Genomic DNA, 109,894 nt, shown 5'->3' with positions numbered 1-109,894 from the left:
CTCATCCTCACCGCTCGCGATGGCATCGAAGACCGCGTTGCCGGTCTGGACGCCGGAGCGGACGACTACGTCACCAAACCCTTCGAACTGCCCGAGCTGGCCGCGCGTGTGCGCGCCTTCGGCCGCCGCCGTGCCGGCCAGGCCCAGCCGCTCATCGAAGTCGGCCCGCTGGTGTTCGACACCGTCGGCCGCGAAGTCCGCGCCAATGGCCAGCGCCTGTCGCTGTCGGTGCGTGAACTTTCCGTCCTCGAAATGCTGATGGCCCGCGTGGGCCGCGTCGTGACCAAGCGCCAGATCGTCAATTCCCTGTCCGCCTGGGACGCGGATTTCAGCGAGAACGCCGTCGAAGTCTACGTGTACCGCTTGCGCAAGCGCCTGGAAGGCACGGGCGCCAGCATCCAGACGGTACGTGGCTTTGGCTACATGCTGGATGTGGAAACGGCCTGACGGGCCGGCCGCGGCCGGCGATCGCCGTCCGCGCGTTTTCATCCGCCTCATCGAGGGCTTCGCGCCATGACGCAGGAACGCACCCCCCAACCGTCTCCGGCTGCGCGCCCCCCCATGCTTCCCTCCCGATCGCTTGCCCGGCATCTCGTCATCCGGTTGATGCCGCCCATCCTGCTGCTCGTCCTGCTGGATCTGGCGGCAACCTGGGTCATCACCCACAAGATCGACATGTCGCTGTGGATGCTGGAAGACTTCTTCTGGCTGATGGTCGTGGGCCAGGTGGCGTTGATCGCGCTGTTTGCATGGGTGGTCATGCAGGGTGTGCGATCCGGCCTGCGGTCGGTGAACCATCTGTCTGAAGAAATCCGGCAGCGCTCCATCGACGACATGCAGCCGCTGGAGGTTGCAGGCGTGCCGGTCGAGATCGAACCGCTGGTCACGCACACCAATGATCTGCTGCTGCGGCTGGATGCGTCGCTGGCCGCGCAGCGGCGCTTCATTGGCCACGCCGCGCATCAGTTGCGCACGCCGCTGTCGGGCCTGCGGCTGGAATCCGAACTCATGCTGGCGCGCCCCTTGCCCGACGACGTTCGGGCCCGTGCAGAGCGCATCAAGGCCGTCAGCGACCGCATGATCCGGCTGGGCCAGCAGCTGCTGGTGCTGGCCCGCGCCGATCCCAATGCGCGCCCACAGGACAGCTTTGTGCGCATCGACCTGTGCGAGTGGGTGCGGGTGCATGGCGCCGAATGGTTTCCGCGGGTGCGCGAAGCGCACTACGAGCTGGATCTGGCCGCGCCCGAAACGCCCATCTGGATCGACGCGGACCCCTTGCTGCTCGCGGAGCTGCTGGGCAACCTGATTGATAACGCGCTGCGCTATGGCAACCCGACGGGGCGCATCACGCTGATCGTGGGCGCTAATCCGCCCTCGCTGACCGTCGAAGACGACGGGCCAGGCATTCCGCCCGAAGAGCGCGACCGCGTGTTCGAGGCGTTCTACCGGTCGCCCACCGCGACGGCCGGCGGCTCGGGCCTGGGACTGGCCATCGTGCGAGAAATCGCGCACGCGCACGGCGCGTGGTGGAAGCTCACCAGCCGGCCCGACTTTTCCGGGACGCGGCTGTCCGTCGTATTCCCCGGCCCTCGCAAGGGGGCTCAACTCACTCGCCAAGAACCCGCATCATGAGCCAAGGCACGGTCAGCGCTGCTTCTTTGCCCCCAGGTCACCCGGGCGGCGCCCACGCCCCATCGTCGCGAGCGGCGCTGGTCCTGGGCGCGCTGGGCGTGGTGTACGGCGACATCGGCACCAGCCCGCTTTACACGCTGCGCGCCTGCCTGACCGGCCTGAGCGTGCATACCGACCTGGAGCCGGCCCATCTGCTGGGCGTGCTGTCCATCCTGTTCTGGATGCTGATGGTGGTGGTGTCCCTGAAATACGTGATGCTGGTGCTGCGCGCGGACAACCGCGGCGAGGGCGGCACGCTGGCGCTGCTGGAACTGGCGGTGCGCGCGCGCGAGGGCAAGCTGCGCTGGGTGCTGATCGTGCTGGGCATCTTCGGTGCGGCGCTGTTCTACGGCGACAGCATGATCACGCCGGCTATTTCGGTGTTGTCGGCGCTGGAAGGCATCGGCATCGTGTCGCATACGCTGGACCACTGGGTGGTGCCGATCGCGCTGGTCGTGCTGATCGCATTGTTTGCGATCCAGTCGCATGGCACGGCCGCCATGGGCAAGCTGTTCGGTCCGGTGATGTTCCTGTGGTTCGCCACGCTGGCGGCCCTGGGCGGCTGGCAGATCTGGCAGACGCCCGAGGTGCTGGCCGCGTTGAACCCGATGTGGGGGCTGCGCTTCATCGTCGAAGCGCCGTGGGTCAGCTTCGTGTTGCTGGGCGCGGTGGTGCTGGCGCTGACCGGGGCCGAGGCCCTGTATGCCGACATGGGCCACTTTGGCCGCCCGGCGATCCGCCGGGCCTGGTTCAGCATGGTGCTGCCGGCGCTGACGCTGTGCTACTTCGGCCAAGGGGCGCTGCTGCTGCGCGATCCCACCGCCATCCGCAATCCGTTCTTCCTGATGGCGCCGGAATGGGGGCTTGCCCCGCTGGTCGCGCTGGCCACCATCGCCACCATCGTGGCGTCGCAGGCCGTGATTTCGGGCGCCTATTCGGTGACGCGCCAGGCAGTGCAGCTGGGCTTCTGGCCCCGCATGCAGATCCTGCACACGTCCGCGATCGAGAAGGGCCAGATCTATCTGCCGCAGGTCAACGCGCTGCTGCTGTGCGCGGTGCTGATCCTGGTGCTGTGGTTCCGCAATTCCGACAACCTGGCCGCGGCCTACGGCTTTGCGGTGACGGGCACGATGTTCACGACTTCGGTGCTGGCGTTTGCGGTGCTGCCGCGCGGCAGCACGGGCATCAAGCGCATGATGTGGTTCCTGGTGCTGGGCCTGTTGCTGCTGCTGGACGTGCTGCTGTTTTCGGCCAACGTCTTCAAGATTCACGAAGGCGGCTGGCTGCCGCTGGTGGTGGCGATCGTGGTGTTCACGCTGATGATGACGTGGCGGCGCGGCCGTCGTCTCTTGTCCGACATGCAGCAGCGCGACCGCCAGCCGCTCAAGGAATTCATGGAGCAGCTCGAGCAGTATCCGCCGTCGCGCGTGCCGGGTACCGCCATCTTCATGACGATGAATTCGGGCAACGTGCCGCCGGCGCTGCTGCACAACCTGAAGCACAACAAGGTGCTGCACGACCACGTACTGTTCCTGTCGATCCAGTCGGCCGACGTGCCGTATATCGCGCCCGAAGAGCGCTTCGAGGTGAACAAGCTCAGCGCATCGAGCTGGGCTGCGACGGTCACCTACGGCTTCAAGGAAGATCCGGACGTGCCGGAGGCGCTGCGCCTGATTGCCGAAGCGTATCCGGAGCTGGACCTGGAGCCGATGCGCACGTCGTTCTTCCTGTCGCGCCAGACGGTCGTGGCGGCCAGGAAGCCCGCCTTGTCGCGGTGGCGGCGCGCGGTGTTCTCGTTCATGGCGCGCAATTCGACCCGCAGCACCAAGTTCTTCAAGATCCCGGCGAACCGGGTCGTGGAGATGGGCATGCAGGTCGAGCTGTAGCCGCCACGCTGCCCGCGTCGCGGCCTCGCCGCGCCGGGCCACAACAGCCAGGCGAAAAAAAACCCTCGGTGTGGAAACCGAGGGTTTTTGTTTGGCCTTGAAGAATTACTTCTTCGAGGTCGTGTCTTTCAGTTGGGGCAGCGACGTGCCGCTGGAGGCGAGCAGGCCGGTCTTGACGTACGTGAACAGCTTTTCGCGCGTGTCGACGATGTCGAGGTTGCGCATGGTGAGCTGGCCGATGCGGTCCGCCGGCGTGAAGGGGGCATTTTCCACCTTCTCCATGGACAGACGCTCGGGCGCGTACGTGAGGTTGGGCGACACGGTGTTCAGCAGCGAATAGTCGTTGCCGCGGCGCAGTTCGATGGTGACTTCGCCAGTGACGGCGCGGGCCACCCAGCGCTGGGCGGTTTCGCGCAGCATGATGGCTTGCGGGTCGAACCAGCGGCCCTGGTACAGCAGGCGGCCCAGCTTGCGGCCGTTTTCGCGGTACTGCTCGATCGTGTCTTCGTTGTGGATGCCGGTGACCAGGCGCTCGTAGGCGATGAAGAGCAGGGCCAGGCCCGGGGCTTCGTAGATGCCGCGGCTCTTGGCTTCGATGATGCGGTTTTCGATCTGGTCGCTCATGCCCAGGCCGTGACGGCCGCCGATGCGGTTGGCTTCGAGCAGCAGTTCGACGGGATCAGCGTATTCGACGCCGTTCAGGGCGACGGGCTGGCCTTCTTCGAAGCGGACCGTGACTTCCTCGGCCTTGACGGCGACGTCGTCGCGCCAGAACGCCACGCCCATGATGGGCTTGACGATGCGGATGCCGGAATTCAGGTGTTCCAGGTCCTTGGCTTCGTGCGTGGCGCCGAGCAGGTTGGAGTCGGTGGAGTAGGCCTTTTCAGCCGACATCTTGTAGTCGAAACCGGCTTGGCGCATGTATTCGGACATTTCCGAACGGCCGCCGAGCTCGTCGATGAAGCGCTGATCGAGCCAGGGCTTGTAGATCTTGAGTTCAGGGTTGGTGAGCAGGCCGTAGCGGTAGAAACGCTCGATGTCGTTGCCCTTGAACGTGCTGCCGTCGCCCCAGATGTTGACGTTGTCTTCCTTCATGGCGGCGACCAGCATCGTGCCGGTGACGGCGCGGCCAATGGGCGTCGTGTTGAAGTACGTGATGCCGGCGGTCGAGATGTGGAACGCGCCCGACTGCAGGGCGGCGATGCCTTCGGCCACGAGCTGCGCGCGGCAGTCGATCAGGCGGGCGTTTTCGGCGCCGTAGGCCAGGGCCTTGCGGGGAATCTCGTCGTAGTCGGATTCGTCGGGCTGGCCCAAGTTGGCGGTGTAGGCGTAGGGGATGGCGCCGTTGTTGCGCATCCAGAGGAGCGCAGCGCTGGTGTCCAGGCCGCCGGAAAAGGCGATGCCGACTTTCTGGCCGGTGGGCAGGTTCGGGAGGATAGTGGTCATTGTTTGAGGTGAGACGCCAACAGGACTTTGACAGCAACGAGCCGCCAAACAAGAAAATAGCCCGCCATTTTAACTCTTTTGAGGGGGGCTGGCCGCCGGGGTTGCGGCGCGGGGGGCGCCTGGCGCGAACAGCTCGGCAAGCCGCAGGCCGCGGATCAGCTCGCCCGTGGCAGCGGCCAGCCGGGTGGCTGGGCGATGGCGGGCGCTGGCCAGCACCAGGTTGTTGGTGATGGTGGGCGAGCCGATGGCGCACAGGGACAGTTCATGCTCGGCGGCCGGCCCGCGCGCCGCCGAGCGCGGCAGGATGGCGTAGGCATCGCCCTGCGCCGCCAGTTCGACGATGGTCTGCACGGCGTCGACCTCGGCCGCGACCTTGAGCCGCACGCCCTGCGCGCGGCAGACGCTTTCGACAAGGGTGCGGATGGCGTTGGGCAGGCTGGGCAGCACCAGTGGATAGTCGCCCAGCCGCGCGACCGGCACGCGGGCGGGCAGGGGCGGCTGATGGCCCGCCGCGGCGGCAAGGACCAGGTCTTCGCGGAACAGGGACTCGTAGACCAACTGCGGCGACGGGGCCGGGTCGTAGAGCAGGGCCAGGTCCACCCGGCCGGCGAGCAGCCATTCGCGGACCTGGGCGCTCAGGCCTTCGGCCACTGCGATGGAAGCATCGGGAAAATTCTGGCGGAATGCCTGCACCAGCGGCGGCGTGAGCACGCGCGCGATGCGTGGAGGCAGGCCGATCATGACCTTGCCGGTGGGCGTTTCGCGCAGCGTCTGCAGATCCTCCTTGGCGCGCTCGGCCAACGCCAGCAGGGCGCGAGCGTGTTCCAGGAATCTCAGGCCCGCTTCCGTGGGCTCGGCGCCGCGCCCGTTGCGGTAGAGCAGGTGCTGCCCCAACTCCAGTTCCAGCAGCCGCACCTGGCGGCTGAGCGTGGGCTGGGCGACGTCCAGCATTTCCGCCGCGCGCGAGAAGCTGCGGCGCTCGGCCACGCGCACGAAGTACTCGATCTGCTTGAGATCCATCGGGATATTAGGTTTTTCGATATCAGAAATATACGGTATAGCATTGTTCGCCCTCCGGCATTCCGCGACCATGGCGCTTTCCATGCAGGATGTCCCCGTGCCCGATTGCCGTCCGCCGCTTGCCTCGCCCTCCCGTCCCCGCCACGCGCTGCCGCCGGGCGCGTGCGACGCGCATTGCCACGTCTTCGGACCCGGCGATGTGTTTCCGTATGCCGAAGGCCGGTCGTACACGCCGCCGGACGCGTCGTTCGCCAGCATGGCGGCGCTGCATGCTCATCTGGGCATCGAGCGCGCGGTCGTGGTGCAGGCCAACTGCCACGGATCGGACCACCGCGCCTTGCTGGATGCGCTGGCGCGCAGCGAAGGGCGTTATCGCGGCGTGGCGCTGCTGGGGGCGGACGCCACGGCCGCCAGCGTGAAGGCGCTGCACGAAGGCGGCGTGCGGGCCGCGCGTTTCAACTTCGTGCCGCATCTGGGCGGCGCGCCCGAGCCGGCGGTGTTCGACCACGTGGTCAAGCTGATCGCGCCGTCGGGATGGCACCTGTGCCTGCACGTGGACGGCGCGATGCTGCCCGAACTGCTGCCGCGACTGCTCACGCTGCCGGTGCCGTTCGTCGTGGACCACATGGGCAGGCTGAAGGCGGCCGATGGGCTTGATTCACCGGCGATGCGCGCGTTGCTCAGCCTGGCGGACGTAGGCCAGGCGTGGGTCAAGGTGTCCGGCATCGACCGGATCGCCGCCGGCCGCCGTCCCTTTGTGGAAGGCATTCCCTTCGTGCGCGCGCTGGTTGAGGCCTTGCCGGACCGCACCTTGTGGGGCACGGACTGGCCGCATCCGAATGTGGCCGGCGATATGCCGGACGACGGTGAACTGGTCGACACGTTTTTCGAAGCATGCCCGGACGCCGGACTGCGCCAGCGCGTGCTGGTGGACAACCCGGCGCGGCTTTACGGATTTCAGTAGCACAGAGAAAGCGGAACGAGGGCCAGGAAGCCCCCGCCGCAAGCACATCCCCATCAACGAGGAGACACCATGTTCAAGAAAATCATCTCGGCCGCCGTGCTGAGCCTGGCCGCCGCTGGCGCGGCCCACGCCGACGGTCCCGTGCGCCTGATCATCGCGTTCCCGCCGGGCGGCCCCGTGGATCTGGTGGGCCGCGTGCTGGCCGAGCAGCTGGGCAAGGAGCTCAAGCAGAACGTCATCGTCGAAAACAAGGCGGGCGCCAACGGCAACATCGCGGCCGCCTACGTGGCCAAGGCGCCGGCCGACGGCTCGGTGCTGTTCCTGACCAGCGTGGGCGCGGTGGCAATCAGCCCGGCGCTGTACAAGGACCTGCCGTATGATCCCGCGCGCGATTTCGCGCCGGTCTCGCGCGTGGTGAACAACGCCACGGTGTTCGTGGTGAATCCGTCCAACCCGGCGACGGACGCCGCCGACTTCGTGAAGAAGTCGCAGGCCGCGTCGCAGTCCGTGGCCATCGGCTCGTCGGGCATCGGCAGCATTCCGCACCTGACGCTGGAAATGTTTGCCGATTCCAGCAAGGCCAAGGTGCTGCACGTGCCTTACAAGGGCGCGGCGCCCGTCATCAACGACGTGATGGGCAATCAGGTGTCCGGTTTCTTCGGCGACGTGCCCGGCCTGATCGGCCATATCCAGGGCGGCAAGCTCAAGCCGTTGGGCCTGGCCGCGCCGACACGCCATCCGCTGCTGCCCGACGTGAAGACGATGGCCGAGCTGGGCATCCCCGGCGTCGAATCGAACAACTGGTACGGCCTGGTCGCACCCGCAGCCACGCCCGCCGCTACCGTCGACAAGCTGAACCAGGCTGTGCGCGCCGCGCTGGCCAACGAGGCCGTCCGCGCCCGCCTGGAGAAGTTCGGCGCCGAGGCCGCGCCCAGCACGCCGCAGGAACTGGGCGCGCTGATCGCCGCCGACCGCGAGAAATGGACCGCGCTGATCCAGCGCAAGAACATCCGTCCGGAGTAAGCATGAGCGCCCGCCGAATCGAACCCGTGGTGCCGGGCACCCGCCCGGAGCTGGCCGTGCTGGAGGCGCGCATCGCTGCCGCGCGCGGCCGTATCTCGCCGCTGTATCAGGTGCTGCTGAACAGTCCGGCGGTGGTCGAGGGCTGGGAAGCCATGCTGACCGCGATCCGGCAGAAGACGTCGCTGGCGCCGCGGTTGCGCGAGCTGATCATCCTGCGCGTGGCGACCTTGAACAATGCGCCGTACGAGTTCGAGGCGCACGTGCCGCACGCGCTGGCAGGCGGCATGCCGCAGGCCGTCATCGACGTCCTGCGCGGCAATCCCGCGCCAGATCAGGTGCAGGGGCTGGAACCGGGCGAAGCCGAGGTGCTGGCGCTGACGGATGCCATGACCCGCGACATCGAGGTGCCGGACGCGGTATTTGCACCGCTGCGCGAGCGCTACGATGATGCGCAACTGGTGGAACTGACGGCGACGGTCGGCGCGTACAACATGGTGTCGCGCTTTCTGGTCGCCTTGCGCGTCGGACATTGAAGGAGATGGCTGTGCAGGAAACGATGTTGCTGGTGTCGCTGGGGGAACGGTTTGACGAGGCGCGCGCCCGGGATCTGGCCGAGCGTCTTGCGGACGGGCTGGCGGAGGTGAAGATCAGCGCCTTTGCCGCGCTGGAAGCCGAGGAAACCTACGTGACCGTGCGCGGGGTCCGTGCATTGCCGGAGATCCAGGCCCGCCTCGCTGAACTGGCGCCCGGCGCGCATGCGCGGGTGCTGCACCGGACGCTGGATTTGCCCGGCGCGTCGGCGGGGCAGGAGGCGCCGTGGCACTACATCGTCGAAACCGACGTGCTGCCCGAGGCCGAGGCCGACCTGAACGCCTGGTACGACCAGGAGCATCTGCCGGGGCTGGCGTCTGTGCCCGGCACGGTGCGCGCGCAGCGCTGGGAATGCCGCGATGAATCGCCGCGCTACCTGGCCTGCTACGACCTGCACACGCAGGAAACCTTTGGCAGCCCGCCGTGGCTGGCGGTGCGCGCGACCGACTGGAGCAGCCGCGTGCGGCCGTCGTTCCGCAACACGCGGCGCACGATGTTCAGGAAGATCCTGTAGCGCCAAGCGTTTTAGAAAGCAGGAAGTCAAAAGCAGAAGGGCCCGGACATCGCAGGATGTCCGGGCCCTTCTCATGCGTGCAGGACGGGTTTAGTCGACCTGTCCGAGCAGCAGGAATTCCATCAGCGCCTTCTGCACGTGCAGGCGGTTTTCGGCTTCGTCCCAGACCACGCTCTGCGGTCCGTCGATGACTTCGCCGGTGACTTCCTCGCCGCGGTGGGCGGGCAGGCAGTGCATGAAGACGGCCTGCGGGTCGGCCGCGGCCATCATTTCGGCGTCCACGCACCAGTCGGCGAATGCCGCGCGGCGCTCTTCGTTTTCGGCCTCGTAGCCCATGCTGGTCCACACGTCGGTGGTGACCAGGTGCGCGCCCTTGCAGGCTTCCATGGGGTCCTTGAACTGGCGCAGCACCTTGTCGGACGGCGTGCCGATGCGCGAGGCTTCGAGTTCGTAGCCGGCCGGCGTGGACACATGCAGCGTGAAGCCCAGCATTTCGGCCGCGTGCAGCCACGTGTAAGCCATGTTGTTGGCATCGCCCACCCAGGCGACCGTCTTGCCGGCGATGGGGCCGCGGTGCTCGATGTAGGTGAAGATGTCGGCCAGGATCTGGCACGGGTGGAATTCGTTGGTCAGGCCGTTGATCACGGGCACGCGCGAATGCGACGCGAAGCGCTCGATGCGGGTCTGCTCGAACGTGCGGATCATGACGATGTCGACCATGCGCGAAATCACGCGCGCGGTGTCTTCGATGGGCTCGGAGCGGCCGAGCTGCGAATCGTTGGACGTCAGGTTGATGACCGAGCCGCCCATCTGGTACATGCCGGCCTCGAATGACACGCGGGTGCGCGTGCTGGCCTTTTCGAACACCATTGCCAGCGTGCGGTCGTGCAGCGGCATGTGGGGTTCATAGCGTTTGAACTTTTCCTTAATCAGGCGCGCGCGGTCCAGCACGTAGGCGATCTCGGCGGACGAGAAGTCCTTGAACTGCAGAAAGTGCCGCAGCGGGCCGTTTTGAGTCGTGGGAGGAGTCATGTTGATGTCGCAGGTCATTGGGCCCCGCCAGGCTCGTGGCTCGGCAGGGACGTTGATTATGGTTTTTCGGCCAGGAACTGTTGAATGAGCGGCACCAGCAGGGCGACGATCTGGTCGGCCTCCTGGCGCGTCAGGATCAGCGGCGGCAGCATGCGGATGACGCGGTCGCGCGTGACGTTGATGAGCAGGCCTGCTTCCATGGCGCGCAGCGCAAGGACGCCGCAGGGGCGGGCCAGCTCGATGCCCAGCATGAGGCCGCGGCCGCGGATGTCGGTCACGCCGGGCGTGCCGGCCAGCGCGCTGGCCAGGCGGTCTTTCAGGTATTCGCCCACGTCATGGGCGTTTTCAAGCAGGTTTTCGGATTCCAGCGCATCGAGCACTGCAAGGCCTGCCGCGCACACGAGCGGCCCGCCGCCGAACGTGGTGCCATGGCTGCCCGGCGTAAACACACCTGCGGCCGGGCCCGCGGCCAGCATCGCGCCGATGGGCACACCGCCCGCCAGGCCCTTGGCCAGCGTCATGACGTCGGGGCGGATGTCGGCCCATTGGTGCGCGAACCACTTGCCGGTGCGGCCGATGCCGGACTGCACTTCGTCGATCATCAGCAGCCAGCCGCGCTCGGTGCAGAGTTGGCGCAGCGCCTGCAGGTAGGCGATGTCGGACGGGCGGATGCCGCCTTCGCCCTGCAGGACTTCCAGCAGCACGGCGGTGGTGCGCGGCTCGGCGTCGCCGGCGGCACGCACCGCGTCCAGGTTGTTGTACGGCACCTGGATGAAGCCGCTGGGCAGGGGCTCGAAGCCTTTGCGCGCCTTGTCGCTGCCGGTAGCCGCCAGCGTGGCCAGCGTGCGGCCATGCCAGGACGAATCCATGGTGATGATGTGAGCGTGCTTGTTGCCGCGCTGGTAGGCGTAGTAGCGGGCGAGCTTGATGGCCGCTTCGTTGGCCTCGGAGCCGCTGTTGTTGAACGCGACTTCCTGCATGCCGGACAGCGCCGTCAGCCGGGCGGCAAGCTCGGTCTGCTGCGGGATGTCGTAGATGTTGGAGGTATGGATGACGCGGGCCGCCTGCTCGGCGATGGCGGCGACCAGCTTCGGATGGGCGTGGCCCAGGCACGAGACGCCGATGCCGGCCAGGGCATCCAGATACTTGCGGCCGCCTGCGTCCCACAGCCAGACACCCTGGCCGTGCGTGAACGATACCGGCAGCCGGGCATAGATATTGGCCAGAGGCGAGCTCATCGCGGATCCTCCTGGGGGAATGGCATCGACAGCATGCCCGCTTGCTAGGGCGAATCAGGGGCGAATCGCGGTTCGAAAGAGGGCAAAGGATCAATCATATACAATTCGCGGCGCGGCACGCATGTTTGATCACGCCGAAGATCCGGCTTTCGTGAAAGGCGTCCCGCAGTGAAGAACACATGGCAACTCGCGTCAGACAATTCGTAATTCATGGCGTTACCGAAAGCGGTAGCCGCTTCCGCCCGAGCGATTGGGCGGAACGGCTCGCCGGCGTAATGGCACAGTTCCGGCCCGCCGGCTGTGCTGGTAACCACCTCACTTATTCGCCTTATGTGCTGCCCGTCGTGATCGATGGCGTGCGCGGGATCGTCGTCGACCTGCGCCTGCGCGACCTGGAGCCGCTGGCCTACAAGTTCGTGGTGGATTTCGCCCGCGACAACAACCTCAAGACGGAAGAACGCGAAATCTAGGCCCCCAGAACGAAAAAGCGCCCCAACCGGGCGCTTTTCTCATTCTGCGATCCCTGCACGCCGGTCAGGCGGGCCGGGCGCTACCCGCCGCACGGACAGTTTGCCCGCGCGGCGGCTGGCCACATCACTTCGCGTACACCAGGTCGCGCAGCCCCAGCGACAGCCCGGGCCAGTACGTGATGACCATCAGGCACAGGATCACCACGCCGACGAAGGGCACCAGGGGTTTGATCAGGCGCTCGAGCGGCAGCTTGGCCACCGCGCACGCGGCAAACAGGTTCACCCCGAACGGCGGCGTGATCATGCCCAGCGCCAGGTTGACCACCATGATGATGCCGAAGTGCACCGGGTCGACACCGAACTGCAGCGCCACCGGCAGCAGCAAGGGGGCCAGCACGACGATCGACGCCGAGGTCTCGATGAACATGCCGATCACAAACAGCGCGGCGTTCACGCCCATCAGGAAGCCGAACTTGGTGTCGAAGATCTGGGCGAGCCACGTGCCCAGCGCGTCCGGAATGCCTGCGCGGTTGAGCAGGAAGCTGAAGATGCCCGCGTTGGCGATCACGAACATGATGACTGCGGTCGACACGACCGATTTGTGCAGCGTGTCCGACAGCTGACGGAACGTAAGGCGGCGGTAGATGAACTTGCCCACGAAGACGGCGTACATCACGGCCACGACCGACGCTTCGGTCGGCGTGAAGACGCCGCCGTAGATGCCGCCCAGGATGATGACGGGCATCAGCAGCGCCAGCCACGCGCGCTTGAAGGCGGGCCACAGCGGCAGCCGGCCTTCGCCGTCGCGCTTGCCCAGGTTGTTGCGCTTGGCGTACAGCCAGACGTAGAACATCAGCGCGATGCCGATCAGGATGCCGGGCATGACGCCGGCGATGAAGAGTTCGCCCGTGGAGGTGTCGGTGGACACGGCAAACAGGATCATCGGGATGGACGGCGGGATGATGACTCCGAGTTCCGCCGCGCTGGCCTGTAATGAGGCGGCAAAGGGGGCCGGATAGCCGTGCCGGATCATGGCCGGGATCAGGATGGCGCCCACCGCGAAGGTCGTGGCCACGCTGGAGCCCGCGACCGCCGCGAAGATCATGCAGGTCAGCACGCAGGTGCAGGCCAGGCCGCCCTGGATGCCACCGACCACGCTCTTGGCGAATTCCACCATGCGTTCGGAGATGCCGCCGGCTTCCATCAGGTTGCCGGCCAGGATGAAGAAGGGGATGGCCACGAGCGGGTACTTGTCCAGCGCGGCAAACAGCTGCTGCGCGACGACCAGCCAGGGCAGGCCCGAGGCGCCGACTCCCGCCAGGCTGGCCAGCCCGATCGACACGGCGACCGGCACGGACAGCCCGAAGAAAATCAGCATCGAGACAATCATTAATTGGGACATGGCGATTTCTGCTGCTCAGATTCGATAAGGGGGGCGGCTCAGCCTTGCGCGTCGTTGCGCACGGGCACGTCGTCTTCTTCGCCGGCGCACCAGCGGGCCAGCACGGCAATGGCGGCAAGCGTGGCGCCCACGGGGATCGCCAGGTAGATCCAGGAAATCGAGATATCCAGGCTCGGCACGTTCTGGAAACGCACGCGATAGGTCATGTTGCCGCCGATCCAGGCCAGAAAGCCGAGAAAGCCCGCGCAGATCAGGCCGATGATGGCCTCGAGCACGCGGCGGCGCGTGCCGCCCAGCAGGTTGCGCAGCAGCTCGACGCTGATCATGGCGCCGTGGCGGAAGGCCAGGGCCACGCCCAGCAGCACGGTCCAGATCAGGAGGGCGCGGGTTAGGACCTCGCTCCAGTCGGCGGGCGAGTGCAGCACGAACCGGGCGATGACCTGGTAGAACGCGGCGGCCGCGGCGGCCACCAGCAAAAGTTGGGCGAGGGCCGAGACCAGCTTGAACAGGCCGCGGTCGAAGGCGCAGAGCAAACGCATGGTGAATTCCGTTGGCGATGGACGCGGAAAAGTGGGGCGGGCGCGCGGCGCAGGCCGGTCCCGCCGCCAGGCAAACGGCCCCGCGATGGGGGCCGTGCCGGCTTACTTGGTGTCGCGGATCGAGTCGATCAGCTTCTTGTCGAACTTCTTATAGTACTCGGGGTAGGCCGGTTCCACGGCGGCGGCAAAAGCGGCGCGGTCCACTTCGGACACCTGCATGCCTTCCTTCTTGAGCTGCTCGACGCCCGTGTTCTCGATGTTGTCGACGTAGGCGCGCATGGCCTGGGCCGATTCCTTGCCGGCCTTGTCGAAGTTGGCCTTGTCGGCGGCCGACAGGCCTTCATAGACGTTGGCGGACATCAGCACCAGGGCCGGGCCGTACACGTGCCCGGTCAGCGACAGATACTTCTGCATCTGCGACAGCTTGGCCGACGTGATCACGGACAGCGGATTTTCCTGGCCGTCGATGGTGCCCTGCTGCAATGCGGTGGCCACTTCAGGCCAGGCCATCGGCGTGGGCAGGATGCCGATCTGGCGGAAGGCCGTGATGTGGATCGGGTTTTCGGTGGTGCGGATCTTCAGGCCCTTGGCGTCCGCCGGGGTCTTGACCGGGCGCACGTTGTTGGTCAGGTGGCGAAAACCCTGTTCGCCCCACGCCAGCGCCACGATGCCGCGGCTGGGGAACTTGGCCAGCATGTCCTGGCCGATCTTGCTGTCGAGCACGGCACGGGCGTGCGGCAGGTCGCGCAGCAGGAACGGGATGTCGAAAACGCCGGTCTCGGGAACAAAATTCAGGGTTGCACCGGTCGAAACGATCGCGAGATCGATGGTGCCGATCTGCAGGCCTTCGATCACTTCACGTTCGCCGCCCAGCGCGCTGTTGGCAAACTGCTGGACCTTGAACTTGCCGTTGGTCGAGCCTTCGATGGATTTGGCCATCGCGTCGGCGCCGGCGCCGTAGTGCGACGACGTCGACAGGGCGTAGGCCATCTTCAGGGTGGTCTGCGCTGCCGCGGGCAGCGAGGTGGCGGCCGCGCAGGCGGCCAGAATCGTGGCCGCAAGCCAGGTTTTACGCATTGTCTTCTCCGGATTGGTTATCTTTATGGGCGGCTTTGCCTCCCGCCCCGGGATGATATCGGGATTCGGACGCCCTACAGGCGCTTAGTTAACATGGACGAATGATGGATTTCCCTGATATGTCACAGGCCAGGCGCCCTGGTTTCTGGTCAACCTTGCGCCTGGGCGCCCGGATGATGATGCGCGATGCGCGCGCCGGCGAGCTCCGTTTGCTGGTCCTGGCGCTGGTCGTGGCGGTGGCCGCCGTCACCAGCGTGGGCTTTCTGGCCGACCGCGTCGGCCGCGCGCTGGAACGCGACGCCGGCCAGATGCTGGGCGCCGATCTGGTGCTGGATGCCGACGAACCCGTACCCGCCGCCTTCAAGGATCAGGCGCGCGAGCGCGGCCTGACCGTTTCCGGCACGTGGCAGTTTCCCTCCATGGTGGGCGCCGGCGACGGCGCGCAGCTCGCGGCATTGAAAGCGGTGGAGCCCGGCTATCCGCTGCGCGGGGCCTTGCGGGTGGCGGAGGCGCCGTTCGCGCCCGATGCGCCCACGCGCGAGATCCCGCCCGAAGGCGCGGTGTGGGTCGACGCGCAGTTGCTGGCGCTCTTGAACCTGAAGGTGGGCGATACGCTGAACGTGGGCGACGCCCACATGCGCATCGACCGCGTCATCACCTATGAGCCGGACAAGGGCATGCAGTTCGTCAACGTCGCCCCGCGCGTGCTGCTGCGCGCCAGCGACCTGCCGGCCACGGGCCTCATCGCGCCGGGCAGCCGCATCGGCTATGCCATGCTGGTCGCCGGCCAGCCCGACGCCGTGGCTGGATATTCCGCCTGGCTGAACCAGAATCTGAAGCGCGGCCAGAAGATCGCCACCCTGGAATCGGGCCGCCCGGAAGTGCGCCGCACGCTGGACCGCGCGCAGCGTTTTCTGTCGCTGGTCGCGCTGCTGGCCGTGCTGATCTCGGCCGTGGCCGTGGCGCTGGCGGCGGGGCGCTACATGACGCGCCATCGTGATGGCATCGCGGTCATGCGCTGCCTGGGCGCGGTGCAATCGCAGGTGTCCCGCATGCTGACGCTGGAATTCACGCTGGTCGGGCTGTTCTCGTCCGCCGCCGGCTGCCTGCTGGGATTCGGCGTGCATCAGGTGCTGGTCATGCTGCTGGGCTCGCTGATCGATACGACGTTGCCCGCGCCGTCGGCCATTCCGGCGCTGCAAGGCCTGCTGACCGGATTGCTGCTGCTTCTGGGCTTTGCGTTGCCGGCGCTGGCGCAGCTGCGCCACGTGCCGCCCGCCCGCGTCCTGCGGCGCGACGCGGACAAGATCAGCGCGCGTAGCGCCTTCGGCTACGTGCTGGGCGCGGCGGGGTTTGCGCTGCTGATCTGGTGGTTCGCGGGCGATGCCAAGCTGGGCGGCGTGGTGGCGGGCGGCTTTCTGGGCGCCTTTGGCGTGTTCGCGCTGGTCGCCTGGCTGTGCATCCTGGGCCTGGCGCGCGTGCGCCGGCTGGCTGCCGGCCTGCCCGCGCTGCGCTTTGCGCTGGCGGGCGTGGTGCGCCGCCGCGCCGCCACGATCACCCAGGTCTGCGCACTGGCGGTCGGCTTGATGGCGCTGCTGCTGTTGACCATGACGCGCACCGATCTGATCCAGGGCTGGCAACGCACCATGCCGCCGGACGCACCGAACCGTTTCCTGATCAACGTGCAGCCGGACCAGCGCCAGGCCGTGACCGACGCGCTGACGCGCGAAGGCCTGGGCCGCATCACGCTGTCGCCGATGGTCCGCGGGCGGCTGATTGCCGTCAACGGCAAGCCGGTGGGACCGGACGATTATGAAGAGCCGCGCGCCAAGCGCCTGGTGGACCGCGAATTCAACCTGTCCTATGGCGACGAGATGCCGTCGTCCAACCGGATCGAGCAGGGCCGCTGGCTGACGCCGGGTTCCGCGGAGGTCTCGCTGGAGGCCGGGCTGGCGCAGTCGCTGCGCATCGGGCTGGGCGACAAGATGACGTTCGACGTGGCCGGCCAGCAGGTCGAGGTGGCGGTGTCGAGCATCCGCCGGGTGGATTGGGATACGATGCGCGTCAATTTTTTCGCCATCCTGACCCCCGCCGCACTGGCCGACATGCCCCAGAGCTGGATCACGTCCTTCTACCTGCCGCCCGAAAAGGCGGCGGTGTTGCCCGCCCTGGTGCGGGAGTTTCCGAACCTGACGGTGTTCGACGTGGGCGCCATCCTGCAGCAGTTGCAGTCCGTGCTGAATGAAGTGGGCCGCGCGGTGCAGCTGCTGTTCCTGTTCACCCTGGCCGCTGGCGTGCTGGTGCTGTCCGCGGCGCTGACCGCCACGCGCGACGAGCGCATGCGCGAGGCGGCGGTGCTGCGCGCGCTGGGCGCCACGCGCCGTCAGCTTGCCCGTTCGCAGCGCATCGAGCTGTGGGCCGTGGGCGGGTTGGCAGGCTTTCTGGCGGCGGCCGGCGCGACCGCGATCGCTTGGGCTTTATCAACCCAGGTGTTCGACTTCACCATTACCCTCAGCCTCTGGCCGTGGCTGGCCGGCATCGGCACCGGCATGCTGGGCGCCTGGGCGGGCGGCGCGCTTGCCCTGCGCGGCGTCCTGCGCACGCCGCCGCTCGTCACCCTTCGAGAAACCTGATGACGTCCCGCGTCCACACCATTACAGAACCCGTGGAAAACTCCCGCACCATGTTTGACCTTCTTGGCGGCGAAGCCGGCGTGCGCGCCCTCGTCGACCGCTTCTATGACCTGATGGACATGGAGCCCGACCTCAAGGAACTGCGCGCCGCCCACGGCCCCAGCCTGGACGAGGCGCGCGACAAGCTCTTCTGGTTCCTCTGCGGCTATTTCGGTGGTCCGGACCACTACATCGAACGCTTCGGCCATCCCCGCCTGCGGGCGCGTCATCTGCCTTTCTCCATCGGCGAGGTGGAGCGCGACCAATGGGTGACCTGTATCGGCCGCGCAATGGAAGACGAGGGCATCGAGCCCGTCCTGGTCGAGCGTCTGCTCGAATCGTTCTACGGCGTGGCCGACTGGATGCGCAACCGTGAAGGCTGACGATCAATCCGGCGCGCGGCGCACCACCTGGGATGGCCCGCTGGCCGGCGCCATGCTCAGCGATGCCCGGCGCCTTGCCGACGCAGGCCCCGAAGTTTTCAACCCCGGTCACTATGGCGACCGGGCGCGGCCGGTGGACGCCGGCGGACGTCAGGCCGCGTGGTTCGTCGAGGGGCAGGGCTGGCAGGGTGTGTTGCGGCGCTACCGCCGCGGCGGCATGATCGCCCGCATCAGCCGCGACGCGTATCTGTGGAACGGCGAGTCGCGCACGCGCAGCTTTCGCGAATACCGGCTGCTGGCCGCCCTGCGCGCGCAAGGGCTGCCGGTGCCGGCGCCGCTGGCGGCCGCCTACTGGCGCCAGGGCCCAATCTACCGCGCCGCCATCGTGGTCGAGCGCATTCCCGGCGTGCGGCCCTTGGCGCAGGCGCTTTCCGAGCCCCTGTGGCAGCCGGTGGCCGATGCCATCGTGCGCATGCACCGGGCGGGCGTCTGGCATGCCGATCTGAACGCGTTCAACATCCTTATCGGCAACGATGGCCGGGTCTGGCTCATCGACTTTGACCGCGGCACGCAGGGCGGGCTGTCGGAGCGGCAGCGCCAGGCCAATCTCGACCGCCTGCGCCGGTCGCTGCGCAAGGTGGCCGGCGAGGCCGGCGACCGGTTCTGGATGCGCCTGCGCGACAGTTACTGGACGGCCTGGGGCATCGGAATCCAGCCCTGACCGCTGGCCCGCCCGCGCCGCGGCCCGCCAAGGCGGCAATTGCGCCAATTACCCCCCAAAGTTGGGCAGGTCATCGCAAAATGGCTTTATCATTTCGCCTTTTGGTACTCCTGTCATAAACGGCATAGAGCAAGGGGGCTGGACATAATGGAACTGAAGGCGGGAATGCGCTGGGCGCTCGGCGCGGTGCTGGTCGCGGCGGCCACGTCGGCTGCGATGGCGCAGAACAAGGTCGTCAACGTCTACAACTGGGCCGAATACACGGCCCCGGACACGATCCCGGGTTTTGAAAAGGAAACCGGCATCAAGGTCCGCTATGACGTCTACGACAGCAACGACGCATTGCAGGCCAAGCTGCTGGCCGGCAAGTCGGGTTACGACGTCGTTGTCCCGTCCACCCATTACGCCTCGCGCCAGATCGAAGCCGGCCTGTTCCAGAAGCTGGACAAATCCAAGATCCCCAACTGGAAGTACCTGGATCCCGAAGTCATGGCGCTGGTCGCCACAGTGGATCCCGGCAACGAACACGCCATCCCGTGGGGCTACGGCACCAATGGCCTGGGCTACAACGTCACCAAGGTCAAGCAGATCATGGGCGACGACGTGGACCTGGCCAGTTGGGACATGATCTTCAAGCCCGAGAACGCCGCCAAGCTGAAGGAATGCGGCATCTCCATGCTGGACGAAGCCGCGCAGGTGTTCCCGGCCGTGCTCAAGTACCTGGGCAAGGACCCCAACAGCACCAACAGCGCCGACTACCAGGCCGCGATGGAAGTGCTGAAGAAGATCCGTCCGTACATCCGCCAGTTCAGCTCGTCGGGCTACATCGACGAACTGGCCGTGGGCGACCTGTGCATGGTCTACGGTTTCTCCGGCGACGTCATGATTGCCCGCAAGCGCGCGCAGGACGCCAAGAAGCCTTATGAAGTGAACTACTTCATTCCGAAGGGCGGCGCGCCGGCGTGGTTCGACCTGATGGTCATCCCCAAGGATGCGCCGCATCCCGAAGAGGCCCACGCGTTCATCAACTACATCGAAACGCCGAAGGTCCACGCAGCCATCACCAACACCATGTTCTACCCGAACGCCAACAAGGAAGCGCGGCAGTTCGTGAACAAGGATGTGGCTGAAAATCCCATGATCTACCCGCCCGCCGAGGTCTCCAAGACCCTGTACGTGATCAAGGCCTTGCCCTTGAACATTTCACGGCTGCAGAACAAGTTGTGGTCCGAGCTGAAGTTGGGAAATTAGTCATCATGAACGATAGCCGTTACTCGGCGCAGCAGGCGGACCCGGACGAGTTCGTCCGGGTCTCCGATGTGGTAAAGATCTTTGGCGATGTGGTGGCCGTGCGTTCGGTCAACCTGTCCGTCAAGCGAAACGAAATCTTCGCGCTGCTGGGCAGCTCGGGCAGCGGCAAGTCCACCTTGCTGCGCATGCTGGCGGGCTTCGAGGAAGTGACCTCGGGCCAGATCCTGCTGGACGGCGAGGACATCACCAGCGTGCCGCCGTACCGCCGGCCCGTGAACATGATGTTCCAGTCGTACGCGCTGTTCCCGCACATGACGGTCGAGGCCAACGTGGCCTTCGGCCTCAAGCAGGAAGGCGTGGACCGCGCCGAAATCCATGACCGCGTGTTCGAGGCCCTGGACCTGGTGCAGATGGCGGGCTATTCGCGCCGCAAGCCTAACCAGCTTTCAGGCGGGCAGCAGCAGCGCGTGGCGCTGGCGCGCAGCCTGGTCAAGCGTCCCAAGCTGCTTCTGCTGGACGAGCCCATGTCGGCGCTGGACAAGCAGATCCGCCAGAAGACGCAGATCGAACTCGTGAAGATCCTGGAACAGGTCGGCGTGACCTGCATCATGGTCACCCACGACCAGGAAGAGGCCATGACCATGGCGCACCGCCTGGCCGTCATGACCGAAGGCCAGATCGTTCAGTGCGGCACGCCGCAGGACGTGTATGCCTTCCCGAACTCGCGCTTTGTCGCCAGCTTCATCGGGTCGACCAACATGTTCACGGGCACCATCGTTGTCGACGAGCCCGATCATGTGGCCATTGAATGCGACGAACTGACCCGTCCGCTCTTCGTGAACCACGGGGTCAGCGAACCCCTGGGCATGGAAGTGCACGTCTCCATCCGGCCCGAGCGCCTGCTGGTCTCGCGTGAACAACCGGACGGCGAATACAACTGGGCCCACGGCATGGTCAGCCACATGGCCTGGATGGGCAGCTACGCCCTCTATCAGATCCGCCTGGACTCCGGCAAGACGGTCGAGGCCAGCGTGCCCAGCCGCCTGTTGGCCCAGATGGACGCGCCGGGCATCGACGAAGAAATCTTCGTGAGCTGGGACGCCGACAGCGCGACGGTGCTTGCGTCATGATCCGCTTTTCGCCCCGCGAGTGGCTCCCGTCGGGCAGGGCGCTGGCGGTGGTGCCGCCGTTCGCCTGGCTGGTGCTGTTTCTGCTGCTGCCGTTCCTCCTGGTGCTGAAGATCAGCTTTGCCGAGATGAAGTTCGGCATTCCGCCGTACACGTCGCTGGCGCAGTTTCAGGACGAGGCGATCCAGTTCAGCCTGCACCTGCGCGGCTACATCCTGCTGTTCACGGAAAACCAATATTTCCGCACGTACCTCAGCTCGGTGAAGATCGCCGGCATCACCACGCTCGTCTGCGTGCTGATGGGTTACCCCATTGCGTACTACATCGCCCGGTCGTCGGCGCGCGTGCGCAACCTGCTGCTGCTGGCGGTGATCCTGCCGTTCTGGACGTCGCTGCTTTTGCGCGTGTATGCCTGGGTGGGCATCCTGCGCAACGACGGGCTGCTCAACAACCTGCTGCAGGGCCTGGGCCTGATCTCCAGTCCGCTCGAGATCTACCGCACCGACCTGGCCGTGTACATCGGCATGGTCTATGCCTACCTGCCGTTCTTCATCCTGCCGCTGTACGCGACGCTGGTGAAGATGGACCTGCGCCTGCTCGAAGCCGCCTATGACCTGGGCGCCCGGCCGTGGCAGGCGTTCTGGCAGATCACGGTGCCGATGTCGCGCCAGGGCGTGATCGCGGGCGCGATGCTCGTGTTCATTCCGGCCGTCGGTGAATACGTGATCCCCGAAATGCTGGGCGGCGCGAACACGCTGATGATAGGCCGCGTGATGTGGAATGAATTCTTCAACAACGCCGACTGGCCGATGGCGTCGGCCGTGACGTGCGTGATGGTGTTGCTGCTGCTCGTGCCGCTGGTGTACTTCCAGTACAGCCAGGTCAAGCAGCAGGGCGGAGACCGCAAATGAACGGTCCGAACAAGACGCTGCGCGCCGTGGTGCTGGGGCTGGGCTACTTCTTTCTGTACGTGCCCATCCTCAGCCTGATGGTGTTTTCGTTCAACGAGTCGCCCTCGGTCACGTCGTGGACCGGGTTTTCGTTCCGCTGGTATCACTCGCTGGTCAATGACGACGCGCTGTTGCGCGCCGCCTGGCTGTCGTTCCGCATTGCCGTGCTGACGGCCACCGCGGCCGTCGTCATCGGCACCTGGGCGGGCTATGTGCTGGGACGCATGGGCCGGTTCCGCGGCTTTGCGCTGTACGTCGGCATGCTGAGCGCGCCGCTGGTGATTCCCGAAGTTGTGCTGGGCATCTCGCTGCTGCTGATGTTCGTCGAGGTGCGCGGTGCGCTGGGCTGGCCCGAGCAGAACGGCATGTTCACGATCTGGGTGGGGCATGTAACGCTGTGCATGGCGTTCGTAGCCGTCGTCATCCAGACCCGCATCCGCGACCTGGACCGCTCGCTGGAAGAAGCCGCGCTGGACCTGGGCGCCACCCCGATCACCGTGTTCTTCAAGATCACGCTGCCGCTGATTGCGCCGGCGCTGGCGTCGGCCTGGCTGCTGTCCTTCACGCTGTCGCTGGACGACGTCGTCATCGCGTCGTTCCTGTCCGGCCCCGGCTCCAGCACGCTGCCCATGGAGGTCTTCTCCCGGGTGCGGCTGGGCCTCAAGCCCGAGATCAACGCGCTGGCCACCCTGTTCATCCTGGCGGTGGGCACGTGCGTGATCCTCGCCAACCGCATGCAATGGCGCAAGGAGTCCGAATCCAAATGACGCAAACCACCCTGTATGGCCTGACCAAGTGCAGCACCTGCGTAAAGGCGCGCGACTGGCTGACCGAGCATGGCGTTGACCACGCCTTCGTCGATTACCGCGACGAGCCGGTGCCGGCCGCGACGCTCAAGTCCTGGTCCGAGCAGGTCGGCGGTTGGGAAAAGCTGGTCAACCGCGCCTCCATGACGTGGCGCAACCTGCCCGAGGACCGCAAGACGGCCCACACCGACGCCCAGTGGACCAAGCTGATCGCCGAGTACCCGGCCCTGGTGCGCCGTCCGGTCACCGTCACGCCGGATGGCGAGGTGAGTGTTGGTTTCAGTGAAAAGCGCTACGGCGAACGTTTCGCCTGAGGCCCGCGGCGGGGCCGGACAGGCCTTGCCGGACGCCTTCTTTGACCGCGACGCGGCTCAGCTGGCGCGCGAGTTGCCCGGCAAGGTGATCCGCCACCGGGCCGGCGGCCTGTGGCTGTCGGCCCGCATCATCGAAACCGAGGCCTACTACCTGGAAGAGCGGGGCAGCCATGCCTCTCTGGGCTACACCCACAAGCGCCGCGCCCTGTTCATGGACGGCGGCACCATCTACATGTACTACGCCCGCGGGGGCGATTCGCTGAACTTCAGCGCGGGCGGCCCCGGCAATGCGGTGCTGATCAAATCGGCTTATCCGTGGACCGACGCGCTGTCCGGCCCCGAGTCGCTTGAACGGATGCGCGAACTGAACCCCGATGCGCAAGGGCGGCCTCGGGCGCTGGGCGCGCTTTGCGCGGGCCAGACGCTGCTGTGCCGGTCGCTGGGCCTGAAAGTGCCTGAATGGGACGCCCGCCGTTTCGATCCCGACGCCTTGTACGTGGAAGACGTGGGCGAGTCGCCGCCGTATCTCATCTGCACCACGCGGCTGGGCATTCCGGCGGGGCGCGACGAACACCTGAGCTACCGTTTCGTGGACCCGGCCTACGCCGCGTTCTGCACGCGTAACCCGCTGCGGCGCGGGCAGCGCGCGGGACAGGATTACGTGTGGGTGGACCGGCAGGGCATCGTGCTGCCCGAGGCGCCAGCCGGCGGCTAGATGCCGGCTTCGCGCATGCGCCGGGCCAGCGATTCGCGCAGTTCGGCGTACTTGCGCTGCAGGCGGCGGCGGTTCAGGCGCTTGCTCCATGCATACAGCGGGATCAGCGGCAGCACGCCGAAGCCGTCGATCAGGTACAGGCCCTTCTTGCCGTCGGCGTTCAGGCCCACGGCGATGTTGCTGGTCGACATGTCGTGCACCACGACGTGCGCATCGGCCAGATCATCGAAGAACGCATCGAGCTGCGCTTTCAGCGCATCGTCGAGCAGGCCTTTCATGGCCAGATCGGTCACGGTCGGCGCCATGTTGCCGGCTTCGTCGGTGATCTTTTCGACCACCAGCCCCAGGCCCAGCGAGGTCTGCGCCACCCCGACGATGCGCGCCATGGGCACCTGCCACACGCCGGACGGGCGCGTCGTGGTGGTGACGTATTCCGAGATCTCGTTCAGGTACACGCGGTAGGCGCTTTCGCGCTGATATTGCTTGTACCAGCGCTTGAACGGCCGCGCTTCCAGGTAGATTGCCCGCGCGCGCATGTCCATGACCTTGACGAGCAGGGCGGGGGAGTGCGGGTGCTGGAAAATGTGCCGGTCTCCGCCCGTGGCAAGTGGCGTTGCCGAATCCAGGTTCAGCGGTCCGAACACGGACTGGAATGAGACGGCAGGCGTGCAGGCGGAGCGGTCGGCGGAGTTCAAAGAAGCGAGGGGTATCCATGCAGATGGCCGCCAGTTTAATCCTCTTGCTCCCGCCGCGCCTTCACGCTGGCGGAGCAGGCTGGAAAGGGGGGCGGAATGGGACCTACAATTCGCGCTTTGGAGACGCCTTTCTTGAACGATATTCTGCTTTGGGTCGCCGCCGGCGGCGCCGTGCTGGCCTTCGTGGCCGCCGTGCTGGCTTGGCTGCGCCCGTCCGCCACCGATCCCCGACTGGACGCCCTGCTGGAAGGACTGGAGCGCACCGAGCGCGCGCTGCGCGCCGACATCGCCGAAGGCCAGCGCGGCCTGCGCAGCGAGTTTTCCGAATCCACACGCGCGCTGCGGCAGGAACTGGCGCAGTCGCACGGCGATCTGCGCGCGGGCTTGTCGCGCGATGCGCAGGCCGCCCGGGCCGAATCCGCCGAATCGCTGTCGCGCTTTGCCGCCGGCTTCTCTGAACAATTGCAGGGCCTCATCCAGATCAACGAACGGCGCCTGATGGAAGTGCGCGCCACGGTGGATCAGCGCCTGCAATCGCTGCAGTCGGACAACAGCGCCAAGCTCGACGAAATGCGCCGCACCGTGGACGAGAAGCTGCATGCCACGCTGGAGCAGCGGCTGGGCGAGTCCTTCAAGCTGGTGTCCGACCGCCTCGAAGCCGTGCACAAGGGGCTGGGTGAAATGCAGGCGCTGGCCGCCGGGGTGGGCGACCTGAAGCGCGTGCTGACCAACGTGAAGTCCCGCGGCACGTGGGGCGAAGTGCAACTGGCGCGCCTGATCGAAGACAACATGACGCCCGATCAGTACGCCAGCAACGTCAAGCCGGTGCCGGGCAGCGACGCGGCCGTGGAATTTGCCATCCGGCTGCCGGGGCGTGGCGACGGCGGCGATCCGGTCTGGCTGCCGATCGACGCCAAGTTCCCCAAGGAAGAATACGAGCGCCTGATGGACGCGCAGGAAGCGGCCGACGCCGAGGGCGTCAAGGTGGCCGGGGCCGCACTGGGCCGCGCGGTCGAGGTCCAGGCGCGGCTGATTGCCGGCAAGTACATCGCGCCGCCCCACACGACCGACTTCGCCATCATGTTCCTGCCCACGGAAAGCCTGTATGCCGAGGTGCTGCGCCGCCCCGGCCTGCTGGACAAGCTGCACGACCTGCGCGTCAATGTGGCGGGTCCGAGCAATCTGGCCGCGCTGCTGAACAGCCTGCAGATGGGATTCCGCACGCTGGCGATCGAACAGCGTTCCTCCGAGGTGTGGCAGGTGCTGCGGGCCGTCAAGACCGAGTTCGGCAAGTTCGGCGAATCGCTGGCCAGCGTCAAGAAGACGCTGGACACCGCCAGCAACAAGATCGGCCAGACCGAGGTGCGCACCCGCGCCATGCTGCGCAACCTGAAGGGCGTTGAAGCGCTGCCGGAAGCCGATGCGCTGCGCCTGCTGGGCGGGGCGTCGGCGGACGCCGCCGATCCCGAGGACGACGACGCCGAGGAACCCCGCGCGCCGTCGGCCGGCGCCGTCTGAACAGGCAAGCTGGGGCGCGCCCGTCGCCGGGCGCGCTTGTTGCCCGCCTTGACTGCCGATATCCTCATGCATGCGGCACTTCGCCGTCGATACCTGGAGCATCGTCAGCATGAGCATCGCCGAACGCCATGATTCCTCTTCTCTCGACGCGACGGCGCTGGGCGCTGACATCGCCCAAGGCGCCACCACCGCGCTGACTGCCATGCAGCAGGCGGTCGAGCGCGTCGCAGCGCGCAATCCATCCGTCAATGCCGCCTGCGGCGTGCAGGCCGAAGCCGGGCTGCGGCTGGCCCAGTCCCTGGACGAAGAACTGGCGTCGCTGACGTCCGAGCAGCGCCTCGCGCTGCTGCGCGACCGGCCGTTCCTCGGCGTGCCGACCCTGCTCAAGGACCTCGCCACGGCGGCCATCGGCCTGCCCAGTGCGATGGGGTCCGTGCTGTACGGCCAGGTCACGTGGAACCTCGATGCCGACATCGTCAAACGTTACCGGCGCGCCGGGCTGATTCCGTTCGGCCGCACCACCAGCGCCGAGCTGGGCCTGAGCCCCACGACGGAGTCGCCCGTCTATGGCCCCGCCACGCAGAATCCCTGGAAAAAGGGCCACAGCGCGGGCGGCTCCAGTGGCGGCGCCGGGGCGGCGCTCGCCAGCGGCATGGTGCGCATCGCGCATGGCAGCGATGGCGGCGGCTCGATCCGCATCCCGGCGTCGTGCTGCGGTGTGCTGGGCCTGAAGCCGTCGCGCGGCCTCATGCCGCTCGGTCCGCTTAAAGGTGAAGGCTGGGGCGGCCTGGCTACCGAACACATGATGACTCTGTCCGTGCGCGACTGCGCGGCGGCGCTGGACATCAGCGCGGGCGCCGACGTGGGTGCGCCCTATGCCGCGCCCGTCCCGCCCGCGGCGTCCTATCGCGGGGTGGTGGCCCGGGTTGCCGCCGATCCGAGCGCGGCGCCGCGCCGGCGCATTGCCTTCATCAACACCACCTACGAAGGCGAGGCCATTCATCCGGATGTTGCCGCGACGCTGGACGAGGCGGCCCGGTTCTTTGCCTCGCTGGGGCATGAATTGGTGCAGGAGGCGCCGCCCGTCGGCTCCGAGGAAGTCCTGTCGCCGATGCTGCCGCTGATCGCCAGCGCGGCCGCCAACGCCATCGACAGCTTCGTGGCCGCGCGCGGCAGGCGCCTGGCCGCTGACGAACTGCAGCCCACCACGCTCGGCGCGCGTGAATATGCCCGCGCGATCTCCGGTGCGCAGTATGTGGCCTGCGTCGACACCTGCCACGAGATCACCCGCCGCATCGGGCGTTTCCTGCATCGGGATGGCGCCCAGGGCTATGACCTGTTTCTGAGTCCGGTGCTGGCATTGCCGCCCGCGCCCATCGGCCGCTACGCCATGGACAACGCCGATTATCTGGCCTACCGTCTGGGCAAGAAGGGCGTCATCGGCTATTCGCCCTTCGCGCCGTTGGCGAACCTGACCGGCATGCCCGCCATCTCGATTCCGTTTGGCATGTCCGCGGACGGGCTGCCCATCGGCATCCAGGTGATGGGACCACTGGGCGCCGAGGCGCAGCTGCTGGAACTGGCGGCGCAGGTCGAAGCGCTGCGGCCCTGGCCCTTGACCGCGCCCATGGCCGGGTAGCGGCTGCGGGCAACCCGCGCCGCCGCGGCCGTTCGAACCAGGGAGACTCCATGTCATCGTTCGCGACGCATACCGTGTTCAACCAGGTGCCGCCCCTGGAAGACTATTCCCTGTACGACACCGACCCGGCGCTGCGCGAGGCCGTGCGCCGCGAGGGCGCCGAAGCGTGGGCGGGCGACCTCGCCGCGCATGGCGCCTGGCTGGGCCGCGCGCAGACGCTGGCCGCGGGCGCCGAGGCCAACCGCTGTCCGCCACGACTGGTCAGTTACGACCGCGCCGGCCATCGGGTGGACCGCATCGACTTTCACCCCGCCTGGAACGTGCTGATGAGCGGCATCATGGCGCGCGGCCTGCATAGCCGCGCGTGGATGCAGCCCGCGCCGGGCGCGCAGGTGGCGCGCGCCGCCGCCTACTTGATGCAAGGCCAGGTCGAGGCCGGCACGCTCTGTCCGACCACCATGACCTTTGCCGCCGTTCCGCTCTTGCAACGCGAGCCTGCCGGCTTCGTGGATTTTGCGGGCCAGTGGCTGCCTGCGCTCTACGCGCGGGATTTCGATGGCAGCGATGCGCCGCTCACCGCCAAACGCAGCGCGCTGATCGGCATGGGCATGACCGAAAAGCAGGGCGGCTCCGACCTGCGCGCCGTTACTACCCGAGCCTCGCCGCTGGGCGCGCCAGGGCGCGGCAGCGCCTATCAGCTGGTCGGACACAAATGGTTCTTTTCAGTGCCGCAGGCCGACGCCCATCTGGTGCTGGCGCAGACCGATGAGGGGCTGAGCTGCTTTTTCGTCCCCCGCTGGATACCGGATGGCCCGCGCAATGCCGTGCGCGTGCGGCGTTTGAAGGACAAACTGGGCAACTGGAGCAACGCCAGTTCGGAAGTCGAATTCGAAGACGCCTGGGGCGTGATGGTGGGCGATCCCGGCCGCGGCCTGACCGTGCTGCTGGAAATGGCGGGCACCACGCGGCTCGATTGCGTGCTGGGCAGCGCGGCGCTGCTGCGCCAGGCGCTGGCGCAATCGGCGCATCATGCGCGGCATCGTCAGGCCTTTGGCAAACCGCTGATCGAACAGCCGCTGATGCGCAACGTGCTGGCCGACCTGGCGCTCGAAAGCGAAGCGGCCATGGTGCTGGCGCTGCGTCTGGCGCGGGCCGTCGACGAACGCAGCGACGCGGCCGCGCGCGCGCTGGTCCGTGTCGGCACGCCGGCCGCCAAGCTGTGGGTCTGCAAGCGCGCGGTCGCCGCTGTGGCCGAGTGCATGGAGGTCTGGGGGGGCAACGGCTACGTCGAAGAAGGGCCGATGCCGCGCCTGTACCGGGAAACGCCCGTCAATTCCATCTGGGAAGGCTCGGGCAACGTCATGGCGCTGGACGTGCTGCGGGCGCTGCAGCGCGAGCCTGACGCGCTGCCGGCGCTGGACGCGGAATTCGCCCGCGCCGCCGGCCAGCACCGGGAGTTCGACGCGGCGCTGGCGCGTTGGCGCGCGCTGCTGGCCGATGGCGAGCAGGCGCCATTCCAGGCGCGTCGCATCGCCGCCGGTCTGGCGCGCCTGTGGCAGGCCGCCTTGCTCATCGAGCACGCGCCCGGCGCGGTGGCGCAGGCCTTCGTCGGCCGCCGCCTGCAGGAAGCGTCAGGCATCTTTGGCGAATTGGCCGCCGGCGTCGACACGCAGGCCATCCTGTCGCGCGCCTGGCCCGCCATCGCCGCGTGCTAAATTTCCCGGCTCAAGCAACTTTTCCGCACTTCTACCGCCATGCTCTCCCAGCAAGAACTCAAGCAGCAAGCCGCCGACGCGGCCCTGGAATTCGTCGAACAGGTCGCCGGCCCTGACGTCATCATCGGCGTGGGCACCGGTTCCACCGCCGACCTGTTCATCGATGGCCTGGCGCGATTCAAGGGCCGCATCGGCGGAACGGTCGCCAGCTCCGAGCGCAGCGCGGCGCGCCTGGCCGGCCACGGCCTGAAGGTGCTGGATCTGAACGACGTGTCCACGATGCCCATCTACGTGGACGGCGCCGACGAGATCAACGCCGATCTGCACATGATCAAGGGCGGCGGCGGCGCGCTCACGCGCGAGAAGATCGTGGCCTCGGTAGCCGAGCGCTTCATCTGCATCGCCGACGAATCCAAGCTGGTCCAGACGATGGGCAAGTTCCCGCTGCCGCTCGAGGTCATCCCGATGGCGCGTGAATCCGTGGCCCGCGCACTGACCGCGCTGGGCGGCCAGCCCCGCCTGCGCGAGGGCTTCGTCACCGACAACGGCAACATCATCCTGGACGTGTCGGGTCTTTCCATTACTGACGCGCCCGCGTTCGAGGCCATCGTCAACAACCTGCCGGGCGTCGTGACCTGCGGCCTGTTCGCGCTGTCCGGCGCCGACGTGGCGCTGTTGGCCACCCAGAACGGCATCCGCCGCCTGGACCGCCGCGCCTGAGTCCGGTTGTGATGCGGGTCCCGCCGCTCCGTCTTGCGGGGTGCGGGGCCCGCATTCATAATCCTGTCACACTTGGGTCATAACCTTGCCGGTTGTGCAGGCCCATCTCGTAACCTCTCTACTTTCGGGGCAATGCAATGAGATCAACCACGCAGGGAGCCCGGATGACGGAGCATACAAACAAACAGTTCGACGCCGATCTGGAAAGCGTCCGTTCGCAGTTCTTGCAAATGGGCGGCGTGGTGGAAGCCATGATCCAGGAAGCGATCGACGCGCTGGCCAGCGGCGACATGTCGCTGGTTGAAAAGGTTCGCGAGCGGGAAAAGGAAGTCAACCGCCACGAAGTCGAGATCGACGAAAGCATCAGCCGCATCCTGGCCCGGCACCAGCCCACCGCCATCGATCTGCGCATGCTGATGGCCGTGTCCAAGATGCTGACCGACATGGAACGTTCCGGCGACGAAGCCGAGAAGGTCGCCACCGTCGCCCGTCGCGTCCACGAAGGCGAACTGCGCCACATTCCGGTGATCGAACTGCGTCACATGGCCGCCAACGTGCGCAACATGCTGCACCAGGCGCTGGACGCGTTTGCCCGCCTCGACCCCATCCAGGCCGCCGCCGTCGTGCGCAGCGACAAGGAAGTCGACAAGGAATGGAAGGGCGCGCTGCGTCACCTGATCACGTACATGATCGAAGATCCGCGCACGATCTCACGCGCCATCGACATGATCTTCATCGCCCGCGCGCTTGAGCGCATCGGCGATCATGCCAAGAACATGTCCGAACGCGTGATCTACATGGTCAAGGGCGCCGACGTGCGCCACACCGGCGTGAAGAACACCGAGCGCCTGGCGCGCGGCGAAGAAGAAACCGAGGACACCTCGGAGCAGTAAACAGAAAGACCGGCTGCCGCTTCACAGCGGCAGCGCCGCTCCCTGGCACAGCCGGGGATCCGGCACCCCCGGCTTGCCCGCGTCGATGCGGCCCGCCAGCCGGCGTCCAAAGGCCGGCATCGCCGGCGCACCCACTTCCAGGTCGTACCAGCCCTCGCAGCCGGCGTATTTAAGCTCGACCGCGCCGCCTGCGGGCACGTGGGCCATCGCGCGCCAGCCATCGTTCATGCGCGACTCCACCCTGACCGGCTGGGGCATGTCGCCGTGGTTCACGAGCCGCAGGCGCAGGCCCGAGGTCACGGGCACGAGTTGCGCTTCAAGGGTGCCCGCATCCTGCGCATCGCCGCGGAACGCCCGGTGAAAGCCATCCGGCCCCAGCAGCCAGAGATCGTACGCGCCACCCGCGGCCAGCCTCCATCCGTCATCCAGACGCGCGCCCGCGCCCACCGTGTAGCGCCTGGGCGGATGCGCCAGCGCAAGGCGGTCGTAGACATGCAGCACGGCGCCCGCGCCGCCCGGGTTGCGCAGCGTCAGGCGGTAATGCTGGCCGTCGGCCGTGATCTTGCCTACGGCTTCCAGCACGTAGGGCAGAGGACACGCGTGGCGGTGGCTGTCGGGGTGATGCGAACATCTGTCGCCGGTAAAATCGAAGGCCGTCGTCAGGTCGCCCGCCACTGCGCGGCGCCAGGGGCTGATGTTGGGTTCGGCCACGCCAAAGCGCGTTTCCAGGAATCGGATGACCGACGTGTGGTCGAACACCTGCGAATTGACCCAGCCGCCGCGGCTCCAGGGCGAGACCACCAGCATCGGCACGCGCGGGCCCAGGCCGAAGGCGCGTCCGTACAACCCGGCCGGATCGTCGGCCGTGGACGCGCTGGGACCACGGCGCGCGTCGTGGTATTCGCCGTCCAGTTCCACGGTGGACAGGCCGCCCGACTCGCCGTCCGGGTGGCGCGCCGGCGGGGCGGGCGGGGGCACGTGGTCGAAGAAGCAATCGTTTTCGTCGTAGGTGACGAACAGGACGCAACGGCTCCATGTGTCGGGATGCGCCGTCAGAATGTCCAGCACGCGCTCGGTGTAGGCGCCGCCCTGGCGAGGTGACGAGACCTCGGGATGTTCCGAATCCGCCGTGGGCGCGATGATCCACGACACGGCCGGCAGCGTGCCGTCCGCGACGTCGCGCGCCAGATCCTCCAGCGTGCGCGTGGCCAGCGCGCGGTCGCGCAGCGGGGCGTTGCCCATGGTGCCCGCATGCTGCCGTCGGTACTGCTGAAAGCCCGCGAGCGGATTGTCGTTGTAGTTGTCCGCCATGTCCTGGTAGATGCACCAGGTCACGTCGGCGTCCTGCAGACGCTCGGGGTATGTGGTCCAGGAATAACCTTCACCCGCCGGACCCAGCCGGTCGTAGGTGTTGACCAGCGCGGGGCCGCCGGCTGCGCCCTGCGGGTCGTTGGTGCCGGTCCACAGAAACAGCCGGTTGGGATTGGTGCCGGCCTGGACCGAGCAGTGATAGGCATCGCACAACGTGAAGGCATTGGCCAACGCGGTCTGAAACGGCACGTCGGCGCTGCGGTAGGCGCCCATGCCCAGCCGGCTCTTCGCGGACAGCCACTGATCCATGCGGCCATCGTTCCAGGCGCGCTGCGAATCGTCCCAGGTGTGCGGCGTGGTGTAGCCGACCGGCTTGTCGCTGGCGACCTCTGTCTGCAAATCGTAGGGGCGGCAATGCGCGCTGCCATCGGTCTGCGTCAGCACCGTGCCCGCGCGCGTGGGCACGGGATGCGGATCGGCGAATCCGCGTACGCCGGGCAGCGTGCCGAAGTAATGGTCGAAGGACCGGTTCTCCTGCATCAGGATCACGACATGCCGCACATCCTGCAGCGTGCCGGTCTTGCGGTCGGGTTCGATCGCCAACGCGCGCGCAATGACAGGGGACGGGTCCGGGTGGAGGGGCGGGCGCGATTCTTCTTTCATGACAGCTTTAATACGGTCTGCAACCTTGAATCTTAAGGCCTTCGCCTGCACGCTGGCGGCGCGTATCGGCGCGCCGCAAAAAACAAAGCCCCTCGCGTGCGAGGGGCTTTGCCGTGCCGCATGCCCGAAGGCGCGGCGGGGGCGGATCACGCCGAGGGAGGAACGTAGCCGTCGGCTTCGACGCTGCCGTCTTCGAACAGGAAACGCTCCATCTGCTGCTGCAGGTATTTGCGTGCGCGGGCGTCGGCCAGGTTCAGGCGGTTTTCGTTCACCAGACGGGTCTGCACGCCTTTCCAGTCTTCCCAGGCTTCCTTCGAAATGCTCTGCCAGATGCGGGTGCCGACTTCGCCGGGGTAGGGCGGGTAGTCCAGCCCTTCGGCTTCACGTTTCAGTTTCACACAGTTGACGATACGGGCCATGGTTCGCTGCCGGAAAAATGAATAACGCCACATTTTAGCGGGCTTGGCGTGCGTCGGGCGCCAAGCCCCTCTTGCTTACCGCGGAATCGCGCCGCAGGCCGGTGTCAGAGCTTCTTGATGAACACCAGGCTGTTGCGGGAGCGGTTGTAGTTGTTCTGCTTTTCGCGGGGCAGGTCGGTGATGCCGCCCTGCACGAAACCGCGCTTCATGAACCAGTGCGAGGTACGCGTGGTCAGCACGAACAGCCGTTTGGCGCCCAGCGCGCGGGCGCGCGATTCCATGTGGCGCAGCAGGATCTCGCCTTCGCCGGAGCCTTGCCACTCGGGATGCACGATCAGGCAGGCCATTTCGGCCATCTGCTCGTCGTGGAAGTCATGCAGCGCCGCGCAGCCGTAGATGACGCCGTCGTGCTCCAGCACAGTGAAGTTTTCGACGTCGCGCTCGACCACGCTGCGCGGACGCGGCACCAGCGTGCCGTCGGCTTCCAGCGGCTCGATGAGACTGAGGATGGCGCCCACGTCGTCGATGGTGGCGGGGCGCAGGTCATCCAGCGTGTCCTCGACCACCATGGTGCCCACGCCGTCGTGGGTGAAGATCTCGAGCAGCACGCTGCCGTCCAGCTCGAACGGCAGCAGGTGGGCGCGGGCCACGCCGCGCTTGACCGCGAGCGAGGCGTACTGCAGGAAGGAATGGGTCTCTTCGTCCAGCTCGCCGCCCGCCAGCAGCGCGTCAGCATCCACGCGCGCCAGTTCGGTGTCCAGCGTGCCATCGTCGTTCAGCACGCCCTGCGAGCTGGACAGGAAGATCAGCTTTTCGGCGCGCAGGCCTACGGCCACGCTGGTGGCCAGGTCTTCCATCGCCAGATTGAAGGCGTCGCCGGTGGGCGAGAACCCCAGCGGCGACAGCAGCACGACCGACGAGCCTTTCTCGATGGCGAACTTCAGCGCCTCGATGTCGATCTTGCGCACCTGGCCGGTGTGCTTGTAATCCACACCATCCAGCACGCCCGTGGGACGCGCGGTGACGAAATTGCCGGAGATCACGCGGATGTGCGCGTGCGACATGGGCGTGTTGGGCAACCCCTGGCTGAAAGCGGCTTCGATGTCCAGACGGATCTCGCCGGCGGCTTCCTTGGCGCATTCCAGCGCGGCGGCGTCGGTAGGGGACAGGCCCCGGTCAAACTGCTGCGTGTAGCCCTTCAGGCGCAGTTGCTCGTTGACCTGGGGCCGCGAGCCGTGCACCAGCACCAGCCGGATGCCCAGCGACGACAACAGGGACAGATCCTGGACCAGGGCGTTCAACGCGCCCGCCTGCACGAGTTCGCCGCCAAATGCCACCACGAAGGTCTTGCCTCGGAACGCGTGCACGTAGGGGGCCACGTCTCGGAACCATCGCACAAACTGCGCGGCGGCGAATTCAGGGGCTTCAAGGGCGGAGACGGTGTCTGGTTCCAGGTCGGGCATGGTGTGAGTTGCTTAACAATCCTATGGGTCGCGGGACGGCGCAGGCCGGCAGGCCGTGCGGAGAGCGCCGCCTCAGGGGGCGGCGCTACGCGGAATTATAGGGCGCGCGCTGGTGCGGTCCGCGCGGTGCGTAGCACGCATTGTTGCGGGCGCCCCACAGGAAGTTCCAGTGGCGAGCCGGGCCGCCGCGCTGGCCGCCGCACTGGCCGCCGCACTGGCCGCCGCGCTAAAAGGGTCAATGCCGGGAAAGCTGCCGGTGTTCCAGCCGGCTGAGCAGGCGCACCACCGGCCACAGCAGCGCCAGGTAGAACAGCGCCGCCAGCACGATGGGCGACGGGTTGTAGACCAGCGACTGGGCGTCGCGCGCCACCCGCAGCAGTTCCGGCAGCGCCACGGCGCTGGCCAGCGTGGTCAGCTTGACCACTTCGAGCGTGTTGCTGATGAGATCCGGCATGACGTTGCGCGAGGCCTGCGGAATCTGCACGTGCCACATCGTCTGCCAGGCGGACAGGCCGGTTGAGCGCGCCGCCTCGATCTGCCCGCGCGGCACGCTTTCCAGCCCGGCACGGAAGACCTCGCCGTAATAGGACGAATTGTTCAGCATGAAGCCCACGGCCACCGCCAGCAGCTTGGGCAGGTCCAGGCCCAGGAACGGCGCCCCGAAGTAAATGAAGATCAGCAGCACCAGCGGCGGCAACGCGCGGAAGAAGTCGATGTAGATGGCCAGCAGCACGCGCGACCAGCGGGCTTTCAGCGTGACGGACAGCACGCCGATGAGCAGTCCCGAGGCCAGTCCCACCGGGATCACCATGGCCGACAGCATCAGCGTGCGCCCCAGCCCCTGCAAGAGGTACGGCGCGACGCTGACATAGATGTTCAGATTGAAGAAATTCTGCAGGATTTCGTCCATGCGGTTCCCCTGGGGCCCGTTCGGGGCTCCCTTGTTGTGCCGGGCTGGCGTAATCGGCCTCGCTTCCCGCCCGATATCTATTCGTAAAGACGCGTCCGCTCAGTGATTGCGGCAGTGCTTCCCTTCAGGACTTCCCCTCAGTGCTTCCACTTGAAGCGCGTTTCGGTCCAGCGCCCCAGAATCACCACGGGCAGGAAGATCAGCAGGCACGCCACCGCAGCCAAGGTCAGCGGCGTGGCGTTGCCCGCATTGCTGCTGGCCGATTGCGCGTTGTTGAGCACTTCGCTCAATCCCACGACCGAACCCAGCGCCGTACTCTTGGTGATGGCGATGACCCGGTTGGTCAGCGGCGCGACCGTCAGCCGCATGGCCTGAGGCATCACGACATACACCATGCTCTGCAGCCAGTTCAGCCCGGTGGAGCGCGCCGCCTCGGCCTGGCCGCGCGGCACGGACAGGATGCCCGCCCAGAAGATTTCCTCGGCGAACGCGGCCAGCACCAGCGACAGCGACAGCCAGCACGCCATGAACGCCGACATCGACAGGTTGATGTACGGGAACGCGAAGAACAACACCATGATCACCACCAGCGGCGGCAGCGCGCGCAGGATGTCGGCAAAGCAGATGATCAGGAAGTTCACCGGCCGGATACGCAGCGCACGCACCACGGCCAGCACCAGGCCAAGCGCCACGCCGGTCGCGGCAACCGCCACGCCCAATTGCAGCGTGACCCACATGCCGGCCAGGATGTCGGGCAGGTAGCGCCAGGCGACCTCAGCGTTGAAAAACGAGAACAGCAGGGCATTCAGATCCATGGAGCGCTCTTCAAACCGCCTTACGCGGCATGTTCCGCCATGCTGGCCAGAAAGGTCTGGGTGCGGGGTTGTCGGGGGGCGCCAAAGACGTCCTGCGGCGGGCCTTGCTCGACGATCACCCCGCCGTCCATGAACACCACCCGATCGGCTGCCGCGCGGGCGAAGCCCATCTCGTGGCTGACCACCATCATCGTCATGCCGTCGCGCTTCAGTTCACGCATCACGTTCAGCACGCTGCCGACCAGCTCCGGATCCAGCGCGCTGGTCGGCTCGTCGAACAGCACCACTTTGGGCCGCAGCGCCAGCGACCGCGCGATCCCCACTCGCTGTTGCTGGCCGCCGGACAACTGGTCGGGATAGGCGCTGGCCTTGTCGGCCAGTCCCACACGATCCAGCGCCTCCAAGCCGCGGCGGTCGGCTTCGGCGCGCGCCAGTTTCTGCACCTTGCGCAGCGCCAGCGTGATGTTCGACAGCACGGACATGTGGCGGTACAGGTTGAAGTGCTGGAACACCATGCCGATGTTCTGGCGGATGCGGTTCAACTCGGCCGACGGGGCGGTGATCTCCTCGCCGTCGACGTGGATGCTGCCGGCGGTCGGCTCCTCCAGCCGGTTGCAGCAGCGCAGGAGGCTGCTCTTGCCCGAGCCGGACGGGCCGATCATGAAGACCAGTTCGCCGCGGCTCACGTCCAGGTCGATCCCCTTGAGGACCGCGTTGTCGCCATAGGACTTGTGCAGCCCGGCGATTTTCAGGATCGGCGTTTCCATCGAAAGCTCCTCAATGCGCGGGCAGGGGCCGCGTGGCGGCTCCTTACCCAGTCGTTGGCGGTGCGTCGGAAAATCAGCTGCAGCGCAGCTCGACCGGCTGGGCGTCGTAGCCCGGCAGATCCGGGACGCCCTGACCCGGCGTCACGGTGGCCGCCGCCGAACCGGCTGCGGGCGTGAAGCCGAACCACTTCTGCGCCAGCTTGGAGACCGTGCCGTCCTGCTTCAGGCACTTGAGCGCCATGGACACGCGGTCGCGGCCCGCCTTGTCGTCCAGCCGGAACGCCAGCGCCCAGACCAGGCCCGTCTTGATCGTGTAGCTGGTGCGCACGGCCGGATTCTGCTTGGCGGCCCAGGCCGCCACGGTGTTGCCCGCCAGGTTGGCGTCCGCGCGGCCGGCCTGCACTGCCTGCACCGCGTCGGCGTTGGAGGCGTACACGTCATAGGTGAAGCCGTACTTGGCTGCGTTGTCGCGCGCCCAGTTCTCGTAGGCCGACCCCTTGTTGACCGCCAGCTTCCTGCCCTTAAGATCATCCAGGCCCTTGATGTCCTTGCCGTTCTTGCCGATCACGAAGGTGTAGTCGGTGTTGAGGTACCCCTCGGAAAACAGCAGGGCGCGGGCGCGTTCCTCGGTGGCCGTGGTGGGCGCCAGCACGAAGTCGTATTTCTTGGCGTTCAGGCCCGGGATCAGCGCGGCGTACTCGGTGCCTTCGATCTTGATGGTGGTGCCCAGCTGCTTGGCGATGGCTTGGCCCAGTTCGATGTTGAAGCCGTCCAACCCGCCGCCTAGCTTGGGCATGGCGTGGGGGGCAAACGTGGCGTCCACGCCGGTCGTCAGCGGCTGGGCGGCCGCGGCCAGGCTGGCGCCGGCCAGGCACAGCGTGAGGCCGCAGCGGCCGGCAAAAGTCAGGGTGCGGAGAAGGCGGGTCATGACAGGTCCTTTAGGGAAGAGGCGTCTTGCCCAGGGCGGGACCGGCCCCCACGCGCTCGAGTATCAAGCCGTAGTGTTCCGGGCGCCGGTGGGCGGCGAAGTTGAAGATGTGCTGCTTGAAGGTGTCTCCCAGCGCCAGATCGGCCTGGCAGAAAATCACCTCGTCCTCCTCCCCCTGCGCCTGCGCCACGATCTCGCCCGTGGGCGCGACGATGGCCGATCCGGCGATCAGGTGGCTGCCGTCCTCGTTGCCGGCCTTGCCTGCGGCGGCCACCCAGACCGCGTTCTGGTACGCGGCCGCCTGCAGGCTGAGCAGGTGGTGGAACATGCGCAAATGGACCGGTTCGTTCCAGTGGATGTTCAATGACGGCGTGTTGTATCCCAGCGCCACGATCTCGGCGCCCTGCAGCGCCAGCACGCGCCAGGTCTCCGTCCAGCGGCGGTCGTTGCACAGGCACATGCCGATGCGCGTGCCCAGCGTTTCCCAGACGTTGAAGCCGTCGTTGCCGACTTCAAAGAACTTCTTTTCCAGGTGCTGAAACGGCGCCTCGGGCTTGTGGTCGCTGTGGCCCGGAAGATGGATCTTGCGGTAGCGCCCGACGATGCGCGCGTTGGCGTCGACCAGGATGCTGGTGTTGAAGCGCCGGCCGTCCGAGGCAATCTCGGCGTAGCCCAGGTAAAAGCCGATGCCCAGCTCCCGCGCGGTGTCGAACAGCACGCGGGTCTCGGGGCCGGGCATTTCCTTTTCGAAGTAGCGCGCCATCGCTTCTTCTTCCGTCATCCAGTAACGGGGAAAGAAGGTGGTCAGCGCCAATTCCGGAAACACCACCAGGCGCGCGCCGCGTCCATGCGCCTCGCGCATCATCGCGAGCAGGCGCGCCACCGCCTGCCGGCGCGTCTCCTGCGGTTGCACCGGACCCATCTGCGCGACCGCCAGGCCGAAGGGACGTTTGCTCATGCCGGGTTCCTTTCGCAATGACTCAGGCGGCGCTATCGGCCGAAAAATACTTGCGCACCAGCGCGTTGGGATTGCCGGTCAGGCGCTGGCGCAATACGGGCTCGGGCGTGCCGCGCTTGACGAAGCGGCCGCTGCCGCGCTCGACATGCAGCTGGCCGTTCTCAATAGCGATGCGGCCGCGGCTGATGACCACCTCGGGCCAGCCGCGCACGGTTCGGCCCTCGTAGGGCGTGTAGCCGACGTTGTCGTGCAGCATGGACGCGGAGATCGTGACCTCCCGTTCCGGATTCCAGATCGCGATGTCGGCGTCCGCGCCCACCGCGATCGTGCCTTTTTGCGGGTACAGGCCGTACGTGCGGGCATGATTGGCGGCGGTCAGCGCCACGAAGCGTTCGATCGAGATGCGCCCGCCCAGCACGCCTTCGGAGAAGAGCAGCGGCATGCGCACTTCCAGTCCCGGCACGCCGTTGGCCACGTCCTTGAACGTGGTGGCGTCGCCCTTGGGCAGCTTGCCGCTGGCGTCGAAGCGGTAGGGCGCGTGGTCGGAGGAATAGATCTGCAGGGTGCCGTCGATCAGGCCCTGCCAGACGGCTTCCTGCGAGGCCGCATCGCGCGGGGGCGGGCTGCAGCAGAACTTGGCGCCTTCCAGGCCGGGCGCGTCGATGTCATCGGCCGTCAGGAACAGGTACTGCGGGCAGCTTTCAGCGTGAATCGGCAGCCCCAGCGCTTGCGACGAATGCACCACGCGCACTGCTTCCAGCCCCGCGACGTGAACGATCAGGATGGGCACGTCCATCATGCGGGCCAGCGTCACGGCACGATTCGTTGCCTCGCTTTCGGCCAGCGGCGTGTGCGCCACGGCGTGATACTTGGGCGCCGTCATGCCGCGCTCGGCCAGACGGCGGGCTACCCAGCGGATCATGTCGTTGTTTTCGGCATGGACCATCACCAGCGCGCCCTCGCGGTCGGCGACCTCCAGCACGTCCAGCAACTGGTAATCGTCCAGCTTCAGGCGGTCATACGTCATGAACACCTTGAAGGACGTAATGCCGTTCTTGATGAGTTCGGGCAGATCGTGCTTGAGCGCCTGTTCCGTGGGATCGGACAGGATCAGGTGAAAGCCGTAGTCGATGACCGCCTTTTCCTCGGCGCGGCGGGCGTAGTCGGCCACCACTTCCGGCAACGCATTGCCGCGGTGCTGGGCGGCGAACGGAATGATGGTGGTGGTGCCGCCGAATGCCGCCGAGACGGTCGCGCTGTAGAAGTCATCGGCGCACATGATGCCCATGCCGGACAGTTGCTCGACGTGACAGTGGCTGTCGATGCCGCCCGGCAGCACCCACCGGCCAGCGGCGTCGATGTCCCGCGCGCCCGGCGGCAGGCCCTGTCCCAACGCGACGATCACCCCGTCGCGCACGCCGATGTCGGCGTGAAAGGTGTCGGTGGCGGTGCTGATGCGGCCATTGCGAATCGTCAGGTCGAATGCTGCGGTATCGGTCATGGGTAAGGGGTTCCGCGCAAGGAGTGGGTCAAAGCGTTCCGGGATAGATGCCGCCGTCCAGCACCAGGTTCTGCCCCGTCATGAAGCCGGCGCGCGCGCCGCACAGGAAGGCGCAGGCGTCGCCGAATTCGGCGGGGTCGCCATAACGGCCGGCAGGAATGCCCGCCAGCCGGGCGGCCAGCACGTCGTCCACCGTCTTGCCGCTGTCGCGTGCACTGCGTTCTGCGGTCTGCCGCAGGCGATCCGTCAGGAACGGGCCGGGCAGCAGGTTGTTGATCGTGACGCCGTGGCGCACGGTCTGGCGCGCCAGACCCGCCACAAAGCCGGTCAGCCCGGCCCGCGCGCCGTTGGACAAGCCCAGGATGTCGATGGGCATTTTCACGGCGGCGGACGTGATGTTGACGATGCGGCCAAAGCGGCGCGCGATCATGCCGTCGACGGTCGCGCGGATCAGCGCAATGGGCGTCAGCATGTTGGCGTCCAGCGCGGCAATCCAGTCTTCGCGCGACCACTCGCGAAAGTCCCCGGGCTTCGGCCCGCCCGCGTTGGTGACCAGGATGTCGGGTTCGGGGCAGGCCGCCAGCAGCGCCTGCCTGCCGGCCTCGGTGGTGACGTCGGCCGCCACCGTGACAACCGACGCGCCGGTCTCGCGTCGGATCGCGTCCGCCGCGGCGTCCAGCGTGGTCGTGGTTCGCGCGGCCATCACCAGATTCACGCCTTCGCGCGCCAGAGATAGTGCGCAGGCGTAGCCCAGGCCTTTGCTGGATGCGCACACCAGCGCGTGCTTGCCCTTGATTCCGAGGTCCATGCGTTCGCTCCTTTCAACCCTGCACGGGTTGGCGGCCGGTGGCGCCCAGCGACAGCCCGACGCGCGCGACGGTCGCCTCCAGTTCGGCGGCGGTCACCGGATCGATCCGCATCCCGGGCGCGCGCAGCGCGTGGCTCTTGATGGCGCCGCGGCGCTGATAGACGTACTTGCGCAACGCCAGCCCGATCTTGGGCTGGAACTCGTAGCGGATCAGCGGGCAGTAGCGATCGAAGATCGCGGCAGCCCCGGCGTGGTCGCCACTGGCGTAGCGTTCGTAGATGGCGACCAGGATCTCCGGGAACGCAAAGCCGGTCATCGTGCCGACCGCGCCGCGCTGCAGCTCTTCCAGGAAGTACACGCCCCCCAGGCCGCCGAAGATGGCCATGTCGGCGTCCGGCACCAGTTCGCGGATGCGGCTGATCTTCTGCCCCACCGGCGGCTCTTCCATCTTGATCATGTGCACGCCGCCTTCGCGGCCCAGGCGCGCCACCACTTCGGGGCGGATCTCGGTGCCGAAGGAGTCCGGAAAGTCGTGGATCACGACCGGAATCTTCACGGCGTCGGCCACTGCCTTGTAGTAGTCGAACAGCAGGGCATCGCTGGCGTTGTCCAGGGGCGCCGCGAACACGGCCGATGCGCCCAGCTCCTGCGCTTCGCGGGCCTGCTCGATGGCGCCGGCGATGCCATGGGCTCGCACGCCAACCCACACCGGCACGCGGCCGTTCGTGTGCTTGACGAAGGTGTCCAGCACCAGCCGGCGCTCGTCGTTGGACAGCTTGTGCAACTCGCCCAGAAAGCCCAGGATGGCCAGCCCGGTCACGCCGGTTTCAAGCAGGAAGTCGACCAGCGTGCGGATGCTGTCGGCATCGACCCGCAGGGCGTCGTCAAAGGGCGTGGGGCAAATGGTGAAGACGCCTTTGGCGTCGATGGAGGCTGCCATCTTTTCTCCGTCAGGATGCGTGAAAACCGAAATCGGAAGCGACGTTTCGATGTCATCCTAAAGCGGAAGTTTTAGAACTCCACTTGCTTTTTTATTGCCTTGGTATAACAGCCAGTTAAGTCAAGGTTTACCCTTGGCAGGGTTTGCCTGGACGTTTGCGGACAGCTCGAAACCCTGTTCGCAAAGCGTGTGGCGCAGCACGTCGACAAAGGCCTGCGCAAGCTGCGACAGCGGTTCGAAGCGCGACTGCACCAGGCTTGCCGTCAGGATTTTTGCCTGGTCGATCGGGCGCACCACAAAGTCGCCTTGCGTGCGGCTCTTGACGGAGAATTCATCGACGATGGCGATGCCCGCACCGGCCTGCACCAGCGAGCACGCGTTCTGCGGCGAACTCACTTCCACCGCCAGCCGGCGGGCCTGTCCGGCCTCGTGGTACATCTGCTCGACCAGCATGCCGAACGGCGTGTCGCCGCCGTACGAAATCAGCGGGTAGGGCAACAGGTCGCCGATGGATAGCAGCGAGCGATGGGCAAGCGGATGGTTGTACGGGCAGATGCAGACCAGCCGTGCCTGGCCGATCGGCTGGGTCAGCAGATTCGGGTGCTGCACGGGCAGGATCACCACGCCCAGTTCGGCGCGATTGTCGAGCAGCATCTGCGTCAGGGGCTGCTGCGTCAGCGGCTGAAAGGTGACCTTGACGTCGGGGTGCGTTTCGCGAAAGCGGGAGATGGTCAGGGGCACGAGCATGTGGCCGATGCTGGGGCTGGACACCAGATGCAGGATGCCGCTGCGGCGCTCGGACAATTCCGAAGCCAGTTCTTCCACGCGCCGCACGCCGGCATAGACCGTTTCCACTTCGCGAAAGAGCTGCCGGGATTCGGGCGTGGGATACAGCCGGCCCTTGATGCGCTCGAACAGCGCGAAGCCAAGCCGCTGTTCCGTGTGCGACAGCAACCGGCTGACCGCAGGCTGCGACACGAACAGCAGCTTGGCCGCCCCGCTGATCGAACCCGTGGTCATCACCGCCCGGAAAACTTCGATTTGCCGCAGATTCAGTTGCATGGCGCACCCGCTCCGAATTGACGCGACGAGCATAACAAAGGGTTAAGGGCAGCGCACAAATTGACAATACATGCTCAGGCCGCCCGCAGATAGACTGGCGCCGTACCTTGCCCCCGCCCGCGCCAGCGTGGCCCGGGCCCCGCCACCACCAGGACGGACGACCAGGACGGACGAATGGAACAGACCCTGTTTGTGATCAATCCCAATTCCACGCAAGCCGTGACGGACGCATTCGACGCGGCGCTGGAGCCGCTGCGCATGGCCGGCGGTCCGCGCATCCAATGCCTGACGCTGGCCGAAGGACCGGCGGGCGTCCAGACGCAGCTCGACGTCGAAAGCGTGACGTTGCCGCTCGCCGCGCTGGTGCGCAAGCTCGATGCGGAGCACGGCGCGGCCGCCGCAGGCTACGTCATCGCCTGCTTCAGCGATCCTGGCCTGCACGCGGTGCGCGAAGCCACGCGCAAGCCCGTGCTGGGCATCAGCGAATGCGGCATGCTGACCGCGCTGACGCTGGGCCAGCGCGTCGGTGTGATTGCGATCCTGCGCCAATCGCTGCCGCGCCACGGACGCATGTTCGGCGCGATCGGCCTGTCGGGCCGCGTGGCGGCCGAGCTGCCGCTGGATCTGGGCGTGGTCGAACTGTCGGACGAGGCGCGTACCCGCGAGCGCCTTTTGCACGTGGGCGCGCGGTTGCGCGACGAGCATCAGGCCGACGTGCTGGTGCTGGGCTGCGCCGGCATGGCCGCGTATCGCGGCTGGCTGCAGGCCGAGCTGGGCCTGCCCGTCGTCGAGCCGACACAGGCTGCCGCGGCGATGGCGATCGGCCGCATCCGGCTGAACTGGCACGGCGCCTGAGGCCACCATGCGCAACCACGAACTGATCGAACGGCTGTCGCATCTGGTCGGCGACAACGGGCTGGTGCTGGACGCCGAGGGGCAGGGGCCCTACGTGCGCGACTGGCTGGGCAAGTGGCAGGGCAGCACGCCAGTGGTGGTGCGGCCACGCAACGCCACCGAGGTGTCGGCCGTCATGCGTCTGTGCCATCAGACGCGCACGCCGGTGGTGCCGCAGGGCGGCAATACCGGTATGAGCGGGGGCGCCACGCCCGACGGCAGCGGCGCGCAGGTGATCCTGAGCCTGAACCGCATGAAACGCATCCGCGAGGTCGATCCGGTCAACAACACGCTGTGTGCGGACGCCGGCGTGCTGCTGGCCGACGTGCAGGCCGCCGCGCGCGAGGTCGGGCGGTTTTTCCCGCTGAGTCTGGGCGCGGAGGGCAGCTGCACCATCGGCGGCAATCTGGCCACCAATGCCGGCGGCACCGCGGTGCTGCGCTACGGCAACACGCGCGACCTGGCGCTGGGGCTGGAGGTGGTGCTGCCCGACGGCCGCGTCTGGAATGGCCTGCGCGGCCTGCGCAAGGACAACACCGGCTACGACCTCAAGAGTCTCTTCATCGGCTCGGAGGGCACGCTGGGCATCATCACCGGCGCGGTGCTCAAGCTGTACCCTGCGCCGGCGGGCCGCGTGGCGGCGTGGGTGGGGGCGGATACGCCCGCGCAAATCGTGGCGTTATTGAGCCGCATGCAGGGCGTCTGCGGCGAACGGCTGACCGCGTTCGAAATGATGTCGGCGCATTGCCTGGATCTGGTGGTGGCGCACGTCAGCGGCGCGGCCAGTCCGCTGGCCGCCCGCCATGCCTATCACGCGCTTCTGGAACTGTCGGACACCGAGCCCGCCGGCCTGCCCGCCTTGCTGGAAGCGGCGCTCGGCGCGGCGCTGGAGGACGGCGTCATCCAGGACTGCGTCGTCGCAATGAACGACACGCAGGTCCAGACGCTGTGGCGGCTGCGAGAAGGCATCTCGCAGGCGCAGGTGCGCGCGGGCAAGGCGGTCAAGCACGACATCGCGCTGCCCATCTCGCGCCTGGCCGCATTCGTCGAGGAAGCGGATCTGGCGCTGGTGTCGGATTTTCCGGGACTGCCCATCATCAACTTTGGCCACATCGGCGACGGCAACCTGCACTACAACGTGCTGCTGCCGCCGGACGTGGCGCCCGCCGAGTACGCCCGGCTGACCGCGGCGCTGAACCGCCGCGTGCACGACCTGGTGGCGCAGCGCGGCGGCAGCATCAGCGCCGAACACGGCGTGGGCCAATTGCGGCGCGACGAGCTGCGCCGCTACAAGTCGCCGGTTGAAATGGACCTGATGCTGATGATCAAGCGGGCGCTAGATCCCAATCAGCTCATGAACCCCGGCAAGCTGCTGTAGGAGCCCCGCGCGCGGGCAGCCAGGGGCCGCGCGCGCGAAGTCCGCCAGAAATTTATAATGGCGGGCTAATCGGATAAATCCTACATGCCTGAATCCTCCAGCCCGCGGGCGCCGAAGAAGCCGGCGCCGCGCGCCACTGACCGGGAGCAGACCCCGGAAGACGCCCGGCAAAGTGCTCAGCCGGACCCTCGGCAAGCCGCCCGGCAAGCCCCCCGGGCCCGTCCCGAAGGCCGTCCCGCCGCGCCCCGTCCCGAACGGCCCATCCCGGCCGTTACCTACCCCGAAGACCTGCCCGTCAGCGCACGGCGGCAGGAGATCGCGCGCGCCATCGCCGGCCATCAGGTCGTGATCGTCAGCGGCGAAACCGGCTCGGGCAAGACCACGCAGCTTCCGAAGATCTGCCTGGAACTGGGCCGTGGCCGCCAGAAGATGATCGGCCACACGCAGCCGCGCCGCCTGGCGGCGACCTCGGTGGCCAAGCGCATCGCCGAGGAACTGAACACGCCCATGGGCGAGGTCGTCGGCTATCAGGTGCGGTTCAACGACCGCACTGGGCCCAACGCGTCCATCAAGCTGATGACGGACGGCATCCTGCTGGCCGAGTCGCAGCGCGATCCGCTGCTGCGCCGCTACGACACGATCATCATCGACGAAGCGCACGAACGCAGCCTGAACATCGACTTCCTGCTGGGCTACCTCAAGCAGCTCTTGCCGCGGCGTCCGGACCTCAAGCTCATCATCACGTCGGCCACCATCGACGCCGAACGCTTCGCCAGGCACTTTGCCGCGTCGGAAGACAAGCCCGCGCCGGTCATCGAAGTCTCGGGGCGCCTGTATCCCGTGGAAGTGCGCTATCGGCCCGTGCGCGAAGAGCCCGCCGCCGACGACAACGCGCCGGCGCCCAACAAGGCCGGGCGCGACCGCGAGCGCATGTCGGGCGACGAAGAGCGCGACCTGATCGACGCCATCGTCGACGCCGTCGACGAATGCGCGCGGCATGGTCCGGGCGACGTGCTGGTGTTCCTGCCCGGCGAACGCGAAATCCGCGAATCGGCCGAAGCGCTGCGCAAGCGGCACCCGGCCGGCACCGAGGTCCTGCCGCTGTTCGCGCGCCTGTCGCAGGCCGAGCAGGAACAGATCTTCCGCCCGCGCGGCAACGCGCGCCGCATCGTGCTGGCCACCAACGTGGCGGAAACCTCGCTGACGGTGCCCGGCATCCGCTTCGTGGTCGACAGCGGCCTGGCCCGCATCAAGCGCTATTCGTGGCGCAACAAGGTCGAGCAGCTGCGCATCGAGCCCATCAGCCGCGCCTCGGCCAACCAGCGCGCCGGCCGTTGCGGCCGCGTGGGGCCGGGCGTCTGCATCCGGCTCTACGACGAGCTGGATTTCAACAACCGCGCGGCCTTCACCGATCCCGAAGTGCTGCGCTCGTCGCTAGCGTCGGTCATCCTGCGGATGAAGTCGCTCAAGCTCGACGACATCGAACAATTCCCCTTCGTCGAGGCGCCGCCGGGACGGGCGGTGGCCGACGGCTACCACCTGCTGCAGGAACTGGGCGCCATTGAACTGGCGTCGGCGTCCGACGACGACGCCGACGACGGGCGCACGGGCGCGTCTTTTGTCCTGACCCGCACCGGCGATGAGCTGGCCAAGCTGCCCGTGGACCCGCGCATCGGCCGGATGATCCTGGCCGCGCGAGAACACCAGTGCCTGGCCGAAATGCTGATCATCGCCTCGGCGCTGTCCGTGCAGGATCCGCGTGATCGCCCCATGCAGGAGCGCGAGGCCGCCGAGGCCGCGCACGCCAAGTTCGGCGACGACAAGTCCGAGTTCATTTCTTTCGTGAAACTGTGGCGCTGGTATGGCGAACAGGTGCAGCACAAGGCATCGCAGCGCAAGCTGGTGGGCCTGTTGCGGCAGAACTTCCTGTCGCCCATCCGCCTGCGCGAGTGGCACGACGTGCACACACAGCTGTCGGCGCTGGTGGGCGAACAGGGCTGGCGCGTCAATCAGTCTGAAGCCACGTACGAACAGCTGCACATGGCGCTGTTGTCGGGCCTTTTGGGCAACATCGGCTTCAAGAGCGACGAAGGCGGCAGCTACCAGGGCGCGCGCGACATCCGCTTCCACATCCATCCGGGTTCGCGTCTGGTGAAGAAGGCCGGCCGCTGGATCATGGCGGCCGAACTGGTCGAGACCACGCGCCTGTACGCGCGCTGCGTGGCGCGCATCGACCCCGTGTGGCTGGAAAAGGTCGGCGCGCACCTGATCCGCAAGAACTGGTCGGACCCGCGCTGGGAAAAGAAGGCCGGGCAGGTCGTGGCCAACGAGCGGGCCACGCTTTACGGCCTGGCCATCTACACCGGCCGTCGCATTCACTACGGCCGCGTGAATCCCACCCATGCACGCGAACTCTTCATCCGCCAGGCGCTGGTGCCCGGCGAAATCGACACGCGCCTGCCGTTCGTCGCGCACAACCGCAAGCTCATCGCGGGTATCGAAAAGCTTGAACACCAGACGCGGCGGCCGGACATCCTGGTCGATGATGAGCTGATCTACGCGTTCTACGACCGGCAGCTTCCCGCCGACATCTCGCAGACCGCATCGCTGGAAAAGTGGGTGAGCGGCCTGGACAAGGCGGCCGCCGCCAAGCTGATGCTGACGCGCGACGAGCTGATGCGGCACGAGGCGGCCGGCGTCACGACCGATGTCTTTCCCAAGAAGGTGGAATGGCAGGGCGTGTCGATGGCGCTGGACTACCACTTCGAGCCCGGCTCGCCGCGCGACGGCGTCACGCTGTCGGTGCCGCTGTTCGCGCTGAACCAGATCGATCCTGCGCGCTGCGAGTGGCTGGTGCCCGGCATGCTGAAGGAAAAGGTGCACCTGCTGCTCAAGTCGCTGCCGCAGAAGCTGCGCCGCCATTGCGTGCCGTTGCCCGACTACGCCGCGGGTTTCTACGACCGCTGGTTCGAGCGCCTGCCCGACCCGCAGACGGGGCTGGTGGATGCCATCATCGCCGACATGTGGGACCAGGTGCAGGTCCGTCCGGCGGTGGGGGACTTCAAGCTGGAAACCCTGCCGGCGCATCTGTTCATGAACTTCCGCGTCGTGGACGAGCACGGCCGCATGCTGGCCGCCGGCCGCAATCTGGCGCAACTGCGCGCCGAATTCGGCAAGCAGGCCCAGGCCACCTTCCAGCAACTGGCGGCCAGCGACACGCAGGTCGCGCAGGCGCTGGCGCACGAAAACCTGACCTCCTGGTCGTTCGGGCCGTTGCCCGAGATCATGGAGATCAAGCGGCGCGGCCAGTCCGTCATCGGCTATCCGGCGCTGGTGGACCGGGGGGCGCATTGCGACCTGGACGTGTTCGACGATCCCGACGAGGCACGCAAGCACCATCGCGCGGGCCTGTTGAAGCTCTTCCGGCTGGGCCTGCGCGAGCAGGTGAAGTTCCTCGAAAAGAACCTTACCGACCTCACCAAGATCAGCATGCTGTACATGACGCTGGGCACGCAGGAAGAGCTGCGCGACCAGATCATCGACTGCGCGCTGGGGCAGGCGTGTCTTGCTGAGCCCTGGCCGGTGAACGAGCAGCAGTTCGAAGCCCGCCGCGCCGAGGGCAAGGGCCGGTTGGGTCTGCTGGCCCAGGAGGTCGCGCGGCTGGCGGGCGCGGTGCTGACGGAATATGCGGCGCTTCAACGCAAGCTGCCGCAGGCCAAGCCCCACGCGGCCGCGTACGCGGATCTGCAGCAGCAACTGGGTGCGCTGATGCCCAAGTGGTTCATCCGAGACACGCCGCACGCGCAGTTGTCGCACTTTCCGCGCTACCTGAAGGCGGCGGTCGCGCGCATCGACAAGCTGCGCGCCGACCCGGCGCGGGACGCAAAGCTGGTGTCGGAAATGGCGCCGCTGGTCACGCAATACCAGCGCGCCCGCGCGGCGCTGAAAGGCGCGGCCGATCCCCGCCTGGACGAGTTCCGCTGGCTGTTCGAGGAGTTGCGGGTCGCGCTCTTCGCCCAGGAGCTGCGTACGCCGATGCCGGTGTCGGTCAAGCGGCTGATGAAAAGCTGGGAATCCTTGCAGCGCTAAGCGCTAGCTGGCGCCACATGCAAAACGGGCCGCAAATCGCTTTGCGGCCCGATTTTTTTTTGCGGCGTCTTTACAGCGCCAAGAACCCGACGATCACCAACGCGATCAGCCCGTACTTCGTGGCCTTGTACGCCGTGCGGTTCCACTTCTTGAATGCCTTGCGCTTCTGGTCGATCACCCAGTGCGCATGGGTCAGCTTGTTGATGGCCCCCGTCTGGTCGCCACCGTCGTTGGGCGAGCTGGCCGCCGACATGACCTTGCGGCCGAACCAGCGGTTGAAGGCCTCGGCCCAGCGCCACTTCAGCGGACGCTCGACGTCGCAGAACAGGATGATCCGGTTCTCGCCCGTCTTGTTGTAGGCCTCGTGGACGTAGGTCTCGTCGAACACCACGCTTTCGCCGTCGCGCCAGCTGTAGTGCTCGCCATCAACGATGATGTGGCAGCCGTCGTCGTTGGGCGTGACCAGTCCCAGGTGATAGCGCAGCGACCCGGCAAACGGGTCACGGTGCGGATTGAGCTGGCCGCCCGGCGGCAGCTCGGCAAACATGGCGGCCTTGACCTTGGGCAGGCCCTTCAGGATGGCGACCGTCTTGGGGCAGAGTTCCTCAGCCGAGGGGTGGCGGGCGTCGTACCACTTCAGGTAGAACCGCTTCCAGCCATACTTGAAGAACGAGTTGAAACCGATGTCGTTATGGGTGTCGGCCGCCTTGATCCGGCGAAGCTCGGCCATCTGCATGGCCTCTTCGCGGATCGTCTCCCAGTTGTCGTCCAGCACTTTCAGTTCGGCGATTTCGCTGGTCGTCAGGTACGGCGTCGTGGGCACGCGGGACGTCAGCACCATGAACGCGTTGATCGGCGCCAGCAGCACCGAATGGTCCAGGAATTGCCGTCCCAGGGGCAGTTTGACGCGGCCTCGGAAGTGCGCGAACAGGATGGCGGCCAGCCAGATCCCAGGTATTAACCATTTCATAGGTATGTCTCGTCGTGCGACGGGGTAGTGCGGTATGGGCGGTATTGTCCCACAAGCCTCCCGGGCGGATCCCGTCAGGGCGGGATGCAACTGGCGGGTTCTGATGCAAGGATTGTTCTAGGGCGGTCGGCCGCTGGGTACAATTCCGCCATGTCCGAAGCCGTAACGACCCCGACCCCATTTGTTCACCTGCGCGTCCACTCCGAGTTCTCGGTCGTGGACGGTACGGTGCGTATCCCCGACCTCATCAAGCGCGTGGCCAAGCTGGGCCAGCCCGCCGTCGCCCTGACCGATCTGTCCAACCTGTTCGGACTGATCAAATTCTATAAGGGTGCACGCGGCGCGGGGGTCAAGCCCATCGCAGGCTGCGACGTCTGGATTTCCAACGACGAAGATCCGGCGAAGCCCTTCCGCCTGCTGTTGCTCGTGCGCAACCACCAGGGTTACCTGAATCTGTGCGAACTGCTGTCCAAGGCGTTCCTGACGAACCAGGGCAAGGGCCGGGCCGAAATCCGCCGCGAATGGCTCCAAGGACAGACTGGTCTCATCGCCCTGTCCGGCGGGCGCGCCGGCGACGTCGGGCAGGCGCTCGAGGCCGGCAACGCCGTGTCGGCGCTGGCCCTGGCGCGCCAGTGGGCGCTGATGTTCCCGGGCAGCTACTACGTCGAATTGCAGCGCGCCGGCATGGACGGCGACGAAGGCTACTGCCAGGCCGCCATGCGGCTGGCCTCGGAAGCCGGGCTGCCGGTGGTCGCCACCCATCCCGTGCAGTTCCTCGACGAATTCGAATTCCAGGCGCACGAGGCGCGCGTCTGCATCGCCGAAGGTGAAATCCTGGCCAACCCGCGCCGCGTGCGCCGGTTCTCGAAAGAGCAGTATCTGCTCAGCTCCGAGGAAATGGCGCGCCGCTTCGCCGACGTGCCGTCGGCGCTGGCCAACACGGTCGAAATCGCCAAGCGTTGCAACCTGAGCTTGGTGCTGGGCAAGCCGCGCCTGCCCAATTTCCCGACCCCCGACGGCGTGACGCTGGACGATTATCTGGTCCAGCTCTCCGAAGAGGGCCTCGAAAAGCGCATGGAGTTCCTGTTCCCGGACGTCGCCGAACGCGAGTCCAAGCGCGAGCAGTACTACGAGCGGCTGCGCTGGGAGTGCAAGACCATCATCCAGATGGGCTTTCCCGGCTACTTCCTGATCGTTCAGGACTTCATCAACTGGGGCAAGAACAACGGCGTGCCGGTCGGCCCGGGCCGGGGCTCGGGCGCCGGTTCGCTGGTGGCCTACGCGCTGGGCATCACCGACCTCGACCCCATCCGCTATGACCTGCTGTTCGAGCGCTTCCTGAATCCCGAGCGGGTCTCCATGCCCGACTTCGATATCGACTTCTGCCAGGACAACCGCGAACGGGTCATCGACTACGTCAAGGAAAAATACGGCCGCGCCGCCGTCAGCCAGATCGCCACGTTCGGTACGCTGGGCGCCAAGGCCGTGGTGCGCGACGCCGGCCGTGTGCTGGACATGCCCTACATGTTCTGCGACGGCCTGTCCAAGCTGATCCCGTTCAATCCGATGGATCCGTGGACGCTGGAACGCACGCTCAAGGACGAGCCCGCCTTCAAGGACCGCTACGAGCAGGAAGAAGAAGTCCGCGCGCTGGTCGACCTGGCCAAGCCGCTCGAAGGCCTGACCCGCAACATCGGCATGCACGCGGGCGGGGTGCTGATCGCGCCCGGCAAGCTCACCGACTTCTGCCCGCTGTATTGCCAGCCGGGCCAGGAAAACAGCGCGGTCTCGCAGTTCGACAAGGACGACGTCGAGGCGGCCGGCCTGGTGAAGTTCGACTTCCTGGGCCTGCGCAACCTGACCATCCTGGACTGGGCCGTGCGCTACGTGCGCCAGTTCAACGCCGAAAAGCGCGACTTCGACGTCATGGCGCTGTCCCTGGACGATCCGGCGGCCTACAAGATCCTGTGCGACGCGAACACCACCGCGGTGTTCCAGCTTGAATCGCGCGGCATGAAAGAGCTGCTCAAGAAGCTGCGGCCCAATACGTTCGAAGACATCATCGCCATGCTGGCCCTGTATCGTCCGGGGCCGCTGGAATCGGGCATGGTGGACGACTTCGTGAACCGCAAGCACGGGCGCGCGGCGGTCGATTATTTCCACCCGGACCTGGAAGCCACCCTCAAGAGCACCTACGGGGTCATCGTCTACCAGGAACAGGTGATGCTGATCTCCCAGATCATCGGGGGCTATTCGCTGGGCGGCGCCGACCTGCTGCGCCGGGCCATGGGCAAGAAAAAGCCCGAGGAAATGGCCAAGCACCGCGAACTGTTCGAACAGGGCGCCAAGGAAAAGGGCCACGATCCGGATCTGGCGGTCAAGCTCTTCGACCTGATGGAGAAGTTCGCGGGCTACGGCTTCAACAAGTCGCACTCGGCCGCGTACGCGCTGATCTCGTACCAGACCGCCTGGCTGAAGGCCTACCACCCGACCGAGTTCCTGGCCGCCACCATGTCTTCGGACATGGACGACACCGACAAGGTCCAGATCTTCTGCCGCGACGCCCAGGACAACGGCGTCGAGGTGTTGCCGCCCGACGTCAACCATTCGGGCTACCGGTTCGAACCCGTCGCCGACAAGCACACCGAAAAAGGCAAGCCGCCGCGCACCATGCGTTACGGGCTGGGCGCCGTCAAGGGCACCGGGCAGGGCGCCGTCGAGGACATCCTGCGTGCGCGCAAGGAAGGCGGCCCGTTCCTGAACCTGTTCGACTTCTGCCGCCGCGTCAGCAAGCAGGCCGTCAACCGCCGCACCATCGAGGCCCTGATCAAGGCCGGCGCGTTCGACACCATCGAGCCGAACCGCGCCGCGATGCTGGCCTCCGTGCCCACCGCCATGGAAGCGGCCGAGCAGGCCGCCCGCAGCGCCAACCAGGCCTCGCTTTTTGGCGACGACAGCGGCGACGTGGTCGCGGGCGAACTGGCCAAGGTCGCGCCGTGGGATCTGCACAAGAAACTGACCGAAGAAAAATCCGCGCTGGGCTATTACTACAGCGGCCACCTGTTCGATGCGTGGCGCGACGAAGTGCGCCGCATCGTGCCGATGCAGCTGGCCCGCGTGGAGCCGCAGCGCGACCTGCAATGGATGTGCGGCGTGCTGGCCAGCGTGCGCGTGATGATGACCCGCCGCGGCAAGATGGTCTTTGCCGTGCTGGACGACGGCACGGCGCAGGTGGAAATCTCGGTCTTCAACGAACTCTTTGAAAAGCACCGCAACCGGCTGCGCGAAGACCAGCTCGTCATCGTGCAGGGCAAGGTCAGCAACGACGACTATTCCGGCGGCATGCGCATCGTCGCCGAGCAGCTTTATGACCTGCAGCTTGCGCGCGAAGCCCGCGCCAAGTCGCTGCGCGTCAAGCTCAACGGCAGCGCCGATGCGGCCCGTCTGCGCCAGATGCTCAACCCGTTCCGCGCCGAACCCGAGAACGGCATTCCAGGCGTGCCGGTCGACATCGTCTACACCAAGAACAATTTCCTGTGCACGATCAGGCTAGGCGAGGAATGGCGCGTGCGCATGGCCGACACGCTGCTCGCCAACCTGAACGCCTGGACCAAACCGGACGGCGTGGAGGTTACGTACTGATGTCTTCCAGTCTACGTATCGTGCATTCGGAAGCCGCCACCGCCTTTGGTGGACAGGAAGGACGAATTTTCAAGGAAATGCATGCCATGCGGGCGCGCGGGCATCATGTCGAAGCGATCTGCCAGCCGCGCGCGCAACTGACCGAGCGTCTGCGGGATGCCGGTTTCACCGTGCATGCCGTCGATATGAAGGGGACGGTGGCCTATTTGAAGGGCGTCCCCGCCGTCCGCCAGATCCTGAAGGCGGGGCGCTTTGACGTGCTCAATACCCACAGCCGGCGCGACACGGTCATCGCCGCCCTGGCCGGACGCATGGCAGGTACGCCCCTCATCGTGCGCACCCGCCACCTGTCCAACGTGGTCGGCTCGATGTGGTCTTACACCATCCTGCCGCACCGCGTCACCGCCGTCAGCGACCATGTGCGCGAATACCTGATCAGCCGCGGCGTCCCGGCCGAGAAGATCGCGACCGTGTATTCGCCCATCGTGCTGCCCGCGCCCGTCGAGCACTCCACCTTGCGTGACGAACTCGGCCTGGCCGACGACGACATCGTCGTGGGCTGTGTGGCCGTCATGCGCGCCACCAAGGGCCACAAGGACCTGATCGACGCCATGGCGCCGCTGATGGCCGTGCGTCCGAAGCTGCATCTGGTGTTCGTGGGCGCCGGTTCGCCGGTCTTCGAGCAGACGCAGGCGTACATTGCTCAGCGCGGCCTGCAAGACCGGATCCACCTGATGGGCACACGGCGCGACGTCCCCAATCTGCTGGCGGGATTCGACCTCTTCGCCCTGGCCACACAACAGGAAGCCTCCGGTACGGTCTATGTCGAGGCGCAGGCGAGCGGCCTGCCGGTCGTCGGCACGAACGTCGGCGGCGTATCCGAGATGTTCCGGGACGGCGTGACGGGCTTTCTGGTCCCGCCCAAGAACTCGCTCGCCTTGACCACCGCACTCGAGCGCCTGATCGACGACCCGGCCCTACGCCGCACCATGGGCGAGGCCGGCCGCAAGATGGTCTGGGAAGAGGGCGTGTTTTCTCCCGCGCGCCTTGCGGAAACCACGGAGGCGATCTATACGCGCTGGCTGGCGGAGCGCCGCAAATGAACGCGCCCAACGTTCCGGTGCTGATGTACCACCACATCACGCCGGCGGGTGGCATGATCGCCGCGACGCCCGACGTCTTCGAAACGCAGATCGCGCGCCTGGCGCGCGCCGGCTACCAGTCGCTCACCACCGCGCAGTTCGCGGCCTACCTGGCCGGCGGCAGCGTGCCCGAACGTTCCGTGCTCATCACTTTTGACGATGGCTACCTGAACAATTGGGTGCACGCGCATCCAGTCCTGGCCCGCCACGGCATGCGCGCGGTGCTGTTCACTATCACCGGGTGGATCGGCGACGGCCCCGTGCGGCCGCATGCGGGGCAGGGCGGCGCGCTGCCCCCGACCCCCGATCACCACGCCTGCAAGGAACTCGTGGCGTCGGGCCGCGCCGACGAGGCGATGCTGCGCTGGAGCGAAATCGAAGCCATGCAGGCCGCCGGCACCTTCGAGTTCCATTCCCATACCAACACGCACACCCGCTGGGACAAGGTCTGTGGCGCGGATGTGGCCGCCAAGCGCGAACGCATCGCGCAGGATCTGCACGATTCGCGCGACACCCTGATCCGCCGGCTTGGCGGCGTGAGCGATCACCTGTGCTGGCCGCAGGGTTATTTCGACGCAGACTACGTGGCCGCCGCGCGGCAGGCCGGTTTCCGGCACTTGTACACTACCGACCCTTTCGGCCAGAACCTGCCCGGCACGGATCCCGGCCATATCTATCGCTTCGCGGTGCGCAATCTGGGCGGGTCCTGGCTGAACCGCCGGATCTGGCTGTCGCGCGACCCGTTCTGGGGACCGCGCTATCACGCCTGGAAGGCCTGGAAAAAGCGTCTTAGGAATCGCGGATGAAGCTATCAGTCATCATCATCACCAAGAACGAAGCGGCAAATATTGCCGCCTGCCTGAAGTCCGTGTCGTTCGCCGACGAGTTCATCGTCGTGGATTCGGGCAGCACCGACGGCACCGTGGAGCTGGCGCAAGCGCTCGGGGCCCGCGTTGAAGTCACCGCCGACTGGCCCGGTTTCGGTCCGCAAAAGAACCGCGCGCTGGATCTGGCGACGGGCGATTGGGTGCTGTCGATCGACGCGGACGAGCGCGTCACCCCCGAGTTGGCGCAGGAAATCCAGGACGTGCTGCGCGCGCCCCGCGCCGACGCCTACGAGATCGCGCGCCTATCCAATTTCTGCGGCCGCGACATCCGCCATAGCGGCTGGTGGCCCGACTACGTGCTGCGCCTCTTCAAGCGCGGCACGGCGCGCTTCACCGACGCCGCCGTCCACGAGCGGGTGGTGCCGGCCAACGGCCGGCCCCTGCAGATGCGCGGCTACTTCAACCACTATCCGTACGACAACCTGGACGCGCTGATCAACAAGGTCAACCGTTACTCGTCCGACGCCGCGGCCATGATGTATGCCAAGGGCAAGCGCACCTCGGTCTTCGGGGCGCTGGGCCACGGCTTCTGGACCTTCGTGCGCATCTACCTGATCCGGCGCGGTTTCCTGGATGGCCGCCACGGACTCGTGCTGGCCGTCACCGCGGCGGCGGGCAGCTTCTTCCGCTACTCGAAGCTGATGTTCCTGGCAGAAAACAAAAAGTGAAGATCCTCTACACGAACTTCCACGCCGGCAACGGCGGGGGGCACGTCACCTACATCATCAACCTGGCCAAGGCGCTGGCCCGCGATCACGACATCACCGTGGCGGTGCCCGGCACCAGCCGGCTGTACCGCTACGCCAAGGCCATCCCCGGGGTGACGGCGGTGGACATGCGCTACACGACCCGCCCGTCGTCCTGGTTCAAGGACCGCGCCCGGCTGCAGCGCCTGATCGCCGAGGGCCGCTTCGACATCATCCACGCCAACGGCTCGGCCGACCACAAGCAGGTGATGCTGGCCACGCTGGGCATGCGGCGCCGTCCGCGCATCGTGTTCACCAAGCACAACGATCACCCGCTTTCCAGTTTTGGACACAAGCTGCGGGTGGCGCTGGCGACGGATCATGGCATCGCCGTCAGCGATTACATCCGCGGCATGATGGAGCACTCGCCGTACCGCAAGCGCCCCATCACCACCATCCGGCACGGCATCGATACCAATTTCTTCGCGCCGCCGCCGCCCGAAAGCCTGGACAAGCTGCGCGAACTCTTCTTTGGTCCGGATTGGCAAGGCAAGCTGCTGCTGGGCAGTGCCGGGGGCACCGACTACGACAAAGGCTGGCTGGACTTGGTGGCCGCCGCGGCCGCGCTGCCGCCGGCGGACAAGGCACGCATCTTGCTGATGGTGGCGGGCGATCCGCCCACCGAGGCCAAGCTTGCGCGGGTGCGCGAACTCGGCATGATCGATCAGGTCAAGTTTCCCGGGCTGCTCGACGACGTGCGCGCGGCGCTGGCGTCGTGCCATGCGGGCTTCGTCCTTTCTTACCGCGAGGCCCTGTCGTTTGCCTGCCGCGAGATCATGGGACTGGGCCTGCCCGCGCTCGTCAGCGATGCCGGCGGCCTGCCGGAGAACGTAACGGACGGCGTGGACGGCTGGATCGTGCGGGCGCGCGACGTGCCCGCCATGACCGCCAAGCTGCGCTTCATGCTGGACAATCCGGAAGTCGTCCGACAGATGGGCAGCAAGGCGCGTGAAACAAGTTTGCGCGACTTCAACCTGGAGCGTTTCGCGCAGGCTACGGTGGATGTGTATCAGCGTACGCTTGGCGGACACTGACCCATATAATGTCGAGCTATGTCTATTCCAATCCTTATGTATCACCAGATCGGCGAGCCCAACCCCAAGGGCACGCCGTTTCGCGGATTGACGGTACATCCTGATAGCTTTGCTCGGCAGATGCGCTGGATGCGCCGGCTCGGTTACCGCGGGCTGTCCATGCGCGACGTCATGCCGTATGTCCGTGGCGAGCGCCAGGGCAAGGTATTCGGCATCACATTCGACGACGGCTTTCGCAACGTGCATCACAACGCGATGCCGGTATTGAGCGAATTGGGATTCACCGCCACCAACTATTTCGTGGCTCGGCAGTTCGACGGCGGCAACGTGTGGGACCTCCAGAAGGGCATCCCGTTTTCACCGCTGATGACCGTGCAGGAAATGCGGGAGTGGGCGCAGGCGGGCAACGAAGTCGGTTCGCATACGCTTGACCACGTCCATCTTCCCGAGCTCGCGCCCGAAGAGGCGCGGCGCCAGATCGTCGAGTCCAAGGATGAGCTCGAACAGGCGCTCGGAGCGCCGGTCACCGCGTTCTGTTATCCGTACGGCGACCATGGCCCGGAGCACCAGGCCATGGCGCGCGAGGCTGGATACGACAATGCCACGCTCACCAAGCGCGGCCTGGCGGCGGCGTCCGACGATCCCTTCGGTCTGCCGCGGGTGACGGTGGCGCGCTCCACCAACATCATCCGTTTTCTCCAGAAGTGCCTCACCCGGTATGAAGACAGCCGCCGGCGCGCATAATCGGCGGCTTCGCATTGCGCTGTTGGTGGACCGCTTCGGCAAGCGTTTCGGAGGCGCAGAGGCGTATGGCGTCGAGCTGATGCGTGTGCTCGGCAAGCGGCACGACGTCACGGTGGTCGCCCGGGATTTCGACAGCGATCTGCCTTTCGATTTCTTGCCCGTGCGGTTTCCCGGCTGGCTCCCAAGCTGGACCCGGGTGCTGTATTTTGCCTGGCGCGCTGACCGTCTCACTCGCGGCCGCTTCGACATCGTGCATTCGCACATGAACGGCTGGGCGGGCGAGATCCAGGTCATGCACGTAACGCCGGTCCGCTACAACCACGTCACCCGGGTCAAGCCGCTGCAGCGCCTGACCGCCTGGCTCAGTCCGCGCCTTGCCACCTATCTGACGCTGGAATGGCTGCGCGTGCGCAAGACCCCCCGGCGCCGCGTGGTCGCGGTGTCCGGCCTCATCATGGACCAGCTCCACCGCAGCTACGGCGAGCAGCTTCCTGTGGATATCATCGCTCCGGGCGTCAAACTGCCGGCCCCGGATGGCAACGGCGCCCGCGCCGCCCTGCGGGCGCGGCTGGGCTGGGATGCCGACACGATCGGCTGTCTGCTGGTGGCGCGCAATCCGCTGCGCAAAGGCCTGCCGGCGCTGCTGGATGCGCTGGCGCTGCTGCCACCCCAATACAGGCTGCTGGTCGTAGGCGCCGACGGACCCACGCACGATCGAGTCCACGCCGCGGGCGAGGTCGCCTCCCGTGTCACCTTGATCGATCCTACGTCGGACGTCGGCCAGTATTTCAACGCAGCCGACATCTACGCCCATCCGACGCTGAACGACAGCTACGGCATGGCGCCGCTGGAAGCCATGTCGCATGGCCTGCCGGTCATTGTCAGCTCTCCGGTCTATTGCGGATTCGCGCAGTATCTGTCGGCGGGCACTGACGCGCTCATCCTGTCGGACCCGCGTGATGGCGCCCAGCTGGCGCAGGCGCTGGAAAGCCTGGGGGCGAACCCCGAGCTGCGCGCAGCGCTCACGACGCGGGGCCTGGAAATCGCCCGGGACCAAAGCTGGGAGACCGTAGCGTCGCGCTTCGAGGCGCTGTACGAACAGGTGCTGCTCGAGCGCAACTAAAAAAACGGGGCTGCGAGCCCGTTTTCAGTGGTGCGGCGCTGTCGCCCGTTCCAGGTCGGCCAGCCAGTGGATGGCGTGTGCGCGGTCCGATCCGCACATCTCGTGCTCCGGCTGCAGTCCGCCGCAGAAATCCGGGCGGGAAGGGTCGCCAAAGATGGCGCACCGCATGTCCGGCAGCAACTGAATACAGGGCACGCCCGCGGGCTTGCCGTGCGGCATGCCCGGAATGGGGCGCGTGATCGACGGCGCGATGCAGCAGGCGCCGCATCCCGCGCGGCATTCCAGCGCGGTGGCGGCCAGGCTCATACCCATCCGCGCAACCAATAGACAAAAAGCCCGGCGTATTCCTTCACGATCGAGCGGCTGGCGTCGAACGTACGTTCGTCGGGCAGCCACAACGGCAGCGAGCCGTCAGCCGGCGCCACGATCTGCGGCGGCGCGGGGGCGGCAATCACTTCCACGCCCTGCTTGGAAAAGGCCGCCATCGCGCGGGGCATGTGCAACGCGGACGTGACCAGGAGCACCTTGCCGATGCCGCGGGACTTGAGCTGGTCCTCGGTCAGCGTGGCGTTTTCGTACGTGGTGCGGCTGGCGTTCTCCAGGATCAGCGCCGACTCCGGCACCCCTTGCTGGCGGATCGCGTGCGCCATCCCGCGGGCTTCGCTGACGTCGCCTTCCAGGGCGCCGCCCGACAGCAGCACCTTGGGCGCGCGGCCCGCCAGATACAGCTGGGCGGCCGCGTCCACGCGCACGATGGCCGTGTCCTTGTCATAGGGCAGGAACCAGTTGGCGCGGCCGTTTGCGGTGTTGCCGCCCAGCACCACGATCGCGTCTGCCGTTGGCATTTCGGTGGGCGGTTTGTGCGGATACCGGTTCTCCAGCGCGCCGCCAGCCCACAGTGACGTGGCGGGCAAGGACCAGGCCAAGGCCCAGAGCAGACCCGCGGCAACGAGGGTCAAGCCGATCTTGCGAAGCCGGAACAGTCCCAGCACCAGGCCAAGGACCACCAGAGTGATGCACAAGTTGAAGGGAATGATCAGATTCGTGAGATAGCTGGAAAAGGTCATTTCGAGACTGTCCTGATTACTACGTACCATCCAGCAGGCGCTCGGCCTGCCGTGTCACTTCTTCCTGCGACGGCCACGCCTGGTCGGAGCCGACGCACACCGCGCGCGGGGACCAGGGGCCGGTGCGCTGCGGTTGCGTCACGCCGAACAGCGTGAGCTGCCGGGCCGATGCCGCCGCCGCCACGTGCGACACGCCGGAATCGTTACAGATCACCAGCGTGGCCCGCGCGGTCAAGGCCGCAAAGGCGCCCAGTCCCAGCGGGGGCAGCAACTGCGCCGTGGGCGCATTGCGCCGGGCTTCGTCGGTTTCGGCCGGAGGGGGGCACATTACCACGGTATGGCCGCGGGCCTGCAGGGCGCGCGTCAGTGTATCGAATCCGGGCCAGACCTTGATCCGGCCCTTGTGCAGGCCGGTGGCGGTGGGCGCGATCAGGACGTAGGGCCGGCCGTCCAGCCCGGCCTGGACCAACGCCTCGCCCGCCGCGCGTTCGTGCGCCGGCGTCAGCGGCAGGTCCAGCGTCGGCCCCGGCTTGGCCGGACCGCTCGGCAGATTCCACCGGGTCAGCGCTTCGCAGGTGAGGTGATGCCAGGACTCGACGGCGTGCATCGGCTGGCCGGGCTTGGCGAACGGCCAGCGCAGCAGGAAGCTGCGGCCATCGTCGCGATAGCCCGCCGACGGCACGCCGGCCAGGCGGAAAACCAGCGCGCTGGACAGGGAATCCGGCAGCAGCAGGCCGCGGGCGCGGCGGCCTTGCGCACCCAGCCCCCGGCGGTGCGCGCTGACGGCCGCCCGGTCCGGGCCCACCTTGCCTCGCATGGGAATGAAATCCAGCTTGTCCACGCCATCGAGCAGATCGCGGGCCCAGGGACGGGCGCAGAGGACCAGGGGCAGACCGCTTGCGGCCAGGGCACGCAGGCTGGGCAGGCTCATGCAGACATCGCCCACCCAGTTGGGCAGGCGGACATACAGGCAACTGATATCGGACATGGAAGGGCGCACGGGCGCGGATAGGGCTAAGGGGGCGGGGACGGCGCGCACGCGCGCAGCCGGTACAATCCTGGGCACAATTGTATAAAAGCGAGTGATCCCTTTGAATTCTGCCGCACGGAATGCGCCAGCGGGCTCCCAACCCGTCAAATCCGAACTCTGGTCCCGGATCTACAGCCGCGTGGGTTCCTATTGGAAGGGTTTGTTGGCGGCTGTCCTGCTGATGGCGGGCGCCGCAGCCACGCAGCCTGTGCTGGCGGTCATCATGAAGCCCCTGCTCGATGGCGGCTTCTCCGGCGCCAAACCGTATTACGTCTGGGCGCTGCCGCTGGCGGTCGTCGGACTGATCCTGGTGCGCGGCATCTGCAACTTCTTCAGCGACTACCTGCTGGCCTGGGTGGCCAACAACGTGCTGCTGGGCATGCGGCGCGACATGTTCGAACGCCTTCTGGGCCTGCCCGACGCGGACTTCAAGCGCGGCGACACCGGCCGCCTCCTGAACCGCTTCACCATCGACGCCGGCAACGTTACCGGTTACGCCACCGACGTCATCACGGTGCTGGTGCGCGAAACCCTGGTGGTCATCGCCCTGATCTGCGTGCTGCTGTACATGTCGTGGGTGCTGACCCTGATCATCCTGGTGATGTTGCCGGTCTCGGTCATGATCTCGCGCTTCTTCATCAAGCGCCTGCGCCGCATCAACCGCGAAACCGTCAACATGAACGCCGAATTGACCCGCGTGGTCGGCGAGGGCATCGACGGCCAGCGCGTCATCAAGCTGTTCGACGGCTACGAAGTCGAACGCGGCCGTTTTGATTTCGTCAGCCGCCGCCTGCGCCGCTTTGCCATGCGCACGGCCACTGCCGATGCGGCGCTGACTCCGCTGACCCAGGTCTGCATCTCGATCTCCGTGGGCGCGGTCATCGCCGTGGCGCTCAGCCAGGCCAACAGCGGCTCGCTCACCGTGGGCAGCTTCGCCTCGTTCATGGCCGCGCTGGCCCAGATCTTCGACCCCATCAAGCGCCTCACCAACGTGGCCGCCCGCATGCAGAAGATGCTGGTGTCGGCCGAAAGCGTGTTCACGCTGATCGACCAGGTGCCGGAAAACGACACCGGCACCAAGGAACTGCCCGAACCCGTCCGCGGCAAGGTCGAATTCCGCAACGTGTCGCATCGTTTCCCCGATGCCGACCGCGACACGGTCAACGACATTTCCTTCGTGGTCGAACCCGGCCAGACCGTCGCCCTCGTGGGCCGGTCCGGCAGCGGCAAGACCACGCTGGTCAACATGCTGCCTCGCTTCGTGCTGGCCGATAGTGGCCAGATCCTCGTGGACGACGTGCCTGTCGACGACCTGACGCTGCGCAGCCTGCGCTCGCACCTGTCGCTGGTCAGCCAGGACGTCGTGCTGTTCGACGACACCATCGCGGCTAACGTCGGCTACGGCGCGCTGGGCAAGTCCAGCGAGCAAAAGGTGCGCGATGCGCTCGCCGCCGCCAACCTGCTCGAGTTCGTTGAAGGCCTGCCGCAGGGCATCAACACGCCGGTGGGCGAAAACGCCGCCCGCCTGTCCGGCGGCCAGCGCCAGCGCCTGGCGATCGCGCGCGCGCTCATCAAGAACGCACCCATCCTGATCCTTGACGAAGCCACGTCCGCGCTCGACAACGAATCCGAACGCCAGGTGCAGGCCTCGCTGGAGCGCCTGATGAAGGGCCGCACCACGCTGGTCATCGCGCACCGCCTGTCCACCGTGCAGAACGCCGACCGCATCATCGTGCTGGACGCCGGACGGATCGTCGAACAGGGGCCGCACGCCGAACTCCTGGCAGCCGACGGCCTGTACGCCTCGCTGTACAAGATGCAGTTCCGGGAAGACTGAGCCGTCGCGCGTCGTTCCCCAGCCGCCGCCCTTCGGGGCGGTTTTTCATTGCCGAAGTTCCTGTTTGCCAATCCCGTGGTTTGCCGGAAAATGGCCCCAGCCCGTGCGTAGCGGGCTGGGCGGCGTCCCAGGCGCTTCGGCCCGCCATGCAACCAGGAGCGCTCCATGGCCCTGCCTTCCGAAGGCAATCAAGTCCTTAACGTCGTCGTTTTGCTCGGCGCAGCGGTGATTGCCGTCCCCTTGTTCAAGCGCCTCGGGCTGGGTTCGGTCCTGGGCTATCTGGCCGCCGGTCTGGCGATCGGCCCCTTCGGCATCGGCTTTTTCTCCGATCCCAAATCCATCCTGCACGTCGCGGAACTTGGCGTGGTGATGTTTCTGTTCATCATTGGCCTGGAAATGCAGCCGTCGCGCCTGTGGAAGTTGCGCGGCGAGATCTTCGGGCTGGGCGTCGCGCAGGTGCTGGTCTGCGGCGCGCTGCTCACGGGCGTGGGCTTGCTGGCCGGCCTGTCGGGCGCCGCCGCGTTCATGGCGGCGATGGGCTTTGTGCTGTCGTCCACGGCCATCGTGATGCAGATCCTGGCCGAGCGCGACGAGACCACCAGCGCGCAGGGCCAGCGCATCGTCTCCATCCTGCTGCTCGAAGATCTGGCGATCGTCCCGCTGCTGGCGCTGGCTGCCTTGCTGGCGCCCGCGGGCAGCGGCAGCGATGGCGATCCATGGTTGCAGGCGGCCATCGCGGTCGGCTGCATTCTGGCGCTGCTGGCCGCCGGCCGGTGGCTGCTCAATCCGCTGTTCCGCCTGCTGGCCGCGGCGCACGCGCGCGAAGTCATGACCGCGGCGGCATTACTCGTCGTGCTGGGCGCGGCGCTGCTGATGGAACTGGGCGGACTTTCCATGGCCATGGGCGCATTCCTGGCGGGCGTCCTGCTGTCCGAGTCCACGTTCCGCCATCAGCTCGAGGCAGAGATCGAACCCTTTCGCGGCATCCTCCTGGGCCTTTTCTTCCTGGGCGTGGGCATGTCGCTGGACCTGTTGGCCGTGGCGCGCGAATGGCCGCTCATCCTGGCGGGCGTCGTCGTCTTCATGGCCGTCAAGTCCGTGGGCGTGTATGTCGTGGCGCGGCTGCTTCGCGCGACGCATGCCGAAGCGATCACCCGGTGCGCGTTGCTGGCGCAAGGCGGGGAATTCGCCTTCGTGCTCTACAGCGCGGCGGCGGAAAAAGGCATCTTCGATGCGCATACCGGTGCGGTGCTGACAGCTGTCGTCATCATTTCCATGGCGCTCACGCCGCTCTGCGTCCTGGCGTTGCGCTGGCTGTTGCCCAAGCCCGTGCCCTCCATGGACGGCGTGGACGTGGCCCGGGACTTGGACGGTTGCGCGCTGATCGTGGGTTTTGGCCGTTTCGGCCAGATCGTGACCCAGGCGATGCTGGCCCGCGGGGTCAAGGTATCCATCCTCGACACCGATACCGACGCGATTCGCGCTGCGGCGAAATGGGGCGTCAAGGTGTATTACGGGGACGGTACGCGTGCCGACATGCTGCGTTCGGCGGGCGCCGAGAATGCCTGCGCGATCCTCGTGTGCATCAACGACCCGCGAGCCGCCACGCATATGGTGCAACTCATCAAGTCCGAATTTCCGCTGGTGCGCCTGGTGGTGCGGGCCTACGACCGCATTCATTCGCTGGCGCTCGCCCGCGAGGGCGTGGATTTTCAGGTCCGCGAAACGCTGGAATCGGCGCTGGTGTTCGGCGAAGCGGCGTTGCGCGCCATCGGCGTGCCCCCGGACGAGGCCGAGGAGGTCATCCAGGACGTCCGGCAACGCGACACCGAACGCTTCGACCTCGAGGTGGCGGGCGGGCTGTTCGCCGGCCGCTCATTGCTCTACGGAAATATGACGGGTCAACCGGATGGCATAAACGACCGGCCGGATCGCGAAACCGGCGACGCCGCCGCAAGTCCATCCGCCTGACGGTTGTTTTTCGGCGCGCATTTCGGCTTCTTTGCATTACTTTACGCATCATTTCACGCGCAAAATCAAACGGCTAGGGTAGATTAATCCGCATGACGCTTCACTCAGGAAGCGCTTTTTGCCAGGGGGCTGCCATGCTGCAAACGGACCGTAATTCGACCACGTCGCACGTCATCGGAATCGAGCTTGCCCGGCGTCAGGCCATGACGCTTCGCTGCGGGTTCTCGGGGGTGCTGACGCGCCAGTTGATGGCGCAGGCCGGCGCGGTGGGGCCCGCATGGGCCATCAACGCCCACCGGGAAACCGACAAGGCGCGCGGCGCCAAGGCCTTTCCCTTCCGCATCGCCGCCGCAGTCTCCTGAAATCCGGCTCGGGCGCGCCGCGCCTGTCTCCAGGTTCGCGCCGCTCCCGTCACCAGGATCGCGCCGCGTCACCTGCGGCCCCATCCCGCCGTCAATACCGCCACCCGCGCTGATCGCCGCCCACGGTTCCGCTGCCCCGGCCGGCGATGCCTTGCGCCCGGCATCGGACACCGGCATCATCATGCAGAACTTGCAGATGAACTACGCCACCCCGAACGCCATCGCGAAGGAGCGCCGTATTGAAATCCCGCGGGATCGTGCACCGCACGCTGTACGCGCTGGCCGGCCTCGTCGCCATCGGTATCTGTGCAGCGGCCATTTCCCTGTTATGGATGGATCGCCGCGTCACGTGGGAAGCCGCCTACGTATCGGCCCGCAACCTGGCCAGCGTGCTCGCCGCGGACATCGGCCGCACGTTGCACGTCTACGACCTTTCGCTGCAAGGCGTGGTCGAGCGCCTGCAAGACCCCGGCATTGCCGACCTCGACCCGCAATCGCTGCACCGGTTCCTCTTCGACCGTTCAGCCACGGCCGCGTATCTGGGCGCCATCGTCGTGCTCGACGCCCAAGGCAACATACGCTACGACTCGCTGGCCTTGACGCCGCCCAAGCTCAATTTCGCTGACCGCGATTACTTCCAGGTCCACCGGGACGCCGACGACATGGGACTCTTCGTCAGCCGGCCGTACACCAGCCGCTTGCGCGGCGGCGATGAAAGCATCGCCATCAGCCGGCGCATCACCAACCCCGATGGCAGTTTCGGCGGCGTGGTGGCCGGGTCCCTGCGTACGGCATATTTCCGCGACCGCTTTGCCGAAGTGTCCATCGGTCCGCACGACGCCATCACGGTCTTTCGCAACGACGGCGCCGTTCTCTTGCGCAATCCGTACTCCAGCGCCGACGCCGGCAGCGGCATCGACTTGCCGCTCGACTTCCAGCAATACCTGATCGGCCGCGAGGGCGCATTTGTCGGCGTGCTTTCGCACGACGGCGTCAATCGGCTCTATGCGTTCGACGCCATCGAGCGCACGCCGCTCGTGATCGACGTTGCGCTGGCCGTCGATGACCTGCTTGAACCGTGGGTCCGGCGCGCCGCGCTGATCGTGCCCATTACGTTGGCGCTCTTTGCCTCGGTCATGGCGCAGATCGTCCTCTTCAGGCGCGAGATGCGCTGGCGGCAGGCATTCGAAGCACAGTTGGCGCGGCAGGCGCAGACAGACGGGCTGACCGGCATCGCCAACCGGCGCACCTTCGACGACATACTGCAAGTGGAATGGGCGGCCGCGCGGCGCGATCGCACGCCGTTGTCGCTGCTGTTTCTGGATGCCGACCACTTCAAGCGCTACAACGATCGGTATGGTCACCAGGAAGGCGACGTGCTGCTCCGGACGCTGGCCCTCACATTTCAGAAAAAGGCCCGCCGCCCGCGCGACCTGGCGGCCCGTTACGGGGGCGAGGAGTTCGTGGTGCTGCTGCCCGAGACCGGCCTCGAACAAGCACAGGACATTGCCGAAGGCATCCGGCGCGCTGTTGCGGAGCTGGCCGTTGCGCATGAGGACAACGAAGGCGGTATCGTCACCGTCAGCATCGGCGTGGCCACGGCCTTGCCACAGGGAGACGATGGTTCGGCGGCGCTTGTGGAAGCCGCCGACGCCGCGGTGTACCAGGCGAAGGAATCCGGCCGCAACTGCGTGGCTGCGGCGTCCGGCGTGATAACCGCGCCGGCATGAAAAAGCCCCGCCGCACCTTCAGGTGGCGGCGGGGCGATGCGCAGTGTCGGGTATTGAAGCGGCCCCTTAGCGGCCCATCACCACGGCCTGCAAACGGGTCTGGGCCTGCTGCACATTCTTGGCCTGTGCATTCATCTCTTGCAGCAGCTTGTTCAGCTCGGCCTGCACGGCAGGGTCCGTCACGGACACGCTGTTGCCGGAGATCTCGATCTTCGACTTGTTCGCTTCCACGTAATCGGCAACCTTCAGGGCAACGTCGTAGGTGGCGTTGATCTGCGGCAGCACATCGGCAAACGTATCAGCCGGCAGGGTGATGGTCTTCTCGTAAGCCTTGTCGTACACGACCTTCAGGTCTTCAGGTTGCTTGAGCTGGGCGCGCGCCGCGTCGGCCTTGGCACGGTGTTCTTTCAGCGCCGCATTCATGTCGTTCAGACCGGCACGAACCGTCTTCAGGTCCTCGCGACGCGACACGATATCGTTCACCGAGCGCACCTGACCCTTCTGCAGGATCCCCGACAACGGCTTGACCGAGGCGTCCATGCCCGCGTTGAAGTCGGTGATCACCGCGTATTGGGCCGCGTAATCGCCAAACGACTTCTTTTCTTCATCCGTCAGTTTCGGCACGCGCACGCCCGGCTTGTCCACGATGCGCGTTTGCAGGAACTGCGTGAATGCGGCGCGCTGTTCGGGCTCCTTGTCGCCGCAGGCGGCCAGCACCAGCGGCAGGGCCGCGATCAGCACCAGGAAAGGACGGAATAGGGACTTCATTGCAATGACCTCCGATTGACTAGGGAAAAGCGCCGAGGCGGTTACCCACCCGGCAAAGCGCCCGCAGCTTATCGATAACCCTAAGTCGCCGCCATGGGTTTCAGAATTCATTGCAAACGAAGCTTTAAGTCACAAAATCCATACATGTCGAGTTGAAGCGTATGGGCGAATCAGGTAGGCCTCGTCGCAATCGCCATCGCATTGCATGGGCAGCGCGGTGAAGAACGGCTCGCCGTGCGGTTCACAGCCCGGCTCGCCGGCCAGAATGTGGTCTCCTGCTGCGTCACATTTCCGCCGCGTGATCCCGTGGATCTGGTGATGCATGAAGTAAAAAAGCCGCGCAAACGTGCGCGGCTCTTCATTCGGTCCGATGACTAGGCATTCTTCTGATGCCGTCATACCAGGATGATGTCGTATTGTTCTGGTCTGTGAGGAATTATCTAAGATTAATAAGGGTTCCAGGGGATTTCCGGTTGTTGCTGTTTCCCCTGGCTACCCACTTAGCTACCCATCTGGGTGGTGCTGGCATCGGCGTCCGAGTCGGGGTCCGAAGCCGACATGCGCGCCAGCATAGCATTCACGGACTCGGCCGTAATTCCCACCGCGCGGGTGTTGCCGATGTTGCGCTTGACCAGCTCGCCGCGGCTGCACATGCGGTAGATCGTGGCCACGGACAGGCCCAGGGCCTCGGTCGCCTCGTGTACGCGGTAGATCAGCTTCGGCGAAGCCGGTGCTTGGTGTTGGGCTGCGTGTGCCATTACTGCTCCTTTAATGATGCACCGCCGCTCGGCGTGCGCGATATATGAGGCATTTCCGCCAGCAGCGCCATCGCATCGGCATAGGCCCGCATGGCGCGCTGCTCGTCGATCTGGTCGGCCCCGAGGGTTTCAGCGCACTCGCGGAGCTGGGCGGCGAGGCGTTCGATCAAATCAGCCATTTCGCTCGTCCTCCGCGTCATAAGGATCGGATATGCCCGCCATGAGCGCGGCCTGGTACTTGCTATAGCCCTCTTCGCGGAGATCCAGATATCGCTCTGCGCCTTCACGGCTGCAGTGGTACATCTGCATCACGCGTTTGATGCGCTCTAGGTCAGCCATACACCGCGCCTCCGTCCTTGTGGTCGGGGTGGGCGCAAGGCTTGCAGATGCGACCGCCCGGTGCGAGCTCTTGAGGGAACGCCCAGCGGCGGCAGCGCGGGCATTCAACTTGGCGCAGACCACCCTTGATCTGCGCGTTAAACCAATCTTCTCTCGCGCTGTAGCCGGTGGGCGGCGGATCGCCGGGCTTGTAGTCGCCGGAGACGGTCAGAATTGCCACGCCGCCTCCGAAATTGACACGGATATCAGGCATCGCGGCTCTCCTTCTGCGCGCCCGGTTGCGCGGTCGGTGCGGCGCGGTCTCGCCGCTTGCGGAATTCGAATATTCCCGACCGCAAGCCGGTGATAGCTTCAGTGAACGCCTCATCAGCCTGCGCGGCTGCGTCTTCTGCAGCCTGGTAGTCTTCCGAGGGCGCGATCTCTTCCGTCAGGTCTAGGAGTGCCTCATTGGCCCGCTGGCTGGCATTCAGGCAGGCCATGACATATTCAGCGTCTCGTGCGAGATATTCAGCGAACTCCAGCGCATAGGCAGTGGGCGTGCGTCCTGTTGCATCCTGGGCATCGCGCACTGCCTCGCTGGCCCCATGCACCGCGCACGGATGACGCAGGGAGCCGTCGCCGCTGGGGCAGGAGCATTGCGCCTCGCTGGCCTGGGGCGCGGCATCCGGCCCGTGTTCGCTCATCAGAAAGGCCATGACGTTGCGCGCCTGACGCTCGTCTAGCGCCAGCCCGCCGCATTCGCCCTCAATCACGGCTTGCACATTCCAGATCATTTGCTGGGTCACATGCTCCGGCAGGAACTTGCCACGGCGCGTCGCCTCCCCGGCTACAGGGGCGCTTGCGGGAACGTCGATCACATGGTCCGCTGCAAACCGTTCCACCTTTTCGGACCAATCCCCAATCGCTTCCGCCGTAGTGAACAGCGGCAGCAGCGCCCGCGCCTCACGCAGCAAATACAGCGCCTCGGTGCGCATTCCTTCGTCGGCTACAGGGGCGCTTGTCAGCCAAGTGCCGCCGTCATACGGGTCAAGCAGCTTCGCCTGGGTTTGGCGCACGGGGCAGTTGGGTGCGTGCAAATCAGCCGGCTTATTACCTCCGGGGCAGTTGCAGGCTACAGGGGCGCGCAGCTTGGACAGCAGGGCGGATTCGATGGCGCGACCAAAGCGCAACGCTTCGTCGTCGGTCATGTTGCTGCGACGTTCCAGGCTCAGGATTTGCCCAGTGGTTAGCACGGCATCCTTCGGCGCCGGGGCGGGGGTGTTGGTGGTCATGTGGTTTCCTTGGTGGTGGGCCGGGCAGCGCGGATCAGGCTGCGAACGCCGCGATGGTCCTTGGTGCTGCCGCGCATGCGCCATAGGCCGGTGCCGGGCCAGAAGTCGAAGGTCCGGTCATTGGCTGCCGTCACGATGAGGTGCGCGCCGGAATTGCGAGTCACGAACTTAATGCCAGCCTCGGTCAGCAAACGGGCTGACTGCTCGCGGTTGTCGGCGCGCTTCTGCTGGCTCCGCTCCTTGAGTGCGGGCTTCACGTCGCGCCAGAAATCTCCCATGTCGCCCATCACTGGCCTCCTTCGCCCTGCTGGGCAGCAATGGCGGCATCAATATCCGCCGACGCTGCGCTGTGACTCATGACCGTCATGCGGCGCAGGATGCCGTTGCGGTGCTCCCGTGTCACGAGATCGGCATGGTCTTCGGTCAGCCACCGATACCGCGCCGCATCCCGCGCATCGCCAGCAGCGGGAGCGGCAACGGCGGCGTTCACTTCCCGCAGGCATTGGTTCCAGCCCCGGATGAATTCACCGTGGTATCGCAAGTCATAGAGCGGCTTGGGCAACGTCGCAAAACCGGGGTAGAGCGGCACCCACGCGCCCGACTGCTTGCGCACCTCTTCGATGCGGTCGTTATGGATCGGCCCTTCATGGCCGTCATCGGAGCGCGGCCGGTACCAAAACAGAGGCCGCCGCTCGTCCTTCGCATCGTCCTGTGCGCTGGCAGCACGCCAGAACACAGCAGCCAGCCCCTGCATGGCAGTACCTAGGATGTCATGCTCACGGCACGAGGCGATGAATTGCGGGTCGTCGTGCGGATACCCTTCGCGCATGCTTTCGGGCTGTGCGCTGGCGGGAGGGGTGGGGGAATCAATGCGGCCTCCGGTCGGGTCGTGCGGATCGACCGGGTAGACGCCTTCCTCGGGATACTCCTCCAGACGAACGGTCAGGATGGGCTTCGCGTTCCAATCGCCGTCGTCATCCTGCACGGTCGCGGCCGGTGCCACAGCCAGGATCAACGCCACGTCCTGACTTTCTTCGTCGTCTCCGCCCATGGTTTCGGCTGCCAAGCTCAGTTCTGCGGCCAGAGCCTTCATCTGAGCTACCGTTGTCTGCCACTGATGCGGTGGCACCGCATGCGCCTCTCCTGTCGGCAAAGCGGCGAGCAGCTTGGTCCGAACCATGTCCTCAGTGATCTTGACCAGATAGGAGCCAGGCTCTTCCTGAAGGTGAGGGTAGTTCGCCCGGGCCAGCAGCTGATGGCGTTCTGCGTCGGTCAAGACGGACTGAATGACCGCCGGAGCAGCGTCGGTTCGGATCGTCATTGCACAAGCTCCAGTCGTGCCGGCGCGGCCGGCATCGTTTTGCGGACCCAGGCGGCGGTCCCCGCCAAGCGTTCGCCCGCATTCGCAGAGCCTTCAGCCTGAGCCATCAGGACCGCGGCGATGCTGGTCAGCTTCATCAGGTAGTCGCCCATTTGGTCGCGGTCGGTCATGCGGCAAGCAGTGAGGTATTCGCCAACGAAGCGCCCTGCCAGCGCTTCGGCTTCGGCGGGGCCGGCTGGGCGGCGGTGATTGTCCTGTTCGGTAGGCATGCTGCGCTCCTCGGCGGATGGTCTGTCGGCACGCTGGCCGAAGACTCCGGCGAGCATGGTTTCGTGCATCTGTTCGGTCTTGCAGGTGGCGCAGAGGGCGGGGCCGCCGCACTTGGCGCGGGCACCATCCGCGCGCGGGACAACCCAACCATGGGAGCTGTCGGATTTCATAAGCGCTTCTCCAGTTCGGCTCGAATCTGTGTCTGCCGCAGAAGGTCGATCTGATCGTCAGGGTCGGCCATCGACATGGCGCGGCGAAGGGTCGGCATTGCGATGCCCAGGTTGCGCAGCGTGCGCTCCTGAATGGGCACCATGTACTTGAGCGCGATGTGCAGCTCACGCAGCGGGTCCAAGGGCAGGCTTTCGCCATGCCGGACGCACCACATTTCGAAATGCCAGATCACGCCCTCGATCGCGTCGGCGGCTTCGTACCAGCAGCCGTCGCCAGCCTGGAACTGAGGGATGCCCTTCGCATCAGCGTGAACGGTCCCATCGCGGTTGATCTGGTCAATGATTGCCTCCACCGGTCGAAGGACCAGGTCGGTGGCGACGATCATCGGTGCGCGGACGGCGCGCGGGGTGTAGCGCTTGTTCCGGGCCTTGCGTGCCCTGCGGTGTGGGTTGCTCATGCGATGCTCCCTTCGGTGTCAGTGCCCAGCACCCAGCGCAGCGCCTTGGCATATTCGCCCTCGGCAGCCGCCAGCGCGGCGAGAATCTGGGCGCGAGTCTTGATGCGGGGCGCGTTGCCCATCAGGCGCGCTTGCCGTCGAGACCGTTCATGCGGCTTCGCGTCCTTTGCCGCATCCAACAGGGCAGCGATCTTGGCGCGCTGCTCAATGGGGGAGAGCTTTGCCAGGGCCTTGGCGATCGTCAGAGTGATCTGTCCGGACTCGATGGCGTCCTGAACCACTTTCGGGCTGTCCAGCAGCGCGAGCGTGTCTCGCACGGTCGCGATTGAGCAGTTGTAGATGACAGCGATCTGGTCTTCGCCTCGGCCCAGCGCCAGATGGCGGCGCATTTTCTCAGCGCGCCCCAAAGGTGTATCAGCGGTACGGGCCTCGTTTTCACTGGCGATGGCGTCCAGCGCCATCTGCCGCTTGCCGGCATAGACGACAGCCGGAATCTGCCGCGCCGGTTCGCCGCGGGCGCGCCGCCACTCATTTGCCAGACGAGCGGCCTTGACGCGTTGGCGTCCGAAAACCACTTCTGTTTCGCCCGTCTCCGGGTTCTTGGATACCGCGACGGGTTCCAGCACGCCCTGGTAGTCGATGTTGCGGGCCATCGCCTCGTCCACCGGCAGGTGCACGCGCTGGTCATAGAGCGGACTGGCTTCGTCCGTGACCAGAACCAGCTTGGCCGGATCGAAGTTCAGCAGGTTGCTTTGGCCGTCCGCGCCATAGACGTCTTTGGATTTTTTTGCCATGTCGTGTCCTGGTTGTCAGATCTGCTTTTCCCCGCCGAGTGCTTCAACCAGCTCGGCAAGCATCTTGGCCAGTTCGCCGGTCATGAGGACCATGTCCGAGTCGAACTTCTCGTCGTCGTTCTGCGCGTAGTCCGCGCCTTTCTTCAGCACATCGAGGGGCGATACGCGCCGGATGTCGAGGCCTTCGGTCAGAACGAAGGACACGCGATCGGCCCAAGTCAGCGCGAGGCGGGTGCATTGCTTCCCCGACTGGATGTGCCGGCGCGCGTCCTCGGCGTCGATGGAATGCTTGACGTAGCGGACGGCAGCGCCGCTTTCGCCGGAGGCGCGCAGTTCCGTGTCCTGGTCGATGGTGAAGTTGGCCGGAGCTTCGTCCTCGGCCAGCCAGCCAGTCATGGCAGAGGCGGGCGACTGGGCGACGTGCAGGTTCTCCAGCGGGAAGGGATCTACAGTCTTCGCCAGCAGCCCGATGACCTCATCCGCTTTGGATGACGAGGCGGTGTCGATCACGAGCCAGCGGTTCAGCGGGTCAATCCAGACGCGGGTGTCGCGATAGACGCTGAATGCGCGCGGCAACAGGTCGTCCGTGACGCGCTCCTTGATGTCCCTCATCTGCTTGCGGCCCGGCTTGTAGCCTTGCTGCTCCTCGATCTCCTCGGCCCGTACCTTGGTGACCTGGTTGATCACAGTGGCGGGCAGCAGCTTTTTCTCGGCGCGCAGGCAAAGCAGGAATCGACCGGCCACAGGGTGGGCGAGTTCGCCGCCCTCACGCGGGGCGATCCAGCCGAGGGACTGCATTTCCAGGTTGTTGCCGGACTGGAATGCGTTGCGTTTCAGGCCGGCCTGCAGCTGCTCGGCATAGTCGGACAGCGGGGCGGAAAGCCGGTAAATCTTCAGGTTTTTGAACCACATGTGAACTCCGTTATTTCAGGCGAAAGCGTGGTCGGCGCGCGTTGCGAGGTGGTAAGCGAACAGCACGTCATATGCGAGTGCGGCGGTCGTCTGCGCGCTGTTGTCGATGACGCGATCGACTTGAATGCGGGTCACCTCTTGCTCTGACGCATGCGGAGCAAGCACGGCGTCGGCGATGGGCCGCGTGACCCGCCACACCTCGCCGCCCAACGAATTCACCAGTGCGGCTTCGTTGGCGAATCTCACGTCCGTGATCGCGATTCGCCGCCATCCGTCGCGCTGCAGCGATTCAAGGGCCTCATGGGCGCGCAAGAGCCAGTAGTCCTTTCCCGATTGGCTGCGCCGATACTCAGTTCCCCATAGGCGCATGACCCAGCGCGGGCTCAGTGCCCTGTCGAGGGTGAGTCCCAGGGGGAGGGAGAGCATGAGCTCGACAAACGTGCGGTCCGCACAGCGGTGCAGCGCCAATTCATGCGTCGGCGCCTCTTTGGTGCTGCGATTGGAGAAGAGCCGTAGGTCGACGCCGAACGCGGCCGCGAGCTCGGCGCGAACGGCGTCCGCAAACGCCAGCCGAGCGAAGCCGTGTGCGCTTGCGAGGATATCGGCGCACGTGTCCTTGCCGGCGCCAGCGTGGCCGGCAAGGCCCACCAGCAGGTAAGGACCGCTGCGAGACTTCGCCGAAGGTAAATCGCGGAAATGGGTTGTGTGCACGAGGCACTCCTTTACATGCGGTGGGGAAATTGGTTAATCGGCGTCGCCCGCGGCCCGTGCGCGCCAGTCGTTCTTGGGGCGCAGACGAACGACGCGGTTGGGGGGGGCCTCAGCGGAATTGAGAATCGCAATACACAGCGCGCGGTTGCGCATCAGCACGTCAATGTCTCGAACTCGCCGGCCCAGCTTCGCAACTGCGGCGAGCACCTGTTCGCGCGTGAATTCGCGAGCCATGGGCGGGCTCCTCAACGCTGGACAATCAGCAGCGGGGCGTCCGGGATGTTCTGCACCAGCGCTTCGCCGTTGGGATTGACGTACAGACATGCGTACTGGCGCGTCAGCGGGTCTTGCCAGAGTTGCCCCGCCGTGCCGCAGCTACGGGCGAGCATGCGCGTGCGCTGTTCGTCGTCGGCCTTGAACAGGCGTTGATCATTGCGAGCGATTACTTGCGCCCAGCCAAATAGGGCAGCCACTGCGATGAGCAGTGCCAGCACAGCTGCGATGCATTGGGTTGCGTTCTTCATGCGGGTCTCCTTGGCCCCTGAACCCGGGGCCCCCTGTTCGTCGGACTGCGCTGCGTGATGCGGCGCACGTCAAAAACGAACAACATGAAGAAAGTATAGAAAACCTAGACTCAATGGTCAAGAAAAACGAGACTGCGGTTTTGTGCTTCTAGACTTTTGGTCGTGGTGGAAATCAGCCGTCGATAGACAGGGCCGTCTTAGCCGCCTGCGCTAGATCTGCGGCTAATGTGATTACGTGCTCTTGTCGGTCGGCCGTCATGGTTGAAAAGCCGGAGAAACCCGGCCCAGTGGTGCAGGCTAGAAGCGCCTCCAGCTGTTCGAGCTTGGAGAAGCCCTCTTCGAACACATCCAAGTCGATTTCTATAGTCGTCCTCATGCTCACCCCTTCGATGCCTGCTGCCGTGAAACCAAGCGCTTGCACAATGTGACTGCGCTCTTTGGTCGAATTTCAGCACTCCTTAGAGGAAAGGAATGCCACGAACACGGCCTAAACACTCGCACAGTGCGAGTATTTATTCCAGCAGTGTGCTAGTACGCTCCCGCGCATGGGAAGAGTACGCGCCTCGAAAGTTAGAGATTGGGATCAGGTAACTGTCCGCCTGCCGCCGGGCATGCGTGATCTGATAAACGATTTGGCGGCAAAGAGCGGACGCTCAGCGAACGCCGAGATTGTGGCAAGACTGGAACAGTCATTGTCCTCGGACGAGTCCTTGGATCTGGCCGGCCTTCGGGCCGTCATCCGAGAAGAGCTGGCCGCAGCGTTGGCGGCCCATCGCCACGACCTTTAGGTCAGGGCGTTACTCTGGCTGCGATCGCAATGATCGCTACGACTCCGCAGGCCTTCTACTTTGCTGACACCTTCAGAGCCTTCGCGGTTCCGAAGTATCGGAAATAGCAGTTGTAGCCAAGATTGCCAGGCTGGCGAACGATCGATATATCGCTGATCGCGTTGGCGCCCTTCGCAAAGGCATTAATCAGTAGATCAGAACGGACCGTGTCTTCGGTGGGTTTTGGCTCGTACAGATTGGCGTGGCACCGGATGGCGGACACTTCTGCCAATACTTCCGCGCCTGCCGGCGACGTCTCGTAGACCGTGAGGGCCTTGGTTGCTGCCTGGAAGTCGACCACGCTGGCGGGTGCATTCCCTCGCCGCACCGTAGCGTCTTTCTCCTCCGGCGGCACCGTGATGCAGCCGGCGAGCGCGACACCAACCGAAATCGTAACTAGCGAAGAAATCGTTCTTTTCATTTCCCTGGTTTTGGCTATGAACGTACCCATTGTCCCGCTTCGTCGTCCCGGAGCCTGGATCCAACCCAAACGATTTGGCCTAGAACCCGCACAGGAACGCCATTCTCAAGAGGGACGTCGAAGTAGTTCGGATTGAATGATCGCGCCACCCATCGCCCCGTCAACTTGTCTTTGGCTACGGTCTTCACCAACATCTTGCCGTCATAGTTGATTGCGTATACGCCGCCGGAGGCTACGTCCTGCAGCGTCAGGCTCTCGTTCGGGACCACCAGCAGCGCTGCCCCGTCGCGAATGAGTGGCTCCATGCTATCGCCCTTTGCATATACGACCCGGGCTTTCCCGCCCTCTGCGCCTACCGACCGCAGAAAAGAGCGACGAAACTGAATCATTCCAGTTTGGTCTTCGCTGTGGTTCTCGATTCCATCGCCCGCAGCTAAACGCACTTCGGCCAGCTCTGGCACTTCTTCAAACGGCTCGTTTGCGGCATGCGGTTCGCCAGGCCCCGCATTGGCCATCACGCCGATTTGAGTGCTGATTTTGGCTCGACTGTCTCGCTCGAACTGGAAAGTGCTTTTTCCGCCGTCCCAGGGGGCAGGAGGCAGACCGGGGATGCGCATCGGGAATTCGTCGGTCGCCACGTCCATATCTACAAGATCGCCGGCCTTATGCGTTCGCAAGACCTCGCCGAAAGGGCGGCTGGAGACTGGAGGCGTTGGTGCGACCTTTATGCCGTGTTTGAGCTGAGCAATAGCCAGTGCCAACGCGCCCTGCAGCTCGCTCAACTGAGCTGGTGGCAGCGCGTGCACTTCGTCCTCTGAAATGGCGGGGAAGGGCCAAGGGCGCGGTTTGGACGGCGGAGTTGCGACCTGTATCGACTGCGCAACATCAGTCAGGCCGGGCAACGGCTCGGTGTAACCGGTGATTTTGCTGATCTGAACCAGTTGTTCAAAGCTGGGCTCGTGCCGGCCTTTCTCCCAGGCCGACACATTTCCCTTGCCCACGCCAAGTGGGTCGCCCAGCTGTGTCTGGGTGAACCCGGCGTGCTGTCTGGCAGCTTTGATCCAACTCTTTATATCCATGATGGCAGTGTAAAGAAATTCTGTACAAGTCGGGTCTATAAAACCTTGACCTGTGTTGTCTATAAAATGTAGACTCCGGGCATGAACGATAGAACCCATCCTCTCGAAGAGGCGGCAAAGGTCTTCGGATCGGAAGCTGCTTTAGCCCGTGCGCTGAAGGTGAGCCGCGGGGCCCTCAATCAATGGAAAAAGCCGGGGCGTCAGGTTCCGGCCGAGCACTGTCCACGGATTGAGGCTCTGACCGGCGTCAGGTGCGAACGGCTCTGCCCGAGCGTTGATTGGGCCTTTTTGAGAAATCGAGCCGCTTGAGGCGGATCTGCGGGACGACCGTGATGGCCTCAATGCATCGTCGCGCATTCGCGTCCGTCTACCGCCCAGGCGGTGCGGTCTCGCTCCTCGCAAAGTTCTTTGAAGATGTTCAGCACTGCGTTCTCGCTGGCGGTTTCCAGCCGGCGGGTGGCGATCTCTTGCGCTTGGATCAAGAGGCGTTCGGTTTCGGTGATGGCGTCTTTCATTCGTATTACTCGCTGGCGGATAGGAATGTGCATGGTAGGCACCTCCCTGCATGTCTTCCACGAGAATCGCGCCCCTTTTTCGGGAGTCCTTGATGACCAAACACTATGCAGACTCGCACTGGCGCGGTTCGATATACAACGCTCTGCGCGCTGCTCCTGATGGGGTCAGCGGCTTTTGCGCCTGGGCTGCCGAGTTTCGAGACCGCAAGATTTCGCCCAAGACCCTTTACAAGAAGCTGGACGGGTCGGACCCGGCCGAGCGCTTGGCAATTGAAGACGCAGAGCTCATCACTGAGTATCTGCGGCGCCACGTGGTGACGCGCGATCGCGCCACCGGCTGGATCGCCGCCCTCGCCTCGCAATTCGACTTGGCGGCCGTGGAGCTTGACGCCCCGCCGCCTGGCGGGCGCTGGCCCTGCGAGATCACGGCGATCATGGAGAAGGGATTCACGCTTTCCGAGCAAGGCGGGATTCTGTCAGGCATGTTGGCTGGCGCGCTTCGAGATCGTCGAATCACACGGCGGGAGGCTGGCGAAATCGAGGCTCAGGCCTATGCCGAAATTCGCATGCTGCTCCGCCTTGTCCGCAATGTGAGGCGCGCGGGCGAAGAGGGGCTCACCCTCGGCGCGCTTGGAGACGAGGAATGATCCAGCGTCGCACCAGGCGTGGGCGACCGGCCGGAACACTCGGTCCGGTCGCGGCCCAGATACTCGCATTGCTGACTGCCGATCCCTTGACTGCGGGACAGGTGGCTGAAGAGCTGCAGCTTTCCATCATGGTGGCGAAGTACACGTGCAGCCGCTTGGCCGCGGCCGGCGTCATCCGTGTGGTGAGGCATGTGCGGGTCCCGGGCGCGCATAGACCGGTGTCGGTGTACGCCGCAGCTTCTGCTCCGGAGCCAGCTTCCATTGCGCCGTCCTGGTTCGTCTTGCCGGTCGGAGCAGCTGCATGACGCGCGACCTGTTCGGGCATGCGCCCGCCCAAGCGTCCTACCGACGCGCTCGCGAAGCGTCTGACGACCGTCGAGCGCCCGCGCCCGATGCGTGGCAGCGCTCGTCTTCGCCTCAGGCGTTTTTCTTCGGGCAGGGCCGGAGTTTCACGCGCGACGACCTTCTTCGCGTGAGCGGCTTCTTCGAGGCTGAAAAGGCCTATCCCGACCACGAGATCCTGGTTGTCTTCGACACGACCACGTCGAAGCCATTCACCTACCTGATGCAGCTTCCCCGCAACCATCCTTCGCGTCTGAATGCAGATGGCATGCCTGATCCTGCCCGACAGCCGTTTTGGCGTCATGGCGAAATCATTCACCTGCAAAGCGGGAGAGCGCCGCCCTGAGTTCTTACAGGGAGGGGGGAAGAGGCTGAATACGCGGTTACCCCTCCGACACGGCTCCAAACCGAATCCAGGGAGCAGCGTGGGTGCGAAAGGCTAGAGCGCGGAAGGGGTGTCTGTACGGACGCCAACAGTCTGGCCGACCACAGGGGCGTACATCCGCCTGTGGGCCCTGATGCATACGGTCGGCTCCGGTTCGGCAATGCAAACGGTTGAGCGCGGTGGGTAGGGGGAGCTCTGCCCATCGCACCGATCCCACCTATTCAGCAATGTCCTTCAACAGCCAGCAGGTGTCATAGGTAGAGGTGCAACATGAACATACTAAAGCTCGTTCCTACAGAGAATTCCGCGCGATCGCCGCAACAAACTCCAAACTTCCCCGACTTCTGGGCCAAATGGCCACGAAGGGTCGCCAAGCGCGACGCCGAAAAAGCGTGGGCCAAGCTAAAGCCGGAGGAGAAGTCGGCGGCGCTGGAGGCGCTTCCCCGGCATGTCGAGTACTGGAATGCAGCCGGCCGCGAACGTGAGCACATTCCTCATCCCGCGACATGGTTGAACGGCGCGCGTTGGGACGATGAGATTGTGATGCCGCAGCCGAAACCATCGCAGGCGTCGCAGGGCCAGCAGGCGGCGGCGCCAGGATGGATGGCCAGTTGGTCCGGCATGGACGGCATGGCGCGCCAGCTGCGAATCGACACGGCCCGGCTGGGAGAGACCCACCATGCGTACAAGGCGCGCATTTTGCAGGCGATCGACGACCGCGATCGGGCGAGGAAGGTGGGCTGATGGATCGCATTCAATGGGTGCACAAGCGATTCGAGGCCTGGGCGTTGTGGACATTGAGCGGAGGCGGCGGCATGCCCCGGGCATATGATCCGAACCGCGTTGACCAGACGGCAGACGTGCGGGCAGGATGGCGGAACGCAGACCCTGTGTTTGACGCTGGCGCGTTAGAGATGGACCGCGCGATCGCCCAATTGCCTGCCGAGCTTAAGCGCGCCGTCGTTGCCGCCTATCGCTGGGAGGGAGGAGTGCAGGCGATTGCAGAAACACTGGGCTGCACTCGTGCAACCCTGCACAATCGCTTATGTAACGCGGATCGTCGGGTCCGAGATTGGCTTGATGCCAGGAGACTCGGCGCCGAATCACTTAGGATCGGAGCCGATTCACACGGCAGCAATGCAAAGCGGTCCGGCGGATAGAGAATTGAGGGAGTGCCAATGGATTATCGAAAGCTGCTTGACGACGGATACGCGGAGTATGAGCGCGACTGTTGCGGCGATGTGAGCAAGTCGGCGTATCTGTCTCTGTACATTTTTGATTTCACAACCTATGACCTAGACATGGACGAACTGATGGCCAAGAAGGCACTCGAGGTGTGCCGGGTCATCACCGAAAGGAGCAACCGAGAGTACATCGCGGATCCTGAGAATTACAGGTGGTACATCATCATGTGCAACATGCCGTTCTTTTCTCGGCGGCTGGATTGGGGCACTTCGATTCGCGGTGCTTGGTGGTCACCAGAGCAACCAGAGTTCGCAAGTTGCGGGCTATGGGACGGCGACCGGCAAGTGACAGAACCGCTGGTGTTCGATGATGGCGAGTGGGTTCGGTTCATGACTACGCTTCTAGAGTTTTCAGCAGAACCGACTGCACCGGCCGCAGATTCAGCCTGAATCGTTCGACGTGACAGCGGGGGAATTTTTGCAACTTATACATGAGGGGGCATAATCCGGTACATTCCTGCGGAGCCCGCAACCTAAGAGCCCTGAACGCCAGTCGCCAGGGCTCTTTTGTTTGCGCTTCCGGGGCTGTTGTTGCACCCGTAGTCGGGATCGGCTGGCGCCGACATCGCCACTACTCCTCGGCGTGGCCCGCGCCGTAATCCCGACAGGGCAATCACATATGGTTCAAGCCGCTCCAAAGCCGTGCAAGCACGCCGGCTGCTCGGCACTCGTCTATGACGGGTCCGGCTACTGCGATAGGCACCGGCCTGCTGGCTGGACCGAAAAGCGGGGCGGTTCGACAAAGCGAATCACCGGGCGGCGGCTCCAGCGCATGCGCGCCGAGTTGTTCGCGCGTGAGCCCCTCTGCGTGAAGTGCTTGGAGTACGGGCGGGTTCGCCTCGCTACACAGCGCGACCACGTGATCCCGCTGTTCGAAGGCGGAGTGGACGGGCCTGAGAACGAGCAGGGCCTGTGCGATGAATGCCACGACGAGAAGAGCCTGGCGGAACGTCTCCGGGCACGACGTCGATAGGGCCAAGCAGGCGCGTAGCGCCCTCCAGAGGGCCGCTGGCGGGTGTAAGAGGCATGGCCGGTCCGGGAGGCGATGGCCTCCGGGCGGGAGGGGTGGGTCAAAAGTCTAGGGGGGGTCGAAGCGGAAACCGGCCGCCCCGTCTTTTTTTTCACGCACCGGATTTTTCAATAGGGGGGGGGTCAAAAAGGGGCCTCCTCAGAATCATGACGCACCAGCTCAAACCCGTTCCGAATGTCGGTGGCGGAGTTGGGATCGGTGCGTCCACGACACCAGCATTGCCCGCTGAAATTCCGACCGCGCCGATGACGCTTAGTGCAGCGGAGCGTAAGGTCTGGAACCACGTGACGCAGGCGCTCCTCGACGTTGGGCTGATCCACCGCACAGACGCGCTGGTGCTGAGCGTCATCTGTCGCACGTTCACTCGCTGGGTGGCTGCCGAGAAGCAGCTGAGCGACTACGCGGCGGAGCACGGCGGTAACTACATGGTGACGACGCCCAACGGTTACGTTCAGCCGCACCAGATTTTCCACGTCGCGAGCAAGTTGAAGAAGGAGTTGCTCCAGTGGTTGCCCGAGGCCGCGCTCACTATCCCGTCATTTCAAAAGGCGACGTCGGTGGGCGGTGGCGCTGGTCAGGGCTCGCTGTTTGAGGATGACCCCGTGGAGCAGCATCGGCAGCGCAAGATCGCGGCCGGCATGAGGGCGGTATGAGCGCCTCCAAACGGCGCGAACTCGTCAGGTCGTTTGATTGGGACGCGTACGGCCGGGGCGTGATGGCAGGCGATATCGTCGTCTGTCGCTGGATCAAGCTGGCCGTGGAACGGCACTACCGCGACCTGGAGACGGGCGCAGAGCGCGGTCTGTGGTTCTCGGAGGCGCTCGCGCAACATTCCCTCGAATCGTTCCTCTTCCTGCGCCATTCAAAGGGGGAATGGGCTGGCCAGCCTTTCGAGCTTGCACCGTGGCAGCAGTTCTGGGTGGCGCTCGCCTTCGGCTGGATGCGCACCGATGGAACGCGACGGTTCCGCGAGGTGTGGGAGGAAGTCCCGCGCAAGAACGGCAAGTCGACCAAGCTGTCTGGCGTCGGCCTCTACCTGTTCACGTTCGACGGGGAGGGCGGTGCCGAGGTTTACAGCGCGGCGACCAAGATGGACCAGGCCAAGATCACGCACGCTGAGGCAGTGCGGATGGTCCAGGCGTCGCCGACTCTAAAGCGCAGCATCGGGGTGCGCCTCAATGAGCTTTATGACATGCGGCCCGGGCGCGCCGATGTCTTCCTGCCCTTGGGTCGCGATGCCAAGAGCCTGGACGGCTTGAACCCGCACGGGGCGATCCTGGATGAGGTTCACGCGCACCCGACGCGGGAGATCTACGACGTGATCAAGTCGGGCATGGGCGCCCGCCTGCAACCGATGATCTGGCAGATCACCACGGCGGGCTTTGACCTGTCCTCGTTCGGGTACTCGCAGCATCAGTACGCGGAGAAGGTACTCGAAGGGGTGTTGGAGGATGACGAGTTGCTGGCCGTCATCTACACGGTGGACGAGCCGGACAAGTGGGACGATCCCATCGAGTGGGCCAAGGCGAACCCAAATTTGGGCGTGTCGGTCTACGAGCCGCAGCTGCGGGCGGTGGTCGAGCGAGCCAAACGTCAGCCTCAAGAGTTACCGAACGTTCTCACCAAGCGCCTGAACATTTGGGTGCGAGGTGGTTCGCGCTGGATAGGTGCCGAGCCGTGGCGCCAGTGTGGCCGAGAGGGCCTGAGCCTGGACGACTTTGCAGGCGAAGATTGCTGGGCTGGGTTAGACCTGGCCGAGAAGAGTGACATCGCGGCCTTGACCATGGTGGTGAGGCGGCACGGGCAGTACTACGTTTTTCACCGGTTCTATCTCAACGAGGAGCAGGTCAACGCGCCCGAGAACCGACACTTTTTTGGTTGGGCCGAAGCCGGGCACCTGGTTGTGACGCCGGGAAATGCGACGGACTTCGACTTCATCCGCAGCGATCTCAAGGAGTTCGCCCGGAAACTGAACCTCCGAGAGGTGGTCTACGACCCGAAGTTCGCCGCGTACTTCGCGGCAAAGCTGCAGGAGGAAGACGGGCTTCTGATGGTCGAGATGCCGCAGACGTCCGCTCGCTTCACGCTGCCGCTGGTGACGATCGAAAACCTTGTTCTGACGGGCGATCTGATCCACGACGCGAATCCGGTCATGGCCTGGATGGTGAGCAATGTGGTGATGCGGCTCTCGAAGTTCTCCGGACTTAAGCATCCGACCAAGGAAAAGCCCGAGAACAAGATCGACGGGGTCATTTCCATGACTCAGGCAATGAGCCGTGCGCTGAATGAGTCGCCGCAAGGTGACCAGAACGGCTATTTCGATTCTCCTGTCGTCGCATGATGCGGCGGCTCAACGGAAAGAAGATGGATAAAGCTCTCGTCTCGTATTGCGTGTTGACTGTGTTGGCGCTCGGCTTGTCGATCGCTGGGGTGTATGTCTTGGCGGGTAAAGGCTGGGCTTTGATCGGCGCGGGCGTGGGTCTGGCGCTGCTTTCGGAAGTCCTTCGCCGCGGCATGGCGTCCGAGGCGACGGGAGTCAGTGATTCGGCCATGCCGGCCAACCCGATTCCGCAGCCGGGGGTGCGCAGTGAGTGAACGTAGCCTCTTCGGGGTGATCCGCGCAGGCCTGGCGAGCGTTGGCGGTGGCCGCCTTCAGAAGGCGACCTGGGTGCGGCCTGCATCAGTGCCGACCGATGCGGGCGACGGATTTGCCTATAACGCGCCGTGGCAGCTCGTGACTGATTCCGGTAGGCCGATCAGTGAGCGCAGTGCTTTGAGAATCGCTGCGGTGATGGCGTGCGTTCGCATCCTTTCGCAAACCATTGCGACGTTGCCCTTCTCGATCTATCGGCGGATGCCGGGCGGCGCGCGTGAGCCGGCGCCCGAGCATAGGTTGTATGACCTGCTGCACAACCAGCCCAACGCGGATATGTCCGCCGTGGACTTTTGGCAAGTCATGGTTGCCTGGATGCTGCTGCGCGGTGTGGGATATGCCGAGATGGACATGATCGGCGGTCGGCTGGTCGCGCTCGATCCGCTCTATGTTCCGAACGTGAGCTGGAAAGGGAATGGAGCTCAGAGGGTCTATCGGTACACAGACCCCGAGACTTCCAAGGCGCGGGAGATTCCGGCTTCGCGAATGTGGAAGCTGGTTGCATTCACGCTGACCGGGCGCGAGGGCATATCACCGATCGCCTACGGCGCGAGCGTGTTCGGAAACGCGAGCGCAGCAGACCATGCGGCTTCGTCGCTGTTCGCGAATGGCATGTCGGCCTCGGGGTTCGTGACCACCCAGCCAGGTCAGTGGTTGACGCCGGACCAGCGCGAGAAGATGCGCGGGCACCTTGACGAGTTCTCCTACTCCGCCGCGAACGCGCGAAAGAGCTTCATTCTCGAAGGGGGCATGGGTTATCAGGCGCTGTCGATGAACGCCGTCGACGCGCAGATGCTGCAAAGCCGCCAGTTCAGTATCGAAGAAATCTGCCGTTGGTTCGGTGTGCCGCCGACGCTGGTCGGGCATGGCGAGAAGGCTTCCAACTGGGGCACGGGACTGGAACAGCAAAACATCGCCTTCCTGACGTACAGCCTGACGCCTTGGTTGCGCAGGATTGAGCAGTCCGTTCGCCGCGCCTTGATCCCTTCGAACGAGAAGCTCACCTATTTCGGTGAGTTCAACGTGGCAGGCCTGCTGCGCGCGGATATGAAGAGTCGCTACGAGAGCTTCTCTGTTGGCGTGAACAACGGGATCTTGACGCGCGATGATGTGCGCCGGGCGGAGAACATGGCGCCGATGGGCGGGAATGCGGAAGTGCTGACCGTCCAATCTGCCATGGCCCCGCTTGACTCGCTGGGGGCCACAGCCGAAACGAAAGGGACCTCGTCTGCCGACGCCGACGCTTCCTCGACCGGGAAAGAAGCTTCGCTAACCAGCGATCAGTTGAGCGCGCTTCAAAGTTTGCTGTCGGCGGGAGCGCGGGGTCAGATCCCTATCGAAACGGTGCGCGCGGCGATCGCCGCTGCGTTCCCGCTCCTCACCGCTGAGGAAATCTCGGCAATGACCTCGCCGCTCGTTGGGTTCGAGCTGGCGCCGGAGGGTAACCAATGAATCGAAAGTCCGCGGCCATCAAGCATCGGCAAATGGCGTTTAAGACGACCGACGTCAACGAGGACGGATCCTTCACCGGCTATGGCTCGGTGTTCGGCACAGTAGACAGCTATCGCGAAATCGTGGCGCCTGGCGCTTTCCTAGATAGCCTGCAGGCGATCAAGGCCTCGGGCGATCCGCTGCCGGCGCTGTGGCAGCACCGGAGCGATTCTCCCATTGGTGGCTACGACCTGCTCGAGGAAGACGAGCGCGGTCTGAAGGTGGGAGGCTGGCTCATGCACGACGTCATTCCGCTGGCGCGCGAAGCGCTGGCGCTCATGAAGCGACGCGTCGTCAAGGGGCTATCCATCGGCTACTACGTCGAGGAGTCCAACTTCAACGAGAAGACCGGAATCCGGACGCTGACGAAACTTGACCTGCAAGAGATCAGCATCGTCACGTTCCCGGCGAATCCCGACGCGCAGGTTGACGCGGTGAAGCGAAAGCTCGCCGAGGGCAGCTTGCCGACCATTCGTGAATTTGAAGAGATCCTTCGGGAGAAGGGTTTCTCGCGATCTCAGGCGGAGCGAATCTCCGTAACTGGGTACAAAAGCCTTCTGGATCCGGGGGAGCCGGGCCGATTGGCATTCGACACCGATCCCGTTCGCGCAGCGCTCAACATCCTGCGCGACACCCTTTGAAAAGGACCATCATGCACGCAAAGTTGCACACCAAAGAGTACGGCCGGAAGGACTCGGGCCGCGATCAGCAGCAGCAAGCCGAGGCCGACCTGGCTGCGCTGACCCGCGAGTTCAAAGCCAAGACCGACGAGGTCAAAGAACTGGGCCGCCAGATTCTCTCCCAGAAGGAAGCCGGCGAGCAGTCGACGACCGAGCTGAAGGGCAAAGTCGACGAAGCGCTCCAGAAGCAGGGCGAACTCGGCCAACAGATGCGAGACCTCGAGCAGGCGATCTCGCAGGGACTGAAGTCCATGGGCCGCGGCGAGGACGAAACTCTCGGCAGCGCCATCGACAAGTTCCTCGAGGAGAACCCGGATGCGAAGGACCTGCTGGTCAATCCGGTGCGCGGCAAGTCCGTCCTCATTCCGATGAGCCGCAAGGCGCTGCTGAGCGGCAGCCCCACCGGCGGTGCACTCATCTATCCTGGTGAGGCGCGCCCCATGGTGGCGCCGCTCGTACAACGCCTGACGGTGCGTGGCCTGCTGATGCCCGGACGCACCAGCAAGCCGGTCGTGTTCTACCCGCGCGAGACCGGCTACACCGGCGGACCCGAGCCCGTCTCCGAAGGCACGCTGAAGCCGGAGTTCAACCTCGAAGTCGAGATGGTGACCGAGACCGTCAAGACCATCGCGCACTGGACCGATATCTCGCTCCAGATGCTCGACGATGTCGATTACATCCGCTCGTACATCGAGGGCCGCATGCTCTATCAGCTCGCGCTCGTCGAAGAGAATCAGCTTCTGAACGGCTCGGGTGTCGGCAACAACCTGCATGGTCTGTACACGACGGCTACCGCGTACAGCCGCCCAGCCGGCGTTTCGGTGCAGAACGAGCAGCAAATCGACCGGCTGCGTCTCATGATGCTTCAGGTGGAACTCGCCGACGCCTTCGCCACTGGCATCGTGCTTCACCCGACCGACTGGGCGACGATCGAGTTGCTGAAGGATGGCCAGCGCGGTTACCTGTTCACGAACCCGCAGATGACCACGACGGGTCGTCTATGGGGTCGGGATGTGGTGTCGACGAAGTCGATGTCCCAAGGCGATGCCTTGACCGGCGATTTCGCCGCCCATGCGCAGATCCTGGATCGTCAGGATGCCAACGTGGCGATCTCGTTCGAAAACAAGGACAACTTCGTCAAGAACATGGCAACCATCCGGGTGGAAGAGCGCCTCGTGCTGGCGAACTACCGCCCCGAAGCGTTCGTCAAGGGCCCGATCGACAACGTCAGTTGATATGCGGCCGCGGGCATTGGCGAACAGTGCCCGCGGTAGCAGCAAGGAGATGAGATGCGCGTGATCGCGTTACAGAACTTCGACGGCTACCGGAAGGGCCAGGAGTTGGAATTGCCAAATTCCTATGCCCGAGCCGTGATCGCCAAAGGCATCGCAAAAGAGGCGCCGGCGCACCTCAACCAGATGCGCGACGGTATGCAGAACAAGGGCCCTTCTCGGACCGCTGGCGCACCGTCGTCTGCATCGCGAGCGGTCCGAGCCTCACAGCAGACGACTGCGCGCTCGTCAGACGATGGCGAGAATCGGGGTCAGGGCGGGCTGTTGTAGTTACGAATACGTCGTTCCGGGCGGCGCCCTGGGCGGATGTCCTGTATGCGATGGATCGGGAATGGTGGATGGTGTACGGCGCCGAAGCGCAGCAGCTGTTCACGGGTGAGAAAGTCGCCCCGCACGGCGGAATTGCCGGCGTAACCCGGTGCCTGGAGCTTCGGGCGGAGCTGAACTCCGGGGCTGGAGCGGTTGCCCTTTCCGCGATGCGAGGCGCCGAGCGCGTGATCCTGCTGGGATATGACGCGCAACTGACGGGCGGCCATGCCCATTGGCACCCGGATCACGGCGATGGGCTTGGAAATGCCGGAAGCGTAGCCAAGTGGCCCGCCCAGTTCGCGGATCTGGCGCGCCGGCTGTGGACCGTTCGCGTGGTGAACGCGAGCCGGGCGACTGCGCTGGAGTGCTTCCCGCGGCAGGGGCTGAACCAGGCCCTCGCGGAGAGTGAGGTCAGCAAGCCGCCGTTGCTCGTCAACGGCATGCACGGCCTGGGCGATAACTTGCACCAGCGCGCCATCGTCCGAGAGCTGCTCAATACCTGGGACGTCTGGCTCGAAACACCGTGGCCTTGCTTGTATCACGACTTGGACGGTCTCAAGTTAGTCGGCAAGGGGTCGCGCCTGCGCACGCAGGCGAAGAATGCGCAGCGTGAGGCTTCGCGGTACAGCGTTGCGCCGGTGCCTGCTGGTGCCAGATCCTTGGAAGTCAGGTATCCGCCGGATGCGGTCCGCAAGTGTGGGTCGGTTCTCGCGGCAATGGCGGCGCAGTGCTCCGTTGAGCCGGGCGACTTCCGGCTTCCGGTGAAGCGCGAATGGATCGAACGCGCCGAGGCGCTGGTGAGAAGGTGGGGGCCTGATCGCCCCATTCTGATCGTTCGGCCTCTGGTCGAGCGCAAAGAATGGGGCGGGTGCCGCAATCGGAACCCGGACGCCAGCGTTTACCGGGAGCTGTTCGAAGCCATCCGCGATCGCTTCTTTGTGGTGAGCCTGGCAGACCTGGAACCGGGCAAAGAGTGGTTGTCTGGGGAAGCGTTGCCGGCGGATGTTTCGCTACACGCCGGCGAGCTGGACGTCGAGGTTATGGCGGGGTTGTTCTCCCTGGCCGCGGCGGTCTATACCGCGCCGGGCTTTGCCGTGATTCTGGCCCAGGCGGTGGGCGTTCCCGTGGTTTCGATCTTCGGGGGATATGAGTCCTCGGCCTCGTTTTCGGCGGGGGCCGCGTTCTCTCCATATCTCGGCCTGGACCCTGTCCGGCCATGCCAATGTTTTAGCCACGTCCACAACTGCGATAAGCGGATGGACTTGGCGGCTGCGCACAAGCGCATGAGGGAGTTTCTGGATGAACACTGCAAGACTTCGGCCGTCCGAGAGGATCTCGCCGCGGCAGTATGACGTGGCGGGTTTGCCGCCTGAGTACTTCAACCCCGGCGAACTGGCCGTGTTGCTCCATCTGTTCGAATCGGTCTCGCCGCGGGTTGTTATCGAATTCGGGGTCAACGCGGGCCGGACGCCGGCTGCGGTGTTTCGCAACCTGCCGACGGTAAGCCGGTATGTCGGCGTCGACGTCCTGCCCGGGTATCGAACGCTGATGCCAGTCCAGCGCAACGAGGTGCCGAAGCAACCTGGGGGTCTTGTAATGGACGATCCCCGCTTCGAGCTGGTGCTCCGCGAGCGAGGCAGCTTTGACCTGGCGGTCGCAGACTTGCCGAGCGCAGACGCGATTTTCATCGACGCGGATCACTCGCGTGAAGGCGTGATGAACGACTACCGCTTGGCGCGCGCCCTTGTGCGGCCGGGCGGCATCATCGTTTTCCACGACGACAACGGCCGGAGGGAAGTGCAAGTGACCGAAACTTTGAACGAGCTGTGCGCCGCTGGTGCCCAGATCGTCCACGTCCACGACACCTGGATCTCTTATGAGCGTCATTAACCTGGCGATTGCGAAGGCGCTGCTGGACGTCACGCACGACTTTGACGATCTGAAGTTGCAGGTGCTGCTGGATGGCGCGGAAGCTGAGGCGGCGGGTTACATGAACCGTCCCGACTTGCGCGGTCCTTGGCACGAGGAAGGCGACTCCAATAGCCCGCCCAGCTCGGAGCCTGCGGTCCCGGGTGATGTGGTCCTGGGAGTCATGCTCCTGATGCAGGCTGTATATCAGGCGCCGCCCGACGACGTGCCGAAGTTGCGCGCTGCCGCCGAAGTCAAGCTGAGCCCGCGCCGGCTTGCAATGGGGGTTTGAATGTTGGCCTATCGCTTGCGCCATCGTGTTTCCATCGAGGAGCTGATCACGTTCAAGGGGCCCGATGGACGGGTTGAATCCTGGCAGACGCTCGCGCTCGATTCGGACACGGTATTTGACGCTGTCCCGGCCGAGGTGCTCACCGGGCCCGGCCGGGAAGTGATCGCATCGGGTGCTCCGCAGGAAACCGGTGTGGCGCGTGTGGCGATCCGGTGGTTTCCCATATCGGATGAGCGCCTCGGTCGGTGCCGTCTCGTCTGGAATGGCCGTGCATACCGCATTGAATCCGTCGAAACCGACCGAACGGCACGCCAAGAGTGGCGATTCAGGGCAGTGGCAGACAAGGGAAGAGGGGTCTGAATTTTGAAGCAAAACCAGCTCAACCGCATCGAGGCCGCAATCACGGCCCTCCAGCAGCAAATGGACACGCTCACCAAGAATTTCCTCGTGCTGGTCGAGGCGCTGGACGAAGACGGCGAAGGTGAGCCCATTCGGGATCTGGACGGCAACCTCACCGAGGCCCCGTCATCGACAGGGAGCAGCCTTGATGAAGATGGAGATGCAGCTTAAGGGCCTGGACGACGTCCTCGCCACGTTGAAGGCGCTGCCGCCGGAGATCGTGTCAAAAAAGGGTGGGCCGGTGAAGAATGCTCTCCGGCGCGGTGCCCGCCAGTTGCGGGATGCGGCCGAGGCAAACCTTCGGGAGGTCATTGCGCGCGACGGTGGCCAGTCCACGGGGCTGCTTGAAAAGAACCTGATCGCGTCGCGCGGCAAGCCCCCCTCGAGCGGAAAAGGCGAACGGTACCTGGTGAGGGTGAAGCGCAAAGCGTATCCAGGCCGCAACCCGGAGCGAGACGGCAAGGTGCCCACCGTGCGAAAGAGCGCGCAGCTCCTTGAGTGGGGCTCGAGCCAGCAGCAAGCCACACCATGGTTGCGTCCGGCAGTCTCCCAGCACGGGGCGGCGGTCATCGAGACTATCAGGACTGACTTGCTGAAGCGGATCGAGAGCACGGTGAAACGTATTGCGAAGAATGGTGGAGGGCGCTGATGTTCGCTCCTGTTGAAGAGGTGTTGTCGACGCCTTCGGTTCTGGCCATTGTTGGCCCGTCCGGAATATGGGGTAGCGGCATCGCCCCGGCCAACCAGCCGGCGCCCTACGTAGTCTGGCAGACCGTGGCCGACGATCCGTATGTGCAGCTCTCGGGCGCGCCGGAAGACGATCTAGACGAGGTGCAGATCGACGTTTATACGGCGGTCGAGGCGCAGTCCAAAGAGCTGGCACGCGCAGTCCGCGCAGCCTTGGATGCCGCGGGCGTGGTGAACGCCGTGATGTTCGCGGCGCGAGAACAGGACACCAAGCTCTTCCGCATCAGTTTTCGCGCTGATTTCATCCACAGCCGGCATTAGCCGGTATCAAGTACCCGAAAGCCCGCACATGCGGGCTTTTTTTTTTGGAGCTATCCATGGGAATCAAAAGCCAAGGCACGCACCTTTTCCTGCGTATCCCGAATTCGAGCGGCCAGACTGCGCTCAAGATGAAGTGCCCGACCGGCATCCAAGGTCTGGGTGGCCCGCGGGATCAAATCGACTCCACGTGCCTGGACGACATCGACGATCGCCAGTACGTGGCTGGCCTGGGCAACCCTGGCCAGGTGACCGTCCCGTTCAATTACGACCCCCAGCACGCCAGTCATCAACTCCTGTTCGATCTGAAGGACGCGGGCACGACGGAGCAGTGGCTCATGGGCCTGTCCGACGGCACGTCTGCTCCCTCCTTCAATTCGAACGGCGACTTTCTGCCCATGACCACCCGGTCCGGTTTCGTGTTCGACGCTTATGTGGCAGACGTCAACATTGACGTGGCCAACAACGACATCGTCAAGGGAACCATGATCTTGCAGCGTTCCGGCAAGGTCCGTCCTTTCTACAAGGCGGCGTGAACATGAGCGATATGGATGAAGACCTGTTCGTGTCGCCCGAGGTGATCCGCCGGCCGGTGAAGTTGGGCGACGGCAAGGAGCGCGAGTTCCATTTCCGGCGGTACTCGGGCGCCGTCTACTCCGCGCATCTCGCCGCCGCGGCGTCCCGCAACCCCGACGTGCGGGAAACCGCCATACCGCACTTGGTCGCGGCGAGCCTGTGCGACGAAGACGGCGATCCTGTCCTCACGGTGGCCAGCGCCTGCCGGCTGAAGCCGGTCGTGCTTGCCGCCTTCTACGGGGTCGTCAGGGATCTGAACGAGCCGCGCTCGGAGGAAGCCGAAAAAAAAGCCTGACGGTCGGCCAGGACGAGTGGTTCTGGCACGTTCTCGCTCTCGCGCTGGGCGGTCGGACCGTGCTTGAACTTAAGGACGCCATGACGCAAATGGAGTTCGATCGGTGGCGGCACTTCTATGTGCAGCAGCCGTTCGACGATTTGCACCGCTTCCACCGGCCGGCAGCGCTGGTGGCAGCGGAGATGAGCGGCGATCTTAGGGCTGGGTTAGATTTTCTGACCCGACCGATTCAGACCGCAGAAGATGACGCCGATGAGGCAACCCTGAAGGCGTTCGGCCTTGGCAAACTGAAGGAATCCTGACATGGCAACAGCCGGCAGCATCGTCGTCGACCTGCTGATGCGGACCGGGTCGTTCGAGACCGACACGGACCGGGCGACGAAAAAGGCGCAGAAGCAGTTCAAGGACATGGAGCGCCAGGCCAAGGAGACCGCAGACGCGATTTCCCGGAGCATTGGTGGGGTCCTGAGCGGCGCACTATTTGGTGTAGGCCTGGGCAGCATCTTCTCCAAGTTCATCACCGAGACGCGCAACTCGCAGGACGAGCAGGCGCAACTTGCCGCCGTGCTGCGCTCCACGGGTGAGGCCGCGGGGTGGACCCAGACCCAACTGAATCAGATGGCCGGGTCCCTTGCTGGAGTATTCAGCGAAGGTGACATCAATCGCGCGCAGACGCGTTTGCTTTCATACACGGGGGTTGTCGGCGAAGAGTTCCCCCGCGCTCTGCAGGCCGCGATCGACATGGCCGCTCGGATGGGCGTCGAGGTGGAACAGGCAGCCGAAACGGTCGGGCGCGCCCTGGACGTTCCCAGCCAGGGGCTAAGTTCGCTGTCGAAGCAGGGATTCCGGTTTACGGATGACCAGAAGAAGCTGGTCGAGCAGCTTGAAAAGGCCGGAAAGGTGGCGGAGGCACAGGCAATCGTGCTGAGCGCCTTGGAGTCGTCGTACGGCGGGGCGGCGGATGCCGCGCGAGATACATTGGGTGGCGCGCTTAAGGCGCTGCAAAACCAGATTGACGACCTGATGACTGGCGACGACGGGAGTGTCAATGGCCTCACGGCGAGCATCAACGACCTGACGGCCGTACTCGGATCTCCGGAAACCCAGCAGGCGTTCGCCACCTTTGTCGGTTGGCTCGCGGATGTTTCGCGGTCCCTGGTGACCTTGATCGGTGACTTCGCATCGGGGATGAGCGCGGCCGGCAGCTTTACCGACGCGCTCGCGACCTATGGGCTGATGAATCCGTTTAACAGCCATGCGGAGAACGCCGCCAAGTATCGGAAGGAGCTGGAGGAGCTGGACGCGTTTGAGAAGCGCGTGCTGGCCGGCCAAGAGCAGAACCAGGGAGTCGATATCGCCGCGAAGCGGCTGCAGCTCCAGAACCGCATCGCGTTTTCGGACCGGAAGGCGAATGCGCAGGAAAGGGACGTGTTCGCGGCCTACCAGGGCGTCGGAGAGACGGGGCGCGATATCCAGATGCTTCCGGCTCTCACGGTGGCCGGGAGGCCGCCAGGCGGGTCAGGTGCCAAGAAAAAGGTCGATCAGGGACAGAAACTGATTGACCAGTTGAATCAGCGTATCGCGCTGATTGGGAAGGAGACCGAATACGAAAGGCTCCTAGCTGAGATTAGCGTCGGATCCATTAAGTTTCGCACAGAGGCACAACAGAAAGAGGCGCTTGAGGCTGCAAAGGCTTTCGACACTAAATCGAAGGTTTTCGAGGCCAGCAAAAGGCAAGCGGAAGATTACGCGAAGGTTATGGATGATCTTTATCCGGAACGGGAAAAAACTAACGGGTACCTCGCCCAATTATCTACCCTCAGCCAGGCCTACTTCGACGGGACGCTTAATGCGGAGACGTACTCGGATGCCGTAAAGCAACTAGAGAAAAATTTCAGCGACAGTACCGACGAGATGGGGGAGTTCGCCAAGGAAGCCGCCCGAGGAATTCAGAACTCGCTTGGGGACGGCCTGTACCAGATCATGCAGGGGAATTTTAAGAACATCGGCTCCGCCTTCCTCCAGATGTTGCAGAAGATGGCCGCTGATGCTCTAGCTGCCCAGATAGCTAAGAAGCTGTTTGGCGACTTTGATAAGTCCGGAAACATAGGCGGTTTGTTTGGTGCGCTTTTTCAGGGATTCGGCGGGGGCTCTGGACCAACTGCTGGTCAGTTGGCGGGTGCGACACAAGGAGTAAATGCGGGTCTTCCTCTTGCATTTGATGAAGGCGGCTTTACCGGACCGGGTGGGAAGTTCGATGTGGCCGGCGTCGTTCACCGCGGCGAATACGTCATCAATGCGGCGTCCACGAAGCGGCTCGGACGAGGCTTCCTGGACAGGTTGAACGGATACGCTGAGGGTGGTTTCGTGGGAGCGCGGTCGGCGCCGGCGCTGTCGGGGATGGTCGCCGGCGGGATGACGCTGAACATTGAGACGCGGGGCGTGGACATTGAGGTGGTGGAGTCGCGGCGGAACGAGATGTTCTTGATCGCGCGCCAAGTCGTGGCATCCGACGCCCCGTCCGTTATGCAACGAGAAATCGCGAATCCCAGCAGTCGATCGTCGCGCCAATTGGCGCGCAGTACGACGGCTGAGCGTCGAAGGTAGATATGAACAATCTGCAGAAAATGCCATTCCGCCCTGCCCAGGCGGGCTACGCCGCAGAATTCGGTGACGGGACGTTGCGTGTAACCCTGGATGGCGGAGCGTCACGTTACCGGGCAAGAATTTCGGGTAACTCGGATACGGTGACCGCGACCTGGGTGTTGAGGGGAGAGCAGTACTCGGCATTTATGGGCTTCGTACGCAACCAGCGGCGTAGCGGGTCGGTCTCCTTTCTGATCGACCTTCCGCTTCAGTCGCATGAGTCGGTTGAGTATGAAGCCGCGTTTGTTCCACGGACAGTCCGCCTGGTCTCCAAAACGGCTGCGGTTTTCACGGTGGCGGCGTCGCTCGAGGTCTTCTCGAAGCAGGAGTTCGACGACGCGGATCTCGACTATTGGGCATCGCTCGTAATGATGCTGGCCATCTATGGAAGCATCCCAGCAGCGCGAGAAATCTTGAACCTGCTGGCGAAACTGGTGAATGAGGATCTGCCCCATGCCTGATCAATCTCAAGACTACATTGACTTCTTTTTCGGGGCTCCACAGAGCGCTGCCGAGTTGCAGACCTTGGAGATTAGCCAGCCGAGCTTTTCTCAAGTGTGGAGACTGCAGTCGCACTATCGAGAGGGTTTTTGGGCCCGACTTGAAACCGGCGAGCAGGCATTTTTTCAGTATGTGCCCATGAGGTTGAGACCGCTGGAGGAGCGCGCGAATCTCGATTTCGGATTGACGGTGACGTTGGGCGATCTGGGAGAAATTCTGCCTGATGAAATCCAGCGTGCGCGATCCGCGGGGACGTTGCGAACGAATCCTCCGACCGTCAAGTATCGAGCGTACCGCACGGATAATCTGGAAGAACCCATGTTTGGACCTGTGTCCCTTCAGGCACGGCAGATTGCCAGAAGCGAAGACGGCGCGAAGTTCAGCGCCACCGCGCCTGAAGTGAATGCCAACAAGACCGGCGTTCTTTATCGGACAGATGTCTATCCAATGCTACAGGGGTTCCTGTGAGTATCGATCATCTGCTGGACAAGGAATACGACCGCAAGGCTTACAACTGCCTTCATTACGCCGCAGACTGCTGGGAGTTTTTGACGGGAGACGGGCGGCTCGGATTGGTGAGGGAGTCTGAAGTCGCCAGCCAGGGATTGGTAGGCCTGTTTCGAGGGATGCGAAAGCACCGGGACGCCACCGTGGGGCCTTCGCTCGCCCTCATGGAAACCCTTCAAGGCGAACTGCATATTGCGGTGTGTCTGAGACGTCGCCTGTTGCATATCAATGAAGCCGGCTGTCATTTCCTTCCGGTCGAGGCATATAAATCGATCTACCGAAACATGAGATTCTATTCATGATCGTCGTTCATCTGTTCCGCTCTCCGGATGCGGAAAAGCAGACGTTCTATGTGAACGATCTGCTCTCGTTCCTCGTGTCGCACCTTGGCCCCAGGTTTCCAGCCGGAAGCCGAATTACGGATATGGCAACCGGGCGGCACGTAACGCCGAAGTCGGCGGGAGACGTGGCCGCCCTGCGCGCGTTACCTGGCCCATTCGTAGTTGAAGTGAGTCCGGGCGAAGTCGGCTTCTGGACAGCCCTGGCAGTGGCCCTGGCCACCTCCACCGCGTCCATGATCCTGGCATCGATATTCGCGCAGGAGCCGCCCAATGCCACCGCTCGAAACGTTCAGCAGGAATCGCCAAACAATGGACTGTCAGAGCGCACAAACTCCGTTCGCGTCAACGGCCGAGTGCCTGACATTTACGGGCAGGTTCGATCCACTCCGGATCTTCTCGCGCCTCCGTACAAGGTGTTCGAGAACCATGTGGAGAAAGAGGTCGCGTATATGTGCGTGGGGCGTGGCGCCTACGAGGTGCATGATGTTCGCGATGACACGACCGCAATCTCAGAGATTGCAGGATCTTCTGTTGAGGTATACGCTCCGTTCACTTCTCCGAATAGCGGTTCCGCGCCACAGCTGCGCATTGGAAACGCCATCAACCTACCCGTGATCACGGCCAAACGGGTCAACAGCGTAAACGGTCAGGTTTTGCAGCCCCAAGATGTTGGCAGCGTCATCCGCCGAGGCATGGTGTTCCGTTCGCCTAACGAGATCGTGTCGCAGGATGCCAACGTCGACTTCGGGGATATCTTCCTGCCGGGCGATACGATCCAGGTCTCCGGGGCGGCACAGACACAGGGAACCTTTTCCTACACGCCGGCAGGTGGTGCGTCTTTTGCTTCTGAAAATTCACCTTCACCGCAATGGGGCGTGGTGGCCTTCTCGGGTGACGGATCCGCTTCGTGGTCTGCGGGGCAAATTCTCACATTGTCGAATGGGTACGTCACTTGGACGGCGTCCACAGGGGGGGACGCGGACCTTCCCTACACGGCATCTAGCAACGTTACTGGAGTCTACGGAGTTCTCGACGCTTCTTATGACCCCGTCTCTGACGTGACGCAGATTCGATTGGATGTAACTCAGAACTCCTCCGCCTGGAGGGCGTTCAGGAATGCCTCTACGGAAGTCACCGGCTTCCCAGTTCTAACACGGCCTTCCGACATCGTTCAGTTCGATCTATCGGGCCAGTACGTGGTCACAACGGTTACTGCGGGTCTGCTCACGCTAGACAATCCTTCTGCGGTTAACCCCGGCTGGGCTACCTTGCAGAACGACTACGGTGGTCAGTCTATTGTCCTCAACCCGACGATAACGACGACTGGCGTACGCTGGGTTGGTTGGTTCGCAGTCGAGTCGATAAAGCCGATCACCCGAATCATAAGCAACGTCGTCGCGCTGAACGGGCTGTACAAGGACAATGGCCGCCAGCAGTACCGCCAGGATGTCACTTATCGAATTGAGGCTCAACGCATTGACAGTGCGGGAAATCCGACGGGGGCTGTGGAAGCCTTTGAAAGGACGATTGTTGGATCAGCGGTATCTCGTTCAACGCGAGCTGACACGTTGGACGCTGTTTTGAGCGGAGCCGCGAGCAATCGGTGGCGGTTTCGCGCCAGGCGTTTGACGAACTCGGACACGGGATTTGAGGGTTCGGTGGTGGACGAGATAAAGTGGCGCGACTTGTACGTATGCAATTCGGTGGACCAAGCGCACTTCGGTGATGTGACCACTGTCCAGTCCGTTACGTTCGCAACAGATGGGGCGTTGGCGATCAAGGAGCGCAAGCTAAATCTGCTTGTGACGCGGAAGCTTCCCCAGCGGGTATCGGGTTCGACATTCACGGCTGAGCTGTACCCGACAACGAACGTCGCGGACATCCTTTCGTCGATTTGCTTGGACCCGCAGATCGGCAACCGACCGGCGGCGGAAATTGACTTCGACAATTTCTACCAGACGCGGGACGATATCGTCAGCTACTTCGGCGTCGATATCGCCCAGTTTAACTACACGATAGACAGCGACAACCTGTCTTTCGAAGAATCGATCTCTATGATTGCTGAGGCGGTCTACTGCCGGGCATATCGTCGCGGCAGCGTGATTCGACTGTTCTTCGAACGGCAGACCGACGATTCGGCCATTCTGTTTAATCACCGGAACAAGCTGCCGGGATCAGAGCAGCGCACCGAGGGTAACGCGGCTGAGAATGATGGGATCGAGTATCAGTGGATCAATCCAGCCAACGATGCAGCAGAGACAATCTATCTTCCGGCCGATCGTTCAGCCGTAAACGCGAGGCGTATCGAGTCGGTCGGCGTTCGGATCGAGGCACAAGCAAAGATTCACGCCTATCGAGAGTGGAACAAAATGCAGTACCAAGACCTGGTCGCCGAGTTCGACGCGCTGCCTGAGGCAAACCTGCTGACGGTGAGCGAACGCATCCTCTGCGCGGACAACACGCGGGCCGGGAGCCAGGACGGTGAGGTGGTCGCAGTTGATGGTGGTAACCCTCGGTTGATCACTCTGTCGCAGCCGTTCGACTGGACAGTTGGTGGGCCGTTCCGAATCTTTCTTCAGAGCAGTGATGGTCTGGTCGAGTCGATGCCTGTGCAATCGGGTGGGAGCTCTCGGCTGGCGCTCCTGTCCAGCACGCCGCGGACGCCCATCATTCTGCGGGGAGATGGCTACAACCCGACGGGATACATCCTTGGTCAGGGAATCAGCCCCCGTCAGGCGCAGCCTTTCCTCGTGACCGAGAAGGGGGTTCCAAATGATGACGGCACGATTCCCCTGACAGCGATTAACTACGATGCCAGGTACTACCAGAACGACCTGGACTTCCACCCGTAAAATTGCCTTAACCATAGCCCCGCCAAGTGCGGGGCCTTTTTTTGAGAGTCTCAAAATGGCCGGATTCATTACTGCGCAACAGCTTGAGAATGCCTCTGCCGATGCCAGGACGCTTGAGAAGTTCGACAACGATCCTGTCGGAGTGGCGAACATCAACAGGGTTGGGAACGATGTCGAAAACTTGATGACGTTGAGGCAACGGATGCTGGATGCGGCTTCGGACGCTGCCAATCGCAGGTCGTATCCGACCCTCGCCGCCATGCAGGCCGACACGTCTCAGCCCGTCGGTACCCCAGGGCGTGTTGAGACCGGCACAGGATCTGGCGACTATGTCATGACCACCAGCGGCTGGGTTTGGTCCGACGTGCAGCCGGCATCGAGTGCGCGGCTCGCGGCGACGGAAGCCTCGGTGGCCGATGTGACGTTCCGAACGTCAGGTGTCTCGGCGCGAGCCAAGAGTCGAAACATCCTGGATTTGAATGCTGGTATCACTGGATCTCGGGTCAACACCAGCACTGGCGGCTTGATGACGAATGCCGCTTATTGGACTAGCGCGTACATCAGCATTTCCCCATCCGCGCAATACAAGTCATCGTATGGCAGCTCCTACGCGATGTATGACGAGAATCTCGCGTTCATTGCAGGTGGCAGCGTTTCGTCTGGCACGAACACCTTTTCCACCGCGGCCAACGCGGCGTTCGTGCGACTTGATTACGCGCTGTCTTCTTTGTCGACGCAGATGCTCGCGCTCGCGGCGGAGTATCCCGCATCATTCGATCCATTTGTTGAGGAGACTGCGATTGAGAATATGGCCTATGACACAGCGTTGATCATTGGAAAAATGGAGCGCGGCCCGAAGTTGACGCCGCAGGCTGCGGGGTTCTTCACAAGTCGAAGCGTCAACTTGCTCAATCCGGCGACCAATACGCCGGGAAAGCGGATCAACTCGGCAAATGGGGCGCTGCTGGATTATGCATTGGGGTCGGCAAGCGACTTTATCCCGGTGTTGCCCGGGGTGACGTACACCCGTCGGGGTTCGAACTATTACGCTGAGTATGACGCGGAGTTCTATTTCGTTCGGGGGCAGACGAGCGGATCACCTTCGACGTTTACCACTGCGGCCAATACTCGTTATGTTCGGGTCACAATTTCGGACGCGGAAGCGCCAACGTACATGCTCGTGCAGGGTGCCGCCTTGCCTGCCGATTATTCGCCCTTTGACCCTTCTATGTGGCTGAGCGGCGTGAAAGTAGACTCCACCGGGGACCGGATCGATGAAGGGCGAGCGGATTTTCTGAGCAGAATATCCCCCAACTTGCTTGATGCGAGCCAGTTGGTTCCCGGGAAACGCGTTAATCAAGCAAATGGCGCCTTGTTGGATTACCCCAACAATAGCGCGAGCGGATACATCTCCGTTGAGGGTGGCGCAGACTACTCCTTCACGGAGGCGAATTACTACGCGGAGTACGACGAGAATCATGTCTTCGTGTATGGCGCGCAGCTCGCGGGTGTTTTCAGCATCACGACGCAGCCAACAACGCGCTACGTCCGGATGACCATACGCGATGTTGTTCGGGATCGGTTCATGTTCGTTGCAGGACCTGCCGTTCCCAATGTCTACACACCCTATAACAGCTGGGCTTTCACGCCGAATATCGTTCAGGGTGCGCGATGGGTTGGAAAAAAGTGGAATGTGTTCGGAGATAGCGTTGTTCAGGACCAGCTGTCCTGGTGGCGGGCGGTTTCTCAGCAGCTCGCCTTTGGCACCGCACGAGGCTATGGGGTCGGCGGTACCGCATTTGCCTATCGTGACGCTCCGGAAGGTGTTCCCAACCCCGAGCTCTGGACAGAGCAGTACTTCGCCAACAGGGTGCTGATGATGGACGATGACGCCGATCTGATCACCATTCATGGGGGCAACAACGATTTCCGGCAGGTTCCGCTGGGTCAGATGGGCGATGCGGCGAATAACACCTTTTACGGCGCCGTCCGGCTCACGTGTGAACGGTTGGCTGAAAAGTACCCCGACCGATTCGTAGGCTTCATGACGCCACTGCCGCATCGGAATATGCACCTCACTGATGCGGATGGTAAGAGCTGGTGGGACTTTGTTGACGCGATCCTGGAGACGTGCGCGCGCTACTCGTTTCCAGTGCTTGATATGTCCAGGGGCACGCAGTTGCGCTTCTATAGTGCAGCGTCTCGTCTCGCTTTCTCCCGGCAGACCGTCGATTACCCAAACGGCGATGGCATCCATCCCAACGCCCTTGGCTACGCAACGCTTGAAGCCATGACGCGGAAATGGTTGCTGCGACTCTGATGGCCCGCCTTGGCGGGCTTTTTTTTCGTTCATAGGGGACGCGATTGAACATCCAAGACTTCGACGCCTTCGCGGCAAAGTTTGCCGGCGTGCTTGGCGCCGCAGTATCGATGCGATACCTGCAGGGGTCGTGGCCGGCGCGCCTCAGCATGGCCGTCAGCGGCTCGATGGTGGCCTATTACGCGGCGCCGTACCTGTCGCTCATGCTGGGCATTCCTGAAGGGCTGGCCGGCTTTCTGACCGGCATGTTCGGAATGGCCATCGTCTCGCGCGCTTGGGAGGCCGTGCAGGCGGCGCCCGTCAGCGCGTTGTGGCAAGCCGTGATAGACCGCGTGCGCGGCAAAGGGGCGTGACATGGACAGCACCATCATTCTCACGCTCTGGGCGGTCCTGGCGTTCGTCTGCTGGCTGGTGGTGGCCGGCGGCGCGGCACTCGCAGTCTTCGCGCGCGGCATCAAGGACACGACGCTGGAGCGTATCGGGCTGTCGGCCATCTGCCTGACAGCTACCGGCGCAGCCTGCCGCGTTGTCGTGGCTGGCTGGGCCAGCGCCGGCGATGCCGCGCTGGCGGCCTCTGCTGCCTTCTACGTGGCCGCCGTGACGGCCAAGCACATCAGGAGCCCCAAGCAATGAATCAGTTTCAGCTTTCACAGCGCAGCCTGACGCGCTTGATCGGAGTGCATCCCGATCTGGTGGCGGTCGTGCATTTGGCGATCCAGCGCACGCGGGTGGACTTCACCGTGATCGAGGGCGTGCGCACGGTCGCTCAGCAGCGTGAATATGTGGCGCGCGGCAGCAGCAAGACAATGGCCAGTTTTCACCTGCCGCAAGCCGATGGTCTGGGTCATGCGGTTGACCTGGCGCCGCTGGTGGCCGGCGCGATTCCGTGGAACGACTGGCAGGCATTTGCCGATCTGGCCGCGGTGGTCAAGGCTTGCGCTGCCAAACTGGGCGTCCCGGTGGAGTGGGGCGGCGATTGGAAGTCGTTCAAGGACGGCCCGCACTTCCAAATCCCGCGCGACTGGAAGGGGCGAGCATGATGGCCGCCGGTGGAAAGCTAGTAGGCATTCTGGCTGGGTGGAAAGGCCATGTCGCGGCAGCGGTGGCAGGGGCAGGTGCCGCCTGGTGCGTGCTTGCTGCGGTTCACGGCCAAGCACTGGCCGAACTGCGATTGAAGCAGACCGCGGACGATTTGGCAGTCGCGCGCGGCTCGATCGAGCAGACCAATCGAGACTTGCAGGCGATGGCTCAGAACGCTCGTGCTGCAGCGGCGATCGGCCCCGAACTCACCGCGTCGATCGGCGCACTTTCCAAGGCTTTGAAAAATGCGAATCCTCTGCCAGCTGGTTGTCGTCCTGATGCTGACCGGGTGCGGAACCTCACAGACGCGGTACGTGCCACGCGCGGTGCCGCCGCTCGATAGCGGCCTCGCAGCGCCGTGTCAGGAAATTCCCGATCCTCCCCAACACCCCGCCTCCTATGACGAATGGCAGGTCTGGCTGCAAGATGTGGTGCTTGTGGCGTATGGGGTGTGCGCCGCTCGCCATCGCTCAACTGTCGAAGCTTGGCCGAAGGATTAAGTGAGACAACAAAAAGCCGGTGGCGTCGCGGACGGGCCACCGGCTCAGGGCGCTACTTACTACGGCTCAATACAATCTGGAATCGCACGCCAATGAGACGGACGTGCGCCCAAAACTTGAACTTAAAGACCGAAATTTTTCGGCCCCGAGGATCAAGATCCATAGGCTTTCCCTTGCAAGATAGGCCTTGGTGGGAACTCGACGCCGTTTGACAGCGGGTAGGTGACCCGAATACGATCACATTGTGTTTAGCTATCTAACCACGCCTAGATGCACGAACCGCAGCCTGTTAGCGCGTGCATTTTGGTCGGCCCCAGATCCGTTGCCGCGGCTCTGGGGCTTTTCTTTGTACTGTTGTATTCACAGGTAGCATTTTATCAAGGTAGTTTGCGGGCTTATCCACAGCTCTGTAAAAAATGACCTTCGCGCCGCCGAATCTGAGCAAGCATAATCAAAAAAAACGCTTAGTTATCAATGTGTTGGGCTTCGCTGTTATGTTACAAACAAAATTTGTATCGTCGCGGCTGAGGTTGCGAGACTAACAATCGAACGCCAGAAGCGCGCCTAGCACGATTTTTAATTCGTGTCTGCTATTGTGCTGTCGATAGAGCAAAATGTTGAATAACTTGGCGAAAAATGCGGCGGAGGGTATTAATCGTTGTTTTCGCCACACATCGCGACTAATTTTCTTGCCATTGCATCCACCACCCTTGGTAATAGCGTCGCCCGTCAATCTCCTCGAAGCCGCAGACCATCATTCCTCGATCCGAGCAAAAGGTCAGCAGCTCGGGTTCAAGCAGGTCGGGTATCGGCCCCTTCGCTGTCGCGCCAAACTTGGCCAGGCCGTCCATTGTCATGACGCGCACCTGACGGCGCATGTCTTCGCGGGTGATCGAGTACATCCGCACCGTGCCGGTCACGGCTGGCGCGGGGTCGTTGTCCCTGCGCTTCTGGCCGAGATAGTGGGTACGGACAACTGAGCAAAGCATGATCTGCAGAAAAATACTGTTTAAATGTACAGTATAATGCGCCGTTGTCGGGAGTGGTACGCCAGGCGTGAGGCGATGCTCCGCTGGCCAGACAGCGAAGATTTCCGCATGTGTGGAGGCCTGGGCTGAGTAACTTGGCCAGGTCAGATGTCGGCTTCGATACACCCTAGCGTTGCTTGTAGTGCTGTATTAAAGTACAGTCTCAAGGTTTGTACGTTGGCTGTTACATTTACGGAGGCAACCATGGGCGTAACTGCTTTGCAGGCAGCCAAGCATGCGTGCGAAGCGTCCGGATGGACGCTGACAAATTTGCAGCTGCAAAAAATCCTTTACCTTGCCCACATGATCTATGTCGGGCGTCACGATAATTCTATGGTGACGGACGAGGCATTTGAGGCTTGGAACTATGGTCCAGTGCTGCCGTCGGTCTATCACACGGTGTCCGCGTTCGGCGCTGGCCCGATCAAAAACATCTTTCGATCTGTGCCTCCGCTCGAGGAAGGGGAAATTGCATCCCTGATCGAGGATACGGTTGACCGATTTGCGCCTATGCCACCCTTCAAGTTGGTCGAATTGACTCACGATGACAAGAGTGCGTGGAGCCGTCATTACTCCTCGGACCAGAAGGGCGTTCAGATCCCGAAGTCTTCCATAAGGGAAGAGTACCGAAATCGTTTCGGAAGGGGCAATTAGGCGATGAGTGGTAGCGAGATTGATCAGCTATCTCAATCGGTATCCGGAAATCAGGCGCCGCCTTCTTCGAATGATGGTCCGGCTCGGGCCTCGGCCGATCTGGAGCGTGAGCTTCAGTACGAGAAGGAAGCCCGGAGAGAGGAGCGGTTCATCTTCCTCATCTTTATCGTGGCACTTCTTGACGCCTTTTTGTTTATGAACATGGAAAGCTGGACGGGGCCGGTCGTGATTGGCCTCATCCAGCTGATCGGCTTCACTGTTTATGCAAGGCGTGCGGGCGTTGACGAGGTGGTCCAGCTAATGGACAAGCTTCTTGCGCCGTTCAAGCGTGACAAAACCTAGCTCATCAATAGGCGGCGCGAGACAACATCTCAGCTGAAGCGCTGGGCCTATCGGCTAGGAGGTGCCCATGCGGCTGGAAACATCAAAAAGATGTCAGGACGTGGCGCGCAGCGTGGCCACTGCATTGCGGGCTGCCGCTGGGGCCTCCACCTCTGCGCCCCGACATGCCGCCAGGTGGTCGGCCCAAAGGCACAGAGCCTCGCGCCGCTCTTTCCAATAGCTGTACTGGTCGTAGATTCCTTCTACTCCCGCGAGCTTGTGGTTCAGACACATTTCCGAGATGTCCCTGCCGACGCCTAGCGCGCGCATGTGGGACTTCGCCGTAGAGCGTAGATCGTGGGGAGTGAAACGGCGGACGTCGGGCTTGTGATTCTGTATCCAGTAGTCGATTGCACCCCATACCCCGTCCTTGCCGATCGGCGCGTCACCGCCGTGTTTCTTGAGCCTTTTGACCGACCTCGCCGGGACGATATATCTGGAAGTTAGGGCGAGGCTGTCCAGCTCGCGGAACCATTCGATTACGGATGGCGCCAGAGGGATGTCCATGGCGGGGCCCGTCTTGGACGCCGGGATGTGCCAGAGGCCGGCCCCTAGGCGCTTGACCGTGTGCTGGTCGATGCGCACGTGCTCGCGCAGCGTGGTGCTGAACTCGGAAACGCGCACGCACGTCGCCGCGATGATCCAGACGCTCAGCTGATTCTGGCGGTTCATGCCATCAGCGCGCATCACGACGGCCAGCTCCTCGTCGGTCAGCATTAGGCGCACCTTAGCCTTGGGCCGCTTGCCGATCAGTGATTCCAGGCTGATGCCCATGGCGGGGTTGACCTGAATGATGTGCTGCCCGGCGGCATGCTTGAACAGCTCGCGGGTGACGATGTACAGCGCCTCCGTCTCGCGCCAGCCCGTGGCGGTGGCGAACCCGTCCTTCGTCTTGCGAATGAGGTCTATGACCTCGCCAGGCACGAGGGCATCCACCGCGCGGCCGCGCCAGGCCTTTTCGATCCGGCGCAACTGGCGCTCGTACAGCTTCTGGCTGTTGGGCGCCAGGTGGCGCAGCACTTTGGCGCGGTAGTCGTCGACCAGCCAGTCGATGGTCTTGGCGGCGCGGGCTTTCTGCTTGGCATCGCGCTTCTCTGCCGCGGGGTCCTTGCCGGCGTCTATCATGGCGCGCAGTCGACTGGCCTCCTTGCGCGCTTCGGCCAGGCTGATATCCGGGTAGTTGCCGATGGTGGCCTCGGCACGCCGGCCGGGCATTCGGTAGCGCAGCACCCAGGCCGCGGTGCCCGCCTTGGAAAGGGTGAACGTCAGGCCGCCGCCGTCGGACTTGGCCAGGGGCGCGCCGGCGCGAATCCAGCTCTTGATCTGGACGTCGGTCAGCAGGCCCTGCAATACGCGCTTGGTCGCCATGGTTCCCTCGGTTTTGGGTAGCTGGGCGGTTTGGCTACCCACCTAGCTACCCATTATTTGTGAGCTGGGAGGATAACGCCTGAGAACTCAAGAAATAAAGCCGCAAGGATTTATGCGGCTTTCAGAGGGGCGGTGATAGGTGGTGAGAAGTCCAGAACATCAGACCAAGATTATGTCGTACTTCTCCTGCGAGTACGTCGCTTCCACTTCCAGCGACACCCGCTTGCCCACGAAGTCACCCAGCATCGCCAGGTGCTGGCTTTCCTCTTCCAGAAAAAGGTCGACCACTTCCTGCGAAGCCAGAATGCGAAACTCCTTCGGGTTGAACTGCCGCGCTTCTCGCAGAATCTCCCGCAGGATTTCGTAGCAGACCGTGCGCGGCGTGCGCACATTGCCGCGCGACTCGCACATGGGGCAGGGCTCACAAAGCTGATGCGCCAGCGAATCGCGCGTGCGCTTGCGCGTCATTTCAACCAGGCCCAGTTGCGTAAAGCCATTGACGGTCATGCGGGTTCGATCGCGTGACAGCGCCTTCTTCAGTTCCGCCAGCACCGTGTCACGGTGTTCCTGTTCCTCCATGTCAATGAAGTCCAGGATCACGATGCCACCCAGATTCCGCAAACGCAGTTGGCGCGCGATCGCCTGCGCCGCCTCGAGGTTGGTCTTGAAGATCGTGTCATCGAAATTGCGGCCGCCCACAAAGCCACCCGTGTTGACGTCCACCGTCGTCAACGCTTCCGTCTGGTCGATGATCAGATAGCCGCCCGACTTCAAGTCGACCCGGCGCGACAGCGCGCGCGCAATCTCATCGTCCACATTCGCCGTATCGAACAAGGGCCGCTCGCCGCTGTAATGCTGGATGCGGTCCACCACCGACGGCGTGTAGACACGCGCCCATTCCAGCATCGCAGCAGTCGTCGTCCGCGAATCGACCAGAATCGACCCGGTATCGGGCCCGACCATGTCACGCAGCACGCGCTGCGCCAGCGTCAGGTCCTGGTGCAACAGCGCGGGGGCGGGCTGTGTGCGGGCCGACGCCTGCACACTCGTCCATAGCTTGCGGAGATACTCCACGTCCGCCGTCAGCTCAACGTCATTGGCGCCCTCGGCCTGCGTGCGCACGATGAACCCGCCTTTTTCATCAGACGGCATCAACGCTTGCAAACGTTCCCGGAGTTGGATGCGTTCCGACTCCGAATCGATCTTTTGCGAAATCCCGATATGCGGATCGTGCGGCAGGTACACCAGCATCCGCCCCGCCATGCTGATCTGCGTGGAAAGCCGCGCGCCCTTGGTGCCAAGCGGATCCTTGACTACCTGCACCATCAGGGTCTGTCCCTCAAAAATCAGCTTTTCAATCGGCGTGGGCGTCAGCCCTTGGCTGCGTTCGGCGCGATTCTCACGAAGATCCGCAATATGGATGAACGCCGCACGCTCCAGCCCAATGTCGATAAAGGCGCTCTGCATTCCTGGAAGCACCCGGACGACCCGCCCCAGATAAATGTTGCCGACGTGGCCCCGTTGAATGCTTCGTTCGACGTGCAGTTCCTGAACCGAACCTTGTTCCACCAGCGCAACGCGGGTTTCGAACGGGGTGACGTTGATCAGGATGTCTTCGCTCATGGCGATCGCAGGGGGCATAACGGGTCTGTCTCCAATGAGATGCGGCGTACAGGCGAATAGTAAACGTACATGCTAGCCCCGCCATCAGCGGCTGCCGCCCTCTATATATATAGGGAAGACCGTTCGCAAGCCATGCCGCTGTCGACCGAACAGGGCAGATCGGCTGGAAACCTTAGAGGCCAACAACAATTTTGCGACGCCGCCATGACAGCGCAAAATTCTGT

At 64.6% G+C, this 109,894-nt stretch carries 119 protein-coding genes (1 of these 119 cut by a window edge); 72 read left to right on the top strand and 47 right to left on the bottom strand.

The features are described from left to right. The 3 genes from B2W22_RS17410 to B2W22_RS17400 form a co-directional block, all read left to right on the top strand. Positions 1-447, top strand: partial view of a response regulator transcription factor gene (locus B2W22_RS17410; protein WP_006218435.1) — the 3' portion only. Its footprint begins 225 nt before the window's first position; 447 of the gene's 672 nt are visible here — the last part of the coding sequence; its start codon lies beyond the left edge, outside the window; its stop codon occupies positions 445-447. A gap of 114 nt (positions 448-561) precedes the next feature. Further along, on the top strand, positions 562-1,632 hold the full coding sequence (locus B2W22_RS17405; RefSeq protein ID WP_063952906.1) for a sensor histidine kinase: 1,071 nt from the start codon (positions 562-564) through the stop codon (positions 1,630-1,632). After that, the gene (locus tag B2W22_RS17400) at positions 1,629-3,557 is read left to right on the top strand and encodes a potassium transporter Kup (protein ID WP_175125770.1); all 1,929 of its coding nucleotides are present in this window, start codon (positions 1,629-1,631) and stop codon (positions 3,555-3,557) included. Before B2W22_RS17405 ends, B2W22_RS17400 begins: the two co-directional genes overlap by 4 nt. Before the next feature lie 105 nt (positions 3,558-3,662). On the opposite strand, the gene argG is transcribed toward B2W22_RS17400, so the two are convergent. Together argG and B2W22_RS17390 are read right to left on the bottom strand one after the other, a co-directional pair. Next, the gene (gene argG, locus B2W22_RS17395) at positions 3,663-5,003 is read right to left on the bottom strand and encodes an argininosuccinate synthase (RefSeq protein ID WP_175125769.1); all 1,341 of its coding nucleotides are present in this window, start codon (positions 5,001-5,003) and stop codon (positions 3,663-3,665) included. 69 nt (positions 5,004-5,072) lie between these two features. Continuing rightward, complete coding sequence (locus B2W22_RS17390) at positions 5,073-6,023, bottom strand: LysR family transcriptional regulator (RefSeq protein WP_175125768.1); 951 nt, start codon at positions 6,021-6,023, stop codon at positions 5,073-5,075. 97 nt (positions 6,024-6,120) lie between these two features. On the opposite strand from B2W22_RS17390, the gene B2W22_RS17385 reads away from it, so the two are divergent. The 4 genes from B2W22_RS17385 (at position 6,121) to B2W22_RS17370 (ending at position 9,115) form a co-directional block, all read left to right on the top strand. Further along, positions 6,121-6,987: an amidohydrolase family protein gene (locus tag B2W22_RS17385; protein ID WP_286939206.1), complete on the top strand. Its 867-nt coding sequence runs from the start codon at positions 6,121-6,123 to the stop codon at positions 6,985-6,987. 69 nt (positions 6,988-7,056) lie between these two features. Then, the gene (locus tag B2W22_RS17380) at positions 7,057-8,010 is read left to right on the top strand and encodes a Bug family tripartite tricarboxylate transporter substrate binding protein (RefSeq protein ID WP_175125767.1); all 954 of its coding nucleotides are present in this window, start codon (positions 7,057-7,059) and stop codon (positions 8,008-8,010) included. 2 nt (positions 8,011-8,012) lie between these two features. Next, positions 8,013-8,543, top strand: a complete 531-nt coding sequence (locus tag B2W22_RS17375; RefSeq protein WP_175125766.1) for a carboxymuconolactone decarboxylase family protein — start codon at positions 8,013-8,015, stop codon at positions 8,541-8,543. 11 nt (positions 8,544-8,554) lie between these two features. Beyond that, positions 8,555-9,115 (top strand): DUF4286 family protein, encoded by a 561-nt coding sequence (locus tag B2W22_RS17370; protein WP_175125764.1) that lies wholly within the window; start codon positions 8,555-8,557, stop codon positions 9,113-9,115. 90 nt (positions 9,116-9,205) lie between these two features. Here the strand turns inward: B2W22_RS17370 and argF are convergent, their stop codons facing one another. Both argF and B2W22_RS17360 read right to left on the bottom strand, forming a co-directional pair. Beyond that, positions 9,206-10,147, bottom strand: coding sequence for an ornithine carbamoyltransferase (gene argF, locus B2W22_RS17365; RefSeq protein WP_175138749.1), 942 nt, complete (start codon positions 10,145-10,147; stop codon positions 9,206-9,208). Between the two features lie 56 nt (positions 10,148-10,203). Continuing rightward, a complete protein-coding gene (locus B2W22_RS17360) occupies positions 10,204-11,385 on the bottom strand; it encodes an aspartate aminotransferase family protein (protein WP_175184397.1) in 1,182 nt (393 codons plus the stop codon). Between the two features lie 179 nt (positions 11,386-11,564). Here B2W22_RS17360 and B2W22_RS17355 point away from each other — a divergent pair, with 179 nt between their 5' ends. Then, positions 11,565-11,855, top strand: coding sequence for a DUF3579 domain-containing protein (locus B2W22_RS17355; protein ID WP_013392635.1), 291 nt, complete (start codon positions 11,565-11,567; stop codon positions 11,853-11,855). 124 nt (positions 11,856-11,979) lie between these two features. On the opposite strand, the gene B2W22_RS17350 is transcribed toward B2W22_RS17355, so the two are convergent. The 3 genes from B2W22_RS17350 to B2W22_RS17340 all read right to left on the bottom strand — a co-directional run bounded on the left by B2W22_RS17350 (position 11,980) and on the right by B2W22_RS17340 (position 14,873). After that, entirely contained in the window at positions 11,980-13,257 is a 1,278-nt protein-coding gene (locus B2W22_RS17350) for a TRAP transporter large permease (protein ID WP_175125758.1), read from the bottom strand. A gap of 38 nt (positions 13,258-13,295) precedes the next feature. Continuing rightward, positions 13,296-13,796, bottom strand: coding sequence for a TRAP transporter small permease (locus B2W22_RS17345; protein ID WP_056567167.1), 501 nt, complete (start codon positions 13,794-13,796; stop codon positions 13,296-13,298). 102 nt (positions 13,797-13,898) lie between these two features. Then, positions 13,899-14,873 (bottom strand): TRAP transporter substrate-binding protein, encoded by a 975-nt coding sequence (locus B2W22_RS17340; protein WP_175125756.1) that lies wholly within the window; start codon positions 14,871-14,873, stop codon positions 13,899-13,901. Between the two features lie 101 nt (positions 14,874-14,974). Here B2W22_RS17340 and B2W22_RS17335 point away from each other — a divergent pair, with 101 nt between their 5' ends. From B2W22_RS17335 to B2W22_RS17295, 9 genes are all read left to right on the top strand, one after another. Then, a complete protein-coding gene (locus tag B2W22_RS17335) occupies positions 14,975-17,506 on the top strand; it encodes an ABC transporter permease (RefSeq protein WP_286938984.1) in 2,532 nt (843 codons plus the stop codon). Next, positions 17,506-17,928 carry a group II truncated hemoglobin gene (locus B2W22_RS17330; protein ID WP_082578979.1) on the top strand — a complete coding sequence of 141 codons (423 nt, stop codon included), beginning with the start codon at positions 17,506-17,508 and terminating at the stop codon, positions 17,926-17,928. Before B2W22_RS17335 ends, B2W22_RS17330 begins: the two co-directional genes overlap by 1 nt. Beyond that, positions 17,918-18,649 (top strand): 3-deoxy-D-manno-octulosonic acid kinase, encoded by a 732-nt coding sequence (locus tag B2W22_RS17325; protein WP_175138746.1) that lies wholly within the window; start codon positions 17,918-17,920, stop codon positions 18,647-18,649. Before B2W22_RS17330 ends, B2W22_RS17325 begins: the two co-directional genes overlap by 11 nt. Positions 18,650-18,796: 147 nt before the next feature. Next, the gene (locus tag B2W22_RS17320; protein WP_175184402.1) at positions 18,797-19,900 is read left to right on the top strand and encodes a polyamine ABC transporter substrate-binding protein; all 1,104 of its coding nucleotides are present in this window, start codon (positions 18,797-18,799) and stop codon (positions 19,898-19,900) included. A 5-nt stretch (positions 19,901-19,905) separates the two neighbouring features. After that, positions 19,906-21,030, top strand: coding sequence for an ABC transporter ATP-binding protein (locus tag B2W22_RS17315; RefSeq protein WP_175125748.1), 1,125 nt, complete (start codon positions 19,906-19,908; stop codon positions 21,028-21,030). Next, complete coding sequence (locus B2W22_RS17310) at positions 21,027-21,938, top strand: ABC transporter permease subunit (RefSeq protein ID WP_175125746.1); 912 nt, start codon at positions 21,027-21,029, stop codon at positions 21,936-21,938. The genes B2W22_RS17315 and B2W22_RS17310 overlap by 4 nt, the downstream gene beginning before the upstream one ends. Next, positions 21,935-22,744, top strand: coding sequence for an ABC transporter permease subunit (locus B2W22_RS17305; protein WP_056567137.1), 810 nt, complete (start codon positions 21,935-21,937; stop codon positions 22,742-22,744). The genes B2W22_RS17310 and B2W22_RS17305 overlap by 4 nt, the downstream gene beginning before the upstream one ends. Further along, positions 22,741-23,097 (top strand): arsenate reductase, encoded by a 357-nt coding sequence (locus B2W22_RS17300; protein WP_175125744.1) that lies wholly within the window; start codon positions 22,741-22,743, stop codon positions 23,095-23,097. Before B2W22_RS17305 ends, B2W22_RS17300 begins: the two co-directional genes overlap by 4 nt. 25 nt (positions 23,098-23,122) lie before the next feature. Beyond that, positions 23,123-23,812, top strand: a complete 690-nt coding sequence (locus B2W22_RS17295) for a DNA-3-methyladenine glycosylase (protein WP_286938982.1) — start codon at positions 23,123-23,125, stop codon at positions 23,810-23,812. On the opposite strand, the gene B2W22_RS17290 is transcribed toward B2W22_RS17295, so the two are convergent. Further along, positions 23,809-24,507 carry a PhoP regulatory network YrbL family protein gene (locus tag B2W22_RS17290; protein WP_239212068.1) on the bottom strand — a complete coding sequence of 233 codons (699 nt, stop codon included), beginning with the start codon at positions 24,505-24,507 and terminating at the stop codon, positions 23,809-23,811. The genes B2W22_RS17295 and B2W22_RS17290 overlap by 4 nt on opposite strands. Positions 24,508-24,639: 132 nt before the next feature. Between B2W22_RS17290 and rmuC the strand changes: the two genes are divergently transcribed. From rmuC to phoU, 5 genes are all read left to right on the top strand, one after another. Further along, entirely contained in the window at positions 24,640-26,025 is a 1,386-nt protein-coding gene (gene rmuC / locus B2W22_RS17285) for a DNA recombination protein RmuC (RefSeq protein ID WP_175125740.1), read from the top strand. A 70-nt stretch (positions 26,026-26,095) separates the two neighbouring features. Further along, complete coding sequence (locus B2W22_RS17280) at positions 26,096-27,664, top strand: amidase (protein ID WP_286938979.1); 1,569 nt, start codon at positions 26,096-26,098, stop codon at positions 27,662-27,664. Positions 27,665-27,714: 50 nt separating this feature from the next. Further along, on the top strand, positions 27,715-29,379 hold the full coding sequence (locus B2W22_RS17275) for an isovaleryl-CoA dehydrogenase (protein WP_286938978.1): 1,665 nt from the start codon (positions 27,715-27,717) through the stop codon (positions 29,377-29,379). 39 nt (positions 29,380-29,418) lie between these two features. Further along, complete coding sequence (gene rpiA / locus B2W22_RS17270; protein ID WP_175138742.1) at positions 29,419-30,099, top strand: ribose-5-phosphate isomerase RpiA; 681 nt, start codon at positions 29,419-29,421, stop codon at positions 30,097-30,099. A gap of 164 nt (positions 30,100-30,263) precedes the next feature. Continuing rightward, positions 30,264-30,992, top strand: coding sequence for a phosphate signaling complex protein PhoU (phoU, locus tag B2W22_RS17265; RefSeq protein WP_175138741.1), 729 nt, complete (start codon positions 30,264-30,266; stop codon positions 30,990-30,992). Positions 30,993-31,013: 21 nt separating this feature from the next. On the opposite strand, the gene B2W22_RS17260 is transcribed toward phoU, so the two are convergent. The 12 genes from B2W22_RS17260 to B2W22_RS17205 form a co-directional block, all read right to left on the bottom strand. Continuing rightward, a complete protein-coding gene (locus B2W22_RS17260; protein WP_286938976.1) occupies positions 31,014-32,966 on the bottom strand; it encodes a phosphocholine-specific phospholipase C in 1,953 nt (650 codons plus the stop codon). 146 nt (positions 32,967-33,112) lie between these two features. Next, positions 33,113-33,385 (bottom strand): oxidative damage protection protein, encoded by a 273-nt coding sequence (locus tag B2W22_RS17255; RefSeq protein WP_105238082.1) that lies wholly within the window; start codon positions 33,383-33,385, stop codon positions 33,113-33,115. A gap of 104 nt (positions 33,386-33,489) precedes the next feature. Then, positions 33,490-34,848, bottom strand: coding sequence for an amino-acid N-acetyltransferase (argA, locus tag B2W22_RS17250; RefSeq protein ID WP_175125729.1), 1,359 nt, complete (start codon positions 34,846-34,848; stop codon positions 33,490-33,492). Between the two features lie 235 nt (positions 34,849-35,083). After that, positions 35,084-35,758, bottom strand: a complete 675-nt coding sequence (locus B2W22_RS17245; protein WP_286938974.1) for an amino acid ABC transporter permease — start codon at positions 35,756-35,758, stop codon at positions 35,084-35,086. A gap of 137 nt (positions 35,759-35,895) precedes the next feature. Beyond that, complete coding sequence (locus tag B2W22_RS17240) at positions 35,896-36,573, bottom strand: amino acid ABC transporter permease (RefSeq protein ID WP_234015831.1); 678 nt, start codon at positions 36,571-36,573, stop codon at positions 35,896-35,898. Between the two features lie 20 nt (positions 36,574-36,593). Further along, a complete protein-coding gene (locus B2W22_RS17235; RefSeq protein WP_286938972.1) occupies positions 36,594-37,340 on the bottom strand; it encodes an amino acid ABC transporter ATP-binding protein in 747 nt (248 codons plus the stop codon). Positions 37,341-37,413: 73 nt separating this feature from the next. Further along, positions 37,414-38,268, bottom strand: a complete 855-nt coding sequence (locus B2W22_RS17230) for a transporter substrate-binding domain-containing protein (RefSeq protein WP_279975642.1) — start codon at positions 38,266-38,268, stop codon at positions 37,414-37,416. Positions 38,269-38,278: 10 nt separating this feature from the next. Then, a complete protein-coding gene (locus B2W22_RS17225; protein ID WP_175125726.1) occupies positions 38,279-39,226 on the bottom strand; it encodes an N-carbamoyl-D-amino-acid hydrolase in 948 nt (315 codons plus the stop codon). Between the two features lie 22 nt (positions 39,227-39,248). Beyond that, positions 39,249-40,727: a dihydropyrimidinase gene (gene hydA / locus B2W22_RS17220; RefSeq protein ID WP_286938970.1), complete on the bottom strand. Its 1,479-nt coding sequence runs from the start codon at positions 40,725-40,727 to the stop codon at positions 39,249-39,251. Positions 40,728-40,755: 28 nt separating this feature from the next. Next, positions 40,756-41,535, bottom strand: coding sequence for an SDR family oxidoreductase (locus B2W22_RS17215; protein WP_286938969.1), 780 nt, complete (start codon positions 41,533-41,535; stop codon positions 40,756-40,758). A 13-nt stretch (positions 41,536-41,548) separates the two neighbouring features. Then, positions 41,549-42,475, bottom strand: coding sequence for a dihydrodipicolinate synthase family protein (locus B2W22_RS17210; RefSeq protein WP_175125723.1), 927 nt, complete (start codon positions 42,473-42,475; stop codon positions 41,549-41,551). A gap of 120 nt (positions 42,476-42,595) precedes the next feature. Continuing rightward, a complete protein-coding gene (locus tag B2W22_RS17205) occupies positions 42,596-43,537 on the bottom strand; it encodes a LysR substrate-binding domain-containing protein (RefSeq protein WP_175125722.1) in 942 nt (313 codons plus the stop codon). 174 nt (positions 43,538-43,711) lie between these two features. On the opposite strand from B2W22_RS17205, the gene B2W22_RS17200 reads away from it, so the two are divergent. From B2W22_RS17200 to hrpA, 3 genes are all read left to right on the top strand, one after another. Further along, the gene (locus tag B2W22_RS17200; protein ID WP_105238090.1) at positions 43,712-44,392 is read left to right on the top strand and encodes an aspartate/glutamate racemase family protein; all 681 of its coding nucleotides are present in this window, start codon (positions 43,712-43,714) and stop codon (positions 44,390-44,392) included. Positions 44,393-44,399: 7 nt separating this feature from the next. Next, on the top strand, positions 44,400-45,809 hold the full coding sequence (locus B2W22_RS17195) for an FAD-binding oxidoreductase (RefSeq protein WP_175138736.1): 1,410 nt from the start codon (positions 44,400-44,402) through the stop codon (positions 45,807-45,809). 84 nt (positions 45,810-45,893) lie between these two features. Continuing rightward, positions 45,894-49,898, top strand: coding sequence for an ATP-dependent RNA helicase HrpA (hrpA, locus tag B2W22_RS17190; protein ID WP_286938966.1), 4,005 nt, complete (start codon positions 45,894-45,896; stop codon positions 49,896-49,898). 70 nt (positions 49,899-49,968) lie between these two features. On the opposite strand, the gene lpxO is transcribed toward hrpA, so the two are convergent. Then, positions 49,969-50,868 (bottom strand): lipid A hydroxylase LpxO, encoded by a 900-nt coding sequence (lpxO, locus tag B2W22_RS17185; protein ID WP_175125717.1) that lies wholly within the window; start codon positions 50,866-50,868, stop codon positions 49,969-49,971. Positions 50,869-51,018: 150 nt separating this feature from the next. On the opposite strand from lpxO, the gene dnaE reads away from it, so the two are divergent. The 7 genes from dnaE to B2W22_RS17150 are packed head-to-tail and all read left to right on the top strand — an operon-like array spanning position 51,019 to position 60,186. Beyond that, on the top strand, positions 51,019-54,510 hold the full coding sequence (gene dnaE / locus B2W22_RS17180) for a DNA polymerase III subunit alpha (RefSeq protein ID WP_286938965.1): 3,492 nt from the start codon (positions 51,019-51,021) through the stop codon (positions 54,508-54,510). Next, positions 54,510-55,613: a glycosyltransferase family 4 protein gene (locus B2W22_RS17175; RefSeq protein ID WP_175138732.1), complete on the top strand. Its 1,104-nt coding sequence runs from the start codon at positions 54,510-54,512 to the stop codon at positions 55,611-55,613. Before dnaE ends, B2W22_RS17175 begins: the two co-directional genes overlap by 1 nt. Beyond that, positions 55,610-56,458 (top strand): polysaccharide deacetylase family protein, encoded by an 849-nt coding sequence (locus B2W22_RS17170; RefSeq protein ID WP_175125711.1) that lies wholly within the window; start codon positions 55,610-55,612, stop codon positions 56,456-56,458. Before B2W22_RS17175 ends, B2W22_RS17170 begins: the two co-directional genes overlap by 4 nt. Then, positions 56,455-57,207 (top strand): glycosyltransferase family 2 protein, encoded by a 753-nt coding sequence (locus B2W22_RS17165; RefSeq protein WP_105238097.1) that lies wholly within the window; start codon positions 56,455-56,457, stop codon positions 57,205-57,207. Before B2W22_RS17170 ends, B2W22_RS17165 begins: the two co-directional genes overlap by 4 nt. Then, complete coding sequence (locus B2W22_RS17160; RefSeq protein ID WP_175125709.1) at positions 57,204-58,319, top strand: glycosyltransferase; 1,116 nt, start codon at positions 57,204-57,206, stop codon at positions 58,317-58,319. Before B2W22_RS17165 ends, B2W22_RS17160 begins: the two co-directional genes overlap by 4 nt. 18 nt (positions 58,320-58,337) lie before the next feature. Beyond that, positions 58,338-59,063: a polysaccharide deacetylase family protein gene (locus B2W22_RS17155; RefSeq protein ID WP_175125707.1), complete on the top strand. Its 726-nt coding sequence runs from the start codon at positions 58,338-58,340 to the stop codon at positions 59,061-59,063. Continuing rightward, complete coding sequence (locus B2W22_RS17150) at positions 59,038-60,186, top strand: glycosyltransferase family 4 protein (protein ID WP_175125704.1); 1,149 nt, start codon at positions 59,038-59,040, stop codon at positions 60,184-60,186. The genes B2W22_RS17155 and B2W22_RS17150 overlap by 26 nt, the downstream gene beginning before the upstream one ends. Positions 60,187-60,210: 24 nt before the next feature. Here B2W22_RS17150 and B2W22_RS17145 read toward each other — a convergent pair whose 3' ends face one another. Genes B2W22_RS17145 through B2W22_RS17135 form a run of 3 tightly spaced genes read right to left on the bottom strand, consistent with a single transcriptional unit; the run spans position 60,211 to position 62,241 of the window. Beyond that, a complete protein-coding gene (locus tag B2W22_RS17145; protein ID WP_224776749.1) occupies positions 60,211-60,492 on the bottom strand; it encodes a YkgJ family cysteine cluster protein in 282 nt (93 codons plus the stop codon). Further along, complete coding sequence (locus B2W22_RS17140) at positions 60,489-61,253, bottom strand: YdcF family protein (RefSeq protein WP_175125700.1); 765 nt, start codon at positions 61,251-61,253, stop codon at positions 60,489-60,491. The genes B2W22_RS17145 and B2W22_RS17140 overlap by 4 nt, the downstream gene beginning before the upstream one ends. Positions 61,254-61,272: 19 nt before the next feature. Then, a complete protein-coding gene (locus tag B2W22_RS17135; RefSeq protein WP_175125698.1) occupies positions 61,273-62,241 on the bottom strand; it encodes a glycosyltransferase family 9 protein in 969 nt (322 codons plus the stop codon). 103 nt (positions 62,242-62,344) lie between these two features. Between B2W22_RS17135 and msbA the strand changes: the two genes are divergently transcribed. The 4 genes from msbA (at position 62,345) to B2W22_RS17115 (ending at position 68,183) form a co-directional block, all read left to right on the top strand. After that, the gene (msbA, locus tag B2W22_RS17130; RefSeq protein ID WP_105238104.1) at positions 62,345-64,120 is read left to right on the top strand and encodes a lipid A export permease/ATP-binding protein MsbA; all 1,776 of its coding nucleotides are present in this window, start codon (positions 62,345-62,347) and stop codon (positions 64,118-64,120) included. 165 nt (positions 64,121-64,285) lie between these two features. After that, positions 64,286-66,091, top strand: a complete 1,806-nt coding sequence (locus tag B2W22_RS17125; protein ID WP_218345051.1) for a monovalent cation:proton antiporter-2 (CPA2) family protein — start codon at positions 64,286-64,288, stop codon at positions 66,089-66,091. A gap of 134 nt (positions 66,092-66,225) precedes the next feature. Further along, positions 66,226-66,453 (top strand): hypothetical protein, encoded by a 228-nt coding sequence (locus B2W22_RS17120; protein WP_175125694.1) that lies wholly within the window; start codon positions 66,226-66,228, stop codon positions 66,451-66,453. A gap of 239 nt (positions 66,454-66,692) precedes the next feature. Further along, a complete protein-coding gene (locus tag B2W22_RS17115) occupies positions 66,693-68,183 on the top strand; it encodes a sensor domain-containing diguanylate cyclase (protein WP_286938957.1) in 1,491 nt (496 codons plus the stop codon). A 66-nt stretch (positions 68,184-68,249) separates the two neighbouring features. Here the strand turns inward: B2W22_RS17115 and B2W22_RS17110 are convergent, their stop codons facing one another. From B2W22_RS17110 to B2W22_RS17030, 17 genes are all read right to left on the bottom strand, one after another. Beyond that, positions 68,250-68,951, bottom strand: coding sequence for a DUF3053 domain-containing protein (locus B2W22_RS17110; protein WP_175125690.1), 702 nt, complete (start codon positions 68,949-68,951; stop codon positions 68,250-68,252). Positions 68,952-69,080: 129 nt separating this feature from the next. Beyond that, positions 69,081-69,350, bottom strand: coding sequence for a hypothetical protein (locus B2W22_RS17105; protein WP_175125688.1), 270 nt, complete (start codon positions 69,348-69,350; stop codon positions 69,081-69,083). Positions 69,351-69,451: 101 nt separating this feature from the next. Continuing rightward, positions 69,452-69,709 (bottom strand): helix-turn-helix transcriptional regulator, encoded by a 258-nt coding sequence (locus tag B2W22_RS17100; protein WP_286938955.1) that lies wholly within the window; start codon positions 69,707-69,709, stop codon positions 69,452-69,454. Beyond that, the gene (locus tag B2W22_RS17095) at positions 69,709-69,888 is read right to left on the bottom strand and encodes a hypothetical protein (RefSeq protein WP_286938953.1); all 180 of its coding nucleotides are present in this window, start codon (positions 69,886-69,888) and stop codon (positions 69,709-69,711) included. The genes B2W22_RS17100 and B2W22_RS17095 overlap by 1 nt, the downstream gene beginning before the upstream one ends. Next, positions 69,881-70,048 (bottom strand): hypothetical protein, encoded by a 168-nt coding sequence (locus tag B2W22_RS17090; protein WP_286938951.1) that lies wholly within the window; start codon positions 70,046-70,048, stop codon positions 69,881-69,883. The genes B2W22_RS17095 and B2W22_RS17090 overlap by 8 nt, the downstream gene beginning before the upstream one ends. Next, positions 70,041-70,301, bottom strand: coding sequence for a hypothetical protein (locus tag B2W22_RS17085; RefSeq protein WP_286938949.1), 261 nt, complete (start codon positions 70,299-70,301; stop codon positions 70,041-70,043). The genes B2W22_RS17090 and B2W22_RS17085 overlap by 8 nt, the downstream gene beginning before the upstream one ends. Then, positions 70,294-71,319, bottom strand: coding sequence for a hypothetical protein (locus B2W22_RS17080; RefSeq protein WP_286938946.1), 1,026 nt, complete (start codon positions 71,317-71,319; stop codon positions 70,294-70,296). Before B2W22_RS17080 ends, B2W22_RS17085 begins: the two co-directional genes overlap by 8 nt. Next, positions 71,316-71,606 carry a hypothetical protein gene (locus B2W22_RS17075; protein WP_286938944.1) on the bottom strand — a complete coding sequence of 97 codons (291 nt, stop codon included), beginning with the start codon at positions 71,604-71,606 and terminating at the stop codon, positions 71,316-71,318. Before B2W22_RS17075 ends, B2W22_RS17080 begins: the two co-directional genes overlap by 4 nt. Continuing rightward, positions 71,606-72,640, bottom strand: a complete 1,035-nt coding sequence (locus B2W22_RS17070; protein ID WP_286938943.1) for a hypothetical protein — start codon at positions 72,638-72,640, stop codon at positions 71,606-71,608. Before B2W22_RS17070 ends, B2W22_RS17075 begins: the two co-directional genes overlap by 1 nt. Next, positions 72,637-73,080 (bottom strand): hypothetical protein, encoded by a 444-nt coding sequence (locus tag B2W22_RS17065; protein WP_286938942.1) that lies wholly within the window; start codon positions 73,078-73,080, stop codon positions 72,637-72,639. The genes B2W22_RS17070 and B2W22_RS17065 overlap by 4 nt, the downstream gene beginning before the upstream one ends. Further along, complete coding sequence (locus B2W22_RS17060) at positions 73,077-73,538, bottom strand: hypothetical protein (RefSeq protein WP_286938940.1); 462 nt, start codon at positions 73,536-73,538, stop codon at positions 73,077-73,079. The genes B2W22_RS17065 and B2W22_RS17060 overlap by 4 nt, the downstream gene beginning before the upstream one ends. Continuing rightward, on the bottom strand, positions 73,535-74,332 hold the full coding sequence (locus B2W22_RS17055; RefSeq protein WP_286938938.1) for a ParB/RepB/Spo0J family partition protein: 798 nt from the start codon (positions 74,330-74,332) through the stop codon (positions 73,535-73,537). Before B2W22_RS17055 ends, B2W22_RS17060 begins: the two co-directional genes overlap by 4 nt. 15 nt (positions 74,333-74,347) lie before the next feature. Next, a complete protein-coding gene (locus B2W22_RS17050; RefSeq protein ID WP_286938936.1) occupies positions 74,348-75,244 on the bottom strand; it encodes a recombination-associated protein RdgC in 897 nt (298 codons plus the stop codon). A 15-nt stretch (positions 75,245-75,259) separates the two neighbouring features. Next, positions 75,260-75,955 (bottom strand): hypothetical protein, encoded by a 696-nt coding sequence (locus B2W22_RS17045; RefSeq protein ID WP_286938934.1) that lies wholly within the window; start codon positions 75,953-75,955, stop codon positions 75,260-75,262. Between the two features lie 33 nt (positions 75,956-75,988). Then, on the bottom strand, positions 75,989-76,189 hold the full coding sequence (locus B2W22_RS17040) for a hypothetical protein (protein ID WP_286938932.1): 201 nt from the start codon (positions 76,187-76,189) through the stop codon (positions 75,989-75,991). An 11-nt stretch (positions 76,190-76,200) separates the two neighbouring features. After that, entirely contained in the window at positions 76,201-76,479 is a 279-nt protein-coding gene (locus B2W22_RS17035; protein WP_286938931.1) for a hypothetical protein, read from the bottom strand. Positions 76,480-76,651: 172 nt separating this feature from the next. Beyond that, positions 76,652-76,855 (bottom strand): hypothetical protein, encoded by a 204-nt coding sequence (locus B2W22_RS17030; RefSeq protein WP_286938929.1) that lies wholly within the window; start codon positions 76,853-76,855, stop codon positions 76,652-76,654. A gap of 169 nt (positions 76,856-77,024) precedes the next feature. Here B2W22_RS17030 and B2W22_RS28550 point away from each other — a divergent pair, with 169 nt between their 5' ends. Further along, positions 77,025-77,267 (top strand): Arc family DNA-binding protein, encoded by a 243-nt coding sequence (locus B2W22_RS28550; protein ID WP_414631975.1) that lies wholly within the window; start codon positions 77,025-77,027, stop codon positions 77,265-77,267. A 55-nt stretch (positions 77,268-77,322) separates the two neighbouring features. Here the strand turns inward: B2W22_RS28550 and B2W22_RS17025 are convergent, their stop codons facing one another. Beyond that, positions 77,323-77,757 (bottom strand): hypothetical protein, encoded by a 435-nt coding sequence (locus B2W22_RS17025; protein ID WP_286938928.1) that lies wholly within the window; start codon positions 77,755-77,757, stop codon positions 77,323-77,325. Next, positions 77,742-78,806: a LexA family transcriptional regulator gene (locus tag B2W22_RS17020; protein ID WP_286938927.1), complete on the bottom strand. Its 1,065-nt coding sequence runs from the start codon at positions 78,804-78,806 to the stop codon at positions 77,742-77,744. The genes B2W22_RS17025 and B2W22_RS17020 overlap by 16 nt, the downstream gene beginning before the upstream one ends. An 81-nt stretch (positions 78,807-78,887) precedes the next feature. Between B2W22_RS17020 and B2W22_RS17015 the strand changes: the two genes are divergently transcribed. Then, a complete protein-coding gene (locus tag B2W22_RS17015; RefSeq protein WP_286938926.1) occupies positions 78,888-79,115 on the top strand; it encodes a transcriptional regulator in 228 nt (75 codons plus the stop codon). A 29-nt stretch (positions 79,116-79,144) separates the two neighbouring features. Here B2W22_RS17015 and B2W22_RS17010 read toward each other — a convergent pair whose 3' ends face one another. Further along, positions 79,145-79,321, bottom strand: coding sequence for a hypothetical protein (locus B2W22_RS17010; protein ID WP_286938924.1), 177 nt, complete (start codon positions 79,319-79,321; stop codon positions 79,145-79,147). A gap of 92 nt (positions 79,322-79,413) precedes the next feature. Here B2W22_RS17010 and B2W22_RS17005 point away from each other — a divergent pair, with 92 nt between their 5' ends. The 32 genes from B2W22_RS17005 to B2W22_RS16850 all read left to right on the top strand — a co-directional run bounded on the left by B2W22_RS17005 (position 79,414) and on the right by B2W22_RS16850 (position 104,459). Further along, positions 79,414-79,968, top strand: coding sequence for a phage regulatory CII family protein (locus B2W22_RS17005; protein WP_286938923.1), 555 nt, complete (start codon positions 79,414-79,416; stop codon positions 79,966-79,968). Between the two features lie 301 nt (positions 79,969-80,269). Then, on the top strand, positions 80,270-80,656 hold the full coding sequence (locus B2W22_RS17000) for a hypothetical protein (protein WP_286938922.1): 387 nt from the start codon (positions 80,270-80,272) through the stop codon (positions 80,654-80,656). Between the two features lie 309 nt (positions 80,657-80,965). Further along, on the top strand, positions 80,966-81,439 hold the full coding sequence (locus tag B2W22_RS16995; protein WP_286938919.1) for a hypothetical protein: 474 nt from the start codon (positions 80,966-80,968) through the stop codon (positions 81,437-81,439). A 434-nt stretch (positions 81,440-81,873) separates the two neighbouring features. After that, on the top strand, positions 81,874-82,329 hold the full coding sequence (locus B2W22_RS16990) for a hypothetical protein (RefSeq protein WP_286938918.1): 456 nt from the start codon (positions 81,874-81,876) through the stop codon (positions 82,327-82,329). A gap of 229 nt (positions 82,330-82,558) precedes the next feature. Then, entirely contained in the window at positions 82,559-82,912 is a 354-nt protein-coding gene (locus B2W22_RS28450; RefSeq protein WP_349679461.1) for an HNH endonuclease signature motif containing protein, read from the top strand. A 203-nt stretch (positions 82,913-83,115) separates the two neighbouring features. Continuing rightward, complete coding sequence (locus B2W22_RS16980; RefSeq protein WP_286938915.1) at positions 83,116-83,622, top strand: P27 family phage terminase small subunit; 507 nt, start codon at positions 83,116-83,118, stop codon at positions 83,620-83,622. After that, positions 83,619-85,310 carry a terminase large subunit gene (locus B2W22_RS16975; RefSeq protein WP_286938913.1) on the top strand — a complete coding sequence of 564 codons (1,692 nt, stop codon included), beginning with the start codon at positions 83,619-83,621 and terminating at the stop codon, positions 85,308-85,310. The genes B2W22_RS16980 and B2W22_RS16975 overlap by 4 nt, the downstream gene beginning before the upstream one ends. 23 nt (positions 85,311-85,333) lie before the next feature. Continuing rightward, positions 85,334-85,564 carry a hypothetical protein gene (locus tag B2W22_RS16970; RefSeq protein ID WP_286938911.1) on the top strand — a complete coding sequence of 77 codons (231 nt, stop codon included), beginning with the start codon at positions 85,334-85,336 and terminating at the stop codon, positions 85,562-85,564. Then, complete coding sequence (locus B2W22_RS16965) at positions 85,557-87,074, top strand: phage portal protein (protein WP_286938909.1); 1,518 nt, start codon at positions 85,557-85,559, stop codon at positions 87,072-87,074. Before B2W22_RS16970 ends, B2W22_RS16965 begins: the two co-directional genes overlap by 8 nt. Beyond that, positions 87,071-87,754, top strand: a complete 684-nt coding sequence (locus B2W22_RS16960; protein WP_286938907.1) for an HK97 family phage prohead protease — start codon at positions 87,071-87,073, stop codon at positions 87,752-87,754. Before B2W22_RS16965 ends, B2W22_RS16960 begins: the two co-directional genes overlap by 4 nt. Before the next feature lie 11 nt (positions 87,755-87,765). After that, positions 87,766-89,028 carry a phage major capsid protein gene (locus B2W22_RS16955; protein WP_286938905.1) on the top strand — a complete coding sequence of 421 codons (1,263 nt, stop codon included), beginning with the start codon at positions 87,766-87,768 and terminating at the stop codon, positions 89,026-89,028. A 54-nt stretch (positions 89,029-89,082) separates the two neighbouring features. Continuing rightward, positions 89,083-89,355 (top strand): hypothetical protein, encoded by a 273-nt coding sequence (locus B2W22_RS16950; protein ID WP_286938904.1) that lies wholly within the window; start codon positions 89,083-89,085, stop codon positions 89,353-89,355. A 68-nt stretch (positions 89,356-89,423) separates the two neighbouring features. After that, positions 89,424-90,746 carry a hypothetical protein gene (locus tag B2W22_RS16945; protein WP_286938902.1) on the top strand — a complete coding sequence of 441 codons (1,323 nt, stop codon included), beginning with the start codon at positions 89,424-89,426 and terminating at the stop codon, positions 90,744-90,746. Further along, positions 90,694-91,284, top strand: a complete 591-nt coding sequence (locus B2W22_RS16940) for a class I SAM-dependent methyltransferase (protein WP_286938900.1) — start codon at positions 90,694-90,696, stop codon at positions 91,282-91,284. Before B2W22_RS16945 ends, B2W22_RS16940 begins: the two co-directional genes overlap by 53 nt. Beyond that, positions 91,271-91,594 carry a head-tail connector protein gene (locus B2W22_RS16935; protein WP_286938898.1) on the top strand — a complete coding sequence of 108 codons (324 nt, stop codon included), beginning with the start codon at positions 91,271-91,273 and terminating at the stop codon, positions 91,592-91,594. The genes B2W22_RS16940 and B2W22_RS16935 overlap by 14 nt, the downstream gene beginning before the upstream one ends. Continuing rightward, positions 91,595-91,954, top strand: a complete 360-nt coding sequence (locus tag B2W22_RS16930) for a head-tail adaptor protein (protein ID WP_286938896.1) — start codon at positions 91,595-91,597, stop codon at positions 91,952-91,954. Positions 91,955-91,957: 3 nt separating this feature from the next. Beyond that, on the top strand, positions 91,958-92,164 hold the full coding sequence (locus B2W22_RS16925) for a hypothetical protein (protein ID WP_286938894.1): 207 nt from the start codon (positions 91,958-91,960) through the stop codon (positions 92,162-92,164). Further along, positions 92,142-92,642 (top strand): HK97-gp10 family putative phage morphogenesis protein, encoded by a 501-nt coding sequence (locus tag B2W22_RS16920; RefSeq protein WP_286938892.1) that lies wholly within the window; start codon positions 92,142-92,144, stop codon positions 92,640-92,642. The genes B2W22_RS16925 and B2W22_RS16920 overlap by 23 nt, the downstream gene beginning before the upstream one ends. Then, entirely contained in the window at positions 92,642-93,001 is a 360-nt protein-coding gene (gene gp17, locus B2W22_RS16915; protein ID WP_286938890.1) for a tail completion protein gp17, read from the top strand. Before B2W22_RS16920 ends, gp17 begins: the two co-directional genes overlap by 1 nt. A gap of 56 nt (positions 93,002-93,057) precedes the next feature. Then, entirely contained in the window at positions 93,058-93,534 is a 477-nt protein-coding gene (locus B2W22_RS16910) for a phage tail tube protein (RefSeq protein ID WP_286938888.1), read from the top strand. Positions 93,535-93,536: 2 nt separating this feature from the next. Then, a complete protein-coding gene (locus B2W22_RS16905; RefSeq protein ID WP_286938887.1) occupies positions 93,537-93,869 on the top strand; it encodes a hypothetical protein in 333 nt (110 codons plus the stop codon). 59 nt (positions 93,870-93,928) lie between these two features. Continuing rightward, positions 93,929-94,171, top strand: a complete 243-nt coding sequence (locus B2W22_RS16900) for a hypothetical protein (protein WP_286938885.1) — start codon at positions 93,929-93,931, stop codon at positions 94,169-94,171. Position 94,172: 1 nt separating this feature from the next. Beyond that, positions 94,173-96,476: a phage tail length tape measure family protein gene (locus B2W22_RS16895; protein WP_286938883.1), complete on the top strand. Its 2,304-nt coding sequence runs from the start codon at positions 94,173-94,175 to the stop codon at positions 96,474-96,476. 2 nt (positions 96,477-96,478) lie between these two features. Then, positions 96,479-96,976, top strand: a complete 498-nt coding sequence (locus B2W22_RS16890; protein WP_286938881.1) for a hypothetical protein — start codon at positions 96,479-96,481, stop codon at positions 96,974-96,976. Then, positions 96,969-97,484 (top strand): DUF1833 family protein, encoded by a 516-nt coding sequence (locus tag B2W22_RS16885; protein ID WP_286938879.1) that lies wholly within the window; start codon positions 96,969-96,971, stop codon positions 97,482-97,484. The genes B2W22_RS16890 and B2W22_RS16885 overlap by 8 nt, the downstream gene beginning before the upstream one ends. Further along, a complete protein-coding gene (locus B2W22_RS16880; protein ID WP_286938878.1) occupies positions 97,481-97,825 on the top strand; it encodes a hypothetical protein in 345 nt (114 codons plus the stop codon). Before B2W22_RS16885 ends, B2W22_RS16880 begins: the two co-directional genes overlap by 4 nt. After that, positions 97,822-100,716: a host specificity factor TipJ family phage tail protein gene (locus tag B2W22_RS16875; RefSeq protein ID WP_286938875.1), complete on the top strand. Its 2,895-nt coding sequence runs from the start codon at positions 97,822-97,824 to the stop codon at positions 100,714-100,716. The genes B2W22_RS16880 and B2W22_RS16875 overlap by 4 nt, the downstream gene beginning before the upstream one ends. A gap of 55 nt (positions 100,717-100,771) precedes the next feature. Beyond that, entirely contained in the window at positions 100,772-103,036 is a 2,265-nt protein-coding gene (locus B2W22_RS16870; RefSeq protein WP_286938873.1) for an SGNH/GDSL hydrolase family protein, read from the top strand. Between the two features lie 44 nt (positions 103,037-103,080). Continuing rightward, complete coding sequence (locus B2W22_RS16865) at positions 103,081-103,389, top strand: hypothetical protein (RefSeq protein ID WP_286938872.1); 309 nt, start codon at positions 103,081-103,083, stop codon at positions 103,387-103,389. Position 103,390: 1 nt separating this feature from the next. Further along, positions 103,391-103,669 carry a hypothetical protein gene (locus B2W22_RS16860; RefSeq protein WP_286938870.1) on the top strand — a complete coding sequence of 93 codons (279 nt, stop codon included), beginning with the start codon at positions 103,391-103,393 and terminating at the stop codon, positions 103,667-103,669. Then, positions 103,666-104,076, top strand: coding sequence for a M15 family metallopeptidase (locus B2W22_RS16855; protein WP_286938868.1), 411 nt, complete (start codon positions 103,666-103,668; stop codon positions 104,074-104,076). The genes B2W22_RS16860 and B2W22_RS16855 overlap by 4 nt, the downstream gene beginning before the upstream one ends. After that, the gene (locus B2W22_RS16850; protein ID WP_286938867.1) at positions 104,073-104,459 is read left to right on the top strand and encodes a hypothetical protein; all 387 of its coding nucleotides are present in this window, start codon (positions 104,073-104,075) and stop codon (positions 104,457-104,459) included. Before B2W22_RS16855 ends, B2W22_RS16850 begins: the two co-directional genes overlap by 4 nt. Before the next feature lie 837 nt (positions 104,460-105,296). Here B2W22_RS16850 and B2W22_RS16845 read toward each other — a convergent pair. Next, positions 105,297-105,605: a hypothetical protein gene (locus tag B2W22_RS16845; protein ID WP_286938865.1), complete on the bottom strand. Its 309-nt coding sequence runs from the start codon at positions 105,603-105,605 to the stop codon at positions 105,297-105,299. A gap of 243 nt (positions 105,606-105,848) precedes the next feature. On the opposite strand from B2W22_RS16845, the gene B2W22_RS16840 reads away from it, so the two are divergent. Next, positions 105,849-106,298, top strand: coding sequence for a Panacea domain-containing protein (locus B2W22_RS16840; RefSeq protein ID WP_286938864.1), 450 nt, complete (start codon positions 105,849-105,851; stop codon positions 106,296-106,298). Between the two features lie 3 nt (positions 106,299-106,301). Then, entirely contained in the window at positions 106,302-106,640 is a 339-nt protein-coding gene (locus B2W22_RS16835; protein ID WP_286938862.1) for a hypothetical protein, read from the top strand. Positions 106,641-106,733: 93 nt separating this feature from the next. On the opposite strand, the gene B2W22_RS16830 is transcribed toward B2W22_RS16835, so the two are convergent. Together B2W22_RS16830 and rng are read right to left on the bottom strand one after the other, a co-directional pair. Then, entirely contained in the window at positions 106,734-108,047 is a 1,314-nt protein-coding gene (locus B2W22_RS16830) for a tyrosine-type recombinase/integrase (protein ID WP_286938860.1), read from the bottom strand. A gap of 159 nt (positions 108,048-108,206) precedes the next feature. Beyond that, on the bottom strand, positions 108,207-109,670 hold the full coding sequence (rng, locus tag B2W22_RS16825; protein ID WP_175125773.1) for a ribonuclease G: 1,464 nt from the start codon (positions 109,668-109,670) through the stop codon (positions 108,207-108,209). Positions 109,671-109,894: the final 224 nt, after the last annotated feature.

It is taken from the genome of Achromobacter sp. UBA4530 (assembly GCF_002388205.1).
Taxonomy (GTDB): Bacteria; Pseudomonadota; Gammaproteobacteria; order Burkholderiales; family Burkholderiaceae_B; genus Achromobacter; species Achromobacter animicus.
Note: the sequence above shows the minus strand (reverse complement) of the source record. Positions and strands in the feature narration are given on the sequence as shown.

Bases quoted from the DNA above. Each gene is read 5' to 3' on its own strand.
- B2W22_RS17405 (WP_063952906.1), top strand. From the start codon at position 562: ATGCTTCCCTCCCGATCGCTTGCCCGGCATCTCGTCATCCGGTTGATG.
- B2W22_RS17400 (WP_175125770.1), top strand. From the start codon at position 1,629: ATGAGCCAAGGCACGGTCAGCGCTGCTTCTTTGCCCCCAGGTCACCCG.
- argG (WP_175125769.1), bottom strand. From the start codon at position 5,003: ATGACCACTATCCTCCCGAACCTGCCCACCGGCCAGAAAGTCGGCATC.
- B2W22_RS17390 (WP_175125768.1), bottom strand. From the start codon at position 6,023: ATGGATCTCAAGCAGATCGAGTACTTCGTGCGCGTGGCCGAGCGCCGC.
- B2W22_RS17380 (WP_175125767.1), top strand. From the start codon at position 7,057: ATGTTCAAGAAAATCATCTCGGCCGCCGTGCTGAGCCTGGCCGCCGCT.
- B2W22_RS17375 (WP_175125766.1), top strand. From the start codon at position 8,013: ATGAGCGCCCGCCGAATCGAACCCGTGGTGCCGGGCACCCGCCCGGAG.
- argF (WP_175138749.1), bottom strand. From the start codon at position 10,147: ATGACTCCTCCCACGACTCAAAACGGCCCGCTGCGGCACTTTCTGCAG.
- B2W22_RS17360 (WP_175184397.1), bottom strand. From the start codon at position 11,385: ATGAGCTCGCCTCTGGCCAATATCTATGCCCGGCTGCCGGTATCGTTC.
- B2W22_RS17355 (WP_013392635.1), top strand. From the start codon at position 11,565: ATGGCAACTCGCGTCAGACAATTCGTAATTCATGGCGTTACCGAAAGC.
- B2W22_RS17350 (WP_175125758.1), bottom strand. From the start codon at position 13,257: ATGTCCCAATTAATGATTGTCTCGATGCTGATTTTCTTCGGGCTGTCC.
- B2W22_RS17345 (WP_056567167.1), bottom strand. From the start codon at position 13,796: ATGCGTTTGCTCTGCGCCTTCGACCGCGGCCTGTTCAAGCTGGTCTCG.
- B2W22_RS17340 (WP_175125756.1), bottom strand. From the start codon at position 14,873: ATGCGTAAAACCTGGCTTGCGGCCACGATTCTGGCCGCCTGCGCGGCC.
- B2W22_RS17335 (WP_286938984.1), top strand. From the start codon at position 14,975: ATGATGGATTTCCCTGATATGTCACAGGCCAGGCGCCCTGGTTTCTGG.
- B2W22_RS17330 (WP_082578979.1), top strand. From the start codon at position 17,506: ATGACGTCCCGCGTCCACACCATTACAGAACCCGTGGAAAACTCCCGC.
- B2W22_RS17320 (WP_175184402.1), top strand. From the start codon at position 18,797: ATGGAACTGAAGGCGGGAATGCGCTGGGCGCTCGGCGCGGTGCTGGTC.
- B2W22_RS17315 (WP_175125748.1), top strand. From the start codon at position 19,906: ATGAACGATAGCCGTTACTCGGCGCAGCAGGCGGACCCGGACGAGTTC.
- B2W22_RS17310 (WP_175125746.1), top strand. From the start codon at position 21,027: ATGATCCGCTTTTCGCCCCGCGAGTGGCTCCCGTCGGGCAGGGCGCTG.
- B2W22_RS17305 (WP_056567137.1), top strand. From the start codon at position 21,935: ATGAACGGTCCGAACAAGACGCTGCGCGCCGTGGTGCTGGGGCTGGGC.
- B2W22_RS17300 (WP_175125744.1), top strand. From the start codon at position 22,741: ATGACGCAAACCACCCTGTATGGCCTGACCAAGTGCAGCACCTGCGTA.
- B2W22_RS17280 (WP_286938979.1), top strand. From the start codon at position 26,096: ATGCGGCACTTCGCCGTCGATACCTGGAGCATCGTCAGCATGAGCATC.
- B2W22_RS17275 (WP_286938978.1), top strand. From the start codon at position 27,715: ATGTCATCGTTCGCGACGCATACCGTGTTCAACCAGGTGCCGCCCCTG.
- rpiA (WP_175138742.1), top strand. From the start codon at position 29,419: ATGCTCTCCCAGCAAGAACTCAAGCAGCAAGCCGCCGACGCGGCCCTG.
- phoU (WP_175138741.1), top strand. From the start codon at position 30,264: ATGACGGAGCATACAAACAAACAGTTCGACGCCGATCTGGAAAGCGTC.
- B2W22_RS17260 (WP_286938976.1), bottom strand. From the start codon at position 32,966: ATGAAAGAAGAATCGCGCCCGCCCCTCCACCCGGACCCGTCCCCTGTC.
- B2W22_RS17255 (WP_105238082.1), bottom strand. From the start codon at position 33,385: ATGGCCCGTATCGTCAACTGTGTGAAACTGAAACGTGAAGCCGAAGGG.
- argA (WP_175125729.1), bottom strand. From the start codon at position 34,848: ATGCCCGACCTGGAACCAGACACCGTCTCCGCCCTTGAAGCCCCTGAA.
- B2W22_RS17245 (WP_286938974.1), bottom strand. From the start codon at position 35,758: ATGGACGAAATCCTGCAGAATTTCTTCAATCTGAACATCTATGTCAGC.
- B2W22_RS17240 (WP_234015831.1), bottom strand. From the start codon at position 36,573: ATGGATCTGAATGCCCTGCTGTTCTCGTTTTTCAACGCTGAGGTCGCC.
- B2W22_RS17235 (WP_286938972.1), bottom strand. From the start codon at position 37,340: ATGGAAACGCCGATCCTGAAAATCGCCGGGCTGCACAAGTCCTATGGC.
- B2W22_RS17230 (WP_279975642.1), bottom strand. From the start codon at position 38,268: ATGACCCGCCTTCTCCGCACCCTGACTTTTGCCGGCCGCTGCGGCCTC.
- B2W22_RS17225 (WP_175125726.1), bottom strand. From the start codon at position 39,226: ATGAGCAAACGTCCCTTCGGCCTGGCGGTCGCGCAGATGGGTCCGGTG.
- hydA (WP_286938970.1), bottom strand. From the start codon at position 40,727: ATGACCGATACCGCAGCATTCGACCTGACGATTCGCAATGGCCGCATC.
- B2W22_RS17215 (WP_286938969.1), bottom strand. From the start codon at position 41,535: ATGGACCTCGGAATCAAGGGCAAGCACGCGCTGGTGTGCGCATCCAGC.
- B2W22_RS17210 (WP_175125723.1), bottom strand. From the start codon at position 42,475: ATGGCAGCCTCCATCGACGCCAAAGGCGTCTTCACCATTTGCCCCACG.
- B2W22_RS17205 (WP_175125722.1), bottom strand. From the start codon at position 43,537: ATGCAACTGAATCTGCGGCAAATCGAAGTTTTCCGGGCGGTGATGACC.
- B2W22_RS17200 (WP_105238090.1), top strand. From the start codon at position 43,712: ATGGAACAGACCCTGTTTGTGATCAATCCCAATTCCACGCAAGCCGTG.
- B2W22_RS17195 (WP_175138736.1), top strand. From the start codon at position 44,400: ATGCGCAACCACGAACTGATCGAACGGCTGTCGCATCTGGTCGGCGAC.
- hrpA (WP_286938966.1), top strand. From the start codon at position 45,894: ATGCCTGAATCCTCCAGCCCGCGGGCGCCGAAGAAGCCGGCGCCGCGC.
- lpxO (WP_175125717.1), bottom strand. From the start codon at position 50,868: ATGAAATGGTTAATACCTGGGATCTGGCTGGCCGCCATCCTGTTCGCG.
- dnaE (WP_286938965.1), top strand. From the start codon at position 51,019: ATGTCCGAAGCCGTAACGACCCCGACCCCATTTGTTCACCTGCGCGTC.
- B2W22_RS17175 (WP_175138732.1), top strand. From the start codon at position 54,510: ATGTCTTCCAGTCTACGTATCGTGCATTCGGAAGCCGCCACCGCCTTT.
- B2W22_RS17170 (WP_175125711.1), top strand. From the start codon at position 55,610: ATGAACGCGCCCAACGTTCCGGTGCTGATGTACCACCACATCACGCCG.
- B2W22_RS17165 (WP_105238097.1), top strand. From the start codon at position 56,455: ATGAAGCTATCAGTCATCATCATCACCAAGAACGAAGCGGCAAATATT.
- B2W22_RS17155 (WP_175125707.1), top strand. From the start codon at position 58,338: ATGTCTATTCCAATCCTTATGTATCACCAGATCGGCGAGCCCAACCCC.
- B2W22_RS17150 (WP_175125704.1), top strand. From the start codon at position 59,038: ATGAAGACAGCCGCCGGCGCGCATAATCGGCGGCTTCGCATTGCGCTG.
- B2W22_RS17145 (WP_224776749.1), bottom strand. From the start codon at position 60,492: ATGAGCCTGGCCGCCACCGCGCTGGAATGCCGCGCGGGATGCGGCGCC.
- B2W22_RS17140 (WP_175125700.1), bottom strand. From the start codon at position 61,253: ATGACCTTTTCCAGCTATCTCACGAATCTGATCATTCCCTTCAACTTG.
- B2W22_RS17135 (WP_175125698.1), bottom strand. From the start codon at position 62,241: ATGTCCGATATCAGTTGCCTGTATGTCCGCCTGCCCAACTGGGTGGGC.
- B2W22_RS17125 (WP_218345051.1), top strand. From the start codon at position 64,286: ATGGCCCTGCCTTCCGAAGGCAATCAAGTCCTTAACGTCGTCGTTTTG.
- B2W22_RS17120 (WP_175125694.1), top strand. From the start codon at position 66,226: ATGCTGCAAACGGACCGTAATTCGACCACGTCGCACGTCATCGGAATC.
- B2W22_RS17110 (WP_175125690.1), bottom strand. From the start codon at position 68,951: ATGAAGTCCCTATTCCGTCCTTTCCTGGTGCTGATCGCGGCCCTGCCG.
- B2W22_RS17105 (WP_175125688.1), bottom strand. From the start codon at position 69,350: ATGACGGCATCAGAAGAATGCCTAGTCATCGGACCGAATGAAGAGCCG.
- B2W22_RS17100 (WP_286938955.1), bottom strand. From the start codon at position 69,709: ATGGCACACGCAGCCCAACACCAAGCACCGGCTTCGCCGAAGCTGATC.
- B2W22_RS17095 (WP_286938953.1), bottom strand. From the start codon at position 69,888: ATGGCTGATTTGATCGAACGCCTCGCCGCCCAGCTCCGCGAGTGCGCT.
- B2W22_RS17090 (WP_286938951.1), bottom strand. From the start codon at position 70,048: ATGGCTGACCTAGAGCGCATCAAACGCGTGATGCAGATGTACCACTGC.
- B2W22_RS17085 (WP_286938949.1), bottom strand. From the start codon at position 70,301: ATGCCTGATATCCGTGTCAATTTCGGAGGCGGCGTGGCAATTCTGACC.
- B2W22_RS17080 (WP_286938946.1), bottom strand. From the start codon at position 71,319: ATGACCACCAACACCCCCGCCCCGGCGCCGAAGGATGCCGTGCTAACC.
- B2W22_RS17075 (WP_286938944.1), bottom strand. From the start codon at position 71,606: ATGGGCGACATGGGAGATTTCTGGCGCGACGTGAAGCCCGCACTCAAG.
- B2W22_RS17070 (WP_286938943.1), bottom strand. From the start codon at position 72,640: ATGACGATCCGAACCGACGCTGCTCCGGCGGTCATTCAGTCCGTCTTG.
- B2W22_RS17065 (WP_286938942.1), bottom strand. From the start codon at position 73,080: ATGAAATCCGACAGCTCCCATGGTTGGGTTGTCCCGCGCGCGGATGGT.
- B2W22_RS17060 (WP_286938940.1), bottom strand. From the start codon at position 73,538: ATGAGCAACCCACACCGCAGGGCACGCAAGGCCCGGAACAAGCGCTAC.
- B2W22_RS17055 (WP_286938938.1), bottom strand. From the start codon at position 74,332: ATGGCAAAAAAATCCAAAGACGTCTATGGCGCGGACGGCCAAAGCAAC.
- B2W22_RS17050 (WP_286938936.1), bottom strand. From the start codon at position 75,244: ATGTGGTTCAAAAACCTGAAGATTTACCGGCTTTCCGCCCCGCTGTCC.
- B2W22_RS17040 (WP_286938932.1), bottom strand. From the start codon at position 76,189: ATGGCTCGCGAATTCACGCGCGAACAGGTGCTCGCCGCAGTTGCGAAG.
- B2W22_RS17035 (WP_286938931.1), bottom strand. From the start codon at position 76,479: ATGAAGAACGCAACCCAATGCATCGCAGCTGTGCTGGCACTGCTCATC.
- B2W22_RS17030 (WP_286938929.1), bottom strand. From the start codon at position 76,855: ATGAGGACGACTATAGAAATCGACTTGGATGTGTTCGAAGAGGGCTTC.
- B2W22_RS28550 (WP_414631975.1), top strand. From the start codon at position 77,025: ATGGGAAGAGTACGCGCCTCGAAAGTTAGAGATTGGGATCAGGTAACT.
- B2W22_RS17025 (WP_286938928.1), bottom strand. From the start codon at position 77,757: ATGGGTACGTTCATAGCCAAAACCAGGGAAATGAAAAGAACGATTTCT.
- B2W22_RS17020 (WP_286938927.1), bottom strand. From the start codon at position 78,806: ATGGATATAAAGAGTTGGATCAAAGCTGCCAGACAGCACGCCGGGTTC.
- B2W22_RS17015 (WP_286938926.1), top strand. From the start codon at position 78,888: ATGAACGATAGAACCCATCCTCTCGAAGAGGCGGCAAAGGTCTTCGGA.
- B2W22_RS17010 (WP_286938924.1), bottom strand. From the start codon at position 79,321: ATGAAAGACGCCATCACCGAAACCGAACGCCTCTTGATCCAAGCGCAA.
- B2W22_RS17005 (WP_286938923.1), top strand. From the start codon at position 79,414: ATGACCAAACACTATGCAGACTCGCACTGGCGCGGTTCGATATACAAC.
- B2W22_RS17000 (WP_286938922.1), top strand. From the start codon at position 80,270: ATGACGCGCGACCTGTTCGGGCATGCGCCCGCCCAAGCGTCCTACCGA.
- B2W22_RS16995 (WP_286938919.1), top strand. From the start codon at position 80,966: ATGAACATACTAAAGCTCGTTCCTACAGAGAATTCCGCGCGATCGCCG.
- B2W22_RS16990 (WP_286938918.1), top strand. From the start codon at position 81,874: ATGGATTATCGAAAGCTGCTTGACGACGGATACGCGGAGTATGAGCGC.
- B2W22_RS28450 (WP_349679461.1), top strand. From the start codon at position 82,559: ATGGTTCAAGCCGCTCCAAAGCCGTGCAAGCACGCCGGCTGCTCGGCA.
- B2W22_RS16980 (WP_286938915.1), top strand. From the start codon at position 83,116: ATGACGCACCAGCTCAAACCCGTTCCGAATGTCGGTGGCGGAGTTGGG.
- B2W22_RS16975 (WP_286938913.1), top strand. From the start codon at position 83,619: ATGAGCGCCTCCAAACGGCGCGAACTCGTCAGGTCGTTTGATTGGGAC.
- B2W22_RS16970 (WP_286938911.1), top strand. From the start codon at position 85,334: ATGGATAAAGCTCTCGTCTCGTATTGCGTGTTGACTGTGTTGGCGCTC.
- B2W22_RS16960 (WP_286938907.1), top strand. From the start codon at position 87,071: ATGAATCGAAAGTCCGCGGCCATCAAGCATCGGCAAATGGCGTTTAAG.
- B2W22_RS16955 (WP_286938905.1), top strand. From the start codon at position 87,766: ATGCACGCAAAGTTGCACACCAAAGAGTACGGCCGGAAGGACTCGGGC.
- B2W22_RS16950 (WP_286938904.1), top strand. From the start codon at position 89,083: ATGCGCGTGATCGCGTTACAGAACTTCGACGGCTACCGGAAGGGCCAG.
- B2W22_RS16945 (WP_286938902.1), top strand. From the start codon at position 89,424: ATGGTGTACGGCGCCGAAGCGCAGCAGCTGTTCACGGGTGAGAAAGTC.
- B2W22_RS16940 (WP_286938900.1), top strand. From the start codon at position 90,694: ATGAACACTGCAAGACTTCGGCCGTCCGAGAGGATCTCGCCGCGGCAG.
- B2W22_RS16935 (WP_286938898.1), top strand. From the start codon at position 91,271: ATGAGCGTCATTAACCTGGCGATTGCGAAGGCGCTGCTGGACGTCACG.
- B2W22_RS16930 (WP_286938896.1), top strand. From the start codon at position 91,595: ATGTTGGCCTATCGCTTGCGCCATCGTGTTTCCATCGAGGAGCTGATC.
- B2W22_RS16920 (WP_286938892.1), top strand. From the start codon at position 92,142: ATGAAGATGGAGATGCAGCTTAAGGGCCTGGACGACGTCCTCGCCACG.
- gp17 (WP_286938890.1), top strand. From the start codon at position 92,642: ATGTTCGCTCCTGTTGAAGAGGTGTTGTCGACGCCTTCGGTTCTGGCC.
- B2W22_RS16910 (WP_286938888.1), top strand. From the start codon at position 93,058: ATGGGAATCAAAAGCCAAGGCACGCACCTTTTCCTGCGTATCCCGAAT.
- B2W22_RS16905 (WP_286938887.1), top strand. From the start codon at position 93,537: ATGAGCGATATGGATGAAGACCTGTTCGTGTCGCCCGAGGTGATCCGC.
- B2W22_RS16895 (WP_286938883.1), top strand. From the start codon at position 94,173: ATGGCAACAGCCGGCAGCATCGTCGTCGACCTGCTGATGCGGACCGGG.
- B2W22_RS16890 (WP_286938881.1), top strand. From the start codon at position 96,479: ATGAACAATCTGCAGAAAATGCCATTCCGCCCTGCCCAGGCGGGCTAC.
- B2W22_RS16885 (WP_286938879.1), top strand. From the start codon at position 96,969: ATGCCTGATCAATCTCAAGACTACATTGACTTCTTTTTCGGGGCTCCA.
- B2W22_RS16875 (WP_286938875.1), top strand. From the start codon at position 97,822: ATGATCGTCGTTCATCTGTTCCGCTCTCCGGATGCGGAAAAGCAGACG.
- B2W22_RS16870 (WP_286938873.1), top strand. From the start codon at position 100,772: ATGGCCGGATTCATTACTGCGCAACAGCTTGAGAATGCCTCTGCCGAT.
- B2W22_RS16860 (WP_286938870.1), top strand. From the start codon at position 103,391: ATGGACAGCACCATCATTCTCACGCTCTGGGCGGTCCTGGCGTTCGTC.
- B2W22_RS16855 (WP_286938868.1), top strand. From the start codon at position 103,666: ATGAATCAGTTTCAGCTTTCACAGCGCAGCCTGACGCGCTTGATCGGA.
- B2W22_RS16850 (WP_286938867.1), top strand. From the start codon at position 104,073: ATGATGGCCGCCGGTGGAAAGCTAGTAGGCATTCTGGCTGGGTGGAAA.
- B2W22_RS16845 (WP_286938865.1), bottom strand. From the start codon at position 105,605: ATGCTTTGCTCAGTTGTCCGTACCCACTATCTCGGCCAGAAGCGCAGG.
- B2W22_RS16840 (WP_286938864.1), top strand. From the start codon at position 105,849: ATGGGCGTAACTGCTTTGCAGGCAGCCAAGCATGCGTGCGAAGCGTCC.
- B2W22_RS16835 (WP_286938862.1), top strand. From the start codon at position 106,302: ATGAGTGGTAGCGAGATTGATCAGCTATCTCAATCGGTATCCGGAAAT.
- B2W22_RS16830 (WP_286938860.1), bottom strand. From the start codon at position 108,047: ATGGCGACCAAGCGCGTATTGCAGGGCCTGCTGACCGACGTCCAGATC.
- rng (WP_175125773.1), bottom strand. From the start codon at position 109,670: ATGAGCGAAGACATCCTGATCAACGTCACCCCGTTCGAAACCCGCGTT.